Source organism: Streptomyces filipinensis, from assembly GCF_014649495.1.
Taxonomy (GTDB): domain Bacteria; phylum Actinomycetota; class Actinomycetes; order Streptomycetales; family Streptomycetaceae; genus Streptomyces; species Streptomyces filipinensis.
This window is the reverse complement of record NZ_BMTD01000001.1, coordinates 1,011,283-1,120,761: the sequence shown is the minus strand read 5'-3', so window position 1 is coordinate 1,120,761 and position 109,479 is coordinate 1,011,283. Positions and strand designations below refer to the sequence as shown.

Below are 109,479 nucleotides of genomic sequence, written 5' to 3'. Positions count from 1 at the left end.
CCCACGACCGAGCCGACCGGCCGACGCACACGAACCCCACGACCGAGCCGACCGGCCGACGCACACGAACCCCACGACCGAGCCGACCGGCCGACGCACACGAAACGCTGTGATCGAGCCGACCGGCCGACGCACACGAAACGCTGTGATCGACCAGCTGGCGCAGACGAGCGACCGCGCCGAACGGCCGGTGCGGACGGAGGCCATGGCCGGGCCGGCGCGGACGGGGCGGGACCGCGTGCGTGGGCTGGGGCCGGGGGCGGTGGCCCTCCCTCGGCTGGGCCGGCGTTCCGAGAGGGCCGGCCTCCGCGGGGGCGGAGAACTAGGGGTGCTGTGGGTAGGTCTCCTCGGGATCCCGGGGGCCGAACAGCGCCGTGAGCCCGAGGTGGACCAGCAGCGCGCCCAACGGCCACGCCAGCAGCGCGCCCTTCGCCCCCAGCTTCAGCGGCGCGGAGAAGGTGACGCCCTTCCCCACGGCCTTCGCATGCGCGAGCACGTCGGACTCGGGCCCCAGCCACACCCCCATCCGCCACGCCAGCAACGACCCGAGCAGCGCGCCCAGGCCCAGCGCCACCACGACCGGCACGCCCCCGCGCCGCCGGAGCAGGAAGACCGCCACCGCGCTGAGGGCCCCGAAGGCCAGCCCCAGCAGGGTGAACATACCGTCCACCCCGACCGCCTGCTCGCCCTCGCTGTCCTTGAGGTAGACCACCCAGCCGGTGCCCACCCGGTCGCCTATCAGCGGCACGTGCGGCGCCAGCCACCACCACAGCAGCCCCAGCAGCACCCCGCCCAGGGCCACCGCCACGGTGATGACGGCGGCGTCCCGCACTTCGGTCTTCATCCCGGGGTCGTCCTGTTCGTACGTGCCCTCGCCCGGCGCCCCGGCAGGCGGCGGTGCCTGCCGGACCTGGTGCGGGGAGTTTTCGTGCGGTGGCGGAGTCAACGGTGCGGTCACCCTGCCATCGTGCCAGGTGGTGCTGTGCGCCGCGTCACCGGACGGCGGCCCTGCGGTACGCCCAGGTCGCGACGGCCAGCGAGACCACTCCGACACCCGCGCACACCCCCAGATCGACGAGGACGACGGCCCAGTCCGGGTGTGCCCCGAAAGTCCGGGCGTACGCCTCCACCCCGTAGGTCGAGGGCAGCAGATCCCGCGCCAGCCGGATGATCTCCGGCATCCGGTCGGCCGGCAGCACGCCCAGCAGCAGCGCCGCCGACATGCCCAGCTGCCCGAGCAGCGTGGCCAGCTCGGGCCGCGGCGCGAGCAGTCCGCAGGCGGCGCCGAGCCCGGCCAGCGCGGCCCCGGCGAGCGGGATCACGGCCACCAGGATCCACAGGTTGGACAGCGGCAGCCCGAACAGCACGCACCCGAAGACGGCGGTCACCAGCGTCCCGGGCACGGTGAACGAGGCGTACGCCGCCGCCGCGCCCAGCACCACCGCGGCCGGCGGCACGGGCAGGGTGGCGTAGTGGTCGAGCCCGCCGCTGGCCCGCAGCTGGCCGAAGTACTGCGACAGCAGGTTCAGCGCCACATACGCGACGACCAGCACCGACGAGCCCGCCACCACCGACTGGGCCTCGCTGCCGCTGTCGACGACACCGCGCATCATCACGGCGATGCCGACGGACTGGAAGGTGGCCACGAACAGCAGCGGGATCCGGGCCACCCGGGCCCGGGACAGCTGCGCCCGGTAGACGGCCGCCAGCGACGGCCACAGCCGCGCGGGCGGGCCCAGCTCGGCCGCGGCCGGCGCCGTCTCCTGGATGACCCGGCCGCCGCCCGGCAGAACCTCGGCGGGTACGACACTCACGACGAGCTGCTCCTCTTCCCTGCGGCAGTCGCACAGACCCATACGCATGGCACGGCCGCCGCGCTCACGCCTTCACCAGCCCCTGCCGTGCCGCGCCGCCCAGCGCCAGGTAGACGTCCTCCAGGCTGGGCGTGGCGAGCGTGAAGTCGTCCAGGGCCGCGAAGGCGGCCCCGCCGGTCACGGTGGCGACGGCGGCGCGGGCCTCCTCGGGCGCGAGCCGGAGCGTCCAGCGCCGGCCGGACTCCACCGCACGCTCGCGCAGCACGGCCACCTCGGGTACCTCCAGCGGGGCCCGCTCCCGCCACATCAGCTCGACCCGCACCTCGCCGGCCACCTGTTCCTTCAGCCCGGCCGGGGTGTCGCAGGCGATGACGCGGCCCTGGTCGATGACGGCGACCCGGTCGAGCACGGTCTCGGCTTCGATGACGTTGTGGGTGACGAGGAGCACGGTCGTACCGCGCTCGGCGCGCCGCCGGTCCACGGCCGCCCAGACCGCGCGCCGGGCCACCGGGTCCATGCCGGTGGTGGGCTCGTCCAGCACGAGCAGCGGCCGTTCGCCGACGAGGGCGGCGGCGAGACAGGCGAGCCTGCGCTGTCCGCCGGACAGCTTCTTCAGCGCCCGCCCGGCGATCGGCGTGAGCCCCAGCTCCTCCAGTACGGCGTCCCGCTCGGCCCGCGCCCGCGGCGCGTCCAGGCCGCGCAGCCGTCCGGTGGTCTCGGCGGCGAGGGAGACGGTCAGCTCGTCCAGCGCGGAGGACTCCTGGCCCAGGTAGGCGAGGATGCGCGCGGCCCGTTCGGGATGCCTGACGATGTCGTGCCCGAGGATCTCGACGCTGCCGGAGTCGGGCCGGAGCAGCCCGGTGAGCTGCCGTACGAGGGTGGACTTGCCGGCGCCGTTCGGCCCGAGCAGCCCGAACACCTCTGCGCGCCGCACGTCCAGCTCGACCCCGTCGGTGGCCCGCACCGCGGGGGTCCCCGGCACGCCACGCCGTCCCTTCACGGCCGGATAGCTCTTGTGGAGCCCGCGCACGCGTACGACCTCGTCATGCCGAAGTGCCTGTGCCGCGCGCGTACTCACAAGGGACGAGAGTACGGGGTCGGGGGGCTTTACTCGCCTTTGGGGGCGCTTTCGTACGTGCTCCGTAAGGATTCCCGCCGCGTCGGCGCTCAGCCGCGGGGAGCGGGGGTGCCGCACTCACCGCAGCCCCGAACGGCTCACTCCCCCGTGGCGCTCTCCGCCGCGGCCGGGACGTCGATCTCCCGCCAGAACCCCGCCCGAATGGCGTAGCGGTCGTGCTCGTCGATCTGGTCGTCCTTGTGGGCGAGCAGCCCGAACCGCGCGGCGTACCGCAGCAGCTCCCCGTCGATGCGGTGCGGGACCCGCGGATACATCTGCGACAGCTTCTGCAGATGGCCCTGGTCGCCGAGCCGGGAGATCCAGCGGCGGGCGAAGACCTGTCCCACCTCGTACGGGTCGCCGCCGACGGTGGTGATGTCCTCCTCGCGGTCGGCCCACCGCTGCTCGGCCGTGGTGAGCTGGGCGAGCGTCGGCATGGAGGCGATCTCGGGCGGCTCGGCGACCACGCCCGGCCGGTCCACCCAGCCCTTGTCGGAGGACCAGCGCAGGGTCGCGGTCGCGGGGTGCTGGACGGCCTGGGCTCCGGGCGCGCGCAGCGCGGCGAGGTCCTTCGGCGTGGGTACGCCCTTGGCGGCGGCCCGCTCCTGGGTGCCGTTCCCCGTCGCGGCGGCCGGCGGGGGCGCGCCCTGGTCGGCCGGCCGCTCGGCCGCCGCCGCGAGCGCGGACTCGGGCAGCGGCGCGGAGAGGATCGCGGCGATCTCGGGCCGGGGGGCGGGCGGCGGGGCGCAGACGCCGGTCAGCTCCTTGGCGCGGACGGCCTGGGTGATCCAGGCGCGGTCCAGTACGCGCCGTTCGTCGGCCTCGGCGACCAGGTCCTCGGACTGGTTGTAGTCGCCGTCGGCGGCCTGGACGGCCCACAGGTGGACGGCGACGCCGTGTTCCTTGGCGGCCATCATGCCGGGCAGCAGATCGCCGTCGCCGGTGACGAGGACGACGTCGGAGCAGGCGCGGTTACGGGCCAGCTCGGTCAGCTCGGCGTGCATGGCGGCGTCGACGCCCTTCTGCGCCCACCGTCCGTCGCTGCGGGTGAGGGCGCCGAGCCGGACGGTGACGCGGGGCATCACGCGCAGCCGGCGATGCTCCGGTTGGGGGACACGGTCGGGGGCGCCGTCGAACCAGTAGATGCGCAGCAGCGGCCGCTCGGTCTCCGACTCGGCGCGTTCGCGCAGGGCCTGGATCAGCGCGGTGTGGTCGACGGTGATCCGGGACCGCGAGGGCTCACCCGCGAGGAGGCTGGCGGCGGCTCCCAGCAGGTACCCGGCGTCCACCAGGACGATGCAGCGGTCCACGCGTCTCACCCTCTTCCCGGGAGGCTTTGCTTCGGACTTCCTTCGAGTCTGCCCGACGGCGCGGAGGTTAACGGCCCGAACTCGATCTTCGGCGTGGCGTTTGCGGATCCGGCCCGCCCACCACCCCTGTCACACACGGTAATTATCCGACATGCGCCCGATGTCAGCTTATGTGAATCTGGTCCCGGCCCTGGCCCCTAGATCCCCCACAGGAGGCAGATCACCATGGCCAAGAACAAGAACCGCAAGCAGGGTGGCCCGCAGAACCGCGCGTCGCAGCCCGAGCAGGCCCATGAGCACGCGCAGCGGTCGCAGGAGAACCACGAGTCTCCGGTGACGCACATCCAGGGCAGCCCCGCGGATGTTGCGCGCAAGAAGCAGAAGAGCTTCGGCCACAACTAAAGGGCAGTTGAAGCCCAGGCACAGTGAAGGGGCGCACCCGACCGGGGTGCGCCCCTTCGCACGTCATGCCGTCAGCCGGCCAGGCAGGACGGGCCGAGCAGCACCTTCAGGTCGCCGAACAGCGCCGGGTCGGGCTTGACCCGGTGCCGGTCCAGGCGCAGCACGGTGGTCTTGCGCGGGCCCTGGAGCTTGATGCGGACCTCGCTGTCGCCCTTGTGGTGGCTGAGGATCTCGCCGAGCCGGCTGACCATCGGCGGGGTCACCTTCACGGCGGGGATGGTGAGGATCACGGGCGCGTTGGTGCCCGCGTTGGACAGGTCCGGGACCATCAGCTCCATGGCGACGAGCCGGGGCACGTCCTCGCGCTTGTCGAGGCGTCCCTTGACGAACACCACGGCGTCCTCGACGAGTTGGGTCGACACCAGCTGGTAGGTCGCCGGGAAGAACATGCACTCGATGGAGCCGGCGAGGTCCTCGACGGTGGCGATCGCCCAGGCGTTGCCCTGCTTGGTCATCTTGCGCTGCAGGCCGGAGATGATGCCGCCGATGGTGACGACCGCGCCGTCCGCGTGCTCACCGCCGGTGAGCTGGGCGATGCCCGCGTCGGCCTTGTCGGACAGCACGTGCTCCAGGCCGAAGAGCGGGTGGTCGGAGACGTACAGACCGAGCATCTCGCGCTCCTGGGCGAGCAGATAGGTCTTGTCCCACTCCTCGTCGATGAACTGCACGTCGAGCCCGAAGCCGGGCTCGTTGCTCTCCTCCTCGCCCATCCCGCCGAAGAGGTCGAACTGGCCCTCTGCCTCCTTGCGCTTGACCGCGACCACGTTGTCGATCATCGGCTCGTACTGCGCGGTGAGGCCCTTGCGGGTGTGCCCCAGGGTGTCGAACGCACCCGCCTTGATCAGCGACTCCGTGGTGCGCTTGTTGCACGCGACCGCCTCGACCTTGTCGAGGTAGTCGGGGAAGGAGGCGTACTTGCCCTTGGCCTTGCGGCTCTTGATGATCGACTCGACCACGTTCGTACCGACGTTGCGCACGGCCTCCAGGCCGAACAGGATCACGTCGTCGCCCTGCGCGGCGAAGTTGTGCACCGACTCGTTGACGTTCGGCGGCAGCACCTTGATGCCCATGCGGCGGCATTCGTTGAGGTAGATCGCCGACTTGTCCTTGTCGTCCTTGACGGACGTCAGCAGGGCGGCCATGTACTCGGCGGGGTAGTTCGCCTTCAGGTAGGCGGTCCAGTAGGACACCAGGCCGTACGCGGCGGAGTGGGCCTTGTTGAAGGCGTAGCCGGCGAACGGGACCAGCACGTCCCACAGGGCCTGGATCGCCTCGTCGCTGTAGCCGTTCTTGCGGGCGCCGGCCTGGAAGATGGTGAAGTTCTTCGCCAGCTCGTCGGGCTTCTTCTTGCCCATGACGCGGCGGAGGATGTCGGCCTCGCCGAGCGAGTAGCCGGCGATGATCTGGGCGGCCTTCTGCACCTGCTCCTGGTAGACGATCAGGCCGTAGGTGACCGCCAGGACCTCTTCGAGGGGCTCTTCGAGCTCCTTGTGGATGGGCGTGATCTCCTGCTGCTTGTTCTTGCGCAGCGCGTAGTTCGTGTGGGAGTTCATGCCCATCGGGCCCGGGCGGTACAGGGCCGACACGGCGGAGATGTCTTCGAAGTTGTCGGGCTTCATCAGGCGCAGCAGCGAGCGCATGGGGCCGCCGTCGAACTGGAAGACGCCGAGGGTGTCGCCGCGCTGGAGCAGTTCGAAGGTCGTCGGGTCGTCGAGCGGGAGGCCCAGGAGGTCGATGTCGACCCCCTTGTTCGCCTTCACCATCTTGACGGCGTCGTCCATGATCGTGAGGTTGCGCAGGCCCAGGAAGTCCATCTTCAGCAGGCCGAGCGACTCGCAGCTCGGGTAGTCCCACTGGGTGATGGTCACGCCGTCGGTGTGCCGGACCCAGACGGGGACGTGCTCGGTGATGGTCTCGCTGGACATGATCACGCCGGCGGCGTGCACGCCCATCTGCCTCACCAGGCCCTCCACGCCGCGCGCGGTGTCGATGACCTTCTTCACGTCCGGCTCGTTCTCGTACATGCCGCGGACCTCGCCGGCCTCCGAGTAGCGGGGGTGGCTGGGGTCGGTGATGCCGGACAGCGGGATGCCCTTGCCGAGGACGTCGGCGGGCATGGCCTTGGTGATGCGGTCGCCCATCGCGTACGGGTAGCCCAGCACGCGCGCGGAGTCCTTGATCGCGTTCTTGGCCTTGATGGTGCCGTAGGTGCCGATCATGGCGACCTTGTCGGCGCCGTACTTCTCCGTCACGTACCGGATCACCTCGACGCGCCGGCGCTCGTCGAAGTCGATGTCGACATCGGGCATCGAGATGCGCTCGGGGTTGAGGAACCGCTCGAAGATCAGGCCGTGCGGGATCGGGTCGAGGTCGGTGATGCCCATGGCGTAGGCGACGATCGAACCGGCCGCGGAGCCTCGGCCGGGCCCGACCGCGATGCCGTTGTTCTTGGCCCACATGATGAAGTCGGCGACCACCAGGAAGTAGCCGGGGAAGCCCATCGAGATGATGACGTCCATCTCGTAGTCGGCCTGCTTCTGGCGGTCCTCGGGGATGCCGCCCGGGAAGCGGCGCTCCATGCCGCGGCGGACCTCCTCCTTGAACCAGGTGACCTCGGTGTAGCCCTCGGGGATGTCGAACTTGGGCATGAGGTCGCGCTTCTCGAACATGCCGGTGGTGTCGACCATCTCGGCGACGAGGAGCGTGTTGGCGCAGCCCTCCTGCCAGGCGTCCGAGGAGTCGATGGCGTACATCTCGTCCGTGGACTTCAGGTAGTAGCCGGTGCCGTCGAACTTGAAGCGGTCCGGGTCGGAGAGGTTCTTGCCGGTCTGGATGCACAGCAGGGCGTCGTGGGCGCCGGCCTCGTGCGCGTAGGTGTAGTGCGAGTCGTTGGTGACCAGCGGGGGGATGCCGAGTTTCTTGCCGATCTCCAGGAGGCCGTCGCGGACCCGGCGCTCGATCTCGATGCCGTGGTCCATCAGCTCCAGGAAGTACCGGTCCTTGCCGAAGATGTCCTGGTAGTCGGCGGCGGCCTTCAGGGCCTCGTCGAAGTGGCCGAGGCGCAGCCGGGTCTGCACCTCGCCGGAGGGGCAGCCGGTGGAGGCGACGATGCCCTCGGACCACTGGGCGATGGTCTCCTTGTCCATCCGGGGCCACTTCTGCAGCCAGCCCTCGGCGTAGGCGTCCGAGGAGAGCCGGAAGATGTTGTGCAGGCCGGTCTTGTTCACGGCCCACATCGTCTTGTGGGTGTAACCACCGGAACCGGAGACGTCGTCCCGCTTCTGGTGCGGCTGGCCCCACTGGATCTTGCGCTTGTTCCGCCGGGACTCGGGGGCGACATACGCCTCGATCCCGATGATCGGGGTGATTCCGGCCTTCTTCGCGGAGTGGAAGAAGTCGTACGCCCCGTGGAGGTTGCCGTGGTCGGACATGGCGATGTGCGTCATGCCCATCTCGTTGCAGGCGTTGAACATGTCCTTGAGCCGCGCGGCACCGTCCAGCAGCGAGTACTGCGTGTGGACGTGCAGGTGCGTGAAGGGCGGCTTTGACACGGTATGGCCTCCAACGGGAACGCTCGGCGACGGGTGGGGGACGGTTGCGGGGTCAGCGTCGAAGTCTATGCCCCGGCACTGACACCCGGCGGGCTTCCCCGCGTACCTTCATGCGGGAACCGGGCACTCCCGCGTGGCGTCGCCCGTTGGAGACGGCGGAAGCGCCGTCGTACCCGTTCAGGCACATTCATGCACCACTCCCGTACCAGGAGGCATCTCGCGATGTCGGTCCCCCAGCTCAGCGACGAGCAGCGCGGCGAGGAGATCCTCACCGTCTTCGACACCGCCTTCGGCCGGCTCCTGGCCGCCGACCCGGCCGCGTTCCGGGTGAAGTTCCGGAAGATGGCGGCCTCGGCCTTCGCGTTCTACCGGGGCACGGCGTGCCTCTTCTACCACGACCTCAGCGCGAACACCCAGTTCGGCTCGAAGCGCGGCGGCCCGTACCTGGACGACCGCACCTCGCGCGTGTGGATCCACGGCGATCTGCACGCGGAGAACTTCGGCACGTACATGGACTCCAACGGCCGTCTGGTCTTCAACGTCAACGACTTCGACGAGGCCTACGTCGGCCCGTTCACCTGGGATGTGCAGCGCTTCTCGGCGTCGATCGCGCTCATCGGGTACGCGAAGGCGCTCAGTGACGAGCAGATCACCGAGCTCGTGACGGTCTACGCGGCCGCCTACCGCGAGCGCATCCACGCCCTGGCCACGGGTGCCAAGAGCGACGAGGTGCCGCCGTTCACGCTGGACACCGCCGACGGGCCGCTGCTGGGCGCCCTGCGGGCCGCCCGGTCGCTGACCCGCTTCGAGCTGCTGGACTCGATGACCGAGATCCGCGACTTCGAGCGGCGCTTCGCGCCGGGCGGCGGCTCCATCGAGCTGGACGCCGCCACCCGCTACAAGGTCCTCGCGGCCTTCGACGGGTACCTGGAGACGCTGCCGGACTCCTCCCTGGCCCGCCCGGACTCCTACCGGGTGAAGGACGTCGTCGGCCGCCGCGGCATCGGCATCGGATCCGCCGGCCTGCCGTCGTACAACATCCTCCTGGAGGGGCACAGCGACGCCCTGGAGAACGACGTCGTGATCTACATCAAGCAGGCGCAGACCCCGGCCGTCTCCCGGCACATCACGGATCCGGCCATCGCCGGCTACTTCCAGCACGAGGGGCACCGCACGGTGATCTCCCAGCGTGCCCTGCAGGCCCACGCCGACCCGTGGCTGGGCTGGACCGAGCTGGACGGCGCCGGCCAGCTGGTGGCCGAGGTCTCGCCGTACGCCGTCGACCTGGACTGGGGCGACATCGACGACCCGGAGGAGATCGCGGCCGTCGTCGCCGACCTGGGCCGGGCCACCGCCACCATGCACGCGGCGGCGGACGACCAGTCCGGGGAGTCCCTGGTGCCGTTCTCGACCGAGCGGGCGATCGACGCGGCGCTCGCGGCCGACGAGGAGGGCTTCGCGCCGCTCATGGTGGACTTCGCGCACCGCTACGGCGCACGGGCGCGCGCGGACCACCAGATCTTCGTCGACCTGTTCCGCAACGGCCGGATTCCGGGGCTGTAACCTACGCGCACCCACAGGCACCCTTTAGGGGTCCCTTAACCGCGTACGTGACAGACTCTTCTTTCGCTATGGACATATCCGGGGCCCAGCTCAGAGCCGTACGCGCGGCGCTGTTCACGGCTGTCGTCGTGACGCTCAGCACCGCGTCGCACGTGCTGCTGTCGCGGGCCCCGCTGCCGGTGACGAGCGTGCTGGCGGTCTCCGCCGGGGTGTTCGTCACCGCGTACGCGCTGGCGGGCCGGGAGCGCGGTTTCGGCCGGATCGCGGCCCTGCTGATCCCGCTGGAACTGGCCGCCGACACGGTGTTCACCACCGGCCAGCACGCCTGCTACGGCCGGGCGGGCGGCCCGGTCGCCGGCCCGCTGCACGCCTTCGGCTTCAAGGTGCTGTGCGAGGGCGGCGCGGTCGGCACCCCGCTGGCTCAGATGACCCGCGCCCAGGGCCGCCCGGAGGCCCTGCTCGCGCACGCCAGTCCGGTGGCCGCCTGGCTGCTGCTCGCCGCGCACATCGGCGTGGGCCTGCTCGCCGCCGCCTGGCTGCGCCGGGGCGAGCGGGCGCTGGCCCAGCTGCTGCGCGCGGTCGGCGCCACCACCTTCCGGCCGCTGCTGCTCGCGGTGGCCGCGGTCTCCGTCCGGCCGGCCCCGGTCCGCCGGGTGCCGCGCCCGGCGCCGCGCCGCGTCGCCGCCCGCGACCGGCTTCTCGTGCACTCCCTGGGACGGCGTGGACCGCCGTGCTCCCCCGCTGCCGCCGCCCTGTGAGCGGCAGCGCCTGAGCACCTCCAGTCCCCCACACGTATCCCGCGTACGACCTGTGCGCGTCCCACATGGAGATCACCCACATGAGCAAGCGGAACAGCCAGACGGCGAAGACGGCGGCCCGGGAGCGGCTGCGGCAGGAGCGCGAGCGGCAGGCCAAGCGCGACAAGGCCAAGCGGCAGGTCATCGTGGCCGCCTCGGTCGTGGCCGTGCTGGCCGCGGCCGGCGGCATCGGCTACGCCGTCGTGCAGGCGAGCAAGCCCAGCTACTGGGAGGGCCTGAAGGACGCCAAGGTCGTCGCCCCGGCCCACACCACGGGCACCGACGGCACCACGGTCGTCATCGGCAAGGACACCGCCAAGAAGACCCTCAAGGTCTACGAGGACCCGCGCTGCCCCGTGTGCGCCTCCTTCGAGCAGGCCGTCGGCCCGACCGTGAAGAAGGACATCGACGACGGCAAGTTCAAGATCCAGTACATCGGCGGCACCTTCCTCGACGGCGACTCGCTGAAGAACGGCAAGATCGGCACCAACGGCGAGGGCTCCAAGAACGCCATGAGCGCCATGGGAGCCGCGCTGAACGTCAGCCCGGAGGCGTTCCTGGAGTACAAGAGCGCGCTGTACTCCGCGAAGTACCACCCCGCCGAGACGGAGGACAAGTTCAAGAGCGACGACTACCTCCTGGAGGTCGCCGACACCGTCCCGGCACTGAAGAACAACGCGGCGTTCCAGAAGGCCGTGAAGAGCGGCACCTACGACGCCTGGGCGCTGGCCATGTCGAAGACCTGGGACACCAACAAGGACGGCGTGCGCGGCACCCCGAGCTTCGTCATGAACGGCAAGATGCTCGTCATCGACAGCCAGGGCCACCCGCCCATGTCGGTGGCGGACTTCAACAGGCTTGTGGACGCGGCCCTCAAGAGCTGACGGCCCCTCGGAAACCGGCCTCCGTGTGAAGAGCGGGCGAACTTTCGGAGTTCGCCCGCTCTTGCTCATACCGATCAGTAACCTGATCGGTCGTGACCAGTCGATACAGAGCATCCGAGGCGTCCACAGGCCTCAACTCCTTCTCCCCTCGCCGCCGTACGGTCGTCAAGGCCGCGGCGGCGACCGCTGTGCTGGCGGGCCCGCTCGCCGCCGCCCTCCCGGCGCGCGCCGCCGACCAGGCCCCCGCCTTCCTGCACGGCGTCGCCTCCGGTGACCCCCTGCCCGACGGCATCCTGCTGTGGACCCGGGTGACCCCGACGCCGGAGGCCACCGCGGGCTCCGGGCTGGGCCCGGACACCGAGGTGGACTGGGTCGTCGCCAAGGACAAGGCGTTCACCAGCATCGTCGCCAAGGGCTCCGTCACCGCGAGCGCCGTCTCCGACCACACCGTGAAGGCCGATGTCCGCGGTCTGGAACCGGCCACCGACTACTGGTTCCGGTTCTCGGCCGGCGGCACCGACTCGCCGGTGGCGCGCACCCGCACCGCGCCGGCGGCGAACGCGGACGTCAGCGGCCTCCGCTTCGGCGTGGTCTCCTGCGCCAACTGGGAGGGCGGCTACTTCTCCGCCTACCGCCACCTCGCGGCCCGGGGCGACCTGGACGCCTGGCTGCATCTCGGCGACTACATCTACGAGTACAAGTCCGGCGAGTACGCGGCCCGCGGCACGGTCGTCCGCCCGCACGCGCCCGCCAACGAGACCATCACCCTCGCCGACTACCGCGTCCGGCACGCCACGTACAAGACCGACCCGGACCTTCAGGCCCTGCACGTGAAGGCCCCGGTCATCGCGATCTGGGACGACCACGAGTTCGCCGACAACGCGTGGTCGGGCGGTGCGGTCAACCACACCGAGGGCGCCGAGGGCGCCTGGACCGCCCGCAAGGCGGCCGCCAAGCAGGCCTACTTCGAGTGGATGCCCGTCCGTCCCGCAGTCGAGGGCACCACCTACCGGCGGCTGCGCTTCGGCAAGCTCGCCGACCTGTCCCTGCTGGACCTGCGCTCGTTCCGCTCCCAGCAGGCGTCCGCCGGCAGCGGCTCGGTGGACGACCCGACCCGGACCATCACCGGCCGGGCCCAACTGGACTGGCTGAAGACCGGGTTGAAGGCCTCCGACACCAAGTGGCGGCTGGTCGGCAACTCCGTGATGATCGCGCCGTTCGTCATCGGCTCCCTGACCGCCGACCTGCTCAAGCCGCTCGCCAAGCTGCTCGGTCTGCCGCAGGACGGCATCGGCGTCAACACCGACCAGTGGGACGGCTACACCCACGACCGCCGTGAACTGCTCGACCACCTGCGCTCGAACGCCATCGGCAACACCGTCTTCCTGACCGGTGACATCCACATGTCCTGGGCCAACGACGTGCCGGTGGACGCGGGCACCTACCCGCTGTCGCCGTCGGCGGCCACCGAGTTCGTCATCACGTCGGTGACCTCCGACAACCTCGACGACATCGTCAAGGTCCCCGAGGGCACGGTCTCCGCGCTCGCCGCGCCGGTCATCGAGGCCGCCAACCGGCACGTCCACTGGGTGGACACCGACCGGCACGGCTACGGCGTGCTGGACATCACCGCCGGCCGCGCGCAGATGGACTACTACGTCCTGTCGGACCGCACCGACGCGGGCGCGACCTCCAAGTGGGTGCGCTCCTACCGCACCCGCAGCGGCACGCAGAAGGTCGAGCGGACCTACGACCCGGTGTAACCGCCGGCTACGCGGACCGCAGGCCGTCGAGGAAGCCGAGCGCCACCCGCCAGGTGGCCTCGGCGGCCTCGGCGTCGTAGTCCGGCAGCTCCGGGTCGGTGTAGAGGTGCCCGGCGCCCGCGTACCGGTAGACCTCCACATCGGCTCCGGTCCGGCCCATCTGCAGATACCAGGCGCTCAGCCAGTCGTCCGTCTCGAACGGGTCCGGCTCGGCCACGTGCAGCTGCACCGGCAGCCCGTCCACGTGCGCGGTCGGCGCGATGTCCGACGTGCCGTGCAGAAGCAGCAGCCCGCGCGCCTTGTCGTCGCCGAGGGCGAGGGTCTGCGCGATGGAGGCGCCGAGCGAGAACCCGGCGTAGACCAGCCCTCGCTCGGAGTACGGAGCCGCCGCCAGCACGGCCCGCTTCAGCAGCTCCTCCTTGCCGGTCCGCTCGTTGAACTCCATGCCCTCCTCGACGGTGTCGAACGTGCGCCCCTCGAAGAGGTCCGGCGTCCACACCTCGTGGCCCGCCGCGCGCAGCCGGTCCGCGGCGTCACGCACCGCGGGCCTGAGGCCGTAGGTCGAGTGAAAAAGCATGATGTTCATGAGGCCATGGTGCCAGCCGGATACGACGGTGCCGGTGCCGCCGTACCCAGGAACGCGCCGAACTCACATGTTCATGCCCGCCGCAGGCCGGTTAGGAGCGGAGGCATGGAGACCGTACTCCGCCCCCTGCTCGTGCTCGGCGGCTCGGTGCTGCTGACCCTGGCCATCGGCTGGGGCACCGACCGGCTGCTGCGCAAGGCCGACGAACGCGACCACGACACGCCCCTGTGGGGGCTGCTGCGCCGGGCCCGCATCCCCTACCAGCTCGTGCTGTGCGCCGCCCTGCTCCGCGGGTCGTTCGACCAGACGAAGCTGCTGGAGCGGCACCAGGCCGGCATCGGCCGGACGCTGACGCTGGTGCTGATCGGATCCGCCGCCTGGCTGGTGATCCGGATCGCCTCGGCGATCGTCGAGACGACCTACAGCCGCTACGCGCGCGCCCACCGGGACGCGGCGCGGGTGCGCCGGGTGCGCACCCAGGTGGAGCTGATCATGCGGGTGGTGTCCGCGATCGTCATCGTCGTGGCCGCCGCCTCGATGCTGTTGACGTTCCCGGCGATGCGCGCGGCCGGTGCCTCACTGCTGGCGTCGGCCGGCATCCTCGGCATCGTGGCCGGTGTGGCCGCCCAGTCGACGCTGTCGAACATGTTCGCCGGGCTGCAGATCGCCTTCGGCGACATGGTGCGCATAGGCGACACCGTCGTGGTGGACGGCGAGTGGGGCACCGTCGAGGAGATCACCCTCACCTTCCTCACGGTGCGGACCTGGGACGAGCGCCGGATCACCATGCCCGTGTCGTATTTCACGTCCAAGCCCTTCGAGAACTGGTCCCGCGGCACCCCGCAGATGACGGGCATCGTCTACTGGCACCTCGACCACAGCGCGCCGATCGAGGCCATGCGCGAGAAGCTGCGGGACATCCTGCGCCGGTGCCCGGCCTGGGACGGCCGCGCCTACGGCCTGGTGGTGACGGACACCACACCGAACACCCTGCAGGTGCGCGCCCTGGTGACCGCGAAGGACGCCGACGACATCTGGACGGTACGGGTCACGGTCCGCGAGCAGATGATCACCTGGCTGTCGACGGAACACCCCTACGCCCTTCCCCGGGTCAACACCGCGGAGGCCGTACACCCGCCGAGCCGCATCCCGCCGCCCGACGGCGCATCGCTGCGCAAGGCCTACGACTTCCCCCGCACCGGCCGCGGCTGACCGGTGCCGGAGGCGGTGCCGCGGGCCGGAGGCGGTGCCGCGGGCCGGAGGCGGTGCCGCGGGCGGTGCGGGTGGGTGCTCAGCGCAGACTGCGCACGTCCAGATGCCGGAGCACCCGGTCCACGATCTCGGGATCCGCGCCCGGCTCGCTCCGTGCCGCCAGCACCTCGTGCCGCGCCGCACTGAGCATCTCGTTCTGGATGCGCCGGATCCGCTTCAGCCGCCTGACCCGCTGGTGCTGCGCCTCCCTGCGCTCCTCCTCCCCCATGTCGGGGCTGATCCGGATCCCGATGTCGAAGGCGCGGCGCAGCATCTGCTCCGACAGTTCCTCCGGCAGGTCCTCCACCTGCTCGATCTCCCTCAGCCGGCGCTTGGCGGCCTTCGCGGCCCGCACCGCCAGCTCCTTCTCGAACTCCTTCTCGCGCTCGGAGTCGGCCTGCACCCTCAGCCACCTCACCAGCGACGGCAGGGTGAGCCCCTGCAGGACCAGCGTGACGATGATCACCCCGAAGGCGATGAAGATGATCTCGTCCCGGTCGGGGAACGGGGATCCGTCACCGGTCTTCAGCGGGACGGCCAGCGCCAGCGCCACCGAGGCCACCCCGCGCATCCCGGACCACCACATCACGACGGTCTCCCGCCAGCTCACCGGGATCTCCTCGTCGTAGTCCCGCCGCGCGTGCAGCCGCTTGGTCAGCCAGGTCGCGGGCAGCAGCCACACCAGCCGTACGACGATCACCACGCCCACGACGGCGGCGGACCAGCCGAGCATCTCGCCCCAGCGCCCCTGGGCCGTGCGAATGGCGTTGTGCAGCTCCAGGCCGATGAGCCCGAAGGCCACACCCGTGACGAGCGTGTCGATGATGTCCCAGAAGGTGTGCCCGGCGAGCCGGGTCATCACGTCGTCGGCGTCGCTGGCGTACTCGGCGAGGAAGAGCGCCGTGGTGAGCACCGCCAGCACGCCCGAGCCCCGCAGCTTCTCCGCGAGCACGTAGGAGGCGTAGGGCACCAGCAGGGTCATGCCGATCTGCAGGGTGGGATCGCCCAGCAGGTCCATCAGCTTGTTCGCGCCCCAGCCGAGCACCAGGCCCACGGCCACCGCGACGACGGCGGACAGCACCAGGTCCAGGCCGGCCCGCCAGGGCGAGAACGAGCCGCTCACGGCCGCGGCGACGGCCACGTGGTACAGCACGATGGCCGTGACGTCGTTGAAGAGGCCCTCGCCCTCCAGGATCGACACCAGGCGGCGCGGCAGCCCGAGCTGCCCGGCGACGCTGGTCGCGGCGACCGGGTCGGGCGGGGCGATCAGCGCGCCGAGCGCGACGGCGGCGGCGATCGGCAGCCCCGGCACGATCGCGTTGGCGACGAAGGCCACGCACACCGTCGTCACGAACACCAGGGCGACGGCCAGCAGGAAGATCGGGCGGATGTTGGCCGCGAACTGACGCCAGGAGGTGCGGCGTACGGCGGCGTAGAGCAGCGGGGGCAGCAGCCCGGGCAGGATCAGGTCCGGCGGGATGTCCACGTCGGGCACGAAGTCGGCCACCGCGAGGACCCCGCCGAACAGCGTCATCAGCACCGGCGCCGGCACCCCGAACCGGTCGCCCACCGGGACGCTCACCAGGGCCCCGAGCAGCAGTACGAACAGCAGGGCCAACTGATCCACGGCCGGCGCTCCGGGGGTCGACGCTCACACGGCAGGCCTCAAGCCTGCCATCGCGCCGGCACGGACGCCTGCCGCCCGGCGGCGCGGCACACGTCTAGAGGGACCGGCGCATCGCCCGGTGCGGGATGCCGGCGTCCGGGAACTCCGGGCCGTACGCCACATAGCCGAGGCGCTCGTAGAAACCCAGGGCGTGGGTCTGCGCGTGCAGGTCCACCGCGGCGAGGCCGCGCGCGCGTGCCGCGTCCTCGACGGCCCGCACCAGGGCCACGCCGACACCCAGCCCGCGGGCCTCGCGGGAGACGGCGAGCCGCCCCAGGGAGCCCACCGAGGCGTCCCCGCCCGTCTTCGCCGCCGCGGCCTCGCCGAGCAGCAGACGTCCCGTGCCGAGCGGCACGCCGTCCCCGCGGACCGCCAGGACGTGCACCGCGACCGCGTCGTAGGCGTCGTACTCGATGTCCTCGGCGACGCCCTGTTCGACGACGAAGACCTCCTTGCGGACCGCGAAGCACGCCTCGCGGTCGGCGGGGTCCGCGGCGATCCGGACGGTGTACGGCGTGCTCACGCGTACGTCTCCTCGCGGACCTGTTCGAGGGCCTCCTGCAGGTCCTCGGGGTAGTCGCTCGCGAACTCGACCCACTGGCCGTCCCCGGGGTGCTCGAAGCCCAGGCGCACGGCGTGCAGCCACTGGCGGGTCAGGCGCAGCCGCTTGGCGAGGGTGGGGTCGGCTCCGTAGGTGAGGTCACCGACGCAGGGGTGGCGGTGGGCGGACATGTGGACGCGGATCTGGTGGGTGCGGCCGGTCTCCAGCTTCACGTCCAGCAGGGAGGCGGCACGGAACGCCTCGATGAGGTCGTAGTGCGTCACGGAGGGCTTGCCTTCGGCCGTGACCGCCCACTTGTAGTCGTGGTTCGGGTGGCGGCCGATGGGCGCGTCGATCGTGCCGCTCGTGGGGTCCGGGTGGCCCTGGACGAGGGTGTGGTAGTGCTTGTCGACCGTGCGCTCCTTGAACTGGCGCTTGAGCGATGTGTACGCCCGCTCCGACTTGGCGACCACCATCAGGCCCGAGGTGCCGACGTCCAGGCGGTGCACGATGCCCTGGCGCTCGGCGGCGCCGGAGGTGGAGATCCGGTACCCGGCGGCGGCGAGGCCGCCGATGACGGTGGGCCCGCTCCAGCCCGGCGACGGGTGCGCGGCCACGCCGACCGGCTTGACGATCACGACGACGTCCTCGTCGTCGTGCACGATCTCCATGCCCTCGACCGGCTCGGCGACCACCTGCACCGGCGCGGGCGCCTGCGGCATCTCGACCTCAAGCCAGGCGCCGCCGCGCACCCGCTCGGACTTGCCGACCACCGCGCCGTCGACCTGGACCTTGCCGGCTGCGGCCAGCTCCGCGGCCTTCGTGCGGGAGAAGCCGAACATGCGGGAGATGGCGGCGTCGACGCGCTCGCCCTCCAGGCCGTCGGGCACGGGCAGGGTACGGATCTCGGGAATCGTGCTCACCCGTCGAGTATGCCGGACGGGCCGCAGCACCCCGAACGCGCCTGTGGACAACTCCGTCGGGGCTCAGTCCTTGTGGACCGTGCCGTCCGGGTCCAGTCCGCGGAAGGACAGCAGCACGATCAGGATGCCGCCGCACACGATCGCCGAGTCCGCCAGGTTGAACACGGCGAAGCCCTTGGGCGCGATGAAGTCCACGACCTTGCCCTCGAAGACGCCGGGCGAGCGGAAGATCCGGTCGGTGAGGTTGCCGAGGGCGCCGCCGAGCAGCAGGCCGAGCGCGATGGCCCAGGGGTAGCTGTAGAGCTTGCGGGCCAGGCGGATGATCACCACGATCACGGCCGCCGCGATCAGGGTGAAGATGATCGTGAAGGCCGCGCCGACACCGAAGGCCGCGCCCGGGTTGCGGATGGCGTTCAGCTCCAGCCAGTCCCCGATCAGCTTGATCGGCGCGTGCCCCTCCAGCTTGGCGACCACGAGCATCTTGCTGATCAGGTCCAGGGCGTAGGCGAACGCGGCGACCGCGAACAGCAGGGCGATCCGGCGTCCGCGGCGGCCCCGCACCCGTGCCGCGGCCTGCTGCTCACCCGCGCCGGACACACCGGGCGCGGTGGACGCGCCCGAGCCGGGGCGGGCTCCGGCCGCCGCCGTCTGCTCGCCGCTGTCGTCCGGGGTGTCCGGCGTACCGATGATGCGCTCCGCCTCTGCCACGTGAGTCCCTCAACCTAGGTGCCTGACTGGGGACGAGACTACGGCACGGCCCGGTACGCTCAGGAGCGGCGTTCCTGCTTCTGTTTGCACTCCACGCACAGCGTGGCCCGGGGAAAGGCCTGCATCCGCGCCTTGCCGATCGGCTCGCCGCAGTTCTCGCACAGACCGTAGGTGCCGGCGTCCAGCCGTTCCAGGGCGTGCTCGTTCTGGACCAGCATCTCGCGTGCGTTGGCCGCGAGCGCCATCTCGTGCTCGCGCGTGATGTTCTTCGTACCGGTGTCGGCCTGGTCGTCTCCCGCGCCGTCTCCGGAGTCCCGCATCAGGCCCACCAGGGACGCCTCGGAGGAGCTGATCTCCTCCTGCAGCCGCGTCACCTCGGACATCAGCTCGGTCCGGGCCTCCTCGACCTCTTTCGGGGTCCAGGGGTCCTCGCCGGGGCGCACCGCCAGTTCGCCGGGCTCCGCCGCGGCGACCCGCGCCTTGGGGACGGCGGTGTCCGCCGTGGCCGTGCCAGGAGTCTTCTTCGCAACCACTGTCGTGGCTCCCGTCTGCTTGGCGGCCCGCGCCGCGCCCGCTTCCTTGGCCCTGCTCGTGTGGGCCGCCTCCGTAAAGACGCCCTCGGCGGCCGCCTTCCTGCCACCGGTCCTCTTCGCCGGCTTCCTGACGGCCGTCTCCTCCGCCGACGCCACCCCCTTCGCCTTCGCCGTGGTCTTCTCGCCGACGGCCTTCCCGGCCACCGTCTTCTCCGGCGCCGCCGCCCGGCCCACCACAGCCGCGTCACGACCCGCCCTCTTCACCGGCGCCTTCTTGGCAACGGACTTCTTGGCGACGGACTTCCCGGGGGCGGTCTTCTTGGCGACGGACCTCTCGGGGGCGGTCTTCTGGGCAGCGGGCTTCTTGCCAGCCGTCTTCTTGGCGGCACTCTTCCCAGCGGCCGTCTCCTCGGCCGCGGCCTTCCTGTCCGCCGCCTCCCCGGCAGCCGTCCCCCTCGCCCCGGCCCTCTTCTTCGCCGCGGCCTTCTCCTCGGTGGCCGTCTTCCCGGTGGCCGCCGCCCTGCCCGCGGTCTTCTCCGCTGCCGGCACCGCGTCCTTCCCCCCGTTCACCCTCTTCTTCCCGGCCACTCCCTTGGCCTCACCGCCGGAGGCAGCCGCGGCGGAGGCGCCCGCGCCCCTGCGCCGGCCGGACGCCGGCTGCTGTACGGCGGTCTTTTTCGCCACCATGGCCGCGGCCCCTTCACATATTGTGATCTTGCTCGCGAATCGTGCTGGGACGATAAATCGACTTGAGTCCCGCGGCAACGGGGCACACCGCCCGATTCGCCCGCCCGCACCCCCCGTGCAGCGGGCCTGCATCCGTTGTGCCCAGCTCCCCGCCGGGTAATCCGCCGGAGCCCGGCCGCGCCGGACCCGAGCGCCCGCCCCCTCGCCATTCGGGTCATCCCGGCCGGTCGTACCGTCCGCCCGGCGCCGCGCCGAAAACCGGTCGGCCGCCGTCCGCGCGGCGCCGTACACTGGGCGGAGCGAAAAGCGTGGATGGGGACGAGTAGCGGCGTACGCAGCCCAGAGCGACCCGGGGACGGTGTGAGCCCGGGGGCGAGCGCGACGTGAAGATCACCCCGGAGCCGCCGGAAGAAAGCCACAGCCTCAGGGCGAGAGCGAGTAGAGCCGGCTTCGCGACCCCAATGAGGGGGCTCACCGGCGCGTACGGCGCGTCGGAGGGCCAAGGAGGGTGGTACCGCGGGAGCGCGCCGCACACGGCGTAGACAGGATCGAAGGCTCTCGTCCCTCCGACGGAAGGCAGCAAGTCCGTTGGAGGATGCTCGCAGATGACAGCGCCGACGTACCGCCAGGTGCCCGCACAGGTCGACCTGCCCGCTCTTGAGCACGCCGTGCTCGACTTCTGGCGAGACCAGAAGATCTTCACCAAGAGTCTGGAGCAGTCCGAGGGCCGCCCGGAGTGGGTGTTCTACGAAGGCCCGCCCACCGCCAACGGCATGCCCGGTGCCCACCACATCGAGGCGCGCGTCTTCAAGGACGTCTTCCCCCGCTTCCGCACCATGCGCGGCTACCACGTGGCCCGCAAGGCCGGCTGGGACTGCCACGGCCTGCCCGTGGAGCTGGCCGTCGAGAAGGAGCTGGGCTTCTCCGGCAAGCAGGACATCGAGGCGTACGGCATCGCCGAGTTCAACGCCAGGTGCCGCGAGTCCGTGACCCGGCACACCGACGCCTTCGCCGAGCTGACGACCCGCATGGGCTACTGGGTCGACCTGGACGACGCCTACCGGACCATGGACCCCGAGTACGTGGAGTCGGTCTGGTGGTCGCTGAAGGAGATCTTCAACAAGGGCCTGCTGGTCCAGGACCACCGCGTAGCCCCCTGGTGCCCGCGCTGCGGCACCGGCCTGTCCGACCACGAGCTGGCGCAGGGCTACGAGACGGTCGTGGACCCGTCCGTGTACGTCCGGTTCCCGCTCACCTCCGGTCCGCTGGCCGGCGAGGCCGCGCTCCTGGTGTGGACGACGACCCCCTGGACCCTGGTGTCCAACACGGCGGTCGCCGCGCACCCGGAGGTCACCTACGTCGTCGCCGGCAACGGCGAGGAGAAGGTCGTCGTCGCCGAGCCGCTGCTGGCCAAGGCGCTCGGCGAGGGCTGGGAGCCGACCGGCCAGACCTTCACCGGCGCCGAGATGGAGCGCTGGACGTACCAGCGTCCGTTCGAGCTCGTGGAGTTCCCGGAGCCGGCGCACTACGTGGTGAACGCCGACTACGTGACCACCGAGGACGGTACGGGTCTGGTCCACCAGTCCCCCGCCTTCGGTGAGGACGACCTCAAGGTGTGCCGTTCCTACGGCCTGCCGGTCGTGAACCCGGTCCTCCCGGACGGCACCTTCGAGGAGGACGTCCCGCTGGTCGGCGGCGTCTTCTTCAAGAAGGCCGACGAAAAGCTCACCGCGGACCTCCAGCAGCGCGGCCTGCTCTTCCGGCACGTCGCGTACGAGCACAGCTACCCGCACTGCTGGCGCTGCCACACCGCCCTGCTCTACTACGCGCAGCCCTCCTGGTACATCCGCACGACGGCGATCAAGGACCGCCTCATCCAGGAGAACGAGAAGACCAACTGGTTCCCGGACACGGTCAAGCACGGCCGCTTCGGCGACTGGCTGAACAACAACATCGACTGGGCGCTGTCCCGCAACCGCTACTGGGGCACCCCGCTGCCGATCTGGCGCTGCGAGGACGACCACCTCACCTGCGTCGGCTCCCGCGCGGAGCTGACCGAGCTGACCGGCACGGACCAGTCGGGCCTCGACCCGCACCGCCCGTTCATCGACGAGGTCACCTTCGCCTGCCCGCAGGAGGGCTGCGGCAGGACCGCCACGCGCGTGCCGGAGGTCATCGACGCCTGGTACGACTCGGGTTCGATGCCGTTCGCACAGTGGGGTTACCCGTACAAGAACAAGGAGCTGTTCGAGAGCCGGTACCCGGCGCAGTTCATCTCCGAGGCGATCGACCAGACCCGCGGCTGGTTCTACACGCTGATGGCTGTCGGCACGCTGGTCTTCGACAAGTCGTCGTACGAGAACGTCGTCTGCCTCGGTCACATCCTCGCCGAGGACGGCCGCAAGATGTCCAAGCACCTGGGCAACATCCTGCAGCCGATCCCGCTCATGGACCAGCACGGCGCGGACGCGGTGCGCTGGTTCATGGCGGCCGGCGGCTCCCCCTGGGCAGCCCGCCGGGTCGGTCACGGCACCATCCAGGAGGTCGTCCGCAAGACCCTGCTGACGTACTGGAACACGGTCGCCTTCCAGGCGCTGTACGCCCGTACGTCCCAGTGGGCGCCCAGCGCGGCCGACCCGGCCCCGGCCGAGCGCCCGGTGCTGGACCGCTGGCTGCTGTCCGAGCTGCACGCGCTCACCGACCAGGTGACCCAGGCCCTGGAGGCGTACGACACCCAGCGCGCCGGCAAGCTGCTGTCCGCGTTCGTCGACGACCTGTCCAACTGGTACGTCCGCCGTTCGCGCCGCCGCTTCTGGCAGGGCGACAAGGCCGCGCTGCGCACGCTGCACGAGGTGCTGGAGACGGTCACGAAGCTGATGGCGCCGATCACCCCGTTCATCACCGAGCGGGTGTGGCAGGACCTGGTCGTGCCGGTGACCCCGGGCGCCCCGGACTCGGTCCATCTGGCCGACTGGCCCGAGGCGGACCTGTCCGCCATCGACCCGGAGCTGTCGAGGCAGATGGTCCTCGTCCGCCGGCTGGTGGAGCTGGGCCGCGCCACGCGCGCGGAGTCGGGCGTCAAGACGCGTCAGCCGCTGTCCCGCGCGCTGATCGCCGCGGCCGGCTTCGAGTCCCTGGACCCCGAGCTGCACGCGCAGATCACCGAGGAGCTGAACGTCACCTCGCTGGCGTCGCTGAGCGAGGTCGGCGGGTCTCTGGTGGACACCACCGCCAAGGCCAACTTCCGTGCGCTGGGCAAGCGGTTCGGCAAGCGGGTACAGGACGTGGCCAAGGCCGTCGCCGGTGCCGACGCCGCGGCGCTCTCCCTGGCCCTGCGCGAGGGCACGGCCTCCGTGGAGGTCGACGGTGAGACGGTCACCCTCGCTCCGGACGAGGTGATCATCACGGAAACCCCGCGCGAGGGCTGGTCGGTGGCCTCCGACTCCGGGGCCACGGTCGCGCTGGACCTGGAGATCACGGAGGAACTGCGGCAGGCGGGTCTCGCCCGTGACGCGATCCGGCTGATCCAGGAGGCCCGCAAGAACAGCGGGTTGGACGTGGCCGACCGGATCGCTCTGCGGTGGACGTCCACGGACGCTGCGGTCGTCGCGGCCCTGGCCGAGCACTCCGAGCTGATCGCCGACGAGGTGCTGTCGACGGACTTCCGCCAGGGCGAGGCCGACGACAGCTTCGGTGAGCCGTTCACCGACGAGGGGCTGGCCCTCACGTTCCGGCTGCGGAAGGCGTAAGCGCCGAGCGGATCGAGAAGGGCCCGGTCTCCCTGAGGGGAGGCCGGGCCCTTCTCGTGCGTGCGGGTCGGATTCAACCCGCGTAAAAAGGGCGGGCCCCCGGACCGAAGTCCGGGGGCCCGCCCTTTGAGCGCTGCCGACGCCGTTGTCGTACTAGTGCCCGGTGCTCAGTTGTCGTCCTCGTCGATCAGGAACCCGCGCATCGGCGAGGGAGCCTGACCCATCGGGGACGGACCCTGCGGACGGACCGGGGCCATGGGCTGGGTCATGGCCGGGGTCATCTGCTGCTGACCACCGTAGGACGGGGCGGACGGAGCGGGGTTGCCGCCCATCGTCTGGTTGCCGCCGTACGACGGGGCGCTCGCGCCGGCCGGAGCCATGGAGGGCGCCGGGGACGGCGGCAGGGACGCGGTGGCCGGGGTACGCGGCGGGGCCAGCGAGTCGTCGGCCTGGGTCTCCAGCTGGCGCAGCTGGGACTCGAGGTACGACTTCAGGCGCGTGCGGTACTCGCGCTCGAAGCCGCGCAGGTCCTCGACCTTGCGCTCCAGCGTGGCGCGGGCGGACTCCAGGGAGCCCATCGCGACGCGGTGCTTCTCCTGCGCGTCCCGCTCCAGGGCGTCGGCCTTGGCACGGGCGTCACGCTCCAGACCCTCGGCGCGGCTGCGGGCCTCGCCGACGATCTTGTTGGCCTCGGAGCGGGCCTCGGCGATCGCCTGGTCGGCGGTCTGCTGGGCCAGCGAGAGGACACGGGCGGCACTGTCGCCACCAGGGCCCTGACCGGGGCCGCCCATCGGACCGCCCATGGGGCCGCCCATCGGACCGCCCATCTGCTGCTGCATGGGAGGCTGGCCGCCCATCGGGCCCTGGCCCATGGGCCCCTGACCCATCGGGCCCTGACCCATCGGACCCTGGCCCATCGGACCGGGACCCTGGGGACCACCCTGACCGCCGCCGGGACCGGCGGGCAGCTGCGGGGCACCGCTCGGCAGCTGGGGCGGGCCACCCATGGGGCCACCCATCTGCTGCTGCGGCGGGCCCTTGCGCATGTTCTGCTGGTTCTGCGCGGCCGCACGGGTCGCCGCGGCCAGCTTGGCGCGCAGGTCCTCGTTCTCGCGGAGCAGACGGGTCAGTTCGGCTTCGACCTCGTCGAGGAAGGCATCGACCTCGTCCTCGTCATAGCCTTCTCGGAGGCGGACGGTCGTGAACTGCTTGTTCCGCACGTCCTCGGGGGTCAACGGCATCTCTTCACCTCAACGTAGTCATCGGCAGTCGGCAAGACCGTATCGTCCACCCTCATCACATGAATCTCCCCGTGATGGAGAGGAGGATGTAGACGATGATCATCAGTACGAAGAAGGACAGGTCGAGCGCCACGCCCCCGAGACGCAGCGGCGGGATGAACCGCCGCAGAAGCTTCAGCGGTGGATCGGTGACAGTGTAGGTGGCCTCCAGTACGACCACCATCGCCTTGCCGGGTTGCCACGAGCGGGCGAACTGGAACACGTAATCCATGACCAGCCGGAAGATGAGCACGGCGAGGAACACCAGCAGCGCGGTGTGGACCACCGTGACGAACACGCTCATGGCCTGCGCTTCCCTCTCCCCTGCTCCGTGCTCTTCCGAAGTCGATCTGGTTGTGCATCTCAGCTCTGGTTGAAGAACCCGCCCTCTGCGATGCGGGCCTTGTCCTCCGCCGTGACATCGACGTTAGCAGGAGACAACAGGAACACCTTCTGCGTCACCCGCTCGATGCTGCCGTGAAGACCAAACACCAAACCGGCCGCAAAGTCGACAAGTCGCTTCGCGTCTGTGTCATCCATCTCAGTCAGATTCATGATCACCGGGGTGCCCTCACGGAAGTGTTCCCCGATGGTACGGGCTTCGTTGTAGGTCCGGGGGTGAAGCGTGGTGATCCGGTAAGGCTCTCGTTCCGACACGACCTTGGGCATGATCACCGGTGCGTTCTTCTCCAGGGACTGACGTTCTTGTGTGATGGATGCCACGGGCGCGATCCGCGCCGGACGTCCGGATTCCGCGGCGAGCGCCGTCGAACGGGCAACCGATTCGCGCGGCGCGGGCGGTTGCACGATTCGCACCTCTTCGTCCCTTTGGGACTGATGTGCGCTGTGCGCTTGGTGTGAAGATTCATGCCGTCGGTGGTCCCGCTCGGGCTCCGGGTCCAACTCGGGTTCGAAGTCGTCGTCGGGGTCGAATCCGCGGCCGTCGTACCCATCGTCCTCCACGAGGCCGAGGTAGACCGCCATCTTGCGCATCGCGCCGGCCATGCTCTGAGTCCTCCGCTCTGTGGTGGATCGACTGACGACTGCCAAGTGCCCGCGATCCACGTGGTCGTTGTGCCCGCCTTCGCAGGTACTGACCATATTTTCTGCTGTGGTCCGACTTCCTGGCGACGTTACCCGAGCCTGGGGCGGACTCCGAGTACCGCAGTGCCGACGCGCACATGTGTCGCTCCGGCGGCCACGGCCTGTTCGAGGTCCGCACTCATCCCTGCCGACACCATGGTTGCAGCCGGATGGGTTCGGCGCAGGTCGGTCGACAAATCCATGAGCCGCTGAAACGCCTTCTGTTCGCGTCCCGCGTACTCCCCGGTGAGCGGAGCGACGGTCATCAGTCCGTCGAGCCGCAGCCCGGGTGCCTCACCGACGAGGTCGGCCAACTCTTCGATTCCGTCCGGTGCGACGCCGCCGCGCTCACCGCGGCCGTTCACGCCCGCGTCCAGCGCGACCTGGATCAGACAGCCGACCTCGCGCTCCGCCCGCACCGCCTCCCTCGACAGCGCGGTGACGAGCCGGGCGCGGTCGACGGACTGCACGACATCGGCATAGCCGACCACCGAACGGACCTTGTTGGTCTGCAACTGCCCGACAAAATGCCATTTCAGGGGCAGATCCGCGCACGCGGCGGCCTTCGGTGCCGCGTCCTGGTCACGGTTCTCGGCGACGTGACGCACACCGAGTCCCGACAGGATCCGCACATCGCTCGCCGGATAGGTCTTGGTGACCACGATCAGGGTCACCTCTTCCCGCTCGCGCCCCGCCGCCGCACACGCGGCGGTGATGCGCTCCTCCACTTTCGCCAGATTTGCGGCGAGTTCGGTCTTACGGTCCGTCATGCCCCATCAGTCCAGCCACACATAGCCCGCGAGCCGCCCCGTCGTGCGGTCACGGCGGTACGAGAAGTGGTCGCCCGACTCCAGCGTGCACACCGGCGACTGCGCCCGGTCGCGCACCCCGAGCCGGTCGAGCTGCGCGTGCACCCCGGCGCTCACGTCGACCGCCGGCGTACCCCAGCCCGTCTCAGCGTGCGCCGCCGGCTCGACGGCTGCCACTTCGGCCCGCATCCGCTCCGGCACCTCGTAGCACCGCCCGCAGACGGCCGGTCCGGTACGGGCGGTGATCCGGCCCGGCTCGGCACCGAGTTCGATCATGGCCCGTACGGCGGCGGGGACGACCCCCTTCACCATGCCGGGCCGGCCCGCGTGGGCCGCCGCGACGACCCCGGCGGCGGGGTCGGCCAGCAGCACCGGCACGCAGTCGGCGGTGAGGACGGCGAGGGCGAGTCCGCGGCGGGTGGTGACGATCGCGTCGACCTCCGGCACCGGGCGGTCGCCCCAGGGCTCGTCGACGACGGCCACGTCGGCGCCGTGCACCTGGTTCATCCAGACGACCCGGCCCGCGTCGAGGCCGAGCGACTTGGCGGCGCCGTCCCGGTTGGCCCGTACGGCCTCCGGCGCGTCGCCGACCGCGCCACCGAGATTGAGCTCCTCATACGGAGCGGCGCTCACCCCGCCCCACCGGTCGGTGAAGGCGAAGTGCGCGCCGCTCACGCTCTCGCGCTGTCCTATCACTTGAGGAAGTCCGGAACGTCCAGTTCCTCGGCCGCGCTGTCCGAGTAGGTCCGGGGGGCCGGAGTCACCGGCGGGGCGACCGGGACGTCGGGCACCGGCTCGGGCGCCGGCTCCGGCTCCTCCTTGGGCGTCACGCTGCCGAGCGAGCCGAAGGTCGGCCGGCTGGGCTCGGCCGGCCGTGCCGGGGCGGGCTCCTCGCGCCGGGCGGCCGTCGAGGACGAGGCCGAGCCGAGGACGTTGTCCCGGCGGGCCGGCGGCTGGCCGCCGTCGAAGCCGGCCGCGATCACGGTGACCCGGACCTCGTCGCCGAGGGCGTCGTCGATGACCGCGCCGAAGATGATGTTGGCCTCGGGGTGGGCGGCCTCGCTGACCAGCTGGGCGGCCTCGTTGATCTCGAACAGGCCGAGGTCGGAGCCGCCGGAGATGGAGAGCAGCACGCCACGGGCGCCGTCGATGGACGCCTCCAGCAGCGGCGAGGAGATCGCCATCTCGGCCGCGGCCACCGCGCGGTCGTCGCCGCGGGCCGAGCCGATGCCCATGAGGGCCGAACCGGCCTCGGACATGACCGACTTCACGTCGGCGAAGTCGAGGTTGATCAGGCCGGGCGTGGTGATGAGGTCGGTGATGCCCTGCACACCGGAGAGCAGGACCTGGTCGGCGGACTTGAAGGCGTCCAGGACCGAGACCTGGCGGTCCGAGATGGACAGCAGCCGGTCGTTGGGGATGACGATGAGGGTGTCGACCTCTTCGCGCAGTTCGGCGATGCCGTCCTCCGCCTGGTTCGCGCGGCGCCGTCCCTCGAAGGTGAACGGGCGCGTGACCACGCCGATGGTGAGGGCGCCGAGCGAACGCGCGATGTTGGCCACGACCGGCGCGCCGCCGGTGCCGGTGCCGCCGCCTTCTCCGGCCGTCACGAAGACCATGTCGGCCCCCTTGAGGACCTCCTCGATCTCCTCGCGGTGGTCCTCGGCGGCCTTGCGGCCGACGGCCGGGTTGGCTCCGGCGCCGAGTCCGCGGGTGAGTTCCCGGCCGACGTCGAGCTTGACGTCGGCGTCGCTCATCAACAGCGCCTGCGCGTCGGTGTTGATGGCGATGAACTCGACACCCTTGAGACCGACCTCGATCATCCGGTTGATGGCATTGACACCACCGCCGCCGACACCGATGACCTTGATGACTGCGAGGTAGTTCTGCGGTGCTGCCACGTCGAAGGCCTCTCGCCTCGAATTACGTTGTCGCCGCCGGGCGGTGCCCCGCGCCGGGACGACGGATGCCGAATGGGACGGTCCGTAGCGCCGACCCGAACCCTAACCCTGAAGTTTAGGGTTACCAGTGTGTCTGTTCCCTGGAGTCTTCTGAACAGGACACTAAGTCGACAAGTGGCGCCCGTTCAACGAACACGCCGAACCTCCCGTTTTTCTTTTCACCCTATGTGATCAGCCGTAGCAGTGCCCAACCAGGGTGCTGGCCTGCGCTGATGTGCGTCAACTCCGCGATGACGCAGGGGCGGTGGGAACACTGACATCGAAGTGCCGTGCGCCCGGGGCTGCTTTCATGAGAGCTGTGAGGGCCCGTGCCTTGGCGCGGCCGTCCTCGCCGCTGCCCCACGCCACCACGCGGCCGTCGGCCAACTCCAGCGAGATGGTGTCGTAGGAACGGACTTGGACGGTCCGGGTCCGCTGCGCCACGGCGTCCGGCAGATCGCCGGCGACCCGGACCGCTTCGCGTACCAGGCGGTCGGTGCCGAACCGGCGAAAGCCGGCGGCGCCGGAACCCGTGCGGGAGACGGACAATTCCAGCATCGGAACGGCATTCGGCGCCTGCGAAACCGTAGCGAACCGGACACCTTCGTCATCGACTTCGATGAAGTTCCCGCCCTTTGGGATCAGCAGAACCGGAGTGCGCTCGGTCACTTTCAGCCCGATTCCGCGGGGCCAGGAACGGAACGCCTCGACCGTGTCGATCCGGGGCAGTTTCCGGCGCAGTCGGGCCTCGATGCCCGGGATGTCGACGGAAACCATCGGCGCCCCGACCGGCACGGCCGCCGCGTCGCGCACCTCGGCGGGGGTCAGCACGCGCGTGCCGGTCACCGAGACGTGGTCGACGCGCAGCCACGCGGAGCCGTACAGCACCCAGGTCGCGCCGGCGCCGAGAAGCACGACGGCCGCGACCAGGATGACGATCACACGAAGGCGCGGTTTCCCGAACCGGCGGGCGGGAGGCGGGCCGGACGACTCCCGCTGGCGTTCACCGCGCTGGGCGGTCGTCGATCCGGCCACGCTCACTGCCCTTTCGTCATACGGTCCTAACGGCGCGAGGCGATCGCCTCGTACACCATGCCGACGAGCAGCTCGTCGGCGTCCCGGCGGCCGAACTCGCTTGCCGCGCGGGACATCTCGTACAGCCGGTGCGGGTCGGCGAGCACGGGCAGGACGTTCTGCTGCACCCACTCGGGTGTGAGCTCCGCGTCGTCGACGAGGAGTCCGCCGCCGGCCTTCACCACCGGCTGGGCGTTCAGCCGCTGTTCGCCGTTGCCGATGGGCAGCGGGACGTAGGCGGCCGGGAGTCCGACGGCGGAGAGTTCGGCGACGGTCATCGCGCCCGCGCGGCAGAGCATCATGTCGGCCGCGGCGTACGCAAGGTCCATCCGGTCCAGGTAACTTACCGGGACATAGGGGGGCATTCCCGGCATCTGCTGCACCTGCGGCAGTTCGTTCTTCGGGCCGACCGCGTGCAGGATCTGGATGCCGGCCTGCTGGAGCCAGGGCGCGACCTGCTGGACGACCTCGTTGAGGCGCCGGGCGCCCTGGGAGCCGCCGGAGACGAGCAGCGTGGGCAGGTTGGGGTCGAGGCCGAAGCGGTGGCGGCCCTCGGGACGGGCGGCGGCGCGGTCCAGCGTGGCGATGGAGCGGCGCAGCGGGATGCCGATGTAGCGGGCGTCGCGCAGCTTGCTGTCCGGCGTGGAGACGGCGACCCGGGCGGCGTACCGGGAGCCGATCTTGTTGGCCAGGCCGGGGCGGGCGTTCGCCTCGTGGATCACGATGGGCACGCCGAGCCGCTTGGCGGCCAGGTAGCCGGGCAGGGCGACGTAACCGCCGAAGCCGACCACGGCGTCCGCCTTGGTGCGCTCCAGGATCTGCTCGGCGGCTTTGATCGTGCCGCGCAGCCGGCCCGGGACGGTGATCAGCTCGGGGGTGGGCTTGCGGGGCAGCGGCACCGCCGGGATCAGCGCGAGCTCGTAGCCGCGCTCCGGGACGAGCCGGGTCTCCAGGCCCCGCTCCGTGCCCAGGGCCGTGATCCCCACGGTCGGGTCCTGCCTGCGCAGGGCGTCCGCGAGGGCGAGCGCGGGCTCGATGTGGCCCGCGGTGCCCCCGCCGGCGAGTACGACATGCACCGAAATTCACCGCTCTCCGGACGAACGCGCCACCGAGGCACGCCGTCTCATCGTGTTCCATCTCCGAGGCTTCCGGCCGGAGCCGGTGCCTCCCGCCCGCTTTCTACCAAAGCGAGGTTGCCGCATCGCAAGCGCCGCCCGCGCAGCGGGCTCGTCACGCGCGAAGGCGATCAGCAGCCCGGTGGCGAACATGGCCGGCAGCAGGGCGGACCCTCCGTAGGAGAACAGCGGGAGGGGGACGCCGGCGATCGGCAGCAGGCCGAGCACCGCACCGATGTTGATCACCGCCTGGGCGGTGATCCAGGTGGTCACGCCTCCCGCGGCATACCTCACGAAGGGGTCCTCCGTGCGTCCGGCCACGCGGATACCCGCATAGCCTAGAGCCGCGAACAGGGCGAGCACCGACAGCGTCCCCGCCAGGCCCAGTTCCTCACCGGTGACGGCGAAGATGAAGTCGGTGTGGGCTTCTGGGAGTTGGCCCCATTTTTCCACACTCGCGCCGAGTCCGGAGCCGAAGAGTCCGCCGGAGGCCAGGGCGTAGATGCCGTGCACGGCCTGCCAGCAGTCGGCGGCGCCCGCCTTGGGCTCGGTCACCCCGATGCAGGAGAGCCGGGCCATCCGGTTGGGGCTGGTCTTGATGAGGACGAACCCGATCAGGGCGGCGATCTGCAGCACCACGGCGAACAGCCGCGTCGGCGCCCCGGCGAGCCACAGCAGGCCGAACAGGATCGCCGTGAGAATGATCGCGGTGCCCATGTCGCCGCCGAGCATGATCAGCCCCAGCAGCAGGAAGGCGACCGGCACCAGCGGCACCAGCATGTGCTTCCACTGGGTCAGCAGCTTCCTCTCCTGCTTGCGGGCGATCAGGTCCGCGCCCCACAGGACCAGGGCCAGCTTGCCGAACTCGCTCGGCTGGACCTGGAAGGAGCCCCCGAGGGAGATCCAGTTCTGGTTGCCGTTGACCGCCATCCCTATCCCCGGCACCTGCACGAGGGCCATCAGGAAGACGGCACCGGCCAGGATCGGGTAGGCCAGCGCCCGGTGCAGCTTCACCGGCATGCGGGAGGCCGCGAACAGCAGTACGCCGCCCATCACGGCGGCCAGCAACTGCTTGCGGAAGAAGTACGACCCCGGCAGCGACATCTGCAGCGCGGTGATCTGGGAGGCCGAGTAGACCATCACCAGGCCCAGCACGATGATCAGGACGCTGCCGCCGAGGATCAGGTAGTAGGCGGTCAGCGGACGGTCCCAGGCCTTGCGCGCGCGCGTGCAGAACCGTTGCACGGGGTTGTCGCGGGAGGTCCGGGCGACGGCGGGACGCCCGGACGCCCGCTGCACGGGTGGCCGGCCGGTACGGCTACTGGGCATCGGCGCCTCCGGTGAACGTCGACCGTCCCACGCGTCCCTCCCTAGATCCGCCCGGCAGGCGGCCGGGGTCAGGCTTCGAGTTCGCGGACCGCCGCCGCGAACGCGTCACCGCGCTGGTTGTAGTTGGTGAACATGTCCATGGAGGCGCAGGCCGGGGCCAGCAGCACCGTGTCACCGGGCTGCGCGAGCCGCTTCGCTTCCGTCACCGCCTGGAGCATCGCCCCAGTGTCGGTCCGGTCGAGGTCCACAACGGGTACCTCCGGGGCGTGTCGCGCGAGGGCCTCGCGGATCAGGGCACGATCGGCGCCGATCAGGACGGCACCGCGAAGTCGCTTCGCCGACTTGGCGACCAGCTCGTCGAAGGTCGCTCCCTTCGCCAGACCGCCCGCAATCCATACAATCGACTCATATGACGCCAACGATGCTTCGGCGGCATGCGTGTTGGTCGCCTTGGAGTCGTCCACGTACGCCACCGAGTCGATGTCGGCGACGTGCGCGATGCGGTGGGCGTCCGGCCGGAAGGCCCTGAGACCCTCCCGCACGGCCTGGGCGGGCACCCCGAAGGCACGCGCGAGGGCCGCCGCGGCAAGGGCGTTGGCGATGTTGTGCGGGGCCGACGGGTTGACGTCGGAGACCTCGGCCAGCTCCTGGGCGTTCTTCTGCCGGTTCGCCACGAAGGCCCGGTCGACCAGGATGCCGTCGACGACACCGAGTTGGGAGGGCGCGGGGGCGCCGAGGGTGAAGCCGATGGCCCGGCAGCCCTCTTCGACGTCGGCCTCGCGGACCAGGTCCTCGGTGGCCTTGTCCTCGACGTTGTAGACGCAGGCGACCCGATTGCCCTCGTAGATACGGCCCTTGTCGCGGGCGTAGGCCTCCATGGAGCCGTGCCAGTCGAGGTGGTCGGGGGCGAGGTTGAGGACGGCCGCCGAGTGGGCGCGCAGCGAGGGCGCCCAGTGCAGCTGGTAGCTGGAAAGCTCCACGGCGAGTACGTCGTACTCCTCCTCGCCGAGGACCGCGTCCAGCAGGGAGACGCCGATGTTGCCGACGGCGGCCGTGCGCAGGCCGGCCGCCGTCAGGATCGACGCCAGCATCTGCACGGTCGTGGTCTTGCCGTTGGTGCCCGTGACGGCCAGCCAGGGGGCCGCTTCCCGCCCGTCGTGGCCCCGCAGGCGCCAGGCCAGCTCGACGTCGCCCCAGACCGGCACGCCGGCCTTCTCGGCCGCCAGGAACAGCGGCTTGTCGGGCTTCCAGCCTGGCGCGGTGACGATCAGCTCGGTGCCCTCCGGCAGGGAGGCGCCGTCGCCGAGGCGCACGGTGATGCCGAGCGCCTCCAGTGCGGCCGCCTGTTCACGCGCGCGTGCGTCGTCGCCGTCGTTGACGACCGTGACGACCGCCCCGCGCGCGTGCAGCACCCTGGCCGCCGGGACGCCGGAGACACCGAGCCCGGCGACGGTGACGTGCTTGCCCTGGAAGTCGAAGAGCTCCGAGGTGGAGGTCACTTTTCCGCTGCCCATCCCGCATAGAAGAGGCCCAGTCCGACAATCACACAGATTCCCTGGATGATCCAGAACCGGACCACCACCAGGACCTCGGACCAGCCCTTGAGTTCGAAGTGGTGCTGGAGCGGTGCCATCCGGAAGACGCGCTTGCCGGTGAGCCGGAAGGAGCCGACCTGGATGACGACCGACATGGTGATGAGGACGAACAGGCCACCCATGATGGCCACCAGCAGTTCCGTGCGGGAGAGGATCGCCAGACCCGTCAGGACACCGCCGAGGGCGAGCGAGCCGGTGTCGCCCATGAAGATCTTCGCCGGCGAGGTGTTCCACCACAGGAAGCCCAGGCAGGCACCCATCAGCGCGGAGGCGATCACCGCGAGGTCCAGCGGGTCGCGCACCTCGTAGCAGGCGGCCGGGTTGGTCAGGGTCTGCGCGTTGGCGCAGGACTCCTGGAACTGCCAGACACCGATGAACGTGTAGGCGCCGAAGACGAGCACGGAGGCGCCGGTGGCCAGGCCGTCCAGACCGTCGGTCAGGTTCACGCCGTTCGACATCGCGAGGATCATGAACAGCGCCCAGACGACGAACAGCACCGGGCCGATCGTCCAGCCGAAGTCGGTGATGAACGACAGCTTGGTGGAGGCCGGGGTGTTGCCGCGCGCGTCGGCGAACATCAGCGACAGCACGGCGAAGGAGATGCCGACGATCAGCTGGCCGGCCATCTTCGCCTTGGCCCGCAGACCCAGCGAACGCCGCTTGACGATCTTGATGTAGTCGTCGAGGAAGCCGACCAGACCCATGCCGAACATCAGTCCCAGGACCAGGATGCCGGAGTAGGTGGGCGGGTAACCCGTGATGAGCTTGCTCAGGAAGTACGCGGCGATCGTCGCCAGGATGAAGGCGATGCCGCCCATGGTCGGCGTACCGCGCTTGCTGGCGTGCTCGCGCGGGCCGTCGTCACGGATGTACTGGCCGTAGCCCTTGCGGGCGAGGAGCTTGATCAGCAGCGGGGTGCCGATCAGCGTCAGGAAGAGGCCAATGACTCCTGAGAACAGGATCTGCTTCATCATCGGGCGGCAACCTCACCCTCGGCACCGCTCTCGACGAGCGCCTGGGCAACGCTCTCGAGCCCCACCGAACGGGACGCCTTCACGAGTACGACGTCCCCCGGGCGCAACTCGCTGCGCAACAGGTCGATCGCCGCCTGTGCGTCGGACACGTGCACCGACTCCTCACCCCACGAACCCTCGTTATATGCGCCCAGTTGCAGCCAGGAGGCTTCGATCCCCCCGACCGCGACGAGCTTGCTGACGTTGAGCCGGACGGCGAGCCGTCCGACGGCGTCGTGCTCGGCGAGCGCCTCGTCCCCCAGCTCGGCCATCTTGCCGAGCACCGCCCACGTGCGGCGACCCTTGCCCATGGCCGCGAGCGCCCTCAGGGCGGCCCGCGTGGACTCGGGGTTGGCGTTGTAGGCGTCGTTGACGATGGTCACGCCGTCCGGTCGCTCGGTGACCTCCATCCGCCAGCGGGAGAGGGTGCCCGCCTCGGAGAGCGCGGTGGCGATCTCTTCCGCGGACATGCCCAGCTCATGGGCGACGGCGGCCGCGGCGAGCGCGTTCGACACGTGGTGCTCACCGTACAGGCGCATGGTCACATCGCATGCACCGGAGGGTGTGAGAAGCCTGAAGGACGGCTGTCCGCTGTCCGTGAGTCGTACGTTCTCGGCGCGTACGTCCGCTTCGGCCGACTCTCCGAAAAGGACCACCTTCGCCTTGGTACGCGGGGCCATGGCCCTGACCAGCGGGTCGTCGGCGTTGAGGATGGCCGCGCCGTCCTCCGGGAGGCCTTCGACGATCTCGCCCTTGGCCTGGGCGATCTGCTCGCGCCCGCCGAACTCGCCGATGTGGGCGGTGCCGACGTTGAGGACGACGCCGATCTTCGGGGGCGTGAGGTCGGTGAGGTAGCGGATGTGGCCGACACCGCGGGCGCCCATCTCCAGCACGAGGAACTGCGTCTCCTCGGTGGCGGTCAGGGCGGTGAGCGGCAGCCCGATCTCGTTGTTGAGCGACTGCGGCGTGAACACCGTCGGCGCCTTGCGCTGGAGCACCTGCGCGATCAGGTCCTTGGTGCTGGTCTTGCCCGCCGAGCCGGTCAGGGCGACGAGGGTCGCGCCGAGCCGTTTGACGACGTGCCGGGCGAGGGCGCCGAGGGCGGCCTGGACGTCCTCGACGACGATCGCGGGCACGCCGACCGGGCGCGACGCCAGTACGGCGACCGCGCCCGCCTCGACGACCCGCGCCGCGAAGTCGTGGCCGTCCACGCGCTCGCCGACGAAGGCGGCGAACAGGCTGCCGGGCACCACCTCTCGGGAGTCCCGGACGACCGGGCCCGTGACCTGCGTGGACGGATCCGGTATGTCGTGCGTCTGCCCGCCGACGACTGCTGCGATCTCGGCGAGGGAGAGGGCGATCACAAGTTCATCCCCTGGGTCTTCTGGATTTTCATCCCTGGGTCTTCTGGATGGCTTCGCGGAGCACCTGGCGGTCGTCGAAGGGACGGACCACGCCGGCGATGTCCTGGCCCTGCTCGTGGCCCTTGCCCGCGACCAGCACGGTGTCGCCGGCCCGGGCGCGGCCCACGGCGGCGGTGATCGCGGCGGCCCGGTCCTCGAACAGGAGCACCTCGCCGCGCTCGTGCGCGGGCACGGAGGCCGCGCCCTGGAGCATGGTCGCGAGGATCGCGAGGGGGTCCTCGGAGCGGGGGTTGTCGGAGGTCAGTACGGCCGTGTCGGACAGGCGGGCCACGGCCGCGCCCATCGGGGCGCGCTTGGTCTGGTCGCGGTCGCCGCCGCAGCCGAGGACCACGTGCAGCCGGCCCTTGGTGACCTTGCGCAGCGCCTTGAGCACCGACTCGACCGCGTCGGTCTTGTGGGCGTAGTCCACGACCGCGAGGTAGGGCTGTCCGGCGTCCACGCGCTCCAGGCGGCCGGGGACGCCGGGTACGGCGGCGATGCCGTCGGCGGCGGCCTGCGGGTCGAGGCCGGCCGCGGCGAGGGCGACGATGGCGGCGAGGGTGTTCGCCACGTTGAAGGGGCCCGGCAGCGGCGACCTGGCGTGGAGGCGCTCGCCGTCCGGACCGACGACGGTGAACGTCGCGTCCATGGGCCCGACCTGGACGTGCTCGGCCCGCCAGTCGGCGTCGGGGTGGCCCTCGGCGGAGAAGGTGACGACGGGGACCGTGGCCTCCTCGGCCAGCCGGCGGCCGTACTCGTCGTCGGCGTTGACCACGCCGAGTCTGCTGCGCCGCGGCGTGAACAGCTGTGCCTTGGCCCGGAAGTAGTCCTCCATGTCGGAGTGGAACTCCATGTGCTCCGGGCTGAGGTTGGTGAAGACGGCGACGTCGAAGACGCAGCCGTCGACCCGGCCGAGGACCAGGGCGTGGCTGGAGACCTCCATGGCGACCGCCTCGACACCGCGCTCGCGCATGACGGCGAAGAGCGCCTGCAGGTCGGTGGCTTCCGGGGTGGTGCGCTCGGACTTGATGCGTTCGTCGCCGATGCGCATCTCGACCGTGCCGACGAGACCGGTGGACTTCGCGGTGCGCAGTCCGCCCTCGACCAGATAGGCCGTGGTGGTCTTGCCGGAGGTGCCGGTGATGCCGATCTGGAGCAGGTCGTGCCCGGGCCGGCCGTAGATGGTGGCCGCGAGTGCGCCCATCCGCGCGCGCGGGTCGTCCACGACGAGGACCGGCAGTCCGGTCGCGGCCGCGCGCTCGGCGCCCGTCGGGTCGGTGAGCACGGCGACCGCGCCGAGGCCGGCGGCCTGGGTGACGAAGTCGGCGCCGTGCAGGCGGGCGCCCGGCAGGGCGGCGTACAGGTCACCGGGGCGGACGGCGCGCGAGTCGTGGGTGATCCCCGTGACCTCGGCGGCGGCCTCCGGGGCGGCGGCACCCAGCTGATCGGCCAGTTCCGCGAGGGGTGTGGCGGAGACCTCGACCGGTCGCGGCGGTCCCGGATATGTCACGGAAGCGCCCTTCTGGGTGGTTTGGGACTGATCAGCGTGTGGCACGGCGGTGAGCGTACCCGCCGCACCCGCTCCGGGGCGAAGTGAGGGGCGTGAGGCGCCTTGGTTCCCGGGTTCCGGGGTGATCGTTGTCACGGGCTGGTTCCTGGTGTTTCCGAGGTGCTGATCAGGGCTTGTAGTCGACGGGCAGGTTGGCGGGCTGCGCCCCGGTCGGCGGCACCTGCAGGGTCTTCAGCGCGAACTCCATCACCTGCTTGTAGATGGGACCGCAGATCTGGCCGCCGTAGTAGCTGCCGGAGGTGGCGTTCTGGATGGCGCAGTAGACGGTGATGCGGGGGTTGTCCGCAGGCGCGAAGCCGGCGAACGACGAGGTGTATCCGTGGTACCTGCCGGTGGCCGGATCCACACGGTTGGCCGTGCCGGTCTTGCCCGCGACCCGGTAGCCGGGGATGCGGGCCTTGATGCCGGTGCCCTGCTCGTCGTCCACGACGGACTCCAGCATCTGGGAGAGGGCCGTGGCGGTCTTCTGGCTGACGACCCGGGTGTCCTTGGGCTTGGGCGCGGGGGTGAAGCGTCCGTCGGGGCCCTTGGTGCCGCGCACCAGGGTCGGCTCGATCCGGACCCCGCCGTTGGCGATGGTCGAGTAGACGGAGGCGGCCTGCAGGGCGTTGAGGGAGAAGCCCTGGCCGAAAGGAATCGTGTACTGCTGCGAAGTGGACCACTTCTGGTACGGCGAGAGGATGCCGGGGGTCTCACCGGGGAAGCCGAGCCCGGTGGAGCTGCCGATGCCGAACTTGCGCAGGTAGGAGTAGAGGACCTTGTTCGCCTCGGACTGCGTGCGGCCGAGCTGGCCGGTGGCCAGGATGGTGCCGATGTTGCTGGACTTGGCGAGGACGCCGTTCAGCGTGAGGTACCAGGTGTCGTGGTCGACGTCGTCGGAGAAGAGCCGGTCGCCGCGGTGCAGCCGGTTGGGTACGACGACGTGGGTGAGCGGGGTCGCGGCGTTCTCCTCCAGCACGGCCGCCATGGACATCACCTTGGCGGTGGAGCCGGGCTCGTAGGCGTCCTGGAGGGCAGCGTTGCCCATGGCCTCCGCGTCCGCCTCGGACAGGTTGTTCGGGTCGAAGCCGGGCGCGTCGGCCATGGCCAGGATCTCGCCGCTGCGGGTGTCCTGGACGATCACGTACCCGCGGTCCGCCCTGGACCTGCGCACCTGCTCGGTGATGGCGTTCTGCGCGGCCCACTGGATGTCGCGGTCGATGGTCAGCTCGACGTCGGAGCCGGGCACGGCGGGTGTCTCGTTGGACCCGGCCGTGGGCACCTCGCGGCCGCCGGACTGGGCGTAGCGGATCTTGCCGTCCTTGCCCGACAGCTGCTTGTTCAGCTCCTGCTCGATGCCGCCGCCGCCCTGGCCGTCGGCGTTGACCCAGCCGAGTGTCCCGGCGGCGAGGTCGCCGTTGGGATACACCCGCTGGCTGCTGGGGTCGGCGAAGACGCCGGCCAGCACGTTGGCGGTGCCGTGGTCCGTCTCGGACTTCTTGGCGAGCGCGGCCTTCAGGTCCTTGATCTGCTTCCAGACCTGCGGGGTCTGCCGGGTGGCGAGCCGGGTGTAGCGGGAGCTGCTGTTCCTGGGCCGCAGCTTCTTCACGAGCTCGGCCTGGCTCTGCCCGAGGATCGGCGAGAGCAGCGCGGCGGCCTGCTCCGGGCCGTCGCCGACCTGCAGCTGCTTCCTGCTGAACATCGTGGGGTCGGCCGTGATGTCGTACGCGTCCTCGCTGATGGCGAGGGCCACGCCGTTACGGTCGGTGATCCCGCCGCGTTCGGCGGCCAGCGTGTGCACGACATAGCGGTTCTGCTCGGCCCGCGCGGCGAGTGCGCTGGCGTCGACGGCCTGCACCTGGAGCAGCCGCACGACGAAGGCCAGCAGCACCAGGGTCAGGGCGAGGCTGACCATGCGCAGCCGGGGCCGGGCGCTGCCCAGCCGGAGGGGGCGCTGGCCCGGCGGCCGGGCGCCGCTCGGCCGCCGCGCCGGACGCGCACCGGGCCCGGGCTGGCGCCGCACGGCGCTCCTGGGCCGAGGCGGTTTGGCAGGCCCGGGCACACGACGGCGCGGCGCTTCCCTGTCGGACACTTCCGTCACCTGCCGGGGGTCGGGGTGGGGATGGGCTGGGCGGCGGCGGGCGGTGGTGGTACGGCCCCCGCCGGGGCGGAGGGCGCGGGGACGGACTGGGACTGTCCCTGCGCCGGTACGGGAGAGACGGGCGTGGACGGGGTCGCGGAAAGGGCGGCGGCCGGGGTCACGGTCTCGGGGGCGACCGGGCCGGTGAGGGCGGCGGGGTCGGGCCTCGCGACACCCGTGACGCCCTTGACGGTGCCGTCGGGGTTGAGGAAGGCCGGGTCGCCGCCGGGGACCATGCCGAGCTGGCGGGCCCGGCGCTGGAGGGCGTCGGGGGCCGAGTAGGCGTCGATGTCCCGCTGGAGGGCCTGTTCCTCGTCGGTGAGGCTCCTCGTCTCCTTCTGCAGGGCGTCGAGTTTGAACGAGCCTTCGCTGAGCGCGGAGTTCAGCACCAGGAGCCCGATGAGGCCGCCGCCGAGCAGCAGGACGACGAGGAGGACGAACGGGGCACGGGCGGCCCGGGCGCGGCCGGCCGGCAAGAGCCGGGCGAGCCGCGCGGCCCGCCCCTTCAGTTCGGGTTTCCTAGGCACGGCTCCCCCGGTCCGTGCGGGCGTCGAAGCGGCCCGTCTCGCTCACTCGGCGTCCTCCCTGATGCGCTCGGCGCCGCGCAGCCTGGCGGGTGCGGCCCGGCGGTTCTCGGCGACCTCTTCCTCGGTGGGAAGTTCGGCACCCCGGGTGAGCAGCTTGAGCCGCGGCTGGTAGCGCTCGGGCACGACCGGCAGCCCGGGCGGCGCGGTGGACGCGGCGCCGGCCGCGAACACCTGCTTGACCAGCCGGTCCTCCAGCGAGTGGTACGACAGCACCGCGATCCGCCCGCCGACGTCGAGGGCCTTCACCGCCGCGGGGATCGCCCGCTCCAGGACGGACAGCTCCCCGTTGACCTCGATGCGCAGCGCCTGGAAGGTGCGCTTGGCGGGGTTGCCGCCGGTGCGCTTGGCGGCCTGCGGCAGGGCGTCCCGGATCAGCTCCACGAGCCGGGCGCTGTTGCTGAACGGCTCCTTCTCGCGTTCGCGCACGATCGCGGCCACGATCCGCTTGGCCTGCTTCTCCTCGCCGTACGCGCGCAGGATGCGCACGAGTTCGCCCGGCGGGTAGGTGTTGAGGACCTCGGCGGCACTCATGCCGGTCGTCTGGTCCATCCGCATGTCCAGCGGCGCGTCCTGGGCGTAGGCGAAGCCGCGGCCGGCCTCGTCCAGTTGCATGGAGGAGACCCCGAGGTCGAACAGGACGCCCTGCACGCGCGCGATGCGCAGCCGGCGCAGCACGTCGGGCAGCTCGTCGTAGACGGCGTGCACCAGGGTGGCGCGCTCGCCGAAGGGCGCCAGGCGCTCGCCGGACAGCCGCAGCGCCTCCTTGTCCCGGTCGAGGCCGATCAGCCGCGCCTCGGGGAACCGGCTCAGCAGCGCCTCGCTGTGCCCGCCGAGGCCGAGTGTGCAGTCGACGACCACCGCTCCCGGGCGCTCCAGGGCGGGCGCCAGCAGGTCCAGGCACCGCTGGAGCATCACCGGGACGTGTCGACTCTGGCTCAAGGGGGCCTCTCATCTTCCGGCGCGGCCCGTACGCACCGCCGGGTCCCCGCCAGCTCGTGAAGGGGAGGCCTGCCGGCGCCGGAAGCGTCAGCCGGACCGGGAGCGGGAGGAGGCCGAGCCGTGCGTACGCGCCGCGCACGCGGGGAGACGGCCCGGGTGCGAGCCGGGGTCTCCGGGGTTTCACCAGCAGGGAGAGCCACGTCTCCCGCTTCGCGCCACTTTAGTCCACCGTGTCGCGCGGTCAATCAACCGGCCTGCGCGTCGCCTACCGCATCGCGGCGGGAGCCGCAATTCGGCGGTGTTCACCCGTCCGGAGCAGGTTTGCCCCACGTGTGGGGTGGCTCACAACAAGCCGTGATGACGTTCTTTGTCCCGACTCACAGCGGGCCAGGACCGGGCGTGACCAGTAACGTCATGAGTATGACGACTTCCGCAGCAGTTCCCACTGGATCCGAAGGCGCCATAACGGACGGCGGCACCGTGACGGAGCGCCTGGTGGAGGCCAACCGGCGGTACGCCGCCGCGTTCGCCGACCCCGGCATGGACGCCCGTCCCGTTCTCCAGGTCGCCGTGGTCGCCTGCATGGACGCCCGCCTCGACCTGCACAAGGCCCTCGGCCTGCAGCTCGGCGACTGTCACACCATCCGCAACGCGGGCGGCGTCGTCACCGACGACGTGATCCGCTCCCTGACCATCAGCCAGCGGGCGCTCGGCACCCGCAGCGTCGTGCTGATCCACCACACCGGCTGTGGCATGGAGTCCATCACCGAGGACTTCCGGCACGACCTGGAGATGGAGGTCGGTCAGCGCCCGGCGTGGGCGGTGGAGTCCTTCCGGGACGTCGACCAGGACGTGCGCCAGTCCATGCAGCGCGTGCGCACCTCGCCGTTCCTGCTGCACACGAACGACGTACGCGGTTTTGTGTTCGACGTGCGCACCGGTCTCCTGCGCGAGGTCGACCCGGCCTGACCGGACGCGCCGGCCGGCCACCCCGGAAGCATCCCGCCGCAGCCGTATCGAAAACGCGGTCGAAAAAGCCGTAAGACCGACATCGTGCGGGCAGTTGTCCACAGGCGAGTGACACGAATCGGTAACGGCGGCAAGAATGCGGGGGTGACGTCACGCGGAACCTTTCCCGCGTGGTGTCCGTGTTTCGGGGTGGGCCGGTTTCGCAAGCAGCGTCGGCCCGGAAAGTACGGGCCGAGGAGGGCCGGGTGACGACCTATGACGATCGAGCGAGCCTCACTGATCTGACCGCCACGGTGGAGCGGGTGCGCGGTTCGGTGGAGGGCGTGATCGAGGGAAAGCCCGAGGTCGTACGGCTGGCCCTGACCGTGCTGCTCGCCGAGGGCCACCTGCTGATCGAGGATGTCCCCGGCGTGGGCAAGACGATGCTGGCCAAGGCGCTGGCGCGGTCCATCGACTGCTCGGTGCGGCGCATCCAGTTCACGCCCGACCTGCTGCCCTCGGACATCACCGGTGTGTCCATCTGGGACCAGCAGCGCCGGGACTTCGAGTTCAAGCCGGGCGCCATCTTCGCGCAGATCGTGATCGGCGACGAGATCAACCGCGCCTCGCCCAAGACCCAGTCGGCGCTGCTGGAGTCCATGGAGGAGCGGCAGGTCACCATCGACGGGCAGACCTACGAACTGCCCAGTCCCTTCATGGTGGTGGCCACCCAGAACCCGGTCGAGATGGAGGGCACCTACCCGCTGCCCGAGGCCCAGCGCGACCGCTTCATGGCCCGCGTCTCCGTCGGCTATCCCAGCGTGGACGCCGAGTTGCAGATGCTGGACATCCACGGCGGGGTCAGCCCGCTGGAGGACCTGCAGCCGGTGGCGCACGCCCACGAGATCGTGAAGCTGATCGAGGCGGTGCGCACCGTGCACGTCTCCGAGCCGGTCCGCCGGTACGCGGTGGAGCTGGTCGCCGCCACCCGCACCCACCCCGACCTCAGACTCGGCGCCTCCCCGCGCGCGACGCTGCATCTGCTGCGCGCGGCGAAGGCGTCCGCGGCCCTGGCCGGCCGGGAGTACGCGCTGCCGGACGACGTCCAGGCACTCGCCGTCGCCGTCCTCGCGCACCGCCTGCTGCCCACGGCGCAGGCGCAGCTGAACCGCCGCACGGCCGAGCAGGTCGTGCAGGAGATCCTCCAGCACACCCCGCTGCCCGCGGCACCGGGCCGGCAGGCACCGGGCTTCGGCGGCCTCGGCCGGAACGTCCCGGCGTATCCGCAGCAGCCCCCGCGGAGTCTGTGATGGGCACCGGGGGGGCCGGGCAGGCGGAGGCCGACCGCGGGGAGACGGGCGGCGTCCGTACGGCCCTGGCGGGTCTGACCACCCGCGGTCGTTCCTTCCTGGCGGCCGGGATCGCGGCCGCGATCTGCGCGTACGTCCTGGGCCAGAGCGATCTGCTGCGCGTCGGCCTGCTGCTGGCCGTGCTGCCCCTGACCTGCGCGACGGTCGTGTACCGCACCCGCTACCGGGTCTCCGGCACCCGCCGGCTCGCCCCGGCGCGCGTGCCGGCCGGCACCGAGGCCCGGGTGCACCTGCGGATGGACAACGTCTCCCGGCTGCCCACCGGCCTGCTGATGCTCCAGGACCGGGTGCCGTACGTCCTCGGACCGCGGCCCCGGTTCGTGCTGGACCGGGTGGAGCCGGGCGGCCGCCGCGAGGTGTCCTACCGGGTCCGCTCCGACCTGCGCGGCCGCTACCCGCTGGGCCCGCTGCAGCTGCGGCTGACGGACCCCTTCGGGATGTGCGAACTGACCCGCTCCTTCTCGGCGCACGACACCCTGACGGTCATCCCGCGCGTGCAGCCGCTCGCCGCGGTCCGCTTCAGCGGCGAGGCCCAGGGGTACGGCGACGGGCGGCAGCGGTCGCTGGCGCTGGCGGGCGAGGACGACGTGATCCCGCGCGGCTACCGCTACGGCGACGATCTGCGCCGGGTGCACTGGCGGTCCACCGCGCGCTACGGCGAGCTGATGGTGCGCCGCGAGGAACAGCCCCGGCGCGCCCGCTGCACCGTGCTGCTGGACACCCGGGGTGGTGCCTACGAGGGCGCGGGCCCCGACTCGGCCTTCGAGTGGGCCGTCTCCGGCGCCGCCTCGGTGCTGGTGCACATGCTCGAACGCGGCTTCTCGGTACGGCTGCTGACCGACAGCGGCAGCGTGGTGCCCGGCGAGGGCGCCGACGGGTTCGCCGGCACCGGCCAGGAGACCGCGGAGGCGGCCGGGCTGATGATGGACACCCTCGCGGTGATCGACCACTCCGACGGGACCGGCCTGTCCCGGGCGTACGACGTGCTGCGCGGCGGCAACGAGGGGCTGCTGGTCGCCTTCCTGGGCGACCTGGACGAGGAACAGGCCGCGACGGTCGCCAGGATGAGCCGGCGCAGCGGCGGTGCCGTCGCCTTCGTGCTGGACCCCCACACGTGGGTGCGGGAGACGACCGACGGGCCGCTGCCGGGCGACCGGCACGCCGAACGCCTGCGGCTGCTGCGCGAGTCGGGCTGGACCGCGCTGAGCGTGCCGCGCGGCGCCGCGCTGAACGCGCTGTGGCAGCAGGCGGACCGGGAGCGCTCGGGCCTGGTGCCGTCGAGCGGGGAGGCCAGGGGATGAGCGGGCGGGCACGACTGGCGCTGTGCGCGGCGGCGGCCACGCTGATGGCCTCCTGCGCGCTGCTGCCCCTGGTGGCCGAGCCGACCTGGCTGCTGCAGCTGGTGCCGCTGCTGGCCGTGCAGAGCGGGGTGGGTGCCGCGGCCCGCCGGGTGCCGCTGGGCCGGCCGCTGACCGTGGTGGCGCAGGCGCTGGCCACGCTGGTGCTGCTGACGCTGGTCTTCGCGCGGGAGCACGCGATCATCGGGCTGGTCCCGGGGCCGGACGCCTTCCGGCACTTCGCCGATCTGCTCCAGCAGGGCTCCAACGACGTCGGCGAGTACGCGATCCCGGCGCCCCTCACCGAAGGCATCAAGCTGATGCTGATCGGCGGTGCCCTGGTGATCGGCCTGCTGGTGGACACGCTCGCGGTGACCTTCCGCAGCGCGGCCCCGGCCGGGCTGCCGCTGCTCGCGCTGTACTCGGTGGCCGCCGGGCTGTCCCAAGGCGCCGCCGACTGGCTGTGGTTCCTGGTGGCGGCGGCCGGCTATCTGATGCTGCTGCTCGCCGAGGGCCGGGACCGGCTGGCTCAGTGGGGCCGGGTCTTCGGTGGCGCTCCCCGTTCCCCGGGCTCCCCGGAGGACGGCGCGGTGGCGCCGGTGCGCACCGGACGCCGGATCGGGGCGGTGGCGCTGGGCGTGGCCCTGATGGTTCCGCTGGCGCTGCCCGCGATGCAGGGCGGCCTGCTGGACGCCGCCGGGACGGGCGTGGGGGCCGGCAGCGGCGAGGGGCTCGGGGGCGGCGCGGTCAACCTGCTGGTGGCACTGCGCGACAACCTGAACACGGACAACGACCGCCAGGTGCTGACCCTGCGGACCAGCACCAACGACATCTCGGACCTGTATCTGCGGATCGCCTCCCTGGACGACTTCGACGGCACCACCTGGAAGCCGGCGCAGCGGCGCGTCGTCGGCGTGCCGGACCGGTTCCCCACGCCCCTCGGCCTCGGCGCGGACATCAAGCGCGGCACGGTGACGACCACGGTCACGGCGGCGGACTGGTACGCCCAGGACTGGCTGCCGATGCCTTACCCGCCGAGCGGGGTGAAGATCGGCGGACGCTGGCGCTACGAACCGGTCGGCATGGCCGTCGTCGGCGACCACGGCCAGACCACGCGCGGCGCGGCCTACCAGGTGACCAGCCTGGACCTGCGGCCGACCGCGCAGCAGCTGTCCACCGCGCCGGAGCCGCCCGCGGCCCTGAAGCGCGAGTACACCGAGGTGCCGTCCTCGCTGCCGAAGGTGGTGGCCAAGACCGCCGAGGAGATCACCGCGGGCGCGCGCAGCCACTACGAGGAAGCGGTCAAGCTCCAGGACTACTTCGCCGTCACGGGCGGCTTCCAGTACGACACCCAGGTGGAGGTCGGCCGCGGCCCGGACGCCATCGCGAACTTCCTGAAGAAGAAGGAGGGCTTCTGTGTCCACTTCTCCTTCGCGATGGCGGCGATGGCCCGCACGCTCGGCATTCCGGCCCGGGTCGCGGTGGGCTTCGCGCCGGGCACCCCGCAGGCGGACGGCACGGTCGCGGTGAGCCAGAAGGACGCGCACGCCTGGCCCGAGCTGTACTTCGAGGGCGTGGGCTGGACCCGCTTCGAGCCGACCCCGACCCGCGGCACGACACCGTCGTACACCCAGTCGGACACGCCCGGCACCTCGCTGCCGGACCAGGACCTGCCCTCGCACCACTCGTCCACGGCGCCCTCGGCGGCACCCTCGGCGAGCGAGAGCTGCACGCCCGAGCTGGTCAAGGTGCAGGGCTGCGACACCGCGTCCGCGGCGGCGGTCCCGAGCGACGGCGGCGGTGGCCCGGGCCCGGGGTGGTACCTGCTGATCGGCCTGGCCGCGCTGGTGGTGCTGGCCCTGCCGCTGTCGCCGCTGCTGTGGCGGCTGCGGGTGCGGTCGGCGCGGCTGGGCGGGCACGCCCGGACCGAGCAGGGCGCGGCGGGACACACCCTGGCGGTCTGGCGGGAGCTGACGGACAGCGCCTGGGACCACGGCATCCCGCCGGACGAGTCGCTGACCCCGCGCAGGGCGGCGGCCCGGATCGTCGGTCTCGGCCGGCTGGACCCGGCGGCCGGTGCCGCGGTGCACCGGGTGGCGGACGCCGTGGAGCAGGTGCTGTACGCGCCCCGGCCGCGCCCGGCGGCCGGAGTGGCGGAGGACGTGCGCCGGGTGGTCGAGGGGCTGCGCGGCACGGTGAGCACCGGCACGCGGCTGCGGGCGCTGTTCCTGCCCCGCTCGTCGGTGCGGGTGCTGTGGGCGGTGGCGGACCGCTGGTCCGCGCTCCGGGCCCGGGCGGCCGCGGCCAGGCCAGGCCCGAGCCGGCCCTCGCAGCAACAGGGCTGAGACAGCGCTGAGGGGCGGCCACCCGCGGTGGTCGCCCCTCAGCATCGTCTGTCGGCGTGCTCCGTCTGCGTCGCCTGTCGGCGTTCTCCGTCTGCGTCGTCTGCCGGCGTCGTCCGTGGGCGGTGGAGACCGCCGGACGGCTACCGGCCCTGTTCGTCCCGGCGGCGCTGCCAGCGCTCCTCGATCCGGTCCATCATGGAGCGCTTCGGCCGCACCTGGCGGCGGACGGCGCCCGTGGGCTGCTCGCCCGGCTTCGGGGCCTTTCGCCAGCCCGTGACAGCGAGGACGGCGCAGCCCAGCATGACGAGGAAACCCACCACGCTGACCCAGATCAGCTGCGCGACCATTCCGGCCATGAGGAGCGCGATACCCACGAGGAAGCCTGCGACCGCCTGGTAGACCCGCCGCCGGGTGTACGTACGCAGCCCGCTTCCCTCAAGCGCTGACGCGAACTTGGGATCTTCGGCGTACAGCGCTCGCTCCATCTGCTCGAGCATGCGCTGCTCGTGCTCCGAGAGCGGCACGGAGTCCTCCTCATCGTGCAGTCGCCGGGGCGACCCGGGGGGTCCCTTCAGGATAGGCAGGGAATCGCCCCCGTGAAACCCGCCCCTCTGCGCCAGTTGGCGAACCGGAATCCGTCATGGCCGTCACGGCTCGCTGAGGCTTCCATTCCCCGGCAGCCGACCCGTCATGCCGGGTGGTGTACCTCGATCATACGGCGCAAACCCCACGATCGGGGGGCTTGTGGCGTACTCCATCCGCTGCCCAGGCCCTGATCAGCGGCGGGTCACGGCCGTGAGCTCAGGCCTCGGCGGCACCCCGCGTCTCACCGAGCACATGCAGCTGGGTGGCGACGGAGTGGAACGCGGCCAGCTCGGCCGCTGCGGCCTCCAGCTTCAGCAGCGCGTCGAGGGCGCCGGGCTCGGTGTCCACGAGGACGCCGGGGACCAGGTCGGCGAAGACCCGCACCCCGTGCACGGCGCCCACCCGCAGGCCCGCGCCCTCGACCAGCGCGGTGAGCTGATCGGCGGTGAACCGGCGCGGCACCGGGTCACCGGTGCCCCACCGGCCGTCGGGGTCGGTCAGGGCCTGCCGGGCCTCCGTGAAGTGCCCGGCGAGGGCGCGGGCGAGCACGGCACCGCCGAGGCCCGCGGCGAGCAGACTGAGGACGCCCTCGGCGCGCAGCGCGGCGACGGCGTTGCGAACGCCCTCGGCCGGGTCGTCGACGTACTCCAGGACGCCATGGCACAGCACGGCGTCGTAGCCACCGCGCTCGACCACGTCGAACAGGCCGTGCGCGTCGCCCTGGACGCCCCGGACCCGGTCGGCGACGCCGGCCTCGGCGGCCCGGCGCTCCAGCGCGAACAGGGCGTTCGGGCTGGGGTCCACCACGGTGACGCGGTGGCCGAGCCGGGCGAGGGGCACGGCGAAGTTTCCGCTGCCGCCGCCGGTGTCGAGGACGTCGAGCGACTCCCGTCCGGTGGCCTTGACCCGGCGGTCGAGGGCGTCCTGGAGCACGTCCCAGACCACGGCGGTACGCAGGGAGGAGCGGGATCGAGGGGTGTCGGAGCGCGACGACGTCCACTGGGGGTGGCGGTGGGAGACGGGTGGGCGCATCGGGTCCGACACGGCTGTTGACTCCTCGGCAGGCTGGAAGGCTTCAGGCGACTCCACCCTATTGCCTCCGATGCCGTCCCGGTCACCGCGCCGGAGCACGGCCGTGTCCGTCTCGCACGGCGGACCGGCTGCGGCCGTCGTCGCCTCCGGAACCTCTCTCAGCCGGTGGTCAGCCCGCGTCCGGGAGGTCGCTGCGCGGAGGCGGGCCGGCCGCTCCCCCGGCGTCCCCGGCCTCCGGGCGGGGCTGGGGCAGGACCGGCTGCAGGACGAGCATCCGCTCGACGATGCGCAGGAACATCCCCACGTCCCGTATCAGGTCGTCGGCGTCCCGCCGGCTCGCCGCGTCCCGGATGCCGGCCTCGGCACGGGCACGGCGGGCGGCGCCGGAGGCGAACAGCGCGCTCCACTCGGTCAGTTCGGGGGTGATCTCGGGCAGCACTTCCCAGGCGCTGCGGATCCGGGCGCGGCGGCGCGGGGAGGTCTCGGGGCGGCCCCGGGCGGCGAGCACGGCGGCGGCGGTGCGCAGGGCGGCGAGGTGGGCCGTCGCATAGCGCTCGTTCGGTGTTTCCAGGACGGTGGCCTCCTCCAGTCCGGCGCGGGCCTGGGCGAGCAGGTCGAGGGCGGCGGGCGGGGCCGTGGCCCGGCGGAGCACGGGGTGCACGTCGCTCGCCGGGCCGGTCAGTGAGGGGGCAGGGCCGGTGGCGCGGCGCCGGCGTGCGGCGGCTGCGGAGGGATTGGCCATGACGAACCTCCTGTCGTCTGGGTGACGGCACGGATGCCGTATGTGCCCATCGTGAGGTATGGCACTGACAATCCGTTCTGACCTGGGGCTTTGCCTCGACCGAAGGTTCGGGCGTATTTTTGCACTGACCAGTCAGTTCAAAAACGTGGATCGGCAAGGGGGGCTTGTGGACGGCGTGCACGTCAGGGCCGAGGGCCTCGGGCTCAAGGGACCACGGGGGTGGGCCTTCCGAGGCATCACCCTCGACGCGGAGCCCGGCTCGCTCATCGCGATCGAGGGACCGTCCGGCTCCGGCCGTACCTGTCTGCTGCTCGCGCTCACGGGGCGGATGAAGCCCACCGAGGGAGTGGCCACCGTCGGCGGCCTCAAACTCCCCCGGCACATGGCCGGGCTGCGCCGCGTCAGCGCGGTGGCCAACGTGGCGGGCGTGACCGACCTGGAGCCGGCCCTGACCGTCGGCGAGCACCTGCGCGAACGGGCCCTGCTGCAGAGCCGCTTCGGCGACTCCCTGCGCGAACTGCTGCGGCCCCGCCCCCAGCGCACGCACGAGGCACGGCTGCGCGTCGACGCGGCGCTGGCCGCCGCCGGACTCGACCTCGAAACGCTGCCCAAGGGTTCCCGGACCGCCGTGCGCGACCTAGAGCGGCCGCAGGAACTGCGCCTGTCCCTCGCCCTGGCCCTGCTCGGCCGGCCCGCGCTGCTCGGCGTCGACGACATCGACGTCAAGCTCTCGGACACCGAGCGGGCCGCGCTGTGGGACGTGCTGCGGTCCCTCACACGCGCGGGCACGACGGTGGCGGTCGTCTGCCGCACCGCCCCCGGTGACTGCGTCGTCGTGCCGACCGGACGGACGGACACCGAAACGGGCGCCGGCACGGACCCGGCGGACGGCGCGGAGACGGACACGCGCAAGGACCGGTCCGACGCCCCCGGCGCCGGGAAGAGGGACGGGACCAGCGACCCCAAGGAGGACGCCGATGCGCTCGCCTAGGCTGGCCGCGCTCGAACTGAGGCGCTTCGGGCGCGGGAAGCTGCCGCGCGCCGCCCTGGTCGCGCTGCTCGTGCTGCCGCTGCTCTACGGCGCCCTGTACCTGTGGTCCTTCTGGGACCCCTACGGCCGTCTGGACCGCATCCCGGTCGCCCTGGTCAACGACGACAAGGGCGCCACGGCGGGCGGGAAGAGGGTCACCGCCGGCGACGACATCGTCGACGGACTGCGCGACAGCCGGACCTTCGAGTGGCACGAGGTGAGCGACGAGGAGGCGCGCAGGGGCGTCGAGGACGGCACCTACTACCTGTCGCTGACCATGCCGGCCGACCTCAGCCGGAAGATCGCCTCCAGCTCCGGCGGCTCCCCGCAGACCGGCGCCCTCCAGGTGCGCACCAACGACGCGAACAACTACATCGTCGGCCAGATCTCCCGCACCGTCTTCAACGAGGTCCGCTCGGCCGCCTCCGCCAAGTCCTCGCGCACCTTCCTGGACAAGATCTTCGTCTCCTTCTCCGGCATCCACGACAAGACCGTCACCGCCGCCAAGGGCGCCGACCGGCTGAACAACGGCATCGGGAAGGCGGAGAAGGGCTCCAAGGACCTCGCCGACGGCCTGAAGGACGCCAGCAGCGGCAGCGGCAAGCTGGCCAAGGGCCTGAAGAAGCTGAACACGGGCGCCGGCGACCTCCAGGACGGTTCCCGGCGGGTCGCCGACGGCACGAAGGCGCTGGCCGACAAGGTCAACGGCGTCTACGGCAAGACCGGCCCCTTCCTGAAGGACAACGAGAAGACCATCGGCGACACCGCCCGTCTGGTCGCCGACTCGGCCAAGACGGTCAAGGACAACCTCGACGTCCTGGTGAAGCACGCCCCGGGCACCGCGAAGCTCGCCCACACGAACTCCGACATCCTGGCCGGGATCTACAAGACGCGCTGCGAGGACGCCACCGTCCCCGACCCGTCGTTCTGCCCGGAGCTCAAGCGCGCCAAGCAGGCCGCCGCCGAGGTGGCCACGGTCGCCGACGACGTCAACACCCTCGTCCTGGACCAGGACGGCGACCTGAAGACGATGCGGGACAACCTCGGCACCCTGCAGAAGCAGGCCAAGGCCCTCGAAGAGCGCGCACCGCACCTGTACGAGGACGTCGACGACGCCGTCAGGAAGATCAACAAGCTGAACACCGGCGCGCAGAAGGTCGCCGCCGGCGCCAAGAAGCTGCACACCGGGATCGGCACCGCCAAGACCGGCGCCACCGCGCTGGACAAGGGCATCGGCACGGCCGCCTCGGGCGCCGAGACCCTGAACGGCGGCCTGTACAAGCTGTCCGACGGCTCCGGGAAGCTCGCCGGCGGACTGCACGACGGCGCCAGGAAGATCCCGGACTACGACAAGAAGGACCGCGACCGGCGCACCGGCGTCATGGCCGACCCGGTCCAGCTGGCCTCCCACGACCTGCACAAGGCGCCGAACTACGGCACCGGCTTCGCCCCCTACTTCATCCCGCTGTCGCTGTGGGTGGGCGCGATGGTCGCCTACATGCTGATCCCGCCGCTCAACCGGCGTGCCCTGGCGGCGGGTTCGCCGGCCTGGCGGATCGCGCTCGCGGGCTGGCTGCCGGTGGTCGCCGTCGGCGTGCTCCAGGTGGCGGCGCTGATGGCCGTGCTGCACTGGGCGATCGGACTGCAGATGCTGCGCGCGGCGGGCACGATCGGGTTCCTGTGCCTGGTCACGGCGTGCTTCGGGGCGATCGTGCAGTGGCTGAACGCCCGCTTCGGCGCGGCCGGCCGGATCCTGGTGCTCGCGCTGCTGATGCTCCAGCTGACCTCGGCGGGCGGCACGTACCCGGTGCAGACCAGCCCGGGCTTCTTCAACGCGATCCATCCGTTCCTGCCGATGAGCTACATCGTGGAGGCGCTGCGCCGGCTGATCACCGGCGGCGGGCTCGGCCCGGTCTGGCAGGCGTGCGGGGTGCTGGCGGCGTTCACCGCGGGTGCGCTGGCGCTGACCGCGCTCGCGGCCCGGCGCCGCCAGGTGTGGACGCTGGACCGGCTGCACCCGGAGCTGAGCCTGTGATCGGCAAGCGCCCGCCGCACGCGCGCGTACCTGTGAGAATCAGGGCCATGGAAAGCAGTAGCGCCAGGTCCGGCGGCAGCACCCGCCGCGAGGCCACCCGGCAGAAGCTCTACGAAGCGGCCGTCACCCTCATCGCCGAGCAGGGCTTCTCCGCCACCACGGTGGACGAGATCGCGGAACGCGCCGGGGTCGCGAAAGGCACGGTGTACTACAACTTCGCGAGCAAGTCGGTGCTCTTCGAGGAGCTGCTGCGGCATGGCGTGGGTCTGCTCACCGCCTCGCTGAAGGAGGCGGCGGAGGAGACCGCCCGCGAGGGCGGCAGCAAGGTGGACGCACTGGACGCCATGGTCCGCGCGGGCCTGGTCTTCATCGACCGCTACCCGGCCTTCACCCAGCTGTACGTGGCGGAGCTGTGGCGCACCAACCGGGCCTGGCAGTCCACGCTGATGGTGGTCCGGCAGGAGGCCGTCGCGGTCGTCGAGGGGGTGCTGCGCGAGGGCGTGGCGGCCGGCGAGTTCAGCGCGGAGATCGACGTCCAGCTGACGGCGGCCGCGCTGGTCGGCATGGTCCTGGTGGCCGCGCTGGACTGGCAGTCCTTCCAGCCGGAGCGCTCGCTCGACGACGTCCACGCGGCCCTGTCCCGGCTGCTCCAGGGACGCGTGAGCGGAAAGGGCTGAACCCGCGGGAAGGCGCCGGTCCGCTGCCGGACCGGCGCCTTCGCACTCCCCGTACTCCCCCGTACGGTCTTCCCCCGATGGTCCCCCGCGGGTGGTCGTCCCCGGGTCCCCCGACTCGCTTCCGCCGACGGATCGGCGGAAGGAGCGGCCAGGTGGCGGGCGCCGTTCCGCCGCCCCGTGCCGGCGGTGCCGGGCCGCGCCCCCTTGCCGTGCCTCCACTCTCCCCTCCGCACGGGCCGCGGCCCATCCGCGCGCGTACTCATCTCGCCACGTGAGTACGGATACTCAGCCACCCGGCTCAGCCGCACGCGTGCGCGACCGCGCTTGCCGCGCGAGGCGGCCGCCGACCGGATCACCCCTGGGGGCCGCCCGCGGGCCGGACTGTCAGTGGCGGTCGATAAGGTCGCAGGCATGGCACGGATTGCGGTGATCGGCGCCGGGATGGGCGCGATGGCGGCCGCCGCCCGGCTGGCCGTCGCGGGCCACCGGGTGGTGGTGTACGAGCGTACGCAGACGTACGGCGGCGCGGTGCGCCGGTTCGAGCGGGACGGGTTCCGCTTCGACACCGGCCCGGGACTGCTGACGCTGCCCGCGGTGTACCGCGACCTGTTCGTCAAGACCGGCAGGGAGCCGCTGGAGGACTGCGTCGGGCTGGTCCAGGTCGATCCGTCCTCGCGGCACGTCTTCGCGGACGGCACCGAGGTCTCGCTGCCGAACGCCTCGCGCTCGGGCGTGGTCGCGGCGCTGGACGAGGCGCTGGGCGCGGGCACGGGCGAGCGCTGGGGCGCGTTCCTGGTCCGGGCCCGGGAAGCCTGGGACCGCACCCGAAGGCCGCTGCTGGAGGAGCCGCTGTGGCCCAACTGGCAGGTGCTGGCCGACAAGGAGCCGTATCCGGCCGTGCCGCACCGGCGCCTGCTGCGCACGCGGCACGCGCGCACGCTGTCCGAGATCGGCTCCCTCGAACTGCGCGACGAGCGCCTGTCGGCGCTCCTGGAGAGCTCCGCACTCGCCTGCGGCCTCGATCCGCGGACCGCTCCGGCGAGCGCGGCCGTGCTGCCCTACATGGAGCACGCCTTCGGTACCTGGTATGTGCGCGGCGGCATGCGGGAGTTGGCGCGCGCGGTGTACGAGCGGTGCGTGCGGCGGCGGGTCGAGTTCGTCTTCGGCGCGGAGGTCGTACGGATCCTGGAGAAGGACGGCCGTGCGGTGGGCGTGGAGTTGGGGGACGGCACGGCGACCGAGGCGGACCATGTCGTGGCGGGCGTGGCCCCGGCGCGGCTGAAGGCGCTGACGGAGTGTCCGCTGGACGCGGACGGCGATGTGCGCGCCGATCCGTCCGCGCCCCGGCCGGGGCGGTTCACCGTGCTGCTGGCCCTGCGCGGCGGGCGCGAGCCCGGTGCCGCGCACCGCACGGTCGTCCACCCGCCGGACCCGCAGGCCGAGCTGGACTTCCTGGGCTCGGCGGGCGGTGACGAGCCGCCGCGTCCCACGGTGACCGTGCTGCGCCCCGACGACCCCGCGCTCGCACCGGACGACGCGCACGAGTCCGTGGTGCTGTCGGCGGTGGTGCCGGCCGGTGCCGGCTGGGACCGGGAGGGCACGGTCCGGCGGTACACGGACCATCTCCTCGAAGCCGCCGGTCGCGCGCTACCGGGGCTGCGGGAGCGCGTCCTGTGGCAGGAGGTGCGCGCGCCCGGGCGCACCGACGACGGGGCGAGCGACTTCCCCGGCGCGGTGACCGCGCCCTCGCTCGCCGCCGGCCAGGGCCGTTTCCTGCACCCCGCGAACACCACCCGGCTGCCCGGTCTGTACCGGGTGGGCGGCTGGTCGCACCCCGGCGGCGGTCTGCCGCACGCGGGCATGTCGGGCGCGCTGGTGGCAGGGCTGATCGTGGAGGGCCCGGAGTTCCGCGGCTCCCAGTGAGCGGCGGCCCGGCCCGCGCAACGGGCCGGGCGGGGTCTCAGAAACGGTACTGCTCGTCGTACCCGGTGCCGGGCTGCGGCTGCGGTGCGTGGCCCTGCGGCTGGCCCTGGTACGGGTAGGGCTGCTCCGGCGGGAGTTCGCCGCCGTAGGTCTCGTCGGTGCGCTGCTGCGGCACCCACACACCGCCCGCCGGGGTCTCGCCGTAGCCGCCGCCGGCGTACGGGTCCTGGGCGTAGCCCTGCTGGCCGTACTGCCCCGGGTAGCCGGTGTCGTACGGGGCGCCGCCGTAGGACTGGCTGCCGATGTACGGGTCGGAGTAGTTGGCGTAGGCCTGCTGGCCGGTGGCGTCGTAGCCGTAGGCCTGCTGGCCGTAGCCCGAGTAGTCGTAGGCGTAGCTCTGCTGCTCGGCGCCCTGGGTCTGGGTCGCGCCCGCGTGGGCGGTGTCGCCGTAGACGCCGTAGGAGCCGGTGTCCTCGGGGAGCGGCTGCGGCTCGTAGACGGCGGTGGTCTCGGCGGCGGTGGGGTCGGCGGGGCGGGCCGGGGTGAAGACGTCGTCGCGGTCGTAGTCGTCGTAGTCGTCGTTGCCCTGCTGGTAGCCGGCCCGGCCGGGGTCGTCGTCCGGGCCGCCGGGCTCCAGGTCGGGGGTCTCCGGCTGCGGGTCGTGCCGGTCCGCCCTGCCGCGGCGGCGCTTGCTGGCGCCGCCGGTCTCGGCGTCGGGGCGCTTGACCGCCCAGCCCGCGGCGAAACCGCGGCGGAAGGAGAGCGTGACGTAGGTCTGGCCGAGCGCGAAGGCGATCGCGCCGACGCCGATCACGATCACGGACGGCATCAGGACGCCGACCACGACGCCGAGGAAGCCGGCGAACGCGAGCAGCCGCCAGCGCAGGCGTGCCTTGTACTGCAGCAGCACCTCGCCCAGCAACCACAGTGCGACGATGCCGAACGCGATGTAGAGGACCGTCCAGCCCATGTACGCCCCTCTCCCAGTGACCGCTACGCAGTGTGTCGTACGGCGGTGCGGCCGGTCTAGGCCTGCGGGGGGTGGTGCAGGCCCAGGTTCTCGTAGATTTCCAGGGTCGCCGTGGAGTTGTTGAGCGTGATGAAGTGCAGTCCGGGCACTCCCTCGGCGAGCAGCCGAGCGCAGAACTCCGTGGCGAAGTCGATACCGATGGAGCGTACCGCCGCCGGATCGTCCCCCGCTGTGAGGATCCGCTCTTTCAGGGCGTCCGGAAAGTACGCGTTGCTGAGTCTGGGCAACCGTTCCAGCATCTTCACGCTGGTGACCGGCAGGACTTCCGGGATCACCGGGGTGTCACAGCCCGCCGCCGCCACACGGTCGCGCAGCCTGAGATACGACTCCGGCTGGAAGAACATCTGTGTGATGGCGTAGTCCGCGCCCGCACGGCACTTGTCCACGAAGTGGGCGACGTCGGCGTCCCACTCCGTGGAACGGGGGTGCATCTCGGGGAACGCCGCGACGCCCACGCAGAAGTCGCCCGACTCCTTGATGAGCCGGACGAGCTCGGCCGCGTAGGTCAGGCCCCGCGGGTGCGGGACCCACTCGCCCATGGGGTCGCCGGGCGGGTCGCCGCGGACGGCGAGCATGTTGCGGATCCCGGCGTCCGCGTACTGGCCGATGATGTTGCGCAGCTCGGCGATGGAGTGGTCGACCGCGGTGAGGTGGGCGACCGGGGTGAGCGTGGTGTCCGCGACGATCTGCTGGGTCTCCTTGACCGTGCCGGCGCGGGTGGAGCCCCCGGCGCCGTAGGTCACGGAGACGAAGTCGGGCGCGACCGCCTCGACCCGCCGGAGCGCGCTCCACAGGTTCCGCTCGCCCTTGGGGGTCTTCGGTGCCGAGAACTCGAACGAGTACGTCGTCTTGCCGGTGGCGAGGATCTCGCGCACGGTGCGTGCGCGATCAGTCCTGGTGGATGCGGTTCCGAGGGCCATACGGGCAGGTTAGCCAGGGGTGGACGGTCCCCCAACCGAATGCCGGAAATTTGCCCGAATTGTCGCTCTCCTGTCCACCCCTTGGACAGAAACGTGGACACAAGGGCGTCTCTAGGCCTGCCGCAGCCGCTTCGCGAACTCCGCGGCGGCGGCTCCCGGGTCGTCGGCCTCGGTGATCGCGCGGACGACGACCACCCGGCGGGCGCCCGCGTCCAGCACCTCGTCGAGGTTCGAGAGGTCGATGCCGCCGATCGCGAACCAGGGGCGCTCGGTGCCCAGGCCGGCGGCGTACCGGACCAGGTCGAGGCCGGGAGCGTGGCGGCCGGGCTTGGTGGGGGTGGGCCAGCAGGGGCCGGTGCAGAAGTAGTCCACGCCGTCCTGCACGGCGGCCGCGGCGGCCTCGGACTCGGCGTGCGTGGAGCGGCCGATCAGCACCCCCTCGCCGAGGATGGCGCGGGCCGCGGGCACCGGCAGGTCGTCCTGGCCGAGGTGCAGCACGCCGGCGCGGGCGGCGTGCGCGACGTCCGCGCGGTCGTTCACCGCGAGGAGCTTGCCGTGCCGGGCGCAGGCGTCGGCGAAGACCTCCAGGTGCGCGAGCTCCTCGGCGGCCTCCATGCCCTTGTCGCGCAGCTGCACGATGTCGACACCGCCGGCCAGCACCGCGTCCAGGAACTCGGGCAGGTCGCCCTGGCGTGTGCGCGCGTCCGTGCAGAGGTACAGACGGGCGCCGGTGAGCGCGGCGCGGGCGGTGTCGGACATACGGGGGTCCCCCTGGTGGGTGGGCGGGCGGCAGGCGCGGGTGGCGTACGGGGCGGTGCGGCCCGTACGCCACCGCGCGTGGTGCGGGTCGGCTCAGACGGCGAGCGCCTGGGCCCGGCGCTTCACCTCCGTGCCGCGATTCTCGCTCAGGGCCTGCGCGGGAGTGCCCGGCAGGGTCGGGTCGGGGGTGAAGAGCCACTCGATCATCTCTTCGACCGTGAAGCCGTCGTCCCGCAGGAGCGTCAGGGTGCCGGACAGGCCCTTGACGACCTTGTCCCCGTCGATGAAGGCGGCGGGGACGTGCAGCGCGCGGTTCTCACCCCGGCGTACGGCGATGAGCTGGCCCTCCTTGACCAGCTGCCGCACACGCGTCACCTCGACGCCGAACTGTTCGGCGATGTCGGGGAGGGTGAGCCAGGCGGGCACGAGAGCATCGATCTTTGCGTCAATCTCGGTCACGGCCTCTAGCGTAGGCGCTCCGCCGGTGCGGTCGCGATGTCGTCGGCGCCGGGTTGTGTCGCCGGTCGGCCGCGGGTCCGTCGTGGTGGCGCGCGCCCACGGGGCGGATCCACGCACCGGGACGGCCCCGCGCCCCTCGGGGCGGGCTGCCGCCCAAGGCGCCGGTCAGTCGGACGTGGCGCCCTTCAGGGGCCTTGCCGGATCCGCCAGGGCCTGCGCGTCCATGGTGCGGCCCGCCTCGATCAGGCGGCGGCCCTGGGCCAGATCACGCGGTCGGCCCACCGCCAGCAGGGCCACCAGGCGGTCCTCGCGGAGCCAGCACACCGACCAGGCCGGGCCCTGCGGGTCGCCGCGCCACACCATGCGGTCGGCGCCGGAGTGGTGGCCGGCGTACTGGACGAAGCGGCCGAACTGCTCGGACCAGAAGTACGGCACCGGGTCGTAGACCGCCGGGGTCTCGCCGAGGATGTTCGCCGCGACCGTGCGGGGGCCCTGCAGGGCGTTGTCCCAGTGGTGGACGAGCAGCCGTTCGCCGTAGCGGGCGGAGGGGAAGGAGGCACAGTCGCCGACGGCGTACACGTCCTCCGCGGAGGTGCGCAGACGGTCGTCGGCGAGGACGTCCCCGTGCGGGCCGAGCTCGATGCCGGAGCCGGCCAGCCAGGCGGTGGCGGGGCGGGCGCCGATGCCGACGACGACGGCGCCCGCCGGCAGCCGGGTGCCGTCCGTGAGGACGACCGCGCCGGGCTCGACGCGCTCCACGCGCGCGTGGGTGCGCAGTCCCGCCCCCGCTTCGGAGTACCAGGCGGCCATGGGGGCGGTGGTCTCGGCGGGCAGGGCGCCGGCGAGCGGCCGGTCGGCGGCCTCCACGACGGTCACCGCGCAGCCGGCCTCGCGGGCGGCGGTGGCGAACTCGGCGCCGATCCAGCCGGCGCCGACGACCACGATCTCGTGCTGCCGGGCGAGCACCGGCCGCAGCCGTTCGGCGTCGTCCAGGGTGCGCAGCAGGTGCACGCCGGGCACGCCCTCGGTGCCGGGCAGGGTGATCGGTTCGGCGCCGGTGGCGAGGACCAGGACGTCGTACGGGACCGGGCCCGCCTCGGTGTCCAGTTCGTGCGCGGCGGGGCGCACGCCCAGCACCTCGCAGCCGAGCCGCAGCTCGACGCCGAGCGACTCGAAGTCCACGTCGAAGGCGGAGTCCTCGGCCTTGCCGAGCAGCACGGCCTTCGACAGCGGCGGCCGGTCGTACGGCTGGTGGGGTTCGGCGCCGATGAGGGTGACGGTGCCCCTGAAGCCCTGTTCCCGCAGGGCGACCGCGGTCTGCACCCCGGCCACGCCGGCGCCCACGACGACCACGCGCCGCCCCTGTGACGTGCCCTCTTGTGCTGTCTGCTCGCTCACTCGATCACCATAGACACGTGACGGAACGTCAGTCAGCGGGCATGCTCCGTGACCTGTTCCACAACACTCGTGCCGGAGCCCGCCCGGGACTCCCACTCCCACGTCTCCTCCAGCCGCACGCGCCCGTCCGGCAGGTCGACGACCGTGGACACACAGTGCCCGGAGGCGGTCGTCCCGTCGGTCCGCAGCTGGACGTAGCGGAAGTCCAGCCGGTCCCCCTCCCGGGTGCCGACCAGGTGGCCGCGTACGACATCGCCGCCCGCGTACTCGGCCCAGATCTCGCCGTCCTTCTCGTGGTACGCGAACCGGGTGTGGGTGCCCACCTGACCTGGGGCTTGGTCCGCCACGGGGGCGAGGGTCAGTCCGTCGAGCGACCGGGGCATGGGCAGGGGCTCCCTTACGGGTGACGAGCGCGGCGGGCTAGGGTGGCCACCGTACAAGCACTCGCGGGAGCCCGGACGCACCGGGCTGAGAGGGAGGCTGGCGGCCTCCGACCGTACGAACCTGATCCGGGTCATGCCGGCGAAGGGAGGGGCTGGACGCCCATGTCGTCACGTACGTCCGACACATCCGACACGTTTGACGTCCTGGTCATCGGGGGCGGACTCATCGGCCTGGTCACGGCCTGGCGCGCGGCGCAGCGCGGGCTCGCCGCGGCCGTGGTGGACCCCGAGCCCGGCGGCGGGGCCGCGCGGGTGGCGGCCGGGATGCTGGCCGCGGTCACCGAACTGCACTACGGCGAGGAGCGGCTGCTCGCCCTGAACCTGGAATCGGCGCGCCGCTACCCGGACTTCGTGGCCGAGCTGACCGAGCTGACCGGCCACGACCTCGGCTACCGCCGCTGCGGCACCCTCGCGGTCGCGCTCGACGCCGACGACCGCGCCCATCTGCGTGAGCTGCACGCCCTGCAGCGGCGCTCGGGCCTGGAGTCGGAGTGGCTGTCCGGGCGGGAGTGCCGGCGCCTGGAGCCGATGCTGGCGCCGGGGGTGCGCGGGGGGCTGCGGGTCGACGGCGACCACCAGATCGACCCGCGCCGGCTGGCGGCGGCCCTGGTGGCCGCGTGCGAGCGGTCCGGCGTGGTGTTCCACCGGGCGTGGGCCGAGCGGCTGGACGTGGTGCGGGACCGGGCCGCCGGGGTCACCACCGCGGACGGCACCGAACTGCGCGCCGGCCAGGTCGTCCTCGCGGCCGGCAGCATGAGCGGGCGGCTCGCGGGCGTGCCTCGGGCGCTGCTGCCGCCGGTGCGTCCGGTCAAGGGACAGGTGCTGCGGCTGACGGTGCCGCGCCGGTACGCGCCGTTCCTCAGCCGGACCGTGCGGGCCGTCGTCCGCGGCAGCCACGTCTATCTCGTGCCCCGCGAGAACGGCGAACTGGTCGTCGGCGCCACCAGCGAGGAGCTGGGCTGGGACACCACGGTCACCGCGGGCGGCGTGTACGAGCTGCTGCGCGACGCCCATGAGCTGGTGCCGGGCATCACCGAACTGCCGCTCACCGAGACCCGGGCCGGACTGCGCCCCGGGTCCCCCGACAACGCGCCGCTGCTCGGCCCGTCCGGGCTCGACGGGCTGGTGCTGGCCACCGGGCACTACCGCAACGGGGTGCTGCTCACGCCGGTCACCGGCGATGTGCTGGCGCGGCTGCTCGCCGACGGCGAACTTCCGGAAGAGGCCCGCCCGTTCACACCGCGGCGCTTCGGTGCCGCCCTCCTCGTGGAGCAGCCCGCATGAGCATCTCGATCTCCGTCAACGGAGAGCGCCGGGAGATCGTCCCGGGCACCGCTCTCGACATCGTCGTACGGTCGCTGGTCGCGGCGCCGGCCGGGGTGGCCGCCGCGGTCAACGAGACCGTCGTCCCGCGCGCGCAGTGGGCCGCCACGGCGCTGGCCGAGGGCGACCGGGTGGAAGTCCTCACCGCGGTCCAGGGAGGCTGAGTCATGGCAGACGACTCCTTCGTCCTCGGGGGGACGACCTTCTCCTCGCGGCTGATCATGGGTACGGGGGGTGCGCCCAGCCTCGACGTGCTGGAGCGGGCGCTGGTCGCCTCCGGTACGGAGCTGACGACGGTGGCCATGCGGCGGGTGGACCCGTCCGTGCACGGCTCGGTGCTGTCGGTGCTGCAGAGGCTCGGCATCCGGGTGCTGCCGAACACGGCGGGCTGTTTCACCGCGGGCGAGGCCGTGCTGACCGCGCGGCTGGCGCGGGAGGCGCTGGGCACGGACCTGGTCAAGCTGGAGGTCATCGCCGACGAGCGGACGCTGCTGCCGGATCCGGTGGAGCTGCTGGAGGCGGCGGAGACGCTGGTCGACGACGGGTTCACGGTGCTGCCGTACACCAACGACGATCCGGTGCTGGCCCGGAAGCTGGAGGACGCCGGGTGCGCGGCGGTGATGCCGCTGGGGTCCCCGATCGGGTCCGGACTCGGGATCCGCAACCCTCACAACTTCCAGCTGATCGTCGAGCACGCGCGCGTGCCGGTGATTCTGGACGCGGGGGCCGGTACGGCGTCGGACGCGGCGCTGGCCATGGAGCTGGGGTGCGCCGGGGTGATGCTGGCGTCCGCGGTGACGCGGGCGCAGGAGCCGGAGCTCATGGCCGCCGCGATGCGGCACGCGGTGGAGGGCGGCCGGCTGGCCCGGCTGGCCGGGCGGATCCCGCGCAGGCACTTCGCCGAGGCGTCGTCCCCTGCGGAGGGACTGGCCGTGCTGGATCCCGAGCGTCCCGCGTTCTGAGCCGGTGCCGCAGGGTGCGGGAAGCGTCACAGGTCGGCTTCAGTGCCTGCGGGAAAGCGGTCTCGGCCGGGGAAGTACCGGTCGCTCCTCGTAGACTCCCCTCTCGTGGATACGACCCTTCAGGACCCCCTCGTCGGGCAGGTGCTCGACGGCCGCTACCGCGTCGACGCACGGATCGCGGTCGGCGGGATGGCCACGGTCTACCGGGCCCTGGACACCCGTCTCGACCGCGTTCTCGCGCTGAAGGTGATGCACCCGACGCTCGCGTCCGACGGATCGTTCGTCGAGCGGTTCATCCGGGAGGCGAAGTCCGTCGCAAGGCTGGCGCACCCGAACGTGGTGCAGGTCTTCGACCAGGGGACCGACGGGTCGTACGTGTACCTGGCGATGGAGTACATCGCCGGGTGCACCCTGCGCGACGTGCTGCGGGAGCGGGGCGCGCTGCGGCCGCGGGCCGCGCTGGACATCCTGGAGCCGGTGCTGGCCGCGCTGGGCGCCGCGCACCGGGCCGGGTTCGTGCACCGGGACATGAAGCCCGAGAACGTGCTGATAGGGGACGACGGCCGGGTCAAGGTCGCCGACTTCGGGCTGGTGCGGTCCGTGGACACGGTGACCAGCACGACCGGCGCCGTCCTCGGGACCGTGTCGTACCTCGCGCCCGAGCAGATCGAGCAGGGCACCGCCGACCCGCGGGTCGACGTCTACGCCTGCGGTGTCGTGCTCTACGAGATGCTGACCGGTGCCAAGCCCCACTCCGGCGACTCCCCCGCACAGATCCTCTACCAGCACATCCACGAGGACGTGCCGCCGCCCTCGGCGCTGGTCCCGGGCCTGCCGTACCCGCTGGACGAGCTGGTCGCGTCGGCGGCCGCGCGCACCCCGGACATCCGGCCGCACGACGCCGTGGCGCTGCTCGCCCAGGTGCGCGAGGCCCGCCGGGCGCTGAGCGACGAACAGCTGGACACGGTGCCGCCGCAGGCGCGCGCCGCGGAGCACGACAACGCCGAGGACCGTACGAGCGTGATCCCGCGCTCGCTGACCGTGCCCCGGCCGCTGCCCGTCAACGGGGACGAGCCCCCCGTCCAGCACACCAGCCGGCTGCAGGCACCGCCGGTGCCGCCGCGCCGGCCCAGGCGCCTGGTGCTGGCCGTGGTCGCCGCCGTGCTGGCGGTGTTCGGCGTGGGCGCCGGGATCTGGTACATCAACTCCGGCCAGTTCACGAAGGTCCCGCCGCTGCTGGCGAAGACCGAGGCGCAGGCGCGGGACCGGCTCGACGCGGCCGGGCTGAAGGTCGGGCAGGTCAAGCGCGCGTACAACGACACCGTCAAGCGCGGCACGGTCATAGGCACCGACCCGGCGCCCGGCGCCCGGATCCGCGACCACGACGCGGTGACACTGACCGTCTCGCTGGGCCCGGACACGGTGAACGTGCCGGATGTCGCGGGCCGCACGCTGGCCGAGGCGCGGACACGGCTGAAGGCGGACGGGCTGGAGCCGGGCATGGTCACCCGGGCGTTCAGCGAGGACGTCGACAAGGGCTCCGTGATCGCCACGACGCCGAAGGCGGGCACCAGGCGGCACGCGGGTTCGGCGATCGCGCTGACGGTCAGCAAGGGCAGCCCGATCGATGTGCCGGACGTCACCGGTGACGACCCCGACGACGCCAAGCGGGAGCTGACGGACGCCGGGCTGAAGGTCGTGATCGCCCCGGAGCAGGTCAACTCCGACGTCGACAAGGGCAAGGTCGCGCGGCAGAGCCCGGGCGACGGCAGCCAGGCCGCCGAGGGTGACACGGTGACACTGACGCTGTCCAAGGGCCCGGAGATGGTCGAGGTGCCCGACGTGGTCGGCGACAGCGTGGACGACGCCCACAAGGCGCTGGAGGGTGCCGGCTTCAAGGTGGAGGACGACCGCGGGCTGCTCGGGCTGTTCGGTGACACCGTGAAGGAGCAGTCCGTGAAGGGCGGCGACAGGGCACCCAAGGGGTCGACCGTCACGATCACCATCCGCTGACCGGGCGCACGAGCGGCCTCGCGCCGGGTGCGCCGGTCCGGTCGTACCCTGAGCGGGGCCTTCCCCACCCGTACTGGCATGCTGGACAGGTCATGACCTCATCTGTTTCTCGCCCCCTGCCGCGCAATCCCGTCGGCGGTCACGTACCGGTGGCCGGCGGCCTGCACTCCGTGGGGATGACGTACGCCCGTGAGCTGGCGGCGGAGACCGTGCAGGTCTTCGTGGCCAATCCGCGCGGCTGGGCCACGCCCGCCGGGAACCCCCGGCAGGACGAGGCGTTCCGGGAGGCGTGCGCCGAGCAGTCGGTGCCGGCGTATGTGCACGCCCCCTATCTGATCAACTTCGGCTCGCACACCGAGGCGACCGTGGAGCGGTCGGTGGAGTCGCTCCGGCACTCGCTGCGCCGCGGCCGGGCGATCGGCGCGCTGGGCGTGGTCGTGCACACCGGAAGCGCGACCGGCGGGCGGGGCCGGGACGTGGCGCTGAAGCAGGTGCGCGAGCACATGCTGCCGCTGCTGGACGAGCTGACCCACGACGACGATCCGTTCCTGCTGCTGGAGTCGACGGCCGGGCAGGGCGCGTCGCTGTGTTCCCGCACCTGGGACTTCGGGCCGTACTTCGAGGCGCTGGACGCCCATCCGAAGCTGGGCGTGTGCCTGGACACCTGCCACATCTTCGCCGCCGGGCACGACCTGGCCGGGACGGGCGGGATGCACCGGACGCTGGACCTGCTGGTGGACACCGTCGGCGCGGGGCGGCTGAAGCTGATCCACGCGAACGACTCCAAGGACGTGGCCGGCGCGCACAAGGACCGCCACGAGAACATCGGCGCCGGTCACATCGGCGAGGACCCGTTCCGGGCGCTGATGACGCACCCGGCGACCGAGGGTGTACCGCTGGTCATCGAGACACCGGGCGGCAAGCAGGGGCACGCGGCGGACGTGGAGCTGCTGAAGAAGCTCAGGGACGGCTGAGCCCGTCCGGGGTCGCGGGACTCACAGCTCCGGGCCGTCGCCCGGCCCCTCCTGGTAGGAGTAGCGCTGTTCCTTCCAGGGGTCGCCGATGTTGTGGTAGCCGCGTTCCTCCCAGAAGCCGCGGCGGTCGGCGGTCATGTACTCCACGCCACGGACCCACTTGGGGCCCTTCCAGGCGTACAGGTGGGGCACGATCAGCCGGACCGGGAAGCCGTGCTCGGCGGTGAGCAGCTCGCCGTCCTTGTGGGTGGCGAAGATGGTGCGGTCGCCGGTGAAGTCCGACAGGCGGAGGTTGGAGCTGAAGCCGTACTCCGCCCACACCATCACATGGGTGACGTCGGGCGCCGGCGGGGCCAGGTCCAGGATGGCGCGGGCCGGGATGCCGCCCCACTCCGCGCCGGTCATGCTGAACTTCGTCACGCAGTGCAGATCGGCCACCACGGTGGTGTACGGCAGGGCCGTGAACTCCTCGTGGTTCCAGGTGTGCTTGTCGCCGTCGGCGGTGGCGCCGAAGACCCGGAACTCCCAGCGCTCGGGCCGGAACTTCGGGACGGGCCCGTAGTGCGTGACCGGCCAGCCACGCTGGAGCCGCTGACCCGGCGGAAGCTCGGACCCTGCCGCTGCTCCAGACTCGCGCTCCACCGGATGACCCATGTATCCATCCTGACAGACCTGGGGCAGTGCCCTTGACCACCCCTCGATGAAACGGACAATCAGCATCAACCCAGGACGTACTTACTAAGTGCACACTTACTGGACGATCTTCCCTGCCGGTGCAATCATGCCGCCGCACACCTCCCCCGTTACCCCGTGTGGAAGGAGCCGCTGCGATGCAGGGCGACCCCGAGGTCATCGAGTTCCTCAACGAGCAGCTCACCGGCGAGCTGACCGCGATCAACCAGTACTTCCTGCACGCGAAGATGCAGGAGAACTTCGGCTGGACGAAGCTCGCCAAGTACACGCGGCACGAGTCGTTCGACGAGATGAAGCACGCGGAGGTGCTCACCGACCGGATCCTGTTCCTGGAGGGGCTGCCCAACTACCAGCGGCTCTTCCACGTCCGGGTCGGACAGACGGTGCGGGAGATGTTCGAGGCCGACCGGCAGATCGAGGTCGAGGCGATCGACCGGCTCCGGCGGGGCATCAAGGTGATGCGCGAGAAGGGGGACATCACGTCGGCGAACATCTTCGAGGACATCCTCGCTGACGAGGAGCACCACATCGACTACCTCGACACCCAGCTGGAACTGCTGGAGAAGCTCGGCGAGGCGCTCTACATCGCCCAGGTGATCGAGCAGCCGGAGAGCTGAGCCTAGGCCGCTTCGGGAAGGTCGGCGGGGCCGCCCGCGGGGAACTCCGCCAGCATCGGCCGGCCCTGGTCGGCCAGCTCACGGCGCGGGCAGGCGCCCCGGCCGAGAAGGGCCTGGATCCGGCGGACGCACGAGCCGCAGTCCGTGCCCGCCTTGCAGGCGGAGGCTATCTGGCGGGGGGTGCAGGCACCGTCCTCCGCGTGCTTCTTGACCTGGGCCTCGGTGATGCCGAAGCAGCTGCAGACGTACACGCGGACTCACCTCCCGACGGGATCACTGTGTCTACTGCCATCCCGCTTTCCGGTGAGGCAAACCTAACCTTATCCATCCCCCCGGATCCGCAAAAGGAGGAGGGGCGCGGATCCTGTGTGATCCGCGCCCCTTCTGATGCTCACTGGTCCCGGTACATCTCCGCGACGAGGAACGCCAGGTCCAGCGACTGGCTGCGGTTCAGCCGCGGGTCGCAGGCCGTCTCGTAGCGCTGGTGCAGGTCGTCGACGAAGATCTCGTCGCCGCCGCCCACGCACTCGGTGACGTCGTCGCCGGTCAGCTCCACATGGATGCCGCCCGGGTGGGTGCCCAGCGCCTTGTGGACCTCGAAGAAGCCCTTGACCTCGTCGAGCACGTCGTCGAAGCGGCGGGTCTTGTGCCCGGAGGCCGCCTCGAAGGTGTTGCCGTGCATCGGGTCGGTCACCCAGGCCACCGTCGCGCCGGACGCCGTGACCTTCTCCACCAGCTCGGGCAGCCGGTCCCGGACCTTGTCGGCGCCCATCCGGACGATGAAGGTCAGCCGGCCCGGCTCGCGGTCGGGGTCGAGGCGCTCGATGTACTGCAGCGCGTCCTCGGCCGTCGTCGTCGGGCCGAGCTTGATGCCGATCGGGTTGCGGATCCGCGACGCGAACTCGATGTGCGCGCCGTCCAGCTGCCGGGTGCGCTCACCGATCCACACCATGTGCCCGGAGACGTCGTACAGCTTGCCGGTGCGGGAGTCGACCCGGGTCAGGGCGGACTCGTAGTCCAGCAGCAGCGCCTCGTGCGAGGAGAAGAACTCGACGGTCTTGAACTCCTCCGGCTCGGCACCGCAGGCCTGCATGAAGTTCAGCGCGTTGTCGATCTCCCGCGCGAGCTGCTCGTAGCGCTGGCCCGAGGGCGACGTCTTCACGAAGTCCTGGTTCCAGGCGTGCACCTGGCGCAGGTCCGCGTAACCGCCGGTGGTGAAGGCGCGCACCAGGTTGAGCGTGGAGGCGGAGGCGTGGTACATGCGCTTCAGCCGCTCGGGGTCCGGGACGCGGGCGGCCTCGGTGAAGTCGAAGCCGTTCACGGAGTCGCCGCGGTAGGTCGGCAGCGTCACGCCGTCGCGGGTCTCGGTCGGCTTGGAGCGGGGCTTGGAGTACTGCCCGGCGATACGGCCGACCTTCACCACGGGCACGGAGGCCGCGTAGGTCAGGACGGCGCCCATCTGGAGCAGCGTCTTGAGCTTGTTGCGGATGTGGTCGGCGGACACCGCGTCGAAGGCCTCGGCGCAGTCGCCGCCCTGGAGGAGGAACGCCTCTCCCTTGGCGACGGCCGCCATCCGGGCGCGCAGCTGGTCGCACTCGCCCGCGAAGACGAGCGGCGGATACGACTCGAGGTCCGCGATCACTGCGCGCAGAGCCTCGGGGTCGGGGTACTCGGGCTGCTGCGCCGCGGGCAGGTCTCGCCAGGTGTTGCCAGCGCTCGCGCTGGTCTTAGCGTTCACGGTCACCCCGTAAACATTACGGGGTCGTGTCGCGTGCCCCCTCTTCTGGCTCGAAGGGTGAGACGCGAAGGTTGTCCCGTGGACAGCAGCCCTTCCCGGGTCACGTGCGGTAGGGTGCCTGCCATGTTCGCGCTTTCGACCCAGAACCACACCCAGAACTGGTGGTGGACCGCTTCTCCGGCGGCCCACTGATCGCGCGTACCAAGACTTCGCGAAGGCCGCCCGAGGGGCGGCCTTCGGTGTGTCCGGGGTCGTTCCTCTCCGTCAGAAGATCGAGAAGGAGCACCCGTGAACCTCCAGGACCTGCTGTCCGACCGCCGCCCCTTCGCCCTGCTCCGGCGCCGCGTCCCGGGCCGTGACGAGCACCCGGTGGAGCTGCTGATCGGCCCGGTGACCAGCCGCGACCGGCTCGCCGACCTGCCCGACGAGGGACTCGCGCTGGTCCCGTTCCGGCAGATCCGCGAGCGCGGCTTCGACGTCCGCGACGACGGTACGCCGCTGCTGGTGCTGACCCCCGAGGAGTCCTGCGAGATCCCGCTCGACGTCGCCCTGTCCCAGCTCCCGGCGCACGAGGTGCGCGTGGCGGGCGGTGGCTTCGACGTCGGCGACGAGGCGTACGGCGAGATCGTCGCCCGGGTGCTGGAGCAGGAGATCGGCCGGGGCGAGGGTGCGAACTTCGTGATCCGGCGCACGTACGAGGGCGAGATCCCGGGGTTCGGCCGGGCCGACGCGCTCGCGCTGTTCCGCCGGCTGCTGGAGGGTGAGCGCGGCGCGTACTGGACCTTCGTCGTGCACACCGGGGACCGCACGCTGGTGGGGGCCAGCCCCGAGGTGCACGTCCGGATGTCCGGCGGCACGGTCGTCATGAACCCGATCAGCGGGACGTACCGCTATCCCGCCGCGGGGCCGACCCCGGAGCACCTGCTGGACTTCCTCGCCGACGGCAAGGAGACCGAGGAGCTGTCGATGGTCGTCGACGAGGAACTGAAGATGATGTGCACCGTCGGTGACATGGGCGGGGTCGTCGTCGGGCCGCGGCTGAAGGAGATGGCCCACCTCGCGCACACCGAGTACGAGCTGCGCGGCAGGTCCTCCCTGGACGCGCGGGAGGTGCTGAGGGAGACCATGTTCGCGGCGACGGTGACCGGGTCGCCGGTGCAGAACGCCTGCCGGGTCATCGAACGGCACGAAGCCGGCGGACGCGGCTACTACGCGGGCGCGCTGGCCCTGCTCGGCCGGGACGGTGGAGGCGCGCAGACCCTGGACTCCCCCATCCTGATCCGCACCGCCGACATCTCCGCCGAGGGACGTCTGCGCGTGCCGGTGGGCGCCACGCTGGTGCGCGGCTCGGACCCGGCGGGCGAGGTCGCGGAGACGCACGCGAAGGCGGCGGGGGTGCTGGCGGCCCTCGGGGTACGGCCTTCCCGGCCGCGCGCGGAGCGGGAGCGGCCCCGGCTGGCCGACGACCCGCGGGTGCGGGCGGCGCTGGACGGACGGCGGGCCGCGCTCGCGCCCTTCTGGCTGCGGATGCAGGAGCCGGCCCAGGAGCTCACCGGCCATGCCCTCGTCGTCGACGGCGAGGACACCTTCACCGCGATGCTGGCGCACGTGCTGCGCTCGACCGGCCTGGAGGTGAGCGTACGGCGGTACGACGAGCCGGGGCTGCGGGCGGCCGTGCTCGCGCACGCGGGCCCGGTGGTGCTCGGCCCCGGACCGGGCGACCCGTCCGACCGGACCGATCCGAAGATGCGGTTGCTGCGCGAGCTGACCGCCACCGTGATCCGGGGGCACCGGCACGGGGTGCTGGGGGTCTGCCTGGGCCATGAGCTGATCGCGGCCGAGCTGGGGCTGGACATCGTCCGCAAGGAGGTGCCGTACCAGGGGGCGCAGACCACGATCGACCTGTTCGGCCGGGCCGAGACCGTCGGCTTCTACAACAGCTTCGTCGCCCGCTGCGACGACGAGGCGGCCCGGGAGCTGGCCGCGCACGGCATCGAGGTGAGCCGGACCGCGGGCGGCGAGGTGCACGCCCTGCGGGGTACGGGATTCGCGGGTGTCCAGTTCCACCCGGAGTCGGTGCTCAGCCTGAACGGGGCGGCGATCGTGCGGGAGCTGGCCGGTCGGCTGCGCGGGACGAGCACGTTCTGCGAGCCGCGGCCCGCCGTGTAGCCCGGGACGTCGTCGTCCTCGGCGCGTGACGCCGCCGCGGTGACCGCGGCGGCGTCACGGGTGGTTCGACGTCTGTCCGATGACCAGCGGGCCGGCTGCCGGGTCAGCCGAAGAAGACCCCGATCTCCGCGTACAGCTTCGGGTCCACCGTCTTCAGCTTGGCCGTGGCCTCGGCGAGCGGGACGCGGACGATGTCGGTGCCGCGCAGGGCGACCATCGTGCCGAAGTCGCCGTCGCGGACGCAGTCGATGGCGTGCAGCCCGAAACGGGTGGCCAGCCAGCGGTCGAAGGCGCTGGGCGTGCCGCCGCGCTGGACGTGCCCGAGGACCGTGGTCCGGGCCTCCTTTCCGGTGCGGCTCTCGATCTCCTTGGCCAGCCACTCGCCGACCCCGGAGAGCCGGACATGCCCGAAGGAGTCCAGCGACCCGTCCTTGAGCACCATGTCGCCGTCCTTCGGCATGGCGCCCTCGGCGACGACGACGATCGGCGCGTACGACGCCCGGAAGCGGGAGGTGACCCAGGCGCAGACCTGGTCGACGTCGAAGCGCTGCTCGGGGATGAGGATGACGTTGGCGCCGCCGGCCAGGCCCGAGTGCAGGGCGATCCAGCCGGCGTGCCGGCCCATCACCTCCACGACCAGGACCCGCATATGGGACTCGGCGGTGGTGTGCAGCCGGTCGATCGCCTCGGTGGCGATGTTGACGGCGGTGTCGAAGCCGAAGGTGTAGTCGGTGGCGGACAGGTCGTTGTCGATCGTCTTGGGGACCCCGACGCAGGGCACCCCGTACTCGTCGGACAGCCGCGCGGCGACACCGAGGGTGTCCTCGCCGCCGATCGCGACGAGGGCCTGGACGTCCAGCTTGGCCAGGTTGTCCTTGATCCGGCGGATGCCGTTCTCCACCTTGAGGGGGTTGGTGCGCGAGGAGCCGAGGATGGTGCCGCCGCGGGGCAGGGTGCCGCGCACCGCGGGGATGTCCAGACGGACGGTGTCGCCTTCGAGGGGGCCGCGCCAGCCGTCCCGGAAGCCGGTGAAGTCATAGCCGTACTCCTGCACGCCCTTGCGGACGATGGCCCGGATGACGGCGTTGAGCCCGGGGCAGTCGCCGCCTCCGGTCAGTACTCCGACCCGCATGGAAATGTCCCTTCGCCGCGGTTCCCTGACACAGAGTCACGCTAGTGGTGATTCGCGTCACATCGGGAGAGGCGGGAAGGGTGATTCGTGATTCGTGGCGGGCGCCGCCGCGGCGGGGGCTACGCGTCGTCCAGCCCGCGCTCTATGGCGTACCGCACCAGCTCGACCCTGTTGTGCAACTGGAGCTTGCCGAGGGTGTTCTGGACGTGGTTCTGGACCGTGCGGTGGGAGATGACGAGGCGTTCGGCGATCTGCTTGTAGCTCAGGCCCTTGGCGACCAGCCGCAGCACCTCCGTCTCCCGGTCCGTCAACCGGGGCGCCCCGGGCTCGTCGGTGTCCGGGGAGGGCACGGGCTCGGCGGCCAGCCGGCGGTACTCACCGAGGACGAGCCCGGCCAGCCCCGGCGTGAAGACGGGGTCGCCGACGGCGGTACGGCGCACGGCCTCCAGGAGCTCCTCGGTGGAGGCCGACTTCAGCAGGTAGCCGGTCGCGCCGGACTTCACGGCCTCCAGGACGTCGGCGTGCTCACCGCTCGCCGAGAGGACCAGGACGCGCAACCCCGGGTCGTGGCCGACCAGTTCCTTGCACACCTGGACGCCGGGCTTGGCGGGCAGGTTGAGGTCCAGCACGAGGACGTCGGGGGCTGCGGCCATGGCGCGGCGGACCGCCTGTTCGCCGTCGCCGGCGGTCGCCACCACCTCGAAGCCGGACTCGGCCAGGTCCCGGGCGACCGCGTCGCGCCACATGGGGTGGTCGTCCACCACCATCACCTTGATCGGGTCCCGCTGCTCGCTCATCGCCGCTCCGCCTTCTTCCCCCGCGCCCGTGCGGCGCTCTTCGGTACCTTCAGTTCCACTTCCGTGCCCTGCCCGGGGACGGAGACGAGGTCGGCGCTGCCGCCCAGGTCGCGCAGCCGCCCCCGGATCGACTGGGCCACGCCGAGCCGGCCCTCGCCCTCGGCCCGGGCGAGCCGGCCCTCGGGGATGCCGGGGCCGTCGTCCCGGACGGTCACGACGATCTCGTCCGGCTCGTCCTCGACCAGGATCCAGGCCCGGGCCCCGGCCCCCGCGTGCCTGCGGACGTTGTCCAGGGCGGCGCCGACCGCGGCGGCCAGCTCCCGCGCGGCCGGCCGGGGCAGCTCGACCGGCGCCCCGGGCTCGGCCAGGCTCACCCGGGCACCGGCGTACGGCGCCAGCAGGGAGCGCAGATCGAGCGGGGCGTCCGGTTCGTCCTCGTACGGCTCCTCCACGGCCCGCACGAACGCCCCCTCGGAGGCGTCCTCGGACACCCGGGAGACGGGCACCAGACCACCGGAGACCAGCGTGCGCAGCGCCACCTCCTGCTCCCCCGCGAGCCGTCCCAGCTCGGCCGCCTCACCGCCGATGACCGCACCGCGCCGCTGCACCATCGCCAGCACCTGGAGCACCCCGTCGTGGATGTCCCGGGCCAGCCGCTCCCGCTCACGGGTCGCGGCCTCGATCTCCAGGGCACGGGCCAGGGTGCGCTCGGAGGCGCGGGCGACCTCCACGACGTAGCCGATGGCGATCGAGGCCACCCAGACCAGGATCACGTTGTGCACGGTGTCCAGGGCGGGGTGGCCGCGCTCGACCAGGTTGGCGGCCGCCACCGCCGTGGAGGCGACGGCCGCCCAGCGCCAGCCGCCCTTGAGGGCGAAGGCCAGCACCGAACCGGCGGTCCATATCGACGGCAGGGTGGGCCCGTCGCCCGCGATCCGCGCGTGGCTGTCGGCGAGCGGGGTGAGCAGGATGCCGACGAGGGCGATCGTCAGGTCGGCGGCCAGGAAACGCCTGGTGCAGCTCGCCGCGTTGCGCACCCAGGGCAGGGTGGCGAGGGTCCACACGAGCAGGACGGCGTAGTAGGCGACGGCGATCCAGGGGCGGACGAAGTGGGAGTACGCGGTGGCGCACAGACCGATGGCGTACAGCACGGTCAGCACGCGGTAGCCGGTGAGCGCGCGCCACAGCGGCAGCTCGACCGACATCCTCATGACGCGCTCGCGCTTGGGCATGTCCCCCGTCCCCCCGTCCCCTGGAACCCCCCGGGCTCCCCTGCTGCCCGGCTAGCCTTCCGCCTTCTTCTTCTCGGCCTCCCTGGCCTTCTCCGCTTCCTTGGCCGCCTTCGCCGCCTCCGCGATCTGCCGCTTGGCCGCCGTCGCGTACATGTCGACGTACTCCTGGCCGGAGAGCTTCATGATCTCGTACATGACCTCGTCGGTCAGCGCGCGCAGGACGAAGCGGTCGTGCTCCATGCCGTGGTAGCGGCTGAAGTCCAGCGGCTTGCCGATGCGGATGCCGGGCCGCATCAGCTTCGGCATCACCTTGCCGGGCGGCTGGATCTTCTCGGTGTCGATCATCGCCACCGGGATGACCGGCGCGCCGGTGGCGAGCGCCACACGCGCGAGGCCACCGGGCTTGCCCCGGTAGAGCCGCCCGTCGGGCGAGCGGGTGCCCTCCGGGTAGATACCGAACAGCTCGCCGCGCTCCAGCACCTCTATGCCGCTCTTGATCGCGGCCTCGCCGGCGCCGCGCGCCCCGGAGCGGTCCACCGGGAGCTGTCCGACACCCTTGAAGAAGGCCGCCGTCAGCCGGCCCTTGACGCCCGGGGTGGTGAAGTACTCGGCCTTCGCGATGAAGGTGACCTTGCGGTGCAGGACCGAGGGCAGGAAGAACGAGTCCGAGAAGGACAGGTGATTGCTCGCCAGAATGGCGGCGCCCTCGGCCGGTACGTTCTCCAGGCCCTCCACCCAGGGCCTGAAGGCGACCTTCAGCGGTCCCCCGATGGCGACCTTCATCGTCCCGTACAACACCCGTGTGCCTCCTGTTTCCGTCGGACAGACCTTAACCCGGAGGACCGTCAATGGACCCGACGACCCTGGTCGGTGTCAGTGCGGTCGCGTACGGTGAACCACATCCGCGCGTTGTCCCCTCGCCTCTGCCGGCCATCGGTGGGGGCCCTTGCAGAAAACAGGAGCGTCGAAGGTGCCGGTCCTCCCCGGAGCCGAGCCGTACCGCCACGAGGGCGGGGAAGTGGGGGTCCTCCTCTGCCACGGCTTCACCGGCTCGCCCCAGTCGCTGCGCCCCTGGGCGGAGCACCACGCGGCGCACGGCCTGACCGTGTCGCTGCCGCTGCTGCCCGGCCATGGCACCCGCTGGGAGGACATGCAGGTCACCGGCTGGCAGGACTGGTACGCGGAGGTGGACCGCGAACTGCGCGTGCTGTCCGAGCGCTGCTCCCGGGTGTTCGTCGCGGGCCTGTCGATGGGCGGCGCGCTGGCCCTGAGACTGGCGGCCCGGCACGGCGAGCGGGTCGCCGGCGTGGTGGTCGTCAACCCGGCGAACCGCGTGCACGGCCTGTCGGCGTACGCCCTTCCGGTGGCGCGGCATCTCGTGCGGACGACGAAGGGCATCGCCAGCGACATCGCGAAGGAGGGCGCGGCCGAGCTGGGCTACGACCGGGTGCCGCTGCACGCGGCGCACTCGCTGCGGGTGTTCCTGCGCCGGCTGGACGGCGAGCTGCCCCAGGTCACCCAGCCGTTGCTGCTGCTGCGCAGTGCCCAGGACCATGTCGTCCCGGCGGCCGACTCGGCGCGGGTGCTGAGCCGGGTGTCGTCCACGGACGTGACGGAGACCGTGCTGGAACACAGCTACCACGTGGCGACGTTGGACGAGGATGCGGACCGGGTCTTCGAGGAGAGCCTCGCCTTCATCGGCCGGCTCGCACCCGGTGTCGGTGAGGAAGGGACGGCCACAGGTGGCTGAGCACGAGTCCGGCCGCGAGGACCGCGAGGGCCGCGAGCCGGACGAGCAGAAGGTGCCCTTCGACGAGGACGCCGCCTGGCGGGCCATCGTCGCCGGGTACGGCGACGAGCCGCCGGATCCGCCGGGCTCCAGGCCCTTCAAGCCGGTGGAGGACCTGGCGCTGCCGGAGCCGGAGCAGGACGCCGAGAGCGACACCGGCAAGGCACCGGTCCGGCCGCTGGGCAGCTCGGTCTCGTTCGCGCCCGGCGTCGGTCCGCGGGACTACACGGCTCCGGAGCCCTCCGAGGACGACTTCGACGAGGACGACGAGGGCCACTTCGTGCCGCCGGAGCCGCCGCCGCTGCCGGCCGCCGATGCCACGGCGAAGTTCGCGTGGCTGGGCGTCGTCGGCGGGCCGGTCCTGGTGCTGCTCGCGGTGCTGCTCCGCTGGGACATGACCTGGTGGCTGACGACCCTCGGCGTCGGCGGCTTCCTCGGCGGCTTCGCCACGCTGGTGATGCGGATGCGCACGGACGACGAGGAGGACGACGACCCCGGGCGGGGCGCCGTGGTCTGAACTTTGTACAGGTCGCCGTCGGCTCACCTATCGTGAGCCCATGCCGCGTGACACGCTCACCCCGGGACAGATCGTCCGGACCGCCGTGGAGCTTCTGGACGACGAAGGTCTCGAAGGGCTGAACATGCGCAGCCTCGGCACACGGCTGGGAGCCGCGGCGACCGCCGTCTACTGGCATGTGAAGAACAAGGACGACCTCGTGCTGCTCGCCGCCGACCGGGTGTGGCAGGAGATCGAGCTGCCGGCACTCGACGCGGCGGACTGGCGGGGCGCCGCCACGGCGATGGCCGACCGGCTGCGCACGATGCTCGTACGGCATCCGTGGCTGGTGCAGGCGATCGGCTCCCATCTGCTCTACGGCACCGGGAAGGCCCGTTACGACGACCACCTCCTCGGGGTCTTCGAGACCGCCGGGTTCTCGGCGCGGGAGGCGGACCGGGCGGCGGGCGCGGTGGTGACGTACGTGCTCGGGAACGCGCTCGGGGCGTCGGCGATGGCGTCCTTGTCGCGCAAGCTGCGGCGGGCCGGCGAGGACGCCGAGGGGCGGTTCGAAAAGACGCTGGCCGAGGCGGCGAAGGCGGCCGAGGGGTTTCCCCGGCTGCGGGCGCGGCTCGATACGAGTGCGGCGACGGCCGCGGGGTACGCCGACGCACCGGACGGGACCTACGCGGCCGGGTTGCGGGCGCTGCTGGAGGGGCTGCGGCCTGACGCGGTGCGCGGCGCCGGCTGAACGAGTCATGGGCGCCGCTCGCCGAGAGGTGCCGCCGATGAGCGCCCCGAAGGGGCGCGGGGAACCGTGCGACCAGCCCCCCACGCGCCCGCAGCCGTGTGGAAACGGTCAGACCCGGCTGAAGAGGCGCCCTGCCAGGTCGACCCCCGTCACCGTGCCGTCGGCCGCACGGGAGAAGAAGCCCCGCTGGCCCTTCAGGCCGCCCTCGACGACGAGGTACTCGTCCCCGGGCAGGAAGCCGATCTCCGCCGCCGGACAGTCCGGCGGCATCTGCGCGGCGGACGCCGCGCGGATCTCCGGCTTGATGCCCACGGCCAGCGTGAGCCGGCCGTCCTCGGCCACGATGTCGAGGTTCATCGCGTCGATCTCGTACCGCCCGGCGGCCTCCCGCGCCCGCCCCTCGTCGTACGGCAGCGGCTCGGGCTCCCGCTCGACGACACCGAGGAAGAGCTCCAGCGCCTGCTTCAGCACCGCCTGGTTGAACTGGTAGCCGTCCGGGCCGGCGTTGGCCAGCGAGACGACGGCGAAGTCCCGTCCGGGCACCAGGAGGAGCTCGGCGAACTGCCCGTTGCCCGAGCCGCCGTGGCCGACCATGCGTACGCCCTCCACGTCCCGCAGGAACCAGCCGATACCGAAGGCGTCGCCGAGGGTGCTGCCCCGCAGTGCGACGGTCGGTTCCTGCATCCGGCGCAGCGACTCGGCGGCCAGCACCCCCTCCCCGTCGCCCAGTTGGAACCGCGCCCAGCGCAGCAGGTCGCTCGCCGAGGAGACGATGCCGCCGCCGGGGTTGTTGCCGCGCAGTCCGGCCCGCCAGGACTTCCAGGGGCGGGCGAGGGTGAGGGTGCCGTCCTCGGTGCGGTGGTGGCCCGTGGCGAAGCGCCGGACCACGACGTCGTCGAGGTCGAAGACGGTGTCGGTCAGGCCCAGCGGCCGCAGCACCAGATCGGCCAGCGCCTCCTCGAACGTGCTGCCGGTGACGTTCTCCACCACCCGGCCGAGCAGGTTGTACCCGGCCTGGCTGTAGGAGGCCCGGGCACCGGGCGGCGCGATCAGCGGCAGCCGGTCCAGCTGTGCGACGAACGCGGCGAGCGAGCCGTCGCCCTCGTCGGCGTCGACCAGGTTCCAGTCCAGGCCGGCGGTGTGGTTGAGCAGGTTCATCACGGTGATCCGGGCGGCGGTGTCCTCGTCGGCGAGGCGCAGCTCGGGAACGTACCGGCGGACCGGTGCGTCGAGGTCCACCCTGCCCTGCCCGGCCAGGCGCAGCAGCGCGGTCGCCGTGAAGCTCTTGCTCACCGAGGCGATCGGGAAGAGCGTGTGCTCGTCGACGGGCAGGGGGTGTTCCACGTTCGTCACGCCGTGCGCGACGTGGATTTCCTCGCCGCCCGTCAGCACGGCGACCGCCGCCCCCGGCACCCCGTACTCCTTCGCCGCCGTCTCCACGAACGCGGCCAACCGCTCACGCCTGCCGGACATCGGACTCCCCCTCCTGGTCACCGGGACCAAGCGACTTGAACTAAGTACAGGAAGGACTGTAGGCGAGCATGGGGAGGCGCACAAGACGTTTCCTGTACTTAGTTCAAGGAGTCTCACGCCCCGGGTACGCGCAGTGCCGCCAGCACCGGGAGGTGATCCGTGGCCGCGTCCAGGTCGGCCCGGGTGACACCGGGCTGGTCCAGCGGGACCCCGCAGCCGAGCGCCTCGATGCCCTTCGTCGTGAAGACGGCGTCGATGCGCTCCGGGGGCTCGCTGTGCGGCCAGGTCTCCTCGCCGCCCCAGGGGGCGACGGCCCGGCAGTCCTTGAGGGTCGCGGAGACCAGGCGGAAGGCGGGGCCGTCGGGACCCTCGTTCAGGTCGCCGCCGGCGACGACGTGTTCCACACCCAGGGCGGCGACCCGGTCGAGGAGCAGGCCGGCCTGCTCGTACCGCTCCGTGTCGTCCAGGCTCAGATGGCAGCTGATCACGCCCAGCCGGGCCCCGCCGAAGCGGATCACCGCGGTGGCGAGGCCGCGCCGGTGCAGGCCGGGGGTGAGGGGCAGCAGGAGGTCCTCCGTCCGCTCCACGGTGGCCCGCAGCGAGCAGAGGATCGCCGGACCCGCCGCGGTGGCGCCGCCGGTGAGGATCACCTGGCCGCAGGCCGCGGCGAGACGGGCGAGCTTCTTGCGCCAGCGGAAGAAGCGGGGGGCTTCCTGGATCAGGACGAGGTCGGGGGCGCAGGCGGTGATCACTCTCGCGAGGGCGTCGGTGTCGTCGCGCATCGAGCGGATGTTGTAGCTCAGGACGCGGATGACGGACGAACCGTCCGCTTCCGTGCGGGAGTTGGGGAGCAGGGGGGTTGCCATGCCGTCAATGTACGACGCGCTCGGGGCGGGGGCGCCCAACAACTCGGGGCGCGGGGTCCGCCGCGACCGCCGGTGGTGGATGGCTGGTCGCGCGGTTCCCCGCGCCCCTGAGGTCGGCGCAGCGGCCGCAGCAGAGAAGGGGACGTCACATGATCGGGTCGGGCTCCCGGGCCAGGTCGGCCGCGCCCACCAGGCCTGCCTTGTTGCCGAGCTGGGCCGCGATCACGTCGGCCACCGGACGCCAGTTGCCGCCGACCAGCCAGCGCTTGTAGGACTTGCGGATCGGGTCGAGGACCAGTTCGCCCTCGTCGGACAGACCCCCGCCGACGATGAACGCGGACGGGTCGAAGAGGGAGGCCAGGTCCGCGAGGCCCGCACCGGCCCAGCGGGCCAGCTCGCGGTAGGAGTCGACGGCCACCGGGTCGCCCTGACGGGCGGCCATGGAGATGTGCTTGCCCTCGATGCCGTCGGGGGTGCCGTCACCGAGACCGAGCAGGATCTCGGCGCTCTCGGGGGTGGCGTTGGCGCGCTGCTTGGCGTACCTGACGAGCGCGCGGCCCGAGGCGTACTGCTCCCAGCAGCCCTGGGAGCCGCAGCCGCACAGCAGGCCGTCCGGGACCATCCGGATGTGACCGAACTCCGCGGCCACGCCGAAGTGGCCGCGGCGCAGCTTGTTGCCGATGATGATCCCGCCGCCGAGGCCGGTGCCGAGCGTGATGCAGATGACGTTGCGGTGGCCCTTGCCGGCGCCGAACTTGTACTCGCCCCAGGCGGCGGCGTTGGCGTCGTTCTCGACCACGACCGGGAGGCCCACGCGGGCCTCGACCTTCTCCTTCAGCGGCTCCTGGCGCCAGTCGATGTTCGGCGCGAAGTACACCGTGGAGCGCTGCCGGTTCACGTAACCGGCCGCACCGATACCCACGCCGACGATCTCGTGCCCGGCGCGGGCGCCCTCCACGGCCGAGGCGATGGCGTCCACGATGCCCTCGGGCGTACCCGGGGTCGGCACCTTGAAGGTCGAGAGGATGTTGCCTTCCTCGTCGACCACGCCGGCCGCGATCTTGGTGCCGCCGATGTCGACGCCGATGGTGAGTCCCATGAATCCCTCAGTTTCGGTCGAGCCCCGCTACGGCCAACCGTACCCGAGGCCCTGCTGGAGGAGGGCTTCAGTCCAGGTCGATACGTTCCCCTGGGCCGGTGCCCTCGCCCCGGTCGCGCCGGCCGTCCGGCCCCTCGCGGGTGAGGTCGTCGGCCGTGCGGGCGGTCCAGCGCTGCTCCTGGGCCTGGACGGCCGAGCGGTAGGCGGCGAGCAGTTCACCGCCGGCCGCGGCCAGGTGGTCGAAGACGTCCGGGTTGCGGTCTATGACGGGCTCGACGGCGGCCTTGGCCTGCTGGACGACCTGGCGCACCACCTGCTGGGCGGCCGGTCCGGCGAGGCCGCCGAGCAGCGGTGACGAGAGGCCGGAGAGCTTGTCGGCCACCGTGTCCACGAGTTTCTTCAGTTCCTCGGCGGCCGAGCCCGGCTCCGGGCCGTACTCGGTGCGGCGGCGGGCCTTCTCGGCGGCGAGGTCCTCGGCGCAGGCCGTGGCCCAGGCGTCGGCGTCGGCCGCCCGGCCCTGCTCCTCGGACGAGTCGGATGCGGGACGCTCTTCGCTCATGGCGGACTCCTGACTACGGTTCGCCCTTACGACGTTACCTGAACGGCCGTATCCGGTTCACCGGCCGCCGGCGGGCCACAGGCCGGGGTCCGGGGCGAAGCGGATGCGCAGCTCGCCCTCGCGCAGGGCGGCGCCGGCGACGGTGCAGCGGCGCAGGGCGGAAGGCAGCGGCACGAGCCGGCGGAAGGGGCCGGCGGTGATGACGAGTTCGTCGCCGCGCCGGATCAGGTCCAGCTCGTCCCGTATCGCGCCGGGCAGCGGGATGTGCCAGACCAGCACGCCGTCCTCGGCGATCCGGTCGGCGACGGGCCACTCGGGCGGGGCGGGCGACGGGTTGACGGCGGGCAGGTCGAGGGCGCCGAGGTCGTCGGTGCCGCGCGGGTCGCGCCCGAGGTGGGGGACGGGGTGGACGTCGTACGGCTCGTCCTGCCAGTCGGCGAGCGTCTTGCGCTGCTGGGCGAGGAGGGAGGAGAACCAGCTGTCGCCGGTGGCCTCGGGCAGGACGCGGTTGGCGATCAGGGCCTCGGTGCGCAGGGCGCGCAGGGCGAGGCCGAGGCGGCCGGCGCGTACGGCGTCGGCACCGGCCGGGCCGGGTTCGGCGACCAGGCGTACGACGGTGTCCCGGTCGGCGAGGACGGCCTCGACGGCGGCCAGTTCGACGTCCCAGCGGGCCGCGGTCTCGTACAGCCAGTCGGCGGGCATGGGGACACCGGCCAGCCGGCCGAGGACGGGGCGCAGGGCGCGGGCCGCCTGCCGCTCGGGCGGGAGCAGACGGCGCAGGTAGCGGCGCAGCTCCTCGGGGAGCGAGAGGAGGGCGAGGGCCTGCGGCAGGGGCGGGAGGTCGACGACGAGGAGGTCGTAGCGCTCGCAGAGGGCGGCGTCGCGCAGGGCGCGCAGGAAGGACAGCTCCCCGGCGCCGGGCAGCGGGGTGACCTCCTCGGCGTCCAGCCGGGCGGCGCCGAGCAGGTCGAGGACGTTCGCGGCGCGGGTCTGGAAGGCCGTGAGGTCCTGGCGGAAGCGTTCGGCGGCGTCCGGGCGCCAGGCGGTGAGGTTCGCGGCGGCCTCGACGGGGGCCGGTCCGGTCGCGGAGCCCAGTGCAGCGCCCAGGGTGTCGGTGTGGTCGGCGCTGAGCAGGAGGGTGCGGGTGCCGTCGGCTGCGGCGCGCAGTGCGGTGGCGGCAGCGATGGTCGTACGACCGCTGCCGCCTGGGCCCGTGATCAGGATGGTGCGCATGAGGCTGAACGGTACCGCCGTGCGCGGGTGCCGGACCGCGGTGACTACTTCTCCCCCGACTCCACCCTCTTCTTCAGGCCCGCCAGGGCGCGGTCGATGATGACCTTCTCCGCCTTGCGCTTGATCATGCCGAGCATGGGGATCTTGACGTCGACCGTGAGGAGGTAGGTGACCTCGGTCGTGGCGGGGCCCGCGGGCTTGAGGATGTACGAGCCGTCGAGCGAGCGGAGCATCTGGGACTTGACCAGGGTCCAGGAGACCTCGTTGCCGCCGGTCCAGGTGTAGGCCAGCGTCTGGTCGTCCTTGATGGCCCCCGCGTCCATGACGAGGCGGACCTGCTCGGCGCGGCCCTGGTCGTCGGTCCTGAGGACCTCCGCCTCCTTCACCTCACCCGTCCAGTCCGGGTAGCGGGCGAAGTCGGCGATCACCCCCATGACGTCGGCCGGTGCCGCCTCGATCGTGATGCTCGAGCTGGTGTGTTCCGCCATCGCCGTGGCTCCTCCAGATGCGGGCCGGTACAGAGGTCGTGTGCGCACGTGTGTGCAGCGTGAAGGCTACCGCGCCGCCGACCTGCCGCCTTCACCCATGTCCCGCCGGTCACCGTCCATGGCCTGCCGACGACCATCCATGGCCTGTTGATCACCATTCGAGCGCCCAGGGCCGGCCCGTCCCGGCGAAGTGGCCCACGTTCACGCACTCGGTCGCGCCGATCCGCATCCGGGGGGTGAGCGGCTGATGGACGTGTCCGAAGAGCGAGTAGCGGGGCTTCGTCCGGCGGATCGCGGCCAGCAGGGCGCGGCTGCCTCGTTCGAAGCGGCGGGCGACGGTGTCGTAGACCAGCTCGGGGACCTCCGGCGGGATGTGGGTGCACAGCACGTCGACCTCGCCGACCGCCTCGATCTTCGCGGCGTACTCCTCGTCACCGATCTCGTACGGCGTCCGCATGGGGGTGCGCAGACCGCCGCCGACGAAGCCGAAGGTCCAGCCGCCGATCTCCACCCGTTGGCCGTCGAGGACGGTGGTGCCCGGCCGGGCGTACTCCCGCCACAGGGGCGGCATGTCGACGTTGCCGTAGGTGGCGTACGTCGGGGTGGGGAACGCGGCGAACAGCTCGGCGTACTGCTTGCGGACCGCCTTCTCCATGGCCCCGGCCCGGTCGGCGCCGATGCCGCCCCACAGCCGGGCGCCGAACTCCCGGGCCTCCTCGAAGCGGCGGGCGGTGCGCAGCTCGACGATCCGGTCTGCGTTCTCCTTGCCGAACAGGTCCGGGAAGATCCCGCGCGAGTGGTCGGCGTAGTCGAGGAAGAGGACGAGGTCGCCCAGGCAGATCAGGGCGTCGGCACCCTCGCCGGCCCGGGCCAGGTCACGGACGTTGCCGTGCACGTCACTGACGACGTGCACGCGCGTCCTTCGGTTGCCGGAGCGTGTGGATGCCATGGCGATCAAGCGTAGGCCCGTGGGATGTGCGTGAACAGTGTCGGTCCGGCCTGCGGTTACTCGCCGGTCGGTTCAGCCGTGGACTACTGTGCGCGAAGGAACGCCAACATGTGTGACGCAGCGAACATCTCACCGGAACCCCCTGTCGGGATCGCCATACCGGCGGGTAACGTCCGGGCCGTCCAGTCGTGCTCTGGATTTCAACGACCGAAGACCCGAGCACCAGCCCGAGCCTTGGACCGCACCGTCGCATCACACAGTGTCGTGGCGCCGGCGCCCTATGAGGAGCAGCAGTCTTGCGCGAGTTCAGCCTTCCGGCTTTGTACGAGGTCCCTGCCGACGGCAACCTGACCGACATCGTCCGCAGAAACGCCGCGCAGCATCCCGACGTCGCCGTCATCTCCCGCAAGTCCGGTGGTGCCTGGCAGGACGTGACGGCCCGGGAGTTCCTCGCCGAGGTGCACACCGCCGCCAAGGGCCTCATCGCCGCCGGGGTGCAGCCGGGCGACCGGGTGGGACTGATGTCCCGCACCCGCTACGAGTGGACGCTCATGGACTTCGCGATCTGGAGCGCGGGCGCGGTCACGGTGCCGGTGTACGAGACCAGCTCGCCGGAGCAGGTGCAGTGGATCCTGTCCGACTCGGGCGCGACGGCGTGCGTCGTGGAGCTCGACAACCACGCGGCGGCCGTGGAGTCGGTGCGCGAGTCGCTGCCCGCGCTCAAGCACGTCTGGCAGATCGAGGCCGGGGGCGTGGAGGAGCTGGGCCGGCTCGGGCAGGACGTGTCGGACGAGACGGTCGAGGAGCGCAGCTCGCTCGCCAGGGCCGACGACCCGGCGACCATCGTGTACACGAGCGGTACGACCGGCCGCCCCAAGGGCTGTGTGCTCACCCACCGCAGCTTCTTCGCCGAGTGCGGCAACATCGTGGAGCGGCTGCGCCCGCTGTTCCGTACCGGCGAGTGTTCGGTGCTGCTCTTCCTGCCGCTCGCGCACGTCTTCGGCCGGCTCGTGCAGATCGCCCCGATGATGGCGCCGATCAAGCTGGGCTGCGTCCCGGACATCAAGCACCTCACCGAGGAGCTGGCCGCCTTCCGGCCGACGCTGGTCCTCGGTGTCCCGCGGGTCTTCGAGAAGGTCTACAACTCCGCGCGGGCCAAGGCCCAGGCGGACGGCAAGGGCGCGATCTTCGACAAGGCCGCGGACACCGCGATCGCCTACAGCAAGGCGCTGGACAGCCCGTCCGGCCCGGCGTTCGGCCTGAAGGTCAAGCACAAGGTCTTCGACAGGCTGGTCTACAGCAAGCTGCGCGCGGTCCTCGGCGGCCGGGGCGAGTACGCCATCTCCGGCGGCGCCCCGCTGGGCGAGCGGCTCGGCCACTTCTTCCGGGGCATCGGCTTCACGGTGCTGGAGGGCTACGGCCTGACCGAGTCCTGCGCGGCGACCGCGTTCAACCCGTGGGACCGGCAGAAGATCGGCACGGTCGGCCAGCCGCTGCCGGGCTCGGTGGTGCGGATAGCGGACGACGGCGAGGTGCTGCTGCACGGCGAGCACCTGTTCAAGGAGTACTGGAACAACCCGGGTGCGACCGCGGAGGCGCTGGCCGACGGCTGGTTCCACACCGGTGACATCGGCACGCTGGACGAGGACGGCTACCTCAAGATCACCGGCCGGAAGAAGGAGATCATCGTCACCGCGGGCGGCAAGAACGTGGCTCCGGCGGTGATCGAGGACCGGATCCGGGCGCACGCGCTGGTCGCTGAGTGCATGGTGGTGGGCGACGGGCGGCCGTTCGTGGGCGCGCTGGTCACCGTCGACGAGGAGTTCCTGGGCCGTTGGGCCGCCGAGCACGGCAAGCCCGCGGGTGTCACCGCGGCGTCGCTGAAGGACGACCCGGATCTGCTGGCGGCGATCCAGGCGGCGGTCGACGACGGCAACGCCGCGGTGTCGAAGGCGGAATCGGTGCGGAAGTTCCGCATTCTGCCCTCCCAGTTCACGGAGGAGTCGGGCCACCTCACCCCGTCGCTGAAGCTCAAGCGGAACGTGGTGGCGAAGGACTACGCGGACGAGATCGAGGCGATCTACACCAAGTAGGGCCGCCCTCGGCGGTACTGACGGAGCGTCATGGCGCGGTGTCCTCGGCGAGGACCCGCGCCATCGTGCGTTCGGCGAGTGCGGTGATGGTGACGAAGGGGTTCACGCCGATGTTGCCGGGCACGAGCGAGCCGTCGGTGACGTAGAGCCGCGGGTACCCCCTCACCCGGCCGTAGTCGTCGGTCGCCTTCCCGAGGACGCAGCCGCCGAGGGGGTGGTACGTGAAGTCGTCGGCGAAGACCTTGCCGCCCGAGCCGAACAGGTCGTACCGGTAGATCGTGAGGTTGGCCAGGTTGATGCGGTCGAAGAGCTTCTTGGCCATGGCCACCGACACCGCGCTCTGGTCGGGCCGCCAGCCGAGCTTCACCGCGCCGGAGGCGGAGTCGTAGGTGAAGGACGCCCGTTCGGGGTTCTTGGTGATCGCCAGGTAGAGGCTGATCCAGTGCTCGAACCCCATGGGCAGCGGGGCGATCTCGGCGAAGACGGGGTTGTCGGCGTTGGCCCAGTCGTCGATGCCCATCACCGGCATGGTGGCCTCGTCGGCGCCGACGGTGTCCCAGACGTGGTTGGCGCGGCCGAGCATGGTGTTGCCGTTGGTGCCCCAGCCCGCGCCGACGGCGGGGTTCAGGTCGGGCAGGGTGCCGGTGTCCCGGGCACGGACGAGGAGTTCGGTGGTGCCGACGCTGCCGGCGCCGAGGAACAGGTAGGTGCAGCTGTACTGCTTGGTCTCGACGACCGTACCGGTGACGTCGATCCGGTCGGCGGTCAGGACGTACGAGCCGTCGCCCGCCCGGCTGACGGACTTCACCCGCTCCAGGGTGTGGAGGGTGACGTTCCCGGTGCCGAGGGCCGCGGCCCAGTAGGTCTTGTCGAGGCTGCGCTTGCCGTGGTTGTTGCCGTAGATGACCTCGCCGGCGAGCGCGGACTTCGTGGCCGTACCGGCGGCCTCCCGCTGCATGTAGCCGAAGTCGTAGACGTTCGGCACGAAGGTGGTCCTCAGGCCCGCGTTGCCGGCGGCCTTCCGGGAGGTGCGGGTGAACCGGTACCACTCGGTGGACTCGAACCACGCCGGGTCGATGGTGTTGACGCCGAGCATGGCGCGGGCCCGCGGGTAGTAGGTGCCGTACATCTCGTCGGCGTCCACGGTCGGGAACTGCTCGGTGAAGTACGACTTCAGGGGCGTGACCGCCATGCCGCCGTTGACGAGGGAGCCGCCGCCGACGCCACGGCCGACGTAGACGGACATGTTGTCGTAGTGCACGCGGTCCAGGGCGCCGGGGTAGGGGCTGATGTCCTTGTTGACCACGTCCAGCCAGAGGAAGGTGGCGAGCGGGGCCTCGGTGCGGGTGCGGAACCACATGGAGCGCTGGTCGGGGGCCGAGGTGGAGCAGAAGATCTTGCCGTCGCTGCCGGTGGTGTTCCAGAGCCGGCCCATTTCGAGGACGAGGGTGCGGATGCCGGCCTGACCGAGGCGGAGGGCGGCCACGGCGCCGCCGTAGCCGGAGCCGATGACGATCGCGGGCGCGGATTCGGCCGCGTCGGGCTCGGCGGCCCGGGCCGACTGGAGGCCGATGCGGGTGAAGCCGAGGGTCGCCGCCGTCTGCAGGGCAGCCATACCGAGTATGTGACGTCTCGTCAGCTGACGTCTCATCAGGTTTGCTGTCATGGGCGCAGCATGGGCGGATTACGGGGTTCCGCCAAGAGTCGCCGCATGAAGGGGTGGGTGCGCGTCGTCGGCGGCCACGGGCCGTGCGGGCTGACCGCGCCCACGCGGCGGAGCCGCACATGGATACGGCCCCGCGCCCCTCACGGGGCGCTGCACTACAGCAGTGCCTTCAACCTCTCCGCGAGCAGGTCCCAGCGCCACTTCTCCTCGACCCACTGTCTGCCTCGCTCGCCCATGCGGCGGCGCAGCCCGGGGTCGCCCAGCAGGGGCACGATGCGGTCGGCGGCCTCCTCGGGGGAGCCTCCCCGGACGACCCAGCCGGTCTCCCCGTCGAGTACCGCGTCGGGCGCCCCGCCCGAATCACCGGCCACCACCGGCAGGCCGGTGGCCGAGGCCTCCAGGTAGACGATGCCCAGGCCCTCCACGTCCAGGCCGCCCCGCCGTGTGCGGCAGGGCATGGCGAAGACGTCGCCCGCGCCGTAGTGGGCGGGGAGCTCGGACCAGGGGACGGCGCCGGTGAAGCGGACGCGGTCGCCCACCCCGGTCTCGGCCGCCATCCGCCGCAGATCCCGCTCGTACGGCCCGCCGCCCACGATCAGCAGCACGGTGTCCGGCTCGGCGGCGAGGATGCGGGGCATGGCCCGGATGAGGGTGTCCTGGCCCTTGCGCGGGACCAGGCGGGAGACGCAGACCACGACCGGGCGGTCGGTGAGACCGAGGCGGGCGCGGATCTCGTCGCCGCCGGAGGCGGGGTGGAAGGTCTTCTCGTCGACCCCGGGCGGCAGCTGGACCATCCGCCGGGCCGCGTCCGGGGTGAGCGCGGTGGCGATGCGGGAGCGGGTGTACTCACCCAGATAGGTGAGCGTGTCCGTCGATTCACCGATCCGGCGCAGCAGCTGCCGGGCGGCGGGCAGCTGGGCCCAGCCGGCCTCGTGGCCGTGGGTGGTGGCCACCAGCCGTTCGGCCCCCGCCCCGCGCAGGGCCGGGGCCATGAGGCCGAGCGGGGCCGCCGCGCCGAACCACACCGAGGTGCAGCCGTGCTCGCGCAGCAGCTCCACCGCCCGCCGGGTCGCCCGCGGGGTGGGCAGCAGCATGGTCGTACGGTCGCGTACGACGGTGAAGGGCTGCTCGGCGTCGAAGGCGACGGTGGCCTCGACGCCCTCCCGGCCGCGCTTCCAGGTGGAGGCGTAGACGACCAGCCGGCCGGGGTCCAGGCGGAGGGCCATGTTGTGCAGGAATGCCTGGATACCGCCCGGCCGGGGCGGGAAGTCGTTGGTGACGATGAGGGTCCTGTGCATCGCCGCCGACCCTACCCAATGGGCCGGGCGCGGCCGAGTCTGTGGCAGCCGCACAGCCGGGCAGGACATCATGGTCACGCGACGCGTCCGTCGACGCGGGAAATCGAACGGCAGGGGAGCACGTGGAGACGAAGGGCACCGCGCGGTCCCTGTCATGGCCGCTCGCGACCTGGGCCGTCACCCGTGCGGCGCTGCTGCTGTTCGTCTTCCAGGTGTTCGTCTTCCCGGGCCCGGACGTCACCTCGGACGTGTCGGTGATCTACCGGGGCTGGTACGAGGTACTGCGTCAAGGAACGTTTCCGCTGGACGACGTGACCTGGCAGTACCCGCCGGCCGCCGCCCTGGCGATCCTCTCCCCCGCCGTCCTGCCCTTCCTGTCCTACACGCACGCCTTCTTCGTGCTGGCGTTCCTCGCCGACCTGGTCGTGCTCGCGCTGCTGCTGGGGCCGCGCCGGCGCCCCGGCCGGTCCCCGCGCGGCGCCTGGGTGTGGGTGGCGGGAGTACCGCTGCTCGGTCCGACGGTGTACGCCCGCTACGACGTGATGGTGACCGCGGTGGCCGTGGCGGCGCTGCTCGCCGGCGCCCGGCGGCCACGGGTGATGGGCGCGCTGACCGCGTTCGGGGCGCTGCTGAAGGTGTGGCCGGCACTGCTGCTGGTGGGGGCCGTACGGCGGCGGGCGTGGGCGTCGGCGGCGGTGACGGCGGCCGGGCTGGCGGCGCTGTTCGCGGTGTCCATGCCGGGCGCCTTCACCTTCCTGGCCTTCCAGCGGGAGCGGGGCACCGAGGTGGAGTCGCTGGGCGCCCTGGTCTTCCATGTGGCCCGGCACTTCGGCTGGCAGGGCCAGGTGCTGCTGAACTACGGGTCGATCGAGTTCCTCGGTCCGCATGTGGACCAGGTCAGCGCGGCGGCGCTGGCGCTGACCGGGGCCGCGTTCTGCTGGCTGCTGCTGTGGCGGCTGCGCGTGACCCGCCCCGTGCCGCACATGCCGGCGGACGCGGCCTTCACCGCGGTGCTGCTGTTCACGGTCACCAGCCGGGTGATCAGCCCGCAGTACCTGGTGTGGCTGATCGGCCTGGCCGCGGTCTGCGGGTCGTACCGGGCGAGCCGGATGGGGGCGCCCGCGCTGATGGTGCTGGCCGCGTCCTTCGTGACGGTCCTGGAGTTCCCGCTCGGCTTCTCGCACGTGGTGGTGAGCGACCGGTACGGCGTCCTGCTGATGGTGGTGCGCAACGGCCTGCTGGTCGTGGCCTCGCTCTCGGCGGCACGCCGGCTGTGGCGCTCGACCGTGCCGCCGGCCCCCACCGCCCCGCTGCCACCCCAGCCCGCCCGGCCCCGGCAGACCCCGGTCTCCCCCTGACACAGCCCGCGCGCACCAGGACGGCCACGGACTCCTCGCGGCGCCCGGCCCGCCCCAGCAGTGCCGCCACGCCCCGCACTGCACCGCCATCGCGAGCGCCGGCGCCAGACGGACGCCGGGCAGGCCGAGGCCGCACAGGGCGTACGCCAGGGACAGCTGCACGGCCGTGCCGGGCGGCGTGATCCGCAGCGGCGCCGGTGCTCCCCCGCTGCCCTCGAAGACACCGCCGGGCGCGAGGAAGCAGGCCGTCAGCAGCACATAGGGGCCGAAGGAAGCGCATCAGGGCGCTGAGCGGCCATGTCCGCCCGGTCAGCGCGGCGCCCTGTACCCGGCGATCATCCGGCTCCTCGCCGCCGGACTGCTCGACCAGCGCACCGAGGACGGCGCGAGCGCCGCCCGCGGCGGGTGCTCCGCCTGACCGGCGAGGGAGGCGAGGAGCTGCTCGCGCGGCCGCGCGGTCCGAAGCAGGCGGAGATCACCGACCAGGTCCGCTTCGACACGCTGCCGGCCTTCCTGCGGCACCTCGACGATCCCGCCGAGCAGGCCGCGGTGCTGCGCCGCCGGCTGGACTCCCTGGAGACGCCGGCCAGCTTCTTCTACCGGGAGGGCGAGGCGGTGCGGGCCGAGGAGGCCGGGGACCTGTTCCGCGAGGGCGTGCCGCGGGTCGCGCGGGCCACCGCGAAGGCGGAGCGGGTCCGGCTGCGCGAGGCCGTCGAGACGCTCAGCCGAGCTGCGTCCTGACATAGGCGCGCCACCGCTCGGTGAACGCCTCCGGCGTGGTGCCGAGCACCTTCTTCAGGGCGTCCTCGACCGCGCCCGCCCGCTTGTCGTGGGCGCCCACGGCGCGGTAGAAGGCGCCGAGCCGGGCGGTGCCCAAGTGGGCGGCGACCATCCGGCACGCCAGCCAGCCGCCCTCGTAGGCCTGCGCCAGCTCGGCCGGGTCGCTGGTGAAGCCGAAGTCCTTGTCGGAGGGGAGCCTCGTGGGGGCGTGGCCGTCCCGGACGGCGCGGGACAGCTCCGGCGCGGCCTCGGCGGGGGTGCGGCCGGTGCCGAGGTAGCCGATCCAGTCGGCATAGCCCTCGGAGAGCCACAGCGGGGTGGCTGCGGTGGTGTGGGCGCGGGTGGCCACATGGGTGGTCTCATGGGTGAGCACCACCTGCTTGCCGATGTCACCGAGGGCGGCGTACGCCTCCGGGTTGACGACCACCCGGTCCGCGGGCGCCCGGCCCGAGCCCCCCGCCTCACCGGTGGTGACGGCCGCGATGCCCCGGTAGTTGGCGGCGGGCGAGCCGAGCAGTGCCCCCATCGCCTGCAGGGACCGCGGGACGAGGACGACGACATGGCGGCTCCAGCCGGTGCCCCAGGCCCGGGACACGGCCGGGACGGCGCGGTCGGCCAGTGCGGCGTAACCGCTCAGCGCGGCCGTCCGGCCGGTGCCCAGCACCAGGCTGTGCGCGCCCTTCACGGCGGTCACCGGGCCCTGGTCCCACAACTGCTGCCCGGCGCCCTTCGCGGGCCTGTCGGAGGTGACGTACCACATGCCGTCGGCGGTGCGGCCCAGGGCGAGGGTGCGCCGGACGTCGACCGGCGCCCTGTCGTACCCGGCGACGCGGAAGTTCAGGTCGGCGTCGGCGGTGGCGCCGGAGGAGGTGCGGCGCAGGGCGGTGACCTGGTAGCTCCAGGAGGCCAGCGGGAGGGCGCGCAGCCGGGTGTACTCGGTCCGGCTGCCCGTCGCGCCGTACGCCGTCTCGTCGTGGCCGAGGAGGGCGGCGGAGCGCCGGTCGAGCAGGTGCTGCACCTCGGCGCGGGCCGCGTCGGTCCCCGTGCCACCGCACCCGGTCAGGGGCAGCAGCAGACCGAGGACCACGGCCCCGATGCTCCACCCCCGTCTGCGACCAGCCATTTCCCGATCGTAACGGTGAGCGGCGCGGTCAGGGCCTGGTCACCGAGGAGATCGGCATCATCCCGACCGGGTCGTAGCGCACCGCCGCTCCCGGATAGGGCGCGTGGATGACCTGGCCGTTGCCGACGTACATCCCCACATGGCTGGCGTCGGAGCGGTAGACCACCAGGTCGCCGGGTCGGGCCTCGGACAGCGGGATCTGCCGGCCGGCGAAGCGCTGCTCCTGCGAGGTGCGCGGCAGCTGGATCCCGGCGTGCGCGTACGACCACTGCATCAGGCCCGAACAGTCGAAGCCCGAGGGGCCGTTGGCGCCCCACACGTACGGGCGGCCGAGGGCGGAGCGGGCGGCGGCCACCGCGGCGGCGGCGCGGGCGTCGGGCAGGACGGCACCGGCCAGATCCGGCAGGTCGGGCAGGTCGAGGCGGTCGGGGCCGTCGGAGCGCGAGGCCCGGTGGTAGGCGGCGCGGTCGGCGGCGGACAGGGAGTTGAGCAGCTGCCGGGCCCTGGCGAGCTTGGTCTCCACGGTCCGCTTGTGCGTGGCCACCGCCTTGCGGCTGTCCTCCAGCGCGCCGAGCTTCCCGGCCGCCTCCGCGCGCTCCTGGGAGAGGCCCCGCAGCGCGGACCGCAACTCGCGCAGCCGGTCGACCTGCTGGGCGCCGATGCGGTCGAGGGTGGACGCCTTGTCGAGGTACTCGGCAGGGTCGTCGGAGAGGAGCAGCGCGACGGCCGGGTCGATGGCGCCCGCGCGGTACTGGGCGCCCGCCAGCGAACCGAGCTGCTCGCGCAGGGTGTTGATGTGCTGCTGCAGCCGCGCGACGTGGTCCTGGGCGCCCTGCACCTCGCGGCGCAGCGCGCCCTCCTGCTCCTGGGCCTTGTCGTAGGCCTGGGTCGCCTGCTCGGCCTCCTGGTAGAGCCGGTCCACCTCGGCACGGGCACCCTCGTGCGGCGCCGCGTGCGCCGGTACGGCGCCGAGCGCGGCGGCCGCGGCCGACAGCACGCACAGGGCGGCGGCACCCCGGTCGAACCCGGACGAGGCAAGGCGGCGATGAGACCCCACGGCAGTCCTTCTGCTGGCGGACGGATACCGCTCCCCCGGCGCCTGGGGACGGGGAGGCCCCGGCGCCGGGGAAACGCGGCAGACAGTAGCCGCAGGGAAGGGCGCCGACCAAAGCCGGCGACGGCAACAACGGGTGACGCCCCGCCGCTGACGCAGGTCAGTGGCGGGGCGTGGAGTCAGCCTCGGTACGCGGGATTCGCCCGTTCGGACGTCACCGTTTCCGGGTGTCGGTGTTTGCTCAGACCCGGACGCCGAACTGGAACGGCATGTCGGCCATCGCCTCGTAGCGGACCACGGCACCGGTGTGCGGGGCGTGCAGCACCTGGCCGTTGCCGGCGTAGAGGCCCACGTGGTGCAGGTCGCCGTAGAAGAACACCAGGTCGCCGACCTGCAGGTCGTTGACCGAGCTGATCCGGGTGCCGATGTTCGCCTGCTGCTCCGAGGTGCGCGGGATGGAGACGCCGGCCTGGGCGTAGGCCCAGGAGGTCAGGCCCGAGCAGTCGAAGGAGGACGGGCCGGTGGCGCCGTAGACGTAGGGCTTGCCGATCTGGCTCTGGGCGGCGGAGAACGCCGCGCCGGCACGGTCGGAGGCCGGCGGGGTGTCGCCGAGGTTCACGCGGGCACTGGAGGAGCGGTCGGCCCGCTGCTGCTGGGCGGCCAGGTCCGCCTTCTCCTTGGCCGTCAGGGTGTTGAGGAGCTGCTGCGCCTCGGCGAGCTTGCCCTGTACCTCTTTCTTCTTCTTCTCCAGCTGGGTGCGCGTGGAGGAGAGGTCCTTGAGCTTCTCGGTGGCCTCGGCGCGCTCCTGGGCCAGTTCGCGCTGTTTGTCCTGGATTTTCTTCAGGGAGTCGACCTGCTGGGCGCTCAACTGGTCGAGCGTGGAGGCCTTGTCGAGGAAGTCGTCCGGGTTGGAGGACAGGAACAGCTGGACCGAGGGGTCGATGCCACCGGAGCGGTACTGCGAGGTGGCCAGCGAGCCCAGGCCGTCGCGCAGCTTGTTCAGGTCCTGCTGGCCGCGGGCGACGTTGTCCTGGATCGTGGATATTTCCTTCTGCAGCTTCTGCTGCTTCTCCTTCGCCCCGTTGTACTTCTCGGTGGCCTGCTCGGCCTCCTCGTACAGCTTGTCGACCTTGGCCTTGACCTGGTCCTTGCTGAGCTTCGGCGCGGCGTTGGCGGCGTTCGCGCTCAGGACGACGGCTGCGGCGGCTGCGGTGGTCAGCACGGTCACGCGGGCGCGACTCGGCTGCTTGGGTCGACGGTGGGACGCCACGGAGGACGAACTCCTTCTTGTGAGTGAGTGAGTGATCACCCGTTCGGAGGTTCGAGCCCAGACCCTAGTGACCCAGTTGTGATCAGTTCAAATCCTCTCAGCAGAAAATCCTGTCACGCAATGCATTCTTTGCACAGAACTCACATGCAGTGATCCGCGATGGACACTACGTTGCGTGAAGATGCTGCCAATTCGGGCATTAGCTATGCCCGTTGGACCTTCAGGACAAGCGCTTGAGAAGCACCGCAGAGGCGACGGGACGGGCACCCGCCTTGGCGACCCCGTCGGCCACCTCCCGGTCCGTGGAGGCGACGATGACCGGACGGCCCGGCGGCTCGGCGCGCACGAGCTGGCGGATCAGCTCATCCGCCGTGACGCCCGGCTTGGAGAACAGCACCCTGACCCCGCGTGGAGGCGCGAGCAGGACCGGGGCGGCCAGTTCGGCACCGTCGAAGACGCACGTCACCTCGGCGCCGGTCTGGGCGGCCAGCGCCGACAGCTGGCCGAGCAGCCTGAGCCGCTGCTTCTCCAGCGGCATCTGCGGGTAGCCGGTCTTGGTGACGTTGTAGCCGTCGACCACCAGATGCGCCTGGGGCAGCGCGAGCAACTGGTCGAGGATGGCCGGATCGTGCTCCGACAGGGCGCGCGCCGCGATGTCCTTCGGGGTCATGCGTCCTGGTTCGACCGCGTCGACCGTCTCGGCGGGCCGCACGGACACCGGAGGCAGGGCGAGTTCACGGCGCAGCCCCTGGGTGGCCTCCAGCAGGGTGTCCAGCAGCAGCCGCACCCTCATGTCCTCCACGCTGCGGCCCTCGCGGGCCGCGCGGCGGGTGGCCTCCAGCGCGGCCTCCGCCTCGCCCAGGCGGGCCTTGAGCCGGCGGGACTCGCTCTCGGCGGCCGACACCTGCCGGTGGGCCTCCGTGCGTACGGCGTCGCTCTCGCCCTGGACCTTGCGCAGGGCCGCCTCGCCGCGCTTGACGTCGCTGAGGGCGGCCCGGAGTTTGCGGTGAAGCGATTCGGCTTCCTTCTTCGCCGACTCCAGCTCCGTACGCAGCCGTTCGGTCTCGGCGCGGGTGTGGTCGCGGGCCTGGGCCAGCTCGGCGCGCAGCCGCTCCAGCTCCGCTCGGCTCTCCTCGTCCGCCCGCTCGGCATCCGCGCGCTGGGCCTCCTCGCCGGCCGCGGTGACGAGCTTCACCCAGCCCGCCGGGCGCAGCACGTAGGCCGCGGCCGCGACGTCGAGCGGATCCGCGGCCGGGGGCGGGGGGCCGGAGTCCAGGGCGCCGGCGAGTTCCGGCTGGGCCTCTCTGAACTTCTCCCCGATCCGCTGCCGGAACAGCGGATCGGTCTCCAGCGCCGCCGCCATCGCGTTCCCGGCGAACTTCGCCCGGCGATTGGGGGCGAACCGGGCGTACTGCCGCAGCTGGGCGGGCAGTTCCGCCACGGTCAGCCCGCCGAAGCCGTCCGAGACGATCTGCACGACCCGCCGGCGCACGCCGTCGGGCAGCGGACGGTCAAGCACCTCAGCGGTGCCGTCGCCCGGCCCCCCGCCTGCGGTCTCCACCATCCGTCACACCCCACTACTTCACTTCTACGGCGTCACTTCCACCGCGTCGCTTCCACTGCGCTTCTGCGGGCCGCCCCGCTCAGGAGCCGGCACCCGGCCTGTCCACGAGTTCCACCTGGTCCACCGCGTTGCACCAGCGGCAGCGCACCGACTCGATGGTCTCACTGACCACCTCGCGCTCCTCCACCGTCGGCTCGCCCGCGAGGTCGAGGTGGACGTACTCGACGACCTTCGAGGAACGGGTCACGTCGAACCGGGTGAGGTTGCCGCACAGGGTGCAGCGCCAACGGGTCGTCGCGGTCGGCAGGGGAACCGTCATCGTGGCTGTCCGCTTCCTTCTCGTCTCGCTCCCGCGCCGCCGGCCGACGCGTGTGGCCGTAACCCTACGGCCTGCCGGGGACTCGCCGCCCGTCCGTCCACGGCGGCGAGGCGGTCTGTCGGCTTGCGTCCCGTTACGTCATGCTCTGTGTTCATGATCAGCGAGTGGAGCACGGCGGCCGGCAGGGCCCTCAGAGCGGTCCGGAACACACCGGCGCCCATGACATACGTCCTCATCGGTCTGTGCTGTCTGCTCTTCGCCCTGGGCCCGGCCTCGGGGCTCACCCTGGGGTACGGCTCCGGGGACGCGCTGCTCGCCGCGCAACGGGCGTACTTCCGGCGCTGGGGCGTGGTGCCGGCCGAGCTGTTCGCCAGACCGGCGCGCGCCGCCCTCACTCCCGCCACGGCGCTGTTCGTGCACGGCAGCTGGGTGCATCTGCTCGGCAACATGCTCTTCCTCTTCGTCTTCGGCGTGATGACCGAGGAACGGATGGGCCGGGTGGAGTTCACCCTCTTCTACGTGGGCTGCGGCTACCTGGCCCTGCTGGGCTACGCGGCCGCCAACGCCGCCTCCGAGCAGTCGCTGGTCGGCGCGTCCGGGGCGATCTCGGCGGTCCTCGGAGCGTTCCTCTACCTGTTCCCACGCGCCCGCGTGACCAGTCTTCTTCCCTTCCTGTTCTTCCTGCCGCTGCGCTTCCCGGCGTGGGTCGTGCTGCCGTTCTGGGCGGCGCTGCAGTGGGCGGCGGCGGGGCAGGCCTCCGACGGCCCCGGGGTGGCGTATCTGGCCCACCTGGTCGGCTTCGGGCTGGGCTTCGGCTACGCGTGGGTCCGCTACGGCCGTGCGGCTAGAGTGAGGTCCGCCCCAGCTCCGGCACCCGAGGGAGAGAACCAGCCGTGATCACCGCGATCGTCCTCATCAAGACCAGCGTGGACCGGATCCCCGAGATCGCGGAGCAGATCGCCGCGCTGGAGAGCGTCAGCGAGGTCTTCTCGGTCACCGGCACCTACGACCTGATCGCCATGGTCCGGGTCGGCCGGCACGAGGACCTCGCCGAGGTCATCCCCGGCCGGATCAGCAAGATCCCCGGCGTGGAGGCCACGGACACGCACGTCGCGTTCCGCACGTACTCCCAGCACGACCTGGAGGCCGCGTTCGCGATCGGCCTGGACAACTAGGACCGGCATCGCTCAGCGGGTGATGTCCGCGGCCGCGACACCGGTGCCCGAGGGCATGCAGAGGCGGCGGCCGCGGACGACGGGGGTGTGCCGGTCGGGGCCGGCGCTGTGGCCCAGGGGCGCGGTCCAGCGCTCGCGGCCGTTCAGGTCCGGGGCGGGCACCTGGTCCGAGACGCGCGCGTAGACGGTCTCGCCGGCCGCCACCGTGGGGGTGCGTCCGGGCCGCCCTCGATGTGACGGCCCCAGGCCTTCGAGCCGTCGGCCGTCCAGGACCCGGAAGCCCTCGCGCCGGGCGGCGGGGCCGGCGAACAGGGTGGTGCCGCCAGGGCGAGGGCGGTCACCTCGGCGCCCGTGGACACCTTCCACCCCGGCGATCCGTCCCGCGCGTCCAGTCCGAGCAGGGCATCGCCGTGACCGCCCGCGCGGGCCCACGTCTCCCGCCACGACCGGGGTGCCGGTGGGCCCGCCCGGGGCCGTGGCGGTCCACCGGGCGCTGCCGTCGGCGGGGTAGCGGCGCAGTCCGCCCGCGCCCGTGCCGCCGAACGAGACCAGCACGTCGTCACCGGGCAGGACCGGGACGGCGTACCCCCTCTCCCGGAGGGTGCGGGTCCACTGCCCGCTGACCGACGTGCTCACGGCGGTCAGCCGGCGCGCGTCGCCGGCGCGGGAGCCGAGGTGCCGCCGACCGTCTTCGCCGCCCGGCCTCGTGCCGAGGACCGCACCCGGAAGGTGCGGTCCTCGGCGCGTCCGGTCCGGACGGCTTGCACGGCGAGCGGGAGACGGTCACACCGCCGGGACGCAGCGGCCGTCCTCCGTCCGGTACGTCCACTTGGCGCCCTCGGTCACCAGTTCCCTGACCGCGCTGACGAACCGCTCGACGTGTTCGTCGGGAGTGCCCGCGCCGAAGCTGACGCGGATGGCGTTGAGGGACTTCTCGCCCGGCGCGGCCTCGGGGGCGCCGCACTCGCCCTGGGTCTGGGGGTCGCTGCCGAGGAGGGTGCGGACCAGGGGGTGGGCGCAGAAGAGGCCGTCGCGGACGCCGATGCCGTACTCGGCGGAGAGCGCCGCGGCGAAGTGGGAGCTGTTCCAGCCCTCGACGACGAAGGAGATCACGCCGACGCGCGGGGCGTCGTCGCCGAACAGGGACAGCACCCGCACCTCGGGAACCCCGGCCAGGCCCTCGCGGACCTTGGCGATCAGGTGCTGCTCGCGGGCGACCAGGGCGTCCCAGCCGGCCCCGGTGAGCGCCTTGCAGGCCGACGCGATGGAGTAGGCGCCGATGACGTTCGGGGAGCCGGCCTCGTGGCGGGCGGCGCTCTCGTGCCACTCGACGTCCACGCCGCCGTCCTGACGCCGGGTCACCTTGCGGCTGGCGCCGCCGCCCGCGAGGTACGGCTCGGCCCCGCGCAGCCAGTCGGCGCGGCCGGCCAGGACGCCGGAGCCGAAGGGGGCGTACAGCTTGTGGCCCGAGAAGGCGACCCAGTCGACGTCCAGGTCGCGGATGTGCACCGGGTGGTGCGGGGCGAGCTGGGCGGCGTCGAGGACGATCCGGGCGCCGTGGGCGTGCGCGGCGGCGGCCAGTTCGCGCACCGGCCACAGTTCGCCGGTGACGTTGGAGGCGCCGGTGACGCAGACCAGGGCCGGTCCGTGGGGGTCGCGGTCGGCGAGGGCCCGCTCCAGGGTCGTGACCGCCTGCTGCGGGCTGCGCGGGGCGTTGAGGTAGGTGACGTGCGCGTCCTGCCAGGGCAGCAGGGAGGCGTGGTGCTCGGTCTCGAAGACGAAGACCTGGCAGTCGGCGGGCAGGGCGCGGGCGAGGAGGTTGAGCGAGTCCGTGGTCGAGCGGGTGAAGATCACCTGGTCGTCGGCGCGGCAGCCGAGGAATTCCGCGACCGTCCGGCGGGCGTTCTCGAACAGGTCGGTGGAGAGCTGGGAGAGGTAGCCGGCGCCGCGGTGGACGCTGCCGTAGTAGGGGGCGTAGGCGGCGACGTCGTCCCAGACGCGCTGGAGGGCGGGGGCGCTGGCCGCGTAGTCGAGGGCCGCGTAGGTGACCTCGCCGCCGGTGACGAGCGGGACCGTGACATCGCTGCCCAGAACGGGCAGAGGGGCACAAACGGACTGGTCGGCGGCAGCGGTGAAGACAGACATGGGTGAGCTCCCGTGAGGCGAAGGAAGGAGTGAGAAAAGGGGTGTGCGGAGGCGGGGCTCTGCGGCCCTATCGCATTCGCTTGCTCACGGAAGGCTCCCTCGATGACCAGGACCCCTGGCCCTGCGCTCACTCAGAAGCGCACGAGGGGTCCGCGCTTGCCGTAGACCTCGCTGCCTACGGCCTGGTCTTCACCCGGGGCACCCCGCCACGGACGGAGGGTTGCCGGACAGCCGGCCGGGGCCGAATGACTGTCACTCATGACCTGGTACAGGAACGTACGGGAAACGATCGTCGTCCCGCAACCCGCGTCCGGATCGCGGGACGACCGCCGGTGAACGCTACGCGTTGCTGGCCGCCACCCAGCGCTCCAGCGCCCGCCCGGCCGCACCCGAGTCGATCGACTCCGCGGCCCTGGCCATGCCGGCGCGCAGTTGCTCGGCGAGCGGCGCGTCCGTGGGGTCCAGGGCGGCCAGGGCCGCCGCCGAGTTCAGCAGGACCGCGTCACGCACCGCGCCCCGCTCGCCGTCCAGCAGCCGGCGGGCGACCCCCGCGTTGTGGGAGGGGTCGCCGCCGCGCAGCGCCTCCACCGGGACCAGGTCGATCCCGACGTCCCGCGGGTCGAAGGACTCCTCGGACACCTTGCCGTCCCGGACGATCCAGACCCGGGAGGTGGACGTCGTCGTCAGCTCGTCCAGGCCGTCGTCCCCGCGGAAGACCAGCGAGGAGTTGCCGCGTTCCGCGAGGACGCCCGCGACGATGGGTGCCTCGTGCGCGACGGCCACGCCGACCGCCTGGGCCCGCACCTTCGCCGGGTTGGTCAGCGGGCCGAGCAGGTTGAACACCGTCCGGATGCCCAACTGGCCCCGCGCGGCGCCCACATGACGCAGGGCCGGGTGGAACTTCACGGCGAAGCAGAAGGTGATGCCGGCCTCCTCCGCGACCTGTGCCACCCGCCGGGGGGTCAGGTCGAGGTTGACGCCCAGTCTCTCCAGGACGTCGGACGAGCCGGACGCCGAGGACGCGGCCCGGTTGCCGTGCTTGACGACCTTCGCGCCCGTACCGGCGACCACGAGCGCGGACATCGTGGAGATGTTCACCGTCTTCGCGCCGTCGCCGCCCGTGCCGACGATGTCGACGGTGCGGCCGGGCACCTCGATCACGTTCGCGTGCTCGTACATCGTGCGGACCAGACCGGTGATCTCCTGCACGGTCTGCCCCTTGGCCCGCAGTGCCACCGCGAACCCGGCGATCTGCGCGTCGGTCGCCTCGCCGCGCATGATCCGGTCCATCGCCCACGCGGTGTCGTCCGCGGACAGGTCCTGGCCGTTCAGCAGGCCGTTCAGCAGGACGGGCCAGGAACGGCCCGCCGCGGTGTCGCCTCCAGCGGGGGTCACAGCGCTCATAAGCCGCTCCTGGGTGTGTGGTGCCAGAACAGTGTGATCCCACCCTATCCAGCCCCGGGCACGGCGAAGGGCCCCGTCCGCAACCCGGACGGGGCCCTTCAGCGTGGCGTGGCGACGCCGGGATCAGTGGTGGCCGTGGCCGCTCGTGATCTCCTTGTACTCCTCGACGGTCGGCTTCGGGATCTGGTTGTCCTCGCCGTAGTAGGCGTGGGACAGCTTCGCCCGGAGCTTCTCCGAGGCTCCGACCTTGCGCTCGACACCGTTCTCGTCGACGGTCGGGCCGATCTCGGCCGGCTCGTACTGGTGGTGAGCGGTGAGGGTGTGCAGCTGCTCCTGGCTGAGCGGCTCGTGCACCTCGATGAACTCACCGTGCGGCAGGCGCTTGATGATGCCGGTCTCCCGACCGTGCAGCACCTTGTCGCGGTCGCGGCGCTGCAGGCCGAGGCAGATCCGCTTGGTGACGATGAACGCGATGACCGGTCCGGCGAAGAAGCCGATCCGGACGAACCAGGTGACGGCGTTGATCGACAGGTGGAAGTGGGTGGCCCACAGGTCGTTGCCACCGCCGACCAGGCCGATCATGTAGACCGTCACCCAGGCGACACCGAACGCGGTGCGGGTCGGGGCGTTGCGCGGGCGGTCCAGGATGTGGTGCTCGCTCTTGTCGCCGGTGACCCAGGACTCGATGAACGGGTAGACCGCGATCGCCGCCAGGACGAGACCGAAGAGCACCAGCGGGATGAACACACCCAGGACGAGCGTGTGACCCCAGAAGTTGATCTCCCAGCCCGGCATGTAGCGGACCAGACCCTCGGCGAAGCCCATGTACCAGTCGGGCTGGGCGCCGGTGGACACCTGGTCCGGGCGGTAGGGGCCCATGGCCCAGATCGGGTTGATCTGGGCGACCGCCGCGATGGCCGCGATGACACCGAAGACCAGGAAGAAGAAGCCTCCGGCCTTCGCCATGTACACCGGCAGCAGCGGCATGCCGACGACGTTCTTCTCGGTCTTTCCGGGACCCGCGAACTGCGTGTGCTTGTGGTAGAAGACCAGGATCAGGTGCGCCACCATCAGGCCGAGCATGATGCCCGGCAGCAGCAGGATGTGGATCGAGTAGAACCGGGCGACGAAGTCGTGGCCGGGGAACTCGCCGCCGAAGAGGAACATCGAGATGTACGTGCCGACGATCGGCATCGACAGGATCGCGCCCTCGGTGAAGCGGACACCGGTGCCGGAGAGCAGGTCGTCCGGCAGCGAGTAACCGGTGAAGCCGGTGAACATGCCGAGGACGAACAGCAGGAAGCCGAACAGCCAGTTGATCTCACGCGGCTTGCGGAACGCGCCGGTGAAGAACACGCGCATCATGTGCACGAACATGCCGGCGAGGAAGATCAGCGCGGCCCAGTGGTGGATCTGCCGGACGAGCAGACCACCGCGCACGTCGAAGGAGATGTGCAGGGTCGAGTTGAACGCCTCGGACATCAGCTGTCCCTGCAGCGGGACATAGCTGCCGTGGTACTCCACCTCGTTCATCGACGGGTGGAAGAACAGCGTCAGATAGACACCCGTGAGGATGATGATGATGAAGCTGTACATGCACACTTCGCCCAGCATGAACGACCAGTGGTCGGGGAAGATCTTGCGCATGTTGGACTTGGCCAGGGAGTAGATCCCGAGCCGGCCGTCGGCCCAGTCGGCGATCCGCTCGCCGGCCGGTGCCTTCCCGCGCGAGCGGGGCGTCTCGTTCGCTGCAGTACTCATCCGCGCTCCCAGAATGCAGGACCGACGGGCTCCTCGAAGTCGCCGAGCGCCTGGAGGTAACCGTCACTGTCCACGCCGATGTGCAGCTGCGGCAGGGCGTGGCCGGCGGGGCCGAAGATCACTCGGGCGCCGTCGGAGAGGTCGAAGGTGGACTGGTGGCACGGGCACAGCACGTGGTGCGTCTGCTGCTCGTACAGCGAGATCGGGCAGCCGACGTGGGTGCAGATCTTCGAGAAGGCGACGATGCCCTCGTGCGACCAGTCGAGCTCGCGCTTGTCCTTGATGTTGTCCGGCTGCAGCCGGACGATCATCAGCGCGGCCTTGGCGATCTCGTTCTGGAAGTCCTCGTCGGTCTCCTCCAGCCCGTCGGGCTTGGCGAAGGTGAGGGAGCCGACCGCGACGTCCTCGGGACGCAGCGGCTGGTTGGTGTTCATGTTGATCAGGCGCTTGCCCTTGGCCCACAGGGTGTGCCGGAGCATGGTCCCGGGCTTCGGGCCCAGGCCGCCGAGCAGCATGACGCCGGAGAGCGGCACCAGGGCCAGCGCGCCGAACATCGTGGTGCGGATCAGGCCGCGGCGGCCGATCGCCGACTCCTTGGCGCCCTGGCGGAAGTCCGCGTGGACCTTCGCACGGACCTCGGGCGAGGCCGCGATCGCGTGACGGTCGTCGGCGACCTCCACGTCGGACATCAGGGTGCGGGCCCAGTGGACCGCGCCCGCGCCGATGCAGAACAGCGCCGCACCGAGGGTCAGACCCAGCGCGAAGTTCATCGCGCTGATGTGACCGATCGGGAAGACGAAGATCGACTTGTCGTTCGGGATCACCAGGTAGGCGACGATGAAGCCGATGGTGGCCAGCATCGACACCGTGAACAGGAGGGCCACCATGCGCTCGGACCGCTTGGCGGCCCGCTCGTCGATGTCCTGGATCCGGTGCTCGTGAGGCGGCAGCCCCGGGTCGGCGAACGGGTTCTCCTCGTCCGCGACCCCTACCGCGCCGTGTGCGTGGTCCTGCTCTGCGGGCAGGTTCTCTTCTGGAATGTCTTGGCTACTCATGACTTCTTGGCCTTTGCGGTCCGAGCGGCGACCCAGACGGCGACGGCGATCAGCGCGCCGAGGCCGAAGATCCAGGCGAACAGACCCTCGCTGACCGGCCCGAGGCCGCCCAGCTCAAGACCGCCAGGATTCGTCGTCTCGCTGCTGTCGACCGAGTGCAGGTACGCGATGATGTCCTTCTTGTTCTTTTCCGACAGCGTGGTGTCGGGGAAGGACGGCATGTTCTGCGGGCCGGTCTGCATGGCCTCGTAGATGTGCTTCGGGTCGACGCCCTCCAGCGTGGGCGCGTACTTGCCCTTGGTCAGGGCACCGCCCTTGCCGGTGAAGTTGTGGCACTGCGCGCAGTTGGTGCGGAACAGCTCGCCACCCTTGGCGATGTCCGCACCGTCCGGGCCGTACTGCTCCTTGGTGGGCACGTTCGGGCCGGCACCCAGCGAGGCGATGTAGGCGGCGAGCTGGTCGATCTGCGTCTGGTTGTAGACGACCTTCTTGCGCGGGACCTGGGCGCCCTGCGAGGTGGCCGCGGGCATACGGCCGGTGCCGACCTGGAAGTCCACGGCCGCGGCACCCACGCCGACCAGGCTGGGTCCGTCGGAGGAACCCTGGCCACCGGTGCCGTGGCAGCTGGCGCAGCCGACCTCGTAGAGCTTCTTGCCCTCCTTGATGGTCAGGGACTGGGCGGAATCATCGGCCTGCGCCTTGCCCGCGGGTGCGAACGCGGCGTACAGCCCCCCAGTGGCCGCCAGCGCGAGGAGTAGGACGACGACCGCCGCCAGCGGATGGCGTCGTCGTGCGGAGAGCTTTTTCACGGATTACCCCGGTGTCAGGATCTTCTGCGTCGGTGCTTCTGGATGTGCGGGAGACGGTCCCGCTACTTGATCAGGTAGATCGTGGCGAAGAGGCCGATCCAGACCACATCGACGAAGTGCCAGTAGTAGGACACGACGATGGCGGCGGTCGCCTGCTCGTGGGTGAACCTCTTGGCCATGTACGTGCGGCCGAGGACCAGCAGGAAGGCGATGAGGCCGCCCGTCACGTGCAGGCCGTGGAAGCCGGTGGTCAGGTAGAACACCGAGCCGTACGGGTCGGAGGACAGCGAGATGCCGTCCTTCTTCACCAGCTCCGTGTACTCGTAGATCTGACCGCCGATGAAGATCGCACCCATGATGAAGGTGAGGATGAACCAGCCACGGAGCTTCTTCACATCGCCGCGCTCGGCCGCGAACACGCCGAGCTGGCAGGTGAGGGAGGAGAGCACCAGGATCGTGGTGTTCGTCGCGGAGAAGGGCACGTTCAGCGCGTGCGCCATCTCCTTCCAGTGATCCGGTCCGGTCACCGACCGGAGGGTGAAGTACATCGCGAAGAGGGCCGCGAAGAACATCAGCTCGGAACTCAGCCAGATGATGGTTCCGACGCTGGTGAGGTTCGGCCGGTTGACCGACGGGTGCGCGTGCCCGGTTTCTACTGTCGTTGCTGTCGCCACGACCGACATTATGTCGGTCGCTTATCCCGCCCTCACTCCGGGGGGTGCCGTTCGGAGTGTTGCCCCCCGCGGAAGCGGTGTTGACGTGGTGTTCATGGGAACTTCGACGGGAGTAACATCCGCCCGAACGGCCCTGTCCGTCCCGTCCGTACGACGCTGACGTCCCGGAGGAACAATGCAGCCGACCGCCACGGTGCTGGTCTACAGCGACGACTCCAACACCCGTGAACAAGTACGGCTGGCCTCCGGCCGCAGGCCGGCCCCCGACGTCCCCCTGGTCGAGTTCGTGGAGTGTGCGACGCCCGAGGCGGTGCTGCGCGAGCTGGACCGGGGCGGCATCGACGCGTGCGTGCTGGACGGGGAGGCCGTGCCGATGGGCGGCATGGGGGTGTGCCGGCAGATCAAGGACGAGGTGTTCAACTGCCCGCCGGTGCTTCTTCTCATGGGGCGGCCGCAGGATGCGTGGCTGGCCACGTGGAGCCGCGCCGACGCCGCCGTGACCCTGCCGGTGGACCCGGTGGAGTTCGCGTCCGCGCTGGCTGGTCTGCTGCGTCAGAAGCGGCTGGTGGGCGCCTAGCGGCCCGGGGCGCCGGGAGCGTGCGCGCGTGCGGGCCGACGGGGCCTGCCCGCCCCGCTCCCCGCGCCCCTTCGGGGTGCTCCTCACACCGCTGTCGGCCGGAGACGCAGCGCGTCCTGCGGGGTCGGGCCGTCGGGGGCGGTGTTGGTCAGGGCGCTGCCCGTGAGCCACTTCTTCCAGTCGACGTTCCAGTCGCCGAAGCCGTTGCCGAAGGGTTCCATCGGGTCGCCGTTGGAGTTGACGACCCTGACGATGTCCCCCTCGTGGATGTGGTCGAAGAACCATTCGGCGTTGCCCGTGCTCATGCCCGTGCAGCCGTGGCTGACGTTCGCGTAGCCCTGTGAGCCCACGGACCAGGGTGCGGCGTGGACGTACTCGCCCGACCAGGTGACCCGGGTGGCGTAGTAGACCGGCAGGTCGTAGGAGTCGGAACTGCCCTCGGCGATGCCGACGGTGACCCCGCGCATTCGTACGAAGTACTGCTTTTCCAGGACGACCTTGACGCCGTTGCGGGTCTCGTAGCCGGCCTTGCCGGTGGTGACGGGCACCTGGTTGATCACCTTGCCGTTCTCGAAGAACGTCAGCTGGTGCGCCGAGGCGTCCGTGACGGCCTCGATCCGCTCGCCCGTGGTGATCTTCAGCGGCTTCGACCTGCCGCCCCACAGCCGGTCGCTGATCCGGACGCCGTCCAGGTTGCTGTGCACCTGGACGGTGGCGTGCGTGGGCCAGTACTCCTTCGGGCGGTAGTGGAGTTCCTTGGCGCTCACCCAGTACCAGGAGCCCGGCACGGCCGGTGTGGACTGCACCTTGAGGGCGCGCTCCACGATGGCGCGCTGGGCCTTGTCCTTGACCTCTTGGTCGAGTTGCGCGGTGATGGGCTGTCCGACGCCGTACTGGCCCGCGTCCGGCCCGAAGGTGACGTTCAGGCGCTTCTTGCCGCTGGGCTTGCTGGTGTCGAACGAGTAGACCTTGCGGCCCGGCTCGCCGTCGTCGTCCTCGGTGCTCACCGTGACCGTGTAGTGGGCGTTGGCGGCCAGCGGGGAGGTGCTGTGCCAGCGACTGCCGTCGGCGGTGAGTTCGCCCGTCACATAGCGCCCTGTGGCGTCCTGGGCGGTTACGTCGGTGATGCGCCCCTCGTCGTCCACGGTGACCTCCAGGGGCTTGTCGGGGTCGGCCCGCTTGCCCGCGTCGGCGGGGCCGTTGAAGGAGATGAGGTCCGCTGCGTCGTACGGCTGGGCCGACAGGGGGTTGCCGTCCGAACCGCAGGCGGTGACGCCCGCGCCGAGGACGGTCACCAGCAGGGCGCAGCTGACGACGGTGCGGGTCCGCGGAGTGTGGTTCATATGATCACGCTATGAGACGCCGACCCCCGTGGCGCGGTAGGTAATCCGTACGAGTCACCGACACTACGGCAGAAGAACGACTCCGAACGGACGACCGCGGGCGCGGCAGCCGGAAAAGCCGGAAGCCCGGACCCTCCTGATGGGGGGTCCGGGCTTCCGGGACGCGCTCTCGTGTGCTACTGGGTGCGGTTCTCACCGTGGTAGTACTCGAACACCCAGCCGAACAGGCCGATCACGATGAACGGGGCCGAGAAGTAGATCAGCCACCAGCCGACCGCGATGCTGAGGAAGGCGATCGCACCGCCGAAGCCCAGCATGAGCGGCTGCCAGCTGTGCGGGCTGAAGAAGCCCAGCTCGCCCGCGTCGTCCGCGACGTCGGCCTCCTTGTCGTCCTGGGCGCCCGCGTCGACCCGCCGGGCGGTGAAGCCCAGGTAGAAGCCGATCATGACGCTCAGGCCGAAGGCCAGGAAGAGTGCGGTGGTACCGGCCGGCTCCTTCGACCACACGCCATACACGATGGCCATGATCAGGATGAAGACGCTCAGCCAGATGAACATCCGACCCTGGATCTTCACTTGCCGGCCTCCTTGCTGCCCGCGATGGCGGTGCCGTGACCGGCGTGCTCAAGCTGTTCGAGCGCGGCGATCTCAGGGTGGTGCAGGTCGAACGCCGGGGATTCGCTGCGGATCCGCGGCAGGGTGAGGAAGTTGTGCCGCGGCGGCGGGCAGGACGTCGCCCACTCCAGCGAACGGCCGTAGCCCCACGGGTCGTCGACGTTCACCGGCTTGCCGTACTTGGCCGTCTTCCAGACGTTGTAGAGGAACGGCAGGATCGACAGGCCGAGCAGGAACGAGCTGATCGTCGAGATCGTGTTCAGGGCGGTGAAGCCGTCGGCCGCCAGGTAGTCGGCGTAGCGGCGCGGCATGCCCTCGGCGCCCAGCCAGTGCTGGACCAGGAAGGTGCCGTGGAAGCCGACGAACAGCGTCCAGAAGGTGATCTTGCCGAGGCGCTCGTCCAGCATCTTGCCGGTCATCTTCGGCCACCAGAAGTGGAAGCCGGAGAACATCGCGAAGACGACGGTACCGAAGACGACGTAGTGGAAGTGGGCCACCACGAAGTACGAGTCGGAGACGTGGAAGTCCATCGGCGGCGAGGCCAGGATGACGCCGGTCAGACCACCGAACGTGAAGGTGATCAGGAAGCCGACCGCCCAGAGCATCGGCGTCTCGAAGGACAGCGAGCCCTTCCACATGGTGCCGATCCAGTTGAAGAACTTCACCCCGGTCGGGACGGCGATCAGGAACGTCATGAAGGAGAAGAACGGCAGCAGCACACCACCGGTGACGTACATGTGGTGCGCCCACACGGTCACGGACAGACCGGCGATCGCGATGGTCGCGGCGATCAGACCCATGTAGCCGAACATCGGCTTGCGGGAGAAGACCGGGATGACTTCGCTGATGATGCCGAAGAACGGCAGGGCGATGATGTACACCTCTGGATGGCCGAAGAACCAGAAGAGGTGTTGCCACAGCAGGGCTCCGCCGTTCGCGGCGTCGAAGACGTGGGCGCCGAACTTGCGGTCCGCCTCCAGGGCGAACAGCGCGGCCGCGAGGACCGGGAAGGCGAGCAGGACCAGCACGGCGGTCAGCAGCACGTTCCACACGAAGATCGGCATGCGGAACATGGTCATGCCCGGGGCACGCATGCAGATGATCGTGGTGATGAAGTTGACCGCGCCGAGGATGGTGCCGAAGCCGGAGAAGGCCAGACCCATGATCCACATGTCGGCGCCGATGCCCGGGCTGCGGACCGCGTCCGACAGCGGGGAGTAGGCGAACCAGCCGAAGTCGGCCGCACCCTG

97 protein-coding genes, 1 pseudogene and 2 riboswitches are annotated in these 109,479 nt (G+C 71.7%); of the genes and pseudogenes, 31 read left to right on the top strand and 67 right to left on the bottom strand.

From position 1 onward, the window contains the following. Window positions 1-322: 322 nt before the first annotated feature. The 4 genes from IE244_RS05040 to IE244_RS05025 all read right to left on the bottom strand — a co-directional run bounded on the left by IE244_RS05040 (window position 323) and on the right by IE244_RS05025 (window position 4,241). Window positions 323-958, bottom strand: a complete 636-nt coding sequence (locus IE244_RS05040) for an AAA family ATPase (RefSeq protein WP_191871357.1) — start codon at window positions 956-958, stop codon at window positions 323-325. 34 nt (window positions 959-992) lie between these two features. Continuing rightward, on the bottom strand, window positions 993-1,814 hold the full coding sequence (locus tag IE244_RS05035; protein WP_031166442.1) for an ABC transporter permease: 822 nt from the start codon (window positions 1,812-1,814) through the stop codon (window positions 993-995). A 64-nt stretch (window positions 1,815-1,878) separates the two neighbouring features. After that, a complete protein-coding gene (locus tag IE244_RS05030; protein WP_191871356.1) occupies window positions 1,879-2,892 on the bottom strand; it encodes an ABC transporter ATP-binding protein in 1,014 nt (337 codons plus the stop codon). A 137-nt stretch (window positions 2,893-3,029) separates the two neighbouring features. Next, complete coding sequence (locus tag IE244_RS05025) at window positions 3,030-4,241, bottom strand: NYN domain-containing protein (RefSeq protein ID WP_191871355.1); 1,212 nt, start codon at window positions 4,239-4,241, stop codon at window positions 3,030-3,032. A gap of 225 nt (window positions 4,242-4,466) precedes the next feature. Here IE244_RS05025 and IE244_RS05020 point away from each other — a divergent pair, with 225 nt between their 5' ends. After that, a complete protein-coding gene (locus IE244_RS05020) occupies window positions 4,467-4,643 on the top strand; it encodes a hypothetical protein (RefSeq protein WP_167349459.1) in 177 nt (58 codons plus the stop codon). A gap of 71 nt (window positions 4,644-4,714) precedes the next feature. Here the strand turns inward: IE244_RS05020 and dnaE are convergent, their stop codons facing one another. Further along, entirely contained in the window at window positions 4,715-8,254 is a 3,540-nt protein-coding gene (dnaE, locus tag IE244_RS05015; protein WP_191871354.1) for a DNA polymerase III subunit alpha, read from the bottom strand. 222 nt (window positions 8,255-8,476) lie between these two features. Between dnaE and IE244_RS05010 the strand changes: the two genes are divergently transcribed. From IE244_RS05010 to IE244_RS04995, 4 genes are all read left to right on the top strand, one after another. Then, window positions 8,477-9,817, top strand: coding sequence for a DUF2252 domain-containing protein (locus IE244_RS05010; protein ID WP_191871353.1), 1,341 nt, complete (start codon window positions 8,477-8,479; stop codon window positions 9,815-9,817). A gap of 68 nt (window positions 9,818-9,885) precedes the next feature. Next, window positions 9,886-10,575, top strand: coding sequence for a hypothetical protein (locus tag IE244_RS05005; protein WP_191871352.1), 690 nt, complete (start codon window positions 9,886-9,888; stop codon window positions 10,573-10,575). An 80-nt stretch (window positions 10,576-10,655) separates the two neighbouring features. Beyond that, a complete protein-coding gene (locus tag IE244_RS05000) occupies window positions 10,656-11,498 on the top strand; it encodes a thioredoxin domain-containing protein (RefSeq protein ID WP_191871351.1) in 843 nt (280 codons plus the stop codon). Between the two features lie 92 nt (window positions 11,499-11,590). Further along, complete coding sequence (locus IE244_RS04995; RefSeq protein ID WP_191871350.1) at window positions 11,591-13,261, top strand: alkaline phosphatase D family protein; 1,671 nt, start codon at window positions 11,591-11,593, stop codon at window positions 13,259-13,261. Between the two features lie 7 nt (window positions 13,262-13,268). On the opposite strand, the gene IE244_RS04990 is transcribed toward IE244_RS04995, so the two are convergent. Continuing rightward, on the bottom strand, window positions 13,269-13,847 hold the full coding sequence (locus IE244_RS04990; protein WP_191871349.1) for a dienelactone hydrolase family protein: 579 nt from the start codon (window positions 13,845-13,847) through the stop codon (window positions 13,269-13,271). 105 nt (window positions 13,848-13,952) lie between these two features. On the opposite strand from IE244_RS04990, the gene IE244_RS04985 reads away from it, so the two are divergent. Continuing rightward, entirely contained in the window at window positions 13,953-15,059 is a 1,107-nt protein-coding gene (locus IE244_RS04985; RefSeq protein ID WP_191871348.1) for a mechanosensitive ion channel family protein, read from the top strand. Window positions 15,060-15,138: 79 nt separating this feature from the next. On the opposite strand, the gene IE244_RS04980 is transcribed toward IE244_RS04985, so the two are convergent. From IE244_RS04980 to IE244_RS04960, 5 genes are all read right to left on the bottom strand, one after another. After that, a complete protein-coding gene (locus IE244_RS04980; protein WP_191871347.1) occupies window positions 15,139-16,725 on the bottom strand; it encodes a Na+/H+ antiporter in 1,587 nt (528 codons plus the stop codon). 94 nt (window positions 16,726-16,819) lie between these two features. Further along, the gene (locus tag IE244_RS04975; protein ID WP_191871346.1) at window positions 16,820-17,287 is read right to left on the bottom strand and encodes a GNAT family N-acetyltransferase; all 468 of its coding nucleotides are present in this window, start codon (window positions 17,285-17,287) and stop codon (window positions 16,820-16,822) included. Next, window positions 17,284-18,228, bottom strand: a complete 945-nt coding sequence (locus IE244_RS04970) for an RluA family pseudouridine synthase (RefSeq protein WP_191871345.1) — start codon at window positions 18,226-18,228, stop codon at window positions 17,284-17,286. The genes IE244_RS04975 and IE244_RS04970 overlap by 4 nt, the downstream gene beginning before the upstream one ends. Before the next feature lie 63 nt (window positions 18,229-18,291). Then, the gene (gene lspA / locus IE244_RS04965; RefSeq protein WP_191871344.1) at window positions 18,292-18,936 is read right to left on the bottom strand and encodes a signal peptidase II; all 645 of its coding nucleotides are present in this window, start codon (window positions 18,934-18,936) and stop codon (window positions 18,292-18,294) included. Between the two features lie 59 nt (window positions 18,937-18,995). Next, window positions 18,996-20,156, bottom strand: a complete 1,161-nt coding sequence (locus IE244_RS04960) for a TraR/DksA C4-type zinc finger protein (protein ID WP_191871343.1) — start codon at window positions 20,154-20,156, stop codon at window positions 18,996-18,998. A gap of 605 nt (window positions 20,157-20,761) precedes the next feature. Between IE244_RS04960 and ileS the strand changes: the two genes are divergently transcribed. Next, entirely contained in the window at window positions 20,762-23,905 is a 3,144-nt protein-coding gene (gene ileS / locus IE244_RS04955) for an isoleucine--tRNA ligase (RefSeq protein WP_191871342.1), read from the top strand. Window positions 23,906-24,072: 167 nt separating this feature from the next. Here the strand turns inward: ileS and IE244_RS04950 are convergent, their stop codons facing one another. From IE244_RS04950 to rsmH, 16 genes are all read right to left on the bottom strand, one after another. Then, on the bottom strand, window positions 24,073-25,146 hold the full coding sequence (locus IE244_RS04950; RefSeq protein ID WP_191871341.1) for a DivIVA domain-containing protein: 1,074 nt from the start codon (window positions 25,144-25,146) through the stop codon (window positions 24,073-24,075). Window positions 25,147-25,201: 55 nt separating this feature from the next. Next, a complete protein-coding gene (locus IE244_RS04945) occupies window positions 25,202-25,489 on the bottom strand; it encodes a YggT family protein (protein WP_031166475.1) in 288 nt (95 codons plus the stop codon). Between the two features lie 59 nt (window positions 25,490-25,548). Continuing rightward, window positions 25,549-26,190: a cell division protein SepF gene (locus IE244_RS04940; RefSeq protein WP_031166478.1), complete on the bottom strand. Its 642-nt coding sequence runs from the start codon at window positions 26,188-26,190 to the stop codon at window positions 25,549-25,551. Window positions 26,191-26,318: 128 nt separating this feature from the next. Beyond that, the gene (locus IE244_RS04935; RefSeq protein ID WP_191871340.1) at window positions 26,319-27,038 is read right to left on the bottom strand and encodes a YggS family pyridoxal phosphate-dependent enzyme; all 720 of its coding nucleotides are present in this window, start codon (window positions 27,036-27,038) and stop codon (window positions 26,319-26,321) included. 6 nt (window positions 27,039-27,044) lie between these two features. Further along, window positions 27,045-27,773: a peptidoglycan editing factor PgeF gene (gene pgeF / locus IE244_RS04930; RefSeq protein WP_191871339.1), complete on the bottom strand. Its 729-nt coding sequence runs from the start codon at window positions 27,771-27,773 to the stop codon at window positions 27,045-27,047. After that, window positions 27,770-28,978, bottom strand: coding sequence for a cell division protein FtsZ (gene ftsZ, locus IE244_RS04925; protein WP_191871338.1), 1,209 nt, complete (start codon window positions 28,976-28,978; stop codon window positions 27,770-27,772). Before ftsZ ends, pgeF begins: the two co-directional genes overlap by 4 nt. A gap of 279 nt (window positions 28,979-29,257) precedes the next feature. Beyond that, window positions 29,258-30,052, bottom strand: coding sequence for a cell division protein FtsQ/DivIB (locus IE244_RS04920; protein WP_191871337.1), 795 nt, complete (start codon window positions 30,050-30,052; stop codon window positions 29,258-29,260). A 26-nt stretch (window positions 30,053-30,078) separates the two neighbouring features. Next, window positions 30,079-31,167 carry an undecaprenyldiphospho-muramoylpentapeptide beta-N-acetylglucosaminyltransferase gene (murG, locus tag IE244_RS04915; RefSeq protein WP_031166490.1) on the bottom strand — a complete coding sequence of 363 codons (1,089 nt, stop codon included), beginning with the start codon at window positions 31,165-31,167 and terminating at the stop codon, window positions 30,079-30,081. Window positions 31,168-31,173: 6 nt separating this feature from the next. Then, window positions 31,174-32,535 (bottom strand): putative lipid II flippase FtsW, encoded by a 1,362-nt coding sequence (gene ftsW / locus IE244_RS04910; protein ID WP_191871336.1) that lies wholly within the window; start codon window positions 32,533-32,535, stop codon window positions 31,174-31,176. 68 nt (window positions 32,536-32,603) lie between these two features. Then, window positions 32,604-34,049 (bottom strand): UDP-N-acetylmuramoyl-L-alanine--D-glutamate ligase, encoded by a 1,446-nt coding sequence (gene murD / locus IE244_RS04905; RefSeq protein ID WP_191871335.1) that lies wholly within the window; start codon window positions 34,047-34,049, stop codon window positions 32,604-32,606. After that, window positions 34,031-35,104 (bottom strand): phospho-N-acetylmuramoyl-pentapeptide-transferase, encoded by a 1,074-nt coding sequence (mraY, locus tag IE244_RS04900; protein ID WP_079071365.1) that lies wholly within the window; start codon window positions 35,102-35,104, stop codon window positions 34,031-34,033. The genes murD and mraY overlap by 19 nt, the downstream gene beginning before the upstream one ends. Further along, window positions 35,101-36,507 carry a UDP-N-acetylmuramoyl-tripeptide--D-alanyl-D-alanine ligase gene (locus tag IE244_RS04895; RefSeq protein ID WP_191871334.1) on the bottom strand — a complete coding sequence of 469 codons (1,407 nt, stop codon included), beginning with the start codon at window positions 36,505-36,507 and terminating at the stop codon, window positions 35,101-35,103. The genes mraY and IE244_RS04895 overlap by 4 nt, the downstream gene beginning before the upstream one ends. A 28-nt stretch (window positions 36,508-36,535) precedes the next feature. After that, window positions 36,536-38,056 carry a UDP-N-acetylmuramoyl-L-alanyl-D-glutamate--2,6-diaminopimelate ligase gene (locus IE244_RS04890; RefSeq protein ID WP_191871333.1) on the bottom strand — a complete coding sequence of 507 codons (1,521 nt, stop codon included), beginning with the start codon at window positions 38,054-38,056 and terminating at the stop codon, window positions 36,536-36,538. Between the two features lie 166 nt (window positions 38,057-38,222). Then, the gene (locus tag IE244_RS04885; RefSeq protein WP_308436251.1) at window positions 38,223-40,187 is read right to left on the bottom strand and encodes a penicillin-binding transpeptidase domain-containing protein; all 1,965 of its coding nucleotides are present in this window, start codon (window positions 40,185-40,187) and stop codon (window positions 38,223-38,225) included. Between the two features lie 5 nt (window positions 40,188-40,192). Beyond that, window positions 40,193-40,762: a cell division protein FtsL gene (ftsL, locus tag IE244_RS04880; RefSeq protein ID WP_191871331.1), complete on the bottom strand. Its 570-nt coding sequence runs from the start codon at window positions 40,760-40,762 to the stop codon at window positions 40,193-40,195. Between the two features lie 42 nt (window positions 40,763-40,804). After that, window positions 40,805-41,761 (bottom strand): 16S rRNA (cytosine(1402)-N(4))-methyltransferase RsmH, encoded by a 957-nt coding sequence (gene rsmH, locus IE244_RS04875; protein ID WP_191871330.1) that lies wholly within the window; start codon window positions 41,759-41,761, stop codon window positions 40,805-40,807. A 357-nt stretch (window positions 41,762-42,118) separates the two neighbouring features. Between rsmH and IE244_RS04870 the strand changes: the two genes are divergently transcribed. From IE244_RS04870 to IE244_RS04855, 4 genes are all read left to right on the top strand, one after another. Beyond that, window positions 42,119-42,730, top strand: a complete 612-nt coding sequence (locus IE244_RS04870; protein WP_191871329.1) for a beta-class carbonic anhydrase — start codon at window positions 42,119-42,121, stop codon at window positions 42,728-42,730. Window positions 42,731-42,975: 245 nt separating this feature from the next. Beyond that, window positions 42,976-44,019 (top strand): AAA family ATPase, encoded by a 1,044-nt coding sequence (locus IE244_RS04865; protein ID WP_191871328.1) that lies wholly within the window; start codon window positions 42,976-42,978, stop codon window positions 44,017-44,019. After that, window positions 44,019-45,380: a DUF58 domain-containing protein gene (locus tag IE244_RS04860; RefSeq protein WP_191871327.1), complete on the top strand. Its 1,362-nt coding sequence runs from the start codon at window positions 44,019-44,021 to the stop codon at window positions 45,378-45,380. Before IE244_RS04865 ends, IE244_RS04860 begins: the two co-directional genes overlap by 1 nt. After that, window positions 45,377-47,761 carry a transglutaminase TgpA family protein gene (locus tag IE244_RS04855; RefSeq protein WP_191871326.1) on the top strand — a complete coding sequence of 795 codons (2,385 nt, stop codon included), beginning with the start codon at window positions 45,377-45,379 and terminating at the stop codon, window positions 47,759-47,761. The genes IE244_RS04860 and IE244_RS04855 overlap by 4 nt, the downstream gene beginning before the upstream one ends. A 140-nt stretch (window positions 47,762-47,901) precedes the next feature. Here the strand turns inward: IE244_RS04855 and IE244_RS04850 are convergent, their stop codons facing one another. The 3 genes from IE244_RS04850 to IE244_RS04840 all read right to left on the bottom strand — a co-directional run bounded on the left by IE244_RS04850 (window position 47,902) and on the right by IE244_RS04840 (window position 50,120). After that, window positions 47,902-48,285 (bottom strand): SCO2097 family morphological protein, encoded by a 384-nt coding sequence (locus IE244_RS04850; protein ID WP_191871325.1) that lies wholly within the window; start codon window positions 48,283-48,285, stop codon window positions 47,902-47,904. Window positions 48,286-48,562: 277 nt separating this feature from the next. Continuing rightward, window positions 48,563-49,390: a class I SAM-dependent methyltransferase gene (locus IE244_RS04845; RefSeq protein WP_191871324.1), complete on the bottom strand. Its 828-nt coding sequence runs from the start codon at window positions 49,388-49,390 to the stop codon at window positions 48,563-48,565. 157 nt (window positions 49,391-49,547) lie between these two features. After that, window positions 49,548-50,120 (bottom strand): SAV_6107 family HEPN domain-containing protein, encoded by a 573-nt coding sequence (locus IE244_RS04840; RefSeq protein ID WP_191871323.1) that lies wholly within the window; start codon window positions 50,118-50,120, stop codon window positions 49,548-49,550. A 166-nt stretch (window positions 50,121-50,286) separates the two neighbouring features. Here IE244_RS04840 and IE244_RS04835 point away from each other — a divergent pair, with 166 nt between their 5' ends. The 4 genes from IE244_RS04835 to IE244_RS04820 all read left to right on the top strand — a co-directional run bounded on the left by IE244_RS04835 (window position 50,287) and on the right by IE244_RS04820 (window position 55,785). Then, complete coding sequence (locus IE244_RS04835; RefSeq protein ID WP_229853946.1) at window positions 50,287-51,111, top strand: ATP-binding cassette domain-containing protein; 825 nt, start codon at window positions 50,287-50,289, stop codon at window positions 51,109-51,111. Next, window positions 51,098-53,185 carry a YhgE/Pip domain-containing protein gene (locus IE244_RS04830; protein WP_191871321.1) on the top strand — a complete coding sequence of 696 codons (2,088 nt, stop codon included), beginning with the start codon at window positions 51,098-51,100 and terminating at the stop codon, window positions 53,183-53,185. Before IE244_RS04835 ends, IE244_RS04830 begins: the two co-directional genes overlap by 14 nt. 47 nt (window positions 53,186-53,232) lie before the next feature. Continuing rightward, window positions 53,233-53,862 carry a TetR/AcrR family transcriptional regulator gene (locus IE244_RS04825; protein WP_191871320.1) on the top strand — a complete coding sequence of 210 codons (630 nt, stop codon included), beginning with the start codon at window positions 53,233-53,235 and terminating at the stop codon, window positions 53,860-53,862. A gap of 411 nt (window positions 53,863-54,273) precedes the next feature. Then, window positions 54,274-55,785, top strand: coding sequence for a phytoene desaturase family protein (locus IE244_RS04820; protein WP_191871319.1), 1,512 nt, complete (start codon window positions 54,274-54,276; stop codon window positions 55,783-55,785). A 37-nt stretch (window positions 55,786-55,822) separates the two neighbouring features. Here IE244_RS04820 and IE244_RS04815 read toward each other — a convergent pair whose 3' ends face one another. From IE244_RS04815 to IE244_RS04790, 6 genes are all read right to left on the bottom strand, one after another. Then, window positions 55,823-56,755 carry an SCO2102 family sporulation regulator gene (locus IE244_RS04815; protein ID WP_191871318.1) on the bottom strand — a complete coding sequence of 311 codons (933 nt, stop codon included), beginning with the start codon at window positions 56,753-56,755 and terminating at the stop codon, window positions 55,823-55,825. Between the two features lie 56 nt (window positions 56,756-56,811). Next, window positions 56,812-57,735: a methylenetetrahydrofolate reductase [NAD(P)H] gene (metF, locus tag IE244_RS04810; protein ID WP_191871317.1), complete on the bottom strand. Its 924-nt coding sequence runs from the start codon at window positions 57,733-57,735 to the stop codon at window positions 56,812-56,814. Between the two features lie 111 nt (window positions 57,736-57,846). Then, window positions 57,847-58,494: a thiamine phosphate synthase gene (gene thiE, locus IE244_RS04805; RefSeq protein ID WP_191871316.1), complete on the bottom strand. Its 648-nt coding sequence runs from the start codon at window positions 58,492-58,494 to the stop codon at window positions 57,847-57,849. Window positions 58,495-58,587: 93 nt separating this feature from the next. Then, the gene (locus IE244_RS04800; RefSeq protein ID WP_061919720.1) at window positions 58,588-58,953 is read right to left on the bottom strand and encodes an Rv2175c family DNA-binding protein; all 366 of its coding nucleotides are present in this window, start codon (window positions 58,951-58,953) and stop codon (window positions 58,588-58,590) included. Between the two features lie 165 nt (window positions 58,954-59,118). Beyond that, window positions 59,119-60,351: an NAD(P)/FAD-dependent oxidoreductase gene (locus IE244_RS04795; RefSeq protein WP_191871315.1), complete on the bottom strand. Its 1,233-nt coding sequence runs from the start codon at window positions 60,349-60,351 to the stop codon at window positions 59,119-59,121. A gap of 32 nt (window positions 60,352-60,383) precedes the next feature. Beyond that, on the bottom strand, window positions 60,384-60,734 hold the full coding sequence (locus IE244_RS04790; RefSeq protein WP_191871314.1) for an avidin-fold protein: 351 nt from the start codon (window positions 60,732-60,734) through the stop codon (window positions 60,384-60,386). A gap of 53 nt (window positions 60,735-60,787) precedes the next feature. Then, window positions 60,788-60,899: riboswitch (TPP riboswitch) on the top strand. On the opposite strand from IE244_RS04790, the gene thiO reads away from it, so the two are divergent. The 5 genes from thiO to IE244_RS04765 all read left to right on the top strand — a co-directional run bounded on the left by thiO (window position 60,897) and on the right by IE244_RS04765 (window position 66,066). Beyond that, window positions 60,897-62,078, top strand: a complete 1,182-nt coding sequence (thiO, locus tag IE244_RS04785; protein ID WP_191871313.1) for a glycine oxidase ThiO — start codon at window positions 60,897-60,899, stop codon at window positions 62,076-62,078. Its footprint overlaps the riboswitch before it by 3 nt. A 2-nt stretch (window positions 62,079-62,080) precedes the next feature. After that, window positions 62,081-62,281 carry a sulfur carrier protein ThiS gene (gene thiS, locus IE244_RS04780; RefSeq protein WP_037685687.1) on the top strand — a complete coding sequence of 67 codons (201 nt, stop codon included), beginning with the start codon at window positions 62,081-62,083 and terminating at the stop codon, window positions 62,279-62,281. A gap of 3 nt (window positions 62,282-62,284) precedes the next feature. After that, on the top strand, window positions 62,285-63,079 hold the full coding sequence (locus IE244_RS04775) for a thiazole synthase (protein ID WP_191871312.1): 795 nt from the start codon (window positions 62,285-62,287) through the stop codon (window positions 63,077-63,079). A 105-nt stretch (window positions 63,080-63,184) separates the two neighbouring features. Continuing rightward, window positions 63,185-65,092: a Stk1 family PASTA domain-containing Ser/Thr kinase gene (gene pknB / locus IE244_RS04770; RefSeq protein ID WP_191871311.1), complete on the top strand. Its 1,908-nt coding sequence runs from the start codon at window positions 63,185-63,187 to the stop codon at window positions 65,090-65,092. Between the two features lie 92 nt (window positions 65,093-65,184). After that, the gene (locus tag IE244_RS04765) at window positions 65,185-66,066 is read left to right on the top strand and encodes a deoxyribonuclease IV (RefSeq protein WP_191871310.1); all 882 of its coding nucleotides are present in this window, start codon (window positions 65,185-65,187) and stop codon (window positions 66,064-66,066) included. A gap of 21 nt (window positions 66,067-66,087) precedes the next feature. Here IE244_RS04765 and IE244_RS04760 read toward each other — a convergent pair whose 3' ends face one another. Further along, window positions 66,088-66,720, bottom strand: a complete 633-nt coding sequence (locus IE244_RS04760) for a sulfite oxidase-like oxidoreductase (RefSeq protein WP_031166563.1) — start codon at window positions 66,718-66,720, stop codon at window positions 66,088-66,090. 176 nt (window positions 66,721-66,896) lie between these two features. Here IE244_RS04760 and bfr point away from each other — a divergent pair, with 176 nt between their 5' ends. Next, complete coding sequence (bfr, locus tag IE244_RS04755) at window positions 66,897-67,376, top strand: bacterioferritin (RefSeq protein ID WP_191871309.1); 480 nt, start codon at window positions 66,897-66,899, stop codon at window positions 67,374-67,376. Window positions 67,377-67,378: 2 nt separating this feature from the next. Here the strand turns inward: bfr and IE244_RS04750 are convergent, their stop codons facing one another. After that, a complete protein-coding gene (locus IE244_RS04750; RefSeq protein WP_191871308.1) occupies window positions 67,379-67,627 on the bottom strand; it encodes a (2Fe-2S)-binding protein in 249 nt (82 codons plus the stop codon). A 140-nt stretch (window positions 67,628-67,767) separates the two neighbouring features. Then, complete coding sequence (locus IE244_RS04745) at window positions 67,768-69,120, bottom strand: class II 3-deoxy-7-phosphoheptulonate synthase (protein WP_191871307.1); 1,353 nt, start codon at window positions 69,118-69,120, stop codon at window positions 67,768-67,770. A 282-nt stretch (window positions 69,121-69,402) separates the two neighbouring features. On the opposite strand from IE244_RS04745, the gene IE244_RS04740 reads away from it, so the two are divergent. Continuing rightward, a complete protein-coding gene (locus IE244_RS04740) occupies window positions 69,403-71,283 on the top strand; it encodes an anthranilate synthase family protein (RefSeq protein WP_191871306.1) in 1,881 nt (626 codons plus the stop codon). Window positions 71,284-71,386: 103 nt separating this feature from the next. On the opposite strand, the gene IE244_RS04735 is transcribed toward IE244_RS04740, so the two are convergent. From IE244_RS04735 to IE244_RS04720, 4 genes are all read right to left on the bottom strand, one after another. Further along, window positions 71,387-72,415 (bottom strand): 6-phosphofructokinase, encoded by a 1,029-nt coding sequence (locus tag IE244_RS04735; protein WP_031166574.1) that lies wholly within the window; start codon window positions 72,413-72,415, stop codon window positions 71,387-71,389. A 119-nt stretch (window positions 72,416-72,534) separates the two neighbouring features. Then, window positions 72,535-73,212 carry a response regulator gene (locus IE244_RS04730; RefSeq protein ID WP_191871305.1) on the bottom strand — a complete coding sequence of 226 codons (678 nt, stop codon included), beginning with the start codon at window positions 73,210-73,212 and terminating at the stop codon, window positions 72,535-72,537. Continuing rightward, the gene (gene macS / locus IE244_RS04725; RefSeq protein ID WP_191871304.1) at window positions 73,209-74,444 is read right to left on the bottom strand and encodes a MacS family sensor histidine kinase; all 1,236 of its coding nucleotides are present in this window, start codon (window positions 74,442-74,444) and stop codon (window positions 73,209-73,211) included. The genes IE244_RS04730 and macS overlap by 4 nt, the downstream gene beginning before the upstream one ends. 51 nt (window positions 74,445-74,495) lie before the next feature. Further along, window positions 74,496-75,227 (bottom strand): lysophospholipid acyltransferase family protein, encoded by a 732-nt coding sequence (locus IE244_RS04720; protein WP_051926857.1) that lies wholly within the window; start codon window positions 75,225-75,227, stop codon window positions 74,496-74,498. A gap of 187 nt (window positions 75,228-75,414) precedes the next feature. Between IE244_RS04720 and IE244_RS04715 the strand changes: the two genes are divergently transcribed. Genes IE244_RS04715 through IE244_RS04705 form a run of 3 tightly spaced genes read left to right on the top strand, consistent with a single transcriptional unit; the run spans window position 75,415 to window position 77,480 of the window. After that, window positions 75,415-76,194, top strand: coding sequence for an alpha/beta hydrolase (locus tag IE244_RS04715; protein ID WP_191871303.1), 780 nt, complete (start codon window positions 75,415-75,417; stop codon window positions 76,192-76,194). Next, entirely contained in the window at window positions 76,187-76,750 is a 564-nt protein-coding gene (locus tag IE244_RS04710) for a hypothetical protein (RefSeq protein ID WP_191871302.1), read from the top strand. The genes IE244_RS04715 and IE244_RS04710 overlap by 8 nt, the downstream gene beginning before the upstream one ends. 40 nt (window positions 76,751-76,790) lie before the next feature. Continuing rightward, window positions 76,791-77,480 carry a TetR/AcrR family transcriptional regulator gene (locus tag IE244_RS04705; protein ID WP_191871301.1) on the top strand — a complete coding sequence of 230 codons (690 nt, stop codon included), beginning with the start codon at window positions 76,791-76,793 and terminating at the stop codon, window positions 77,478-77,480. A 108-nt stretch (window positions 77,481-77,588) separates the two neighbouring features. Here the strand turns inward: IE244_RS04705 and IE244_RS04700 are convergent, their stop codons facing one another. The 7 genes from IE244_RS04700 to IE244_RS04670 form a co-directional block, all read right to left on the bottom strand. Beyond that, entirely contained in the window at window positions 77,589-78,953 is a 1,365-nt protein-coding gene (locus tag IE244_RS04700; protein WP_191871300.1) for a serine hydrolase domain-containing protein, read from the bottom strand. 113 nt (window positions 78,954-79,066) lie between these two features. Beyond that, entirely contained in the window at window positions 79,067-79,819 is a 753-nt protein-coding gene (locus IE244_RS04695) for an endonuclease/exonuclease/phosphatase family protein (RefSeq protein ID WP_191871299.1), read from the bottom strand. A 145-nt stretch (window positions 79,820-79,964) separates the two neighbouring features. Next, the gene (locus tag IE244_RS04690) at window positions 79,965-80,918 is read right to left on the bottom strand and encodes an ROK family glucokinase (protein WP_191871298.1); all 954 of its coding nucleotides are present in this window, start codon (window positions 80,916-80,918) and stop codon (window positions 79,965-79,967) included. Between the two features lie 67 nt (window positions 80,919-80,985). Continuing rightward, entirely contained in the window at window positions 80,986-81,477 is a 492-nt protein-coding gene (locus IE244_RS04685) for a DUF5304 domain-containing protein (RefSeq protein ID WP_191871297.1), read from the bottom strand. 57 nt (window positions 81,478-81,534) lie between these two features. Then, window positions 81,535-82,710 carry an ArsA family ATPase gene (locus tag IE244_RS04680; protein WP_191871296.1) on the bottom strand — a complete coding sequence of 392 codons (1,176 nt, stop codon included), beginning with the start codon at window positions 82,708-82,710 and terminating at the stop codon, window positions 81,535-81,537. Window positions 82,711-82,754: 44 nt separating this feature from the next. Next, window positions 82,755-83,198 carry an SRPBCC family protein gene (locus IE244_RS04675; RefSeq protein WP_031166595.1) on the bottom strand — a complete coding sequence of 148 codons (444 nt, stop codon included), beginning with the start codon at window positions 83,196-83,198 and terminating at the stop codon, window positions 82,755-82,757. 151 nt (window positions 83,199-83,349) lie between these two features. Continuing rightward, a complete protein-coding gene (locus tag IE244_RS04670; protein ID WP_191871295.1) occupies window positions 83,350-84,147 on the bottom strand; it encodes a metallophosphoesterase family protein in 798 nt (265 codons plus the stop codon). A 296-nt stretch (window positions 84,148-84,443) separates the two neighbouring features. Here IE244_RS04670 and IE244_RS04665 point away from each other — a divergent pair, with 296 nt between their 5' ends. Beyond that, window positions 84,444-86,240, top strand: a complete 1,797-nt coding sequence (locus IE244_RS04665; RefSeq protein ID WP_191871294.1) for an AMP-dependent synthetase/ligase — start codon at window positions 84,444-84,446, stop codon at window positions 86,238-86,240. A 28-nt stretch (window positions 86,241-86,268) separates the two neighbouring features. Here the strand turns inward: IE244_RS04665 and IE244_RS04660 are convergent, their stop codons facing one another. Beyond that, complete coding sequence (locus IE244_RS04660) at window positions 86,269-87,891, bottom strand: GMC oxidoreductase (RefSeq protein WP_506005162.1); 1,623 nt, start codon at window positions 87,889-87,891, stop codon at window positions 86,269-86,271. Between the two features lie 170 nt (window positions 87,892-88,061). Beyond that, entirely contained in the window at window positions 88,062-89,204 is a 1,143-nt protein-coding gene (locus IE244_RS04655; protein WP_191871292.1) for a glycosyltransferase family 4 protein, read from the bottom strand. A gap of 122 nt (window positions 89,205-89,326) precedes the next feature. Here IE244_RS04655 and IE244_RS04650 point away from each other — a divergent pair, with 122 nt between their 5' ends. After that, entirely contained in the window at window positions 89,327-90,562 is a 1,236-nt protein-coding gene (locus IE244_RS04650; protein WP_191871291.1) for a glycosyltransferase 87 family protein, read from the top strand. Between the two features lie 269 nt (window positions 90,563-90,831). After that, window positions 90,832-91,303 (top strand): annotated as a pseudogene (locus tag IE244_RS04645) (PadR family transcriptional regulator); the annotation flags it as partial. On the opposite strand, the gene IE244_RS04640 reads toward IE244_RS04645, so the two are convergent. The 5 genes from IE244_RS04640 to IE244_RS04620 all read right to left on the bottom strand — a co-directional run bounded on the left by IE244_RS04640 (window position 91,284) and on the right by IE244_RS04620 (window position 96,672). Beyond that, the gene (locus IE244_RS04640; RefSeq protein WP_191871290.1) at window positions 91,284-92,465 is read right to left on the bottom strand and encodes a hypothetical protein; all 1,182 of its coding nucleotides are present in this window, start codon (window positions 92,463-92,465) and stop codon (window positions 91,284-91,286) included. The pseudogene IE244_RS04645 and the gene IE244_RS04640 sit on opposite strands and share 20 nt — an antisense overlap. A 28-nt stretch (window positions 92,466-92,493) precedes the next feature. Next, a complete protein-coding gene (locus IE244_RS04635) occupies window positions 92,494-93,522 on the bottom strand; it encodes a C40 family peptidase (RefSeq protein WP_191871289.1) in 1,029 nt (342 codons plus the stop codon). 238 nt (window positions 93,523-93,760) lie between these two features. Then, window positions 93,761-94,789, bottom strand: coding sequence for a C40 family peptidase (locus IE244_RS04630; protein WP_191871288.1), 1,029 nt, complete (start codon window positions 94,787-94,789; stop codon window positions 93,761-93,763). 220 nt (window positions 94,790-95,009) lie between these two features. Then, on the bottom strand, window positions 95,010-96,353 hold the full coding sequence (locus IE244_RS04625) for an NYN domain-containing protein (protein ID WP_191871287.1): 1,344 nt from the start codon (window positions 96,351-96,353) through the stop codon (window positions 95,010-95,012). Window positions 96,354-96,432: 79 nt separating this feature from the next. Beyond that, window positions 96,433-96,672, bottom strand: a complete 240-nt coding sequence (locus tag IE244_RS04620) for a hypothetical protein (protein WP_014672226.1) — start codon at window positions 96,670-96,672, stop codon at window positions 96,433-96,435. 153 nt (window positions 96,673-96,825) lie between these two features. Between IE244_RS04620 and IE244_RS04615 the strand changes: the two genes are divergently transcribed. Together IE244_RS04615 and IE244_RS04610 are read left to right on the top strand one after the other, a co-directional pair. Beyond that, complete coding sequence (locus tag IE244_RS04615) at window positions 96,826-97,569, top strand: rhomboid family intramembrane serine protease (protein ID WP_191871286.1); 744 nt, start codon at window positions 96,826-96,828, stop codon at window positions 97,567-97,569. Continuing rightward, window positions 97,566-97,847, top strand: coding sequence for an Lrp/AsnC family transcriptional regulator (locus IE244_RS04610; protein WP_191871285.1), 282 nt, complete (start codon window positions 97,566-97,568; stop codon window positions 97,845-97,847). Before IE244_RS04615 ends, IE244_RS04610 begins: the two co-directional genes overlap by 4 nt. A gap of 12 nt (window positions 97,848-97,859) precedes the next feature. Here IE244_RS04610 and IE244_RS04605 read toward each other — a convergent pair whose 3' ends face one another. From IE244_RS04605 to ctaE, 7 genes are all read right to left on the bottom strand, one after another. Then, on the bottom strand, window positions 97,860-98,483 hold the full coding sequence (locus tag IE244_RS04605; protein WP_191871284.1) for a hypothetical protein: 624 nt from the start codon (window positions 98,481-98,483) through the stop codon (window positions 97,860-97,862). Window positions 98,484-98,630: 147 nt separating this feature from the next. Further along, complete coding sequence (locus tag IE244_RS04600; RefSeq protein WP_191871283.1) at window positions 98,631-99,992, bottom strand: aminotransferase class V-fold PLP-dependent enzyme; 1,362 nt, start codon at window positions 99,990-99,992, stop codon at window positions 98,631-98,633. 147 nt (window positions 99,993-100,139) lie between these two features. Next, window positions 100,140-100,256, bottom strand: a riboswitch (SAM riboswitch). A 75-nt stretch (window positions 100,257-100,331) separates the two neighbouring features. Continuing rightward, on the bottom strand, window positions 100,332-101,396 hold the full coding sequence (gene trpD, locus IE244_RS04595; RefSeq protein ID WP_191871282.1) for an anthranilate phosphoribosyltransferase: 1,065 nt from the start codon (window positions 101,394-101,396) through the stop codon (window positions 100,332-100,334). Window positions 101,397-101,519: 123 nt separating this feature from the next. After that, window positions 101,520-103,157, bottom strand: a complete 1,638-nt coding sequence (gene qcrB, locus IE244_RS04590; RefSeq protein ID WP_191871281.1) for a cytochrome bc1 complex cytochrome b subunit — start codon at window positions 103,155-103,157, stop codon at window positions 101,520-101,522. Beyond that, window positions 103,154-104,212: a cytochrome bc1 complex Rieske iron-sulfur subunit gene (qcrA, locus tag IE244_RS04585; RefSeq protein WP_191871280.1), complete on the bottom strand. Its 1,059-nt coding sequence runs from the start codon at window positions 104,210-104,212 to the stop codon at window positions 103,154-103,156. The genes qcrB and qcrA overlap by 4 nt, the downstream gene beginning before the upstream one ends. Continuing rightward, window positions 104,209-105,021 carry a cytochrome bc1 complex diheme cytochrome c subunit gene (gene qcrC, locus IE244_RS04580; protein ID WP_191871279.1) on the bottom strand — a complete coding sequence of 271 codons (813 nt, stop codon included), beginning with the start codon at window positions 105,019-105,021 and terminating at the stop codon, window positions 104,209-104,211. The genes qcrA and qcrC overlap by 4 nt, the downstream gene beginning before the upstream one ends. A 62-nt stretch (window positions 105,022-105,083) precedes the next feature. Beyond that, complete coding sequence (gene ctaE, locus IE244_RS04575; protein ID WP_030616646.1) at window positions 105,084-105,704, bottom strand: aa3-type cytochrome oxidase subunit III; 621 nt, start codon at window positions 105,702-105,704, stop codon at window positions 105,084-105,086. Between the two features lie 166 nt (window positions 105,705-105,870). Here ctaE and IE244_RS04570 point away from each other — a divergent pair, with 166 nt between their 5' ends. After that, a complete protein-coding gene (locus tag IE244_RS04570; protein ID WP_191871278.1) occupies window positions 105,871-106,272 on the top strand; it encodes a response regulator in 402 nt (133 codons plus the stop codon). A gap of 83 nt (window positions 106,273-106,355) precedes the next feature. Here IE244_RS04570 and IE244_RS04565 read toward each other — a convergent pair whose 3' ends face one another. The 3 genes from IE244_RS04565 to IE244_RS04555 all read right to left on the bottom strand — a co-directional run. Beyond that, window positions 106,356-107,615, bottom strand: a complete 1,260-nt coding sequence (locus tag IE244_RS04565; RefSeq protein ID WP_191871277.1) for a L,D-transpeptidase — start codon at window positions 107,613-107,615, stop codon at window positions 106,356-106,358. A 176-nt stretch (window positions 107,616-107,791) separates the two neighbouring features. After that, the gene (locus IE244_RS04560; RefSeq protein WP_031166647.1) at window positions 107,792-108,190 is read right to left on the bottom strand and encodes a cytochrome c oxidase subunit 4; all 399 of its coding nucleotides are present in this window, start codon (window positions 108,188-108,190) and stop codon (window positions 107,792-107,794) included. Then, window positions 108,187-109,479 (bottom strand): cytochrome c oxidase subunit I (locus IE244_RS04555; RefSeq protein WP_229853945.1); only part of this gene is annotated, 1,293 nt, incomplete at its 5' end. The genes IE244_RS04555 and IE244_RS04560, both read right to left, overlap by 4 nt.

Coding starts and splice junctions, on each gene's coding strand:
- IE244_RS05020 (WP_167349459.1), top strand. CDS start 4,467: ATGGCCAAGAACAAGAACCGCAAGCAGGGTGGCCCGCAGAACCGCGCG.
- IE244_RS05010 (WP_191871353.1), top strand. CDS start 8,477: ATGTCGGTCCCCCAGCTCAGCGACGAGCAGCGCGGCGAGGAGATCCTC.
- IE244_RS05005 (WP_191871352.1), top strand. CDS start 9,886: ATGGACATATCCGGGGCCCAGCTCAGAGCCGTACGCGCGGCGCTGTTC.
- IE244_RS05000 (WP_191871351.1), top strand. CDS start 10,656: ATGAGCAAGCGGAACAGCCAGACGGCGAAGACGGCGGCCCGGGAGCGG.
- IE244_RS04990 (WP_191871349.1), bottom strand. CDS start 13,847: ATGAACATCATGCTTTTTCACTCGACCTACGGCCTCAGGCCCGCGGTG.
- IE244_RS04985 (WP_191871348.1), top strand. CDS start 13,953: ATGGAGACCGTACTCCGCCCCCTGCTCGTGCTCGGCGGCTCGGTGCTG.
- IE244_RS04960 (WP_191871343.1), bottom strand. CDS start 20,156: ATGGTGGCGAAAAAGACCGCCGTACAGCAGCCGGCGTCCGGCCGGCGC.
- ileS (WP_191871342.1), top strand. CDS start 20,762: ATGACAGCGCCGACGTACCGCCAGGTGCCCGCACAGGTCGACCTGCCC.
- IE244_RS04950 (WP_191871341.1), bottom strand. CDS start 25,146: ATGCCGTTGACCCCCGAGGACGTGCGGAACAAGCAGTTCACGACCGTC.
- IE244_RS04945 (WP_031166475.1), bottom strand. CDS start 25,489: ATGAGCGTGTTCGTCACGGTGGTCCACACCGCGCTGCTGGTGTTCCTC.
- IE244_RS04940 (WP_031166478.1), bottom strand. CDS start 26,190: ATGGCCGGCGCGATGCGCAAGATGGCGGTCTACCTCGGCCTCGTGGAG.
- IE244_RS04935 (WP_191871340.1), bottom strand. CDS start 27,038: ATGACGGACCGTAAGACCGAACTCGCCGCAAATCTGGCGAAAGTGGAG.
- ftsW (WP_191871336.1), bottom strand. CDS start 32,535: ATGCCCAGTAGCCGTACCGGCCGGCCACCCGTGCAGCGGGCGTCCGGG.
- murD (WP_191871335.1), bottom strand. CDS start 34,049: ATGGGCAGCGGAAAAGTGACCTCCACCTCGGAGCTCTTCGACTTCCAG.
- mraY (WP_079071365.1), bottom strand. CDS start 35,104: ATGATGAAGCAGATCCTGTTCTCAGGAGTCATTGGCCTCTTCCTGACG.
- IE244_RS04870 (WP_191871329.1), top strand. CDS start 42,119: ATGACGTTCTTTGTCCCGACTCACAGCGGGCCAGGACCGGGCGTGACC.
- IE244_RS04860 (WP_191871327.1), top strand. CDS start 44,019: ATGGGCACCGGGGGGGCCGGGCAGGCGGAGGCCGACCGCGGGGAGACG.
- IE244_RS04855 (WP_191871326.1), top strand. CDS start 45,377: ATGAGCGGGCGGGCACGACTGGCGCTGTGCGCGGCGGCGGCCACGCTG.
- IE244_RS04840 (WP_191871323.1), bottom strand. CDS start 50,120: ATGGCCAATCCCTCCGCAGCCGCCGCACGCCGGCGCCGCGCCACCGGC.
- IE244_RS04830 (WP_191871321.1), top strand. CDS start 51,098: ATGCGCTCGCCTAGGCTGGCCGCGCTCGAACTGAGGCGCTTCGGGCGC.
- IE244_RS04825 (WP_191871320.1), top strand. CDS start 53,233: ATGGAAAGCAGTAGCGCCAGGTCCGGCGGCAGCACCCGCCGCGAGGCC.
- IE244_RS04820 (WP_191871319.1), top strand. CDS start 54,274: ATGGCACGGATTGCGGTGATCGGCGCCGGGATGGGCGCGATGGCGGCC.
- IE244_RS04815 (WP_191871318.1), bottom strand. CDS start 56,755: ATGGGCTGGACGGTCCTCTACATCGCGTTCGGCATCGTCGCACTGTGG.
- metF (WP_191871317.1), bottom strand. CDS start 57,735: ATGGCCCTCGGAACCGCATCCACCAGGACTGATCGCGCACGCACCGTG.
- thiE (WP_191871316.1), bottom strand. CDS start 58,494: ATGTCCGACACCGCCCGCGCCGCGCTCACCGGCGCCCGTCTGTACCTC.
- IE244_RS04790 (WP_191871314.1), bottom strand. CDS start 60,734: ATGCCCCGGTCGCTCGACGGACTGACCCTCGCCCCCGTGGCGGACCAA.
- thiO (WP_191871313.1), top strand. CDS start 60,897: ATGTCGTCACGTACGTCCGACACATCCGACACGTTTGACGTCCTGGTC.
- IE244_RS04775 (WP_191871312.1), top strand. CDS start 62,285: ATGGCAGACGACTCCTTCGTCCTCGGGGGGACGACCTTCTCCTCGCGG.
- IE244_RS04765 (WP_191871310.1), top strand. CDS start 65,185: ATGACCTCATCTGTTTCTCGCCCCCTGCCGCGCAATCCCGTCGGCGGT.
- IE244_RS04760 (WP_031166563.1), bottom strand. CDS start 66,720: ATGGGTCATCCGGTGGAGCGCGAGTCTGGAGCAGCGGCAGGGTCCGAG.
- bfr (WP_191871309.1), top strand. CDS start 66,897: ATGCAGGGCGACCCCGAGGTCATCGAGTTCCTCAACGAGCAGCTCACC.
- IE244_RS04735 (WP_031166574.1), bottom strand. CDS start 72,415: ATGCGGGTCGGAGTACTGACCGGAGGCGGCGACTGCCCCGGGCTCAAC.
- IE244_RS04730 (WP_191871305.1), bottom strand. CDS start 73,212: ATGAGCGAGCAGCGGGACCCGATCAAGGTGATGGTGGTGGACGACCAC.
- macS (WP_191871304.1), bottom strand. CDS start 74,444: ATGCCCAAGCGCGAGCGCGTCATGAGGATGTCGGTCGAGCTGCCGCTG.
- IE244_RS04720 (WP_051926857.1), bottom strand. CDS start 75,227: ATGAAGGTCGCCATCGGGGGACCGCTGAAGGTCGCCTTCAGGCCCTGG.
- IE244_RS04705 (WP_191871301.1), top strand. CDS start 76,791: ATGCCGCGTGACACGCTCACCCCGGGACAGATCGTCCGGACCGCCGTG.
- IE244_RS04700 (WP_191871300.1), bottom strand. CDS start 78,953: ATGTCCGGCAGGCGTGAGCGGTTGGCCGCGTTCGTGGAGACGGCGGCG.
- IE244_RS04695 (WP_191871299.1), bottom strand. CDS start 79,819: ATGGCAACCCCCCTGCTCCCCAACTCCCGCACGGAAGCGGACGGTTCG.
- IE244_RS04690 (WP_191871298.1), bottom strand. CDS start 80,918: ATGGGACTCACCATCGGCGTCGACATCGGCGGCACCAAGATCGCGGCC.
- IE244_RS04685 (WP_191871297.1), bottom strand. CDS start 81,477: ATGAGCGAAGAGCGTCCCGCATCCGACTCGTCCGAGGAGCAGGGCCGG.
- IE244_RS04680 (WP_191871296.1), bottom strand. CDS start 82,710: ATGCGCACCATCCTGATCACGGGCCCAGGCGGCAGCGGTCGTACGACC.
- IE244_RS04675 (WP_031166595.1), bottom strand. CDS start 83,198: ATGGCGGAACACACCAGCTCGAGCATCACGATCGAGGCGGCACCGGCC.
- IE244_RS04670 (WP_191871295.1), bottom strand. CDS start 84,147: ATGGCATCCACACGCTCCGGCAACCGAAGGACGCGCGTGCACGTCGTC.
- IE244_RS04660 (WP_506005162.1), bottom strand. CDS start 87,891: ATGAGACGTCAGCTGACGAGACGTCACATACTCGGTATGGCTGCCCTG.
- IE244_RS04655 (WP_191871292.1), bottom strand. CDS start 89,204: ATGCACAGGACCCTCATCGTCACCAACGACTTCCCGCCCCGGCCGGGC.
- IE244_RS04640 (WP_191871290.1), bottom strand. CDS start 92,465: ATGGCTGGTCGCAGACGGGGGTGGAGCATCGGGGCCGTGGTCCTCGGT.
- IE244_RS04625 (WP_191871287.1), bottom strand. CDS start 96,353: ATGGTGGAGACCGCAGGCGGGGGGCCGGGCGACGGCACCGCTGAGGTG.
- IE244_RS04620 (WP_014672226.1), bottom strand. CDS start 96,672: ATGACGGTTCCCCTGCCGACCGCGACGACCCGTTGGCGCTGCACCCTG.
- IE244_RS04615 (WP_191871286.1), top strand. CDS start 96,826: ATGATCAGCGAGTGGAGCACGGCGGCCGGCAGGGCCCTCAGAGCGGTC.
- IE244_RS04600 (WP_191871283.1), bottom strand. CDS start 99,992: ATGTCTGTCTTCACCGCTGCCGCCGACCAGTCCGTTTGTGCCCCTCTG.
- trpD (WP_191871282.1), bottom strand. CDS start 101,396: ATGAGCGCTGTGACCCCCGCTGGAGGCGACACCGCGGCGGGCCGTTCC.
- qcrB (WP_191871281.1), bottom strand. CDS start 103,157: ATGAGTACTGCAGCGAACGAGACGCCCCGCTCGCGCGGGAAGGCACCG.
- qcrA (WP_191871280.1), bottom strand. CDS start 104,212: ATGAGTAGCCAAGACATTCCAGAAGAGAACCTGCCCGCAGAGCAGGAC.
- ctaE (WP_030616646.1), bottom strand. CDS start 105,704: ATGTCGGTCGTGGCGACAGCAACGACAGTAGAAACCGGGCACGCGCAC.
- IE244_RS04570 (WP_191871278.1), top strand. CDS start 105,871: ATGCAGCCGACCGCCACGGTGCTGGTCTACAGCGACGACTCCAACACC.
- IE244_RS04565 (WP_191871277.1), bottom strand. CDS start 107,615: ATGAACCACACTCCGCGGACCCGCACCGTCGTCAGCTGCGCCCTGCTG.